Origin of the sequence: Streptomyces sp. NPDC053513 (genome assembly GCF_044544765.1) — a bacterium.
GTDB lineage: Bacteria > Actinomycetota > Actinomycetes > Streptomycetales > Streptomycetaceae > Streptomyces > Streptomyces litmocidini.
Window position 1 is genome coordinate 110,808 of the sequence record NZ_JBITXP010000008.1, and the last position, 115,343, is coordinate 226,150.

Annotated in this window: 87 protein-coding genes and 2 pseudogenes (2 of these 89 cut by a window edge); 33 read left to right on the forward strand and 56 right to left on the reverse strand. The window is 73.9% G+C overall.

What is annotated here, in order from left to right; genetic code table 11:
- Positions 1-313, reverse strand: the 5' end (the start) of a protein-coding gene (locus ACIGW4_RS16100) for a carbon-nitrogen hydrolase family protein (protein ID WP_399581295.1). The gene continues 602 nt to the left of window position 1, outside the view; the window shows 313 of its 915 coding nt (coding positions 1-313); its start codon is at positions 311-313; its stop codon lies off the left edge, out of view.
- A gap of 227 nt (positions 314-540) precedes the next feature.
- Here ACIGW4_RS16100 and ACIGW4_RS16105 point away from each other — a divergent pair, with 227 nt between their 5' ends.
- Entirely contained in the window at positions 541-2,091 is a 1,551-nt protein-coding gene (locus tag ACIGW4_RS16105; RefSeq protein WP_359589688.1) for a serine hydrolase, read from the forward strand.
- Between the two features lie 125 nt (positions 2,092-2,216).
- Here the strand turns inward: ACIGW4_RS16105 and ACIGW4_RS16110 are convergent, their stop codons facing one another.
- Both ACIGW4_RS16110 and ACIGW4_RS16115 read right to left on the reverse strand, forming a co-directional pair.
- Positions 2,217-3,851: a TROVE domain-containing protein gene (locus tag ACIGW4_RS16110; protein WP_399581001.1), complete on the reverse strand. Its 1,635-nt coding sequence runs from the start codon at positions 3,849-3,851 to the stop codon at positions 2,217-2,219.
- Positions 3,852-4,084: 233 nt separating this feature from the next.
- On the reverse strand, positions 4,085-5,701 hold the full coding sequence (locus ACIGW4_RS16115) for a hypothetical protein (protein ID WP_399581003.1): 1,617 nt from the start codon (positions 5,699-5,701) through the stop codon (positions 4,085-4,087).
- Positions 5,702-5,867: 166 nt separating this feature from the next.
- Between ACIGW4_RS16115 and ACIGW4_RS16120 the strand changes: the two genes are divergently transcribed.
- Both ACIGW4_RS16120 and ACIGW4_RS16125 read left to right on the forward strand, forming a co-directional pair.
- Positions 5,868-6,998 (forward strand): sensor histidine kinase, encoded by a 1,131-nt coding sequence (locus ACIGW4_RS16120; protein ID WP_398709706.1) that lies wholly within the window; start codon positions 5,868-5,870, stop codon positions 6,996-6,998.
- Positions 6,995-7,666, forward strand: coding sequence for a response regulator transcription factor (locus ACIGW4_RS16125; protein ID WP_123458257.1), 672 nt, complete (start codon positions 6,995-6,997; stop codon positions 7,664-7,666). The genes ACIGW4_RS16120 and ACIGW4_RS16125 overlap by 4 nt, the downstream gene beginning before the upstream one ends.
- A gap of 54 nt (positions 7,667-7,720) precedes the next feature.
- On the opposite strand, the gene ACIGW4_RS16130 is transcribed toward ACIGW4_RS16125, so the two are convergent.
- On the reverse strand, positions 7,721-8,296 hold the full coding sequence (locus ACIGW4_RS16130) for a MarR family winged helix-turn-helix transcriptional regulator (RefSeq protein ID WP_399581007.1): 576 nt from the start codon (positions 8,294-8,296) through the stop codon (positions 7,721-7,723).
- A 174-nt stretch (positions 8,297-8,470) separates the two neighbouring features.
- Here ACIGW4_RS16130 and ACIGW4_RS16135 point away from each other — a divergent pair.
- A pseudogene (locus ACIGW4_RS16135) lies at positions 8,471-9,019 on the forward strand (MFS transporter); the annotation flags it as partial.
- The gene (locus ACIGW4_RS16140; RefSeq protein ID WP_399581298.1) at positions 8,983-9,618 is read left to right on the forward strand and encodes an MFS transporter; all 636 of its coding nucleotides are present in this window, start codon (positions 8,983-8,985) and stop codon (positions 9,616-9,618) included. The pseudogene ACIGW4_RS16135 and the gene ACIGW4_RS16140, both read left to right, overlap by 37 nt.
- Here the strand turns inward: ACIGW4_RS16140 and ACIGW4_RS16145 are convergent.
- From ACIGW4_RS16145 to ACIGW4_RS16170, 6 genes are all read right to left on the reverse strand, one after another.
- Positions 9,599-10,204: a hypothetical protein gene (locus ACIGW4_RS16145; RefSeq protein ID WP_399581009.1), complete on the reverse strand. Its 606-nt coding sequence runs from the start codon at positions 10,202-10,204 to the stop codon at positions 9,599-9,601. The genes ACIGW4_RS16140 and ACIGW4_RS16145 overlap by 20 nt on opposite strands.
- Positions 10,201-11,853, reverse strand: coding sequence for a serine/threonine-protein kinase (locus ACIGW4_RS16150; RefSeq protein ID WP_399581012.1), 1,653 nt, complete (start codon positions 11,851-11,853; stop codon positions 10,201-10,203). The genes ACIGW4_RS16145 and ACIGW4_RS16150 overlap by 4 nt, the downstream gene beginning before the upstream one ends.
- Before the next feature lie 187 nt (positions 11,854-12,040).
- Entirely contained in the window at positions 12,041-13,240 is a 1,200-nt protein-coding gene (locus tag ACIGW4_RS16155) for a S8 family serine peptidase (RefSeq protein ID WP_399581013.1), read from the reverse strand.
- Positions 13,241-13,569: 329 nt separating this feature from the next.
- Positions 13,570-14,817, reverse strand: coding sequence for an RNA polymerase sigma factor (locus ACIGW4_RS16160; protein ID WP_123458263.1), 1,248 nt, complete (start codon positions 14,815-14,817; stop codon positions 13,570-13,572).
- Between the two features lie 8 nt (positions 14,818-14,825).
- Positions 14,826-15,233, reverse strand: coding sequence for a YciI family protein (locus ACIGW4_RS16165; RefSeq protein WP_123458899.1), 408 nt, complete (start codon positions 15,231-15,233; stop codon positions 14,826-14,828).
- A gap of 90 nt (positions 15,234-15,323) precedes the next feature.
- Positions 15,324-16,805, reverse strand: a complete 1,482-nt coding sequence (locus ACIGW4_RS16170) for an MFS transporter (protein WP_399581016.1) — start codon at positions 16,803-16,805, stop codon at positions 15,324-15,326.
- 97 nt (positions 16,806-16,902) lie between these two features.
- On the opposite strand from ACIGW4_RS16170, the gene ACIGW4_RS16175 reads away from it, so the two are divergent.
- Positions 16,903-17,871 carry a DUF5937 family protein gene (locus ACIGW4_RS16175; RefSeq protein WP_123458265.1) on the forward strand — a complete coding sequence of 323 codons (969 nt, stop codon included), beginning with the start codon at positions 16,903-16,905 and terminating at the stop codon, positions 17,869-17,871.
- A 315-nt stretch (positions 17,872-18,186) separates the two neighbouring features.
- Here ACIGW4_RS16175 and ACIGW4_RS16180 read toward each other — a convergent pair whose 3' ends face one another.
- Complete coding sequence (locus tag ACIGW4_RS16180; RefSeq protein WP_399581017.1) at positions 18,187-20,205, reverse strand: ATP-binding protein; 2,019 nt, start codon at positions 20,203-20,205, stop codon at positions 18,187-18,189.
- A gap of 662 nt (positions 20,206-20,867) precedes the next feature.
- On the opposite strand from ACIGW4_RS16180, the gene ACIGW4_RS16185 reads away from it, so the two are divergent.
- Positions 20,868-21,827: a terpene cyclase gene (locus ACIGW4_RS16185; protein ID WP_398709725.1), complete on the forward strand. Its 960-nt coding sequence runs from the start codon at positions 20,868-20,870 to the stop codon at positions 21,825-21,827.
- Positions 21,828-21,853: 26 nt separating this feature from the next.
- On the opposite strand, the gene ACIGW4_RS16190 is transcribed toward ACIGW4_RS16185, so the two are convergent.
- Positions 21,854-22,777 (reverse strand): zinc-binding alcohol dehydrogenase family protein, encoded by a 924-nt coding sequence (locus ACIGW4_RS16190; protein ID WP_399581020.1) that lies wholly within the window; start codon positions 22,775-22,777, stop codon positions 21,854-21,856.
- A gap of 135 nt (positions 22,778-22,912) precedes the next feature.
- Here ACIGW4_RS16190 and ACIGW4_RS16195 point away from each other — a divergent pair, with 135 nt between their 5' ends.
- From ACIGW4_RS16195 to ACIGW4_RS16210, 4 genes and pseudogenes are all read left to right on the forward strand, one after another.
- Entirely contained in the window at positions 22,913-23,359 is a 447-nt protein-coding gene (locus ACIGW4_RS16195) for a MarR family winged helix-turn-helix transcriptional regulator (protein ID WP_399581022.1), read from the forward strand.
- Positions 23,360-23,607: 248 nt separating this feature from the next.
- The gene (locus ACIGW4_RS16200; protein ID WP_399581025.1) at positions 23,608-23,844 is read left to right on the forward strand and encodes a hypothetical protein; all 237 of its coding nucleotides are present in this window, start codon (positions 23,608-23,610) and stop codon (positions 23,842-23,844) included.
- Positions 23,845-23,946: 102 nt separating this feature from the next.
- Complete coding sequence (locus tag ACIGW4_RS16205) at positions 23,947-24,183, forward strand: DUF4158 domain-containing protein (protein ID WP_399581301.1); 237 nt, start codon at positions 23,947-23,949, stop codon at positions 24,181-24,183.
- Positions 24,129-24,323: pseudogene (locus tag ACIGW4_RS16210) on the forward strand (hypothetical protein); the annotation flags it as partial. The gene ACIGW4_RS16205 and the pseudogene ACIGW4_RS16210, both read left to right, overlap by 55 nt.
- Positions 24,324-24,344: 21 nt before the next feature.
- Here ACIGW4_RS16210 and ACIGW4_RS16215 read toward each other — a convergent pair.
- Together ACIGW4_RS16215 and ACIGW4_RS16220 are read right to left on the reverse strand one after the other, a co-directional pair.
- Positions 24,345-24,980, reverse strand: a complete 636-nt coding sequence (locus ACIGW4_RS16215) for a LysE family translocator (protein ID WP_398709732.1) — start codon at positions 24,978-24,980, stop codon at positions 24,345-24,347.
- 97 nt (positions 24,981-25,077) lie between these two features.
- The gene (locus tag ACIGW4_RS16220) at positions 25,078-25,548 is read right to left on the reverse strand and encodes an aminoacyl-tRNA deacylase (RefSeq protein ID WP_399581027.1); all 471 of its coding nucleotides are present in this window, start codon (positions 25,546-25,548) and stop codon (positions 25,078-25,080) included.
- A gap of 128 nt (positions 25,549-25,676) precedes the next feature.
- Between ACIGW4_RS16220 and ACIGW4_RS16225 the strand changes: the two genes are divergently transcribed.
- From ACIGW4_RS16225 to ACIGW4_RS16240, 4 genes are all read left to right on the forward strand, one after another.
- On the forward strand, positions 25,677-26,777 hold the full coding sequence (locus ACIGW4_RS16225; RefSeq protein ID WP_399581029.1) for a DUF5937 family protein: 1,101 nt from the start codon (positions 25,677-25,679) through the stop codon (positions 26,775-26,777).
- Positions 26,778-26,806: 29 nt separating this feature from the next.
- On the forward strand, positions 26,807-27,670 hold the full coding sequence (locus ACIGW4_RS16230) for a tyrosine-type recombinase/integrase (RefSeq protein WP_399581032.1): 864 nt from the start codon (positions 26,807-26,809) through the stop codon (positions 27,668-27,670).
- Positions 27,670-27,996, forward strand: coding sequence for a helix-turn-helix domain-containing protein (locus tag ACIGW4_RS16235; RefSeq protein ID WP_398709740.1), 327 nt, complete (start codon positions 27,670-27,672; stop codon positions 27,994-27,996). The genes ACIGW4_RS16230 and ACIGW4_RS16235 overlap by 1 nt, the downstream gene beginning before the upstream one ends.
- A 123-nt stretch (positions 27,997-28,119) precedes the next feature.
- The gene (locus ACIGW4_RS16240) at positions 28,120-29,076 is read left to right on the forward strand and encodes a hypothetical protein (protein WP_399581034.1); all 957 of its coding nucleotides are present in this window, start codon (positions 28,120-28,122) and stop codon (positions 29,074-29,076) included.
- 10 nt (positions 29,077-29,086) lie between these two features.
- Here ACIGW4_RS16240 and ACIGW4_RS16245 read toward each other — a convergent pair whose 3' ends face one another.
- A complete protein-coding gene (locus tag ACIGW4_RS16245) occupies positions 29,087-29,488 on the reverse strand; it encodes a hypothetical protein (RefSeq protein ID WP_189829303.1) in 402 nt (133 codons plus the stop codon).
- Between the two features lie 225 nt (positions 29,489-29,713).
- Between ACIGW4_RS16245 and ACIGW4_RS16250 the strand changes: the two genes are divergently transcribed.
- Positions 29,714-29,863 carry a hypothetical protein gene (locus ACIGW4_RS16250; RefSeq protein ID WP_399581035.1) on the forward strand — a complete coding sequence of 50 codons (150 nt, stop codon included), beginning with the start codon at positions 29,714-29,716 and terminating at the stop codon, positions 29,861-29,863.
- 183 nt (positions 29,864-30,046) lie between these two features.
- Here the strand turns inward: ACIGW4_RS16250 and ACIGW4_RS16255 are convergent, their stop codons facing one another.
- Positions 30,047-30,619, reverse strand: coding sequence for a TetR/AcrR family transcriptional regulator (locus ACIGW4_RS16255; RefSeq protein WP_359589668.1), 573 nt, complete (start codon positions 30,617-30,619; stop codon positions 30,047-30,049).
- Between the two features lie 91 nt (positions 30,620-30,710).
- On the opposite strand from ACIGW4_RS16255, the gene ACIGW4_RS16260 reads away from it, so the two are divergent.
- Both ACIGW4_RS16260 and ACIGW4_RS16265 read left to right on the forward strand, forming a co-directional pair.
- Positions 30,711-31,106, forward strand: a complete 396-nt coding sequence (locus ACIGW4_RS16260; RefSeq protein WP_123458274.1) for a nuclear transport factor 2 family protein — start codon at positions 30,711-30,713, stop codon at positions 31,104-31,106.
- Positions 31,107-31,210: 104 nt separating this feature from the next.
- The gene (locus tag ACIGW4_RS16265) at positions 31,211-32,221 is read left to right on the forward strand and encodes an NAD(P)-dependent alcohol dehydrogenase (protein WP_399581037.1); all 1,011 of its coding nucleotides are present in this window, start codon (positions 31,211-31,213) and stop codon (positions 32,219-32,221) included.
- Positions 32,222-32,243: 22 nt separating this feature from the next.
- Here ACIGW4_RS16265 and ACIGW4_RS16270 read toward each other — a convergent pair whose 3' ends face one another.
- Both ACIGW4_RS16270 and ACIGW4_RS16275 read right to left on the reverse strand, forming a co-directional pair.
- Positions 32,244-33,035: a DUF4239 domain-containing protein gene (locus tag ACIGW4_RS16270; RefSeq protein WP_123458276.1), complete on the reverse strand. Its 792-nt coding sequence runs from the start codon at positions 33,033-33,035 to the stop codon at positions 32,244-32,246.
- A 492-nt stretch (positions 33,036-33,527) separates the two neighbouring features.
- Positions 33,528-33,800 (reverse strand): hypothetical protein, encoded by a 273-nt coding sequence (locus tag ACIGW4_RS16275; RefSeq protein WP_123458277.1) that lies wholly within the window; start codon positions 33,798-33,800, stop codon positions 33,528-33,530.
- A gap of 236 nt (positions 33,801-34,036) precedes the next feature.
- Here ACIGW4_RS16275 and ACIGW4_RS16280 point away from each other — a divergent pair, with 236 nt between their 5' ends.
- Both ACIGW4_RS16280 and ACIGW4_RS16285 read left to right on the forward strand, forming a co-directional pair.
- Positions 34,037-34,984 carry a Rieske (2Fe-2S) protein gene (locus ACIGW4_RS16280; RefSeq protein WP_123458278.1) on the forward strand — a complete coding sequence of 316 codons (948 nt, stop codon included), beginning with the start codon at positions 34,037-34,039 and terminating at the stop codon, positions 34,982-34,984.
- Positions 34,985-35,495: 511 nt separating this feature from the next.
- Positions 35,496-36,956: an aminotransferase class I/II-fold pyridoxal phosphate-dependent enzyme gene (locus ACIGW4_RS16285; protein ID WP_399581040.1), complete on the forward strand. Its 1,461-nt coding sequence runs from the start codon at positions 35,496-35,498 to the stop codon at positions 36,954-36,956.
- Positions 36,957-37,108: 152 nt separating this feature from the next.
- Here the strand turns inward: ACIGW4_RS16285 and ACIGW4_RS16290 are convergent, their stop codons facing one another.
- The 3 genes from ACIGW4_RS16290 to ACIGW4_RS16300 form a co-directional block, all read right to left on the reverse strand.
- Positions 37,109-37,840 carry a GAF and ANTAR domain-containing protein gene (locus ACIGW4_RS16290; protein ID WP_399581042.1) on the reverse strand — a complete coding sequence of 244 codons (732 nt, stop codon included), beginning with the start codon at positions 37,838-37,840 and terminating at the stop codon, positions 37,109-37,111.
- Positions 37,841-37,879: 39 nt separating this feature from the next.
- On the reverse strand, positions 37,880-38,647 hold the full coding sequence (locus tag ACIGW4_RS16295; protein WP_399581045.1) for a GAF and ANTAR domain-containing protein: 768 nt from the start codon (positions 38,645-38,647) through the stop codon (positions 37,880-37,882).
- 85 nt (positions 38,648-38,732) lie between these two features.
- Positions 38,733-39,146 carry a hypothetical protein gene (locus tag ACIGW4_RS16300; RefSeq protein WP_399581047.1) on the reverse strand — a complete coding sequence of 138 codons (414 nt, stop codon included), beginning with the start codon at positions 39,144-39,146 and terminating at the stop codon, positions 38,733-38,735.
- 290 nt (positions 39,147-39,436) lie between these two features.
- Between ACIGW4_RS16300 and ACIGW4_RS16305 the strand changes: the two genes are divergently transcribed.
- Positions 39,437-41,881 (forward strand): SpoIIE family protein phosphatase, encoded by a 2,445-nt coding sequence (locus ACIGW4_RS16305; protein WP_399581049.1) that lies wholly within the window; start codon positions 39,437-39,439, stop codon positions 41,879-41,881.
- A gap of 112 nt (positions 41,882-41,993) precedes the next feature.
- A complete protein-coding gene (locus ACIGW4_RS16310) occupies positions 41,994-42,953 on the forward strand; it encodes an LLM class F420-dependent oxidoreductase (protein WP_399581050.1) in 960 nt (319 codons plus the stop codon).
- 47 nt (positions 42,954-43,000) lie between these two features.
- Here ACIGW4_RS16310 and ACIGW4_RS16315 read toward each other — a convergent pair whose 3' ends face one another.
- The 9 genes from ACIGW4_RS16315 to ACIGW4_RS16355 form a co-directional block, all read right to left on the reverse strand.
- The gene (locus tag ACIGW4_RS16315) at positions 43,001-43,741 is read right to left on the reverse strand and encodes a 4'-phosphopantetheinyl transferase family protein (RefSeq protein ID WP_398709762.1); all 741 of its coding nucleotides are present in this window, start codon (positions 43,739-43,741) and stop codon (positions 43,001-43,003) included.
- Between the two features lie 7 nt (positions 43,742-43,748).
- Positions 43,749-45,041 (reverse strand): MFS transporter, encoded by a 1,293-nt coding sequence (locus ACIGW4_RS16320; RefSeq protein WP_359589658.1) that lies wholly within the window; start codon positions 45,039-45,041, stop codon positions 43,749-43,751.
- Between the two features lie 138 nt (positions 45,042-45,179).
- Positions 45,180-45,590 carry a hypothetical protein gene (locus ACIGW4_RS16325; RefSeq protein ID WP_123458286.1) on the reverse strand — a complete coding sequence of 137 codons (411 nt, stop codon included), beginning with the start codon at positions 45,588-45,590 and terminating at the stop codon, positions 45,180-45,182.
- A complete protein-coding gene (locus tag ACIGW4_RS16330; RefSeq protein ID WP_399581053.1) occupies positions 45,587-46,948 on the reverse strand; it encodes a glutamate synthase-related protein in 1,362 nt (453 codons plus the stop codon). The genes ACIGW4_RS16325 and ACIGW4_RS16330 overlap by 4 nt, the downstream gene beginning before the upstream one ends.
- On the reverse strand, positions 46,945-47,949 hold the full coding sequence (locus tag ACIGW4_RS16335) for an asparagine synthetase A (protein ID WP_398709769.1): 1,005 nt from the start codon (positions 47,947-47,949) through the stop codon (positions 46,945-46,947). The genes ACIGW4_RS16330 and ACIGW4_RS16335 overlap by 4 nt, the downstream gene beginning before the upstream one ends.
- A gap of 128 nt (positions 47,950-48,077) precedes the next feature.
- Positions 48,078-49,397 (reverse strand): methylaspartate mutase, encoded by a 1,320-nt coding sequence (locus ACIGW4_RS16340; RefSeq protein WP_398709770.1) that lies wholly within the window; start codon positions 49,395-49,397, stop codon positions 48,078-48,080.
- A complete protein-coding gene (locus ACIGW4_RS16345; protein WP_123458289.1) occupies positions 49,394-49,804 on the reverse strand; it encodes a cobalamin B12-binding domain-containing protein in 411 nt (136 codons plus the stop codon). Before ACIGW4_RS16345 ends, ACIGW4_RS16340 begins: the two co-directional genes overlap by 4 nt.
- Before the next feature lie 164 nt (positions 49,805-49,968).
- A complete protein-coding gene (locus ACIGW4_RS16350; protein ID WP_123458290.1) occupies positions 49,969-50,184 on the reverse strand; it encodes an MbtH family protein in 216 nt (71 codons plus the stop codon).
- A complete protein-coding gene (locus tag ACIGW4_RS16355) occupies positions 50,181-57,419 on the reverse strand; it encodes an amino acid adenylation domain-containing protein (RefSeq protein ID WP_399581058.1) in 7,239 nt (2,412 codons plus the stop codon). The genes ACIGW4_RS16350 and ACIGW4_RS16355 overlap by 4 nt, the downstream gene beginning before the upstream one ends.
- A gap of 320 nt (positions 57,420-57,739) precedes the next feature.
- Between ACIGW4_RS16355 and ACIGW4_RS16360 the strand changes: the two genes are divergently transcribed.
- A complete protein-coding gene (locus ACIGW4_RS16360; RefSeq protein WP_399581060.1) occupies positions 57,740-58,195 on the forward strand; it encodes an ASCH domain-containing protein in 456 nt (151 codons plus the stop codon).
- Positions 58,196-58,333: 138 nt separating this feature from the next.
- Here the strand turns inward: ACIGW4_RS16360 and ACIGW4_RS16365 are convergent, their stop codons facing one another.
- From ACIGW4_RS16365 to ACIGW4_RS16395, 7 genes are all read right to left on the reverse strand, one after another.
- On the reverse strand, positions 58,334-59,449 hold the full coding sequence (locus ACIGW4_RS16365; protein WP_399581063.1) for a hypothetical protein: 1,116 nt from the start codon (positions 59,447-59,449) through the stop codon (positions 58,334-58,336).
- A 608-nt stretch (positions 59,450-60,057) separates the two neighbouring features.
- Complete coding sequence (locus ACIGW4_RS16370) at positions 60,058-65,550, reverse strand: condensation domain-containing protein (protein ID WP_399581065.1); 5,493 nt, start codon at positions 65,548-65,550, stop codon at positions 60,058-60,060.
- 113 nt (positions 65,551-65,663) lie between these two features.
- On the reverse strand, positions 65,664-67,535 hold the full coding sequence (locus tag ACIGW4_RS16375; protein WP_399581067.1) for an amino acid adenylation domain-containing protein: 1,872 nt from the start codon (positions 67,533-67,535) through the stop codon (positions 65,664-65,666).
- 7 nt (positions 67,536-67,542) lie between these two features.
- The gene (locus tag ACIGW4_RS16380; RefSeq protein WP_399581069.1) at positions 67,543-68,577 is read right to left on the reverse strand and encodes a TauD/TfdA family dioxygenase; all 1,035 of its coding nucleotides are present in this window, start codon (positions 68,575-68,577) and stop codon (positions 67,543-67,545) included.
- Positions 68,578-68,624: 47 nt separating this feature from the next.
- Positions 68,625-69,410 (reverse strand): thioesterase II family protein, encoded by a 786-nt coding sequence (locus tag ACIGW4_RS16385; protein WP_123458295.1) that lies wholly within the window; start codon positions 69,408-69,410, stop codon positions 68,625-68,627.
- A complete protein-coding gene (locus ACIGW4_RS16390; RefSeq protein WP_399581072.1) occupies positions 69,410-78,937 on the reverse strand; it encodes an amino acid adenylation domain-containing protein in 9,528 nt (3,175 codons plus the stop codon). Before ACIGW4_RS16390 ends, ACIGW4_RS16385 begins: the two co-directional genes overlap by 1 nt.
- A gap of 147 nt (positions 78,938-79,084) precedes the next feature.
- The gene (locus ACIGW4_RS16395; protein ID WP_359589649.1) at positions 79,085-80,431 is read right to left on the reverse strand and encodes a helix-turn-helix domain-containing protein; all 1,347 of its coding nucleotides are present in this window, start codon (positions 80,429-80,431) and stop codon (positions 79,085-79,087) included.
- A 304-nt stretch (positions 80,432-80,735) separates the two neighbouring features.
- On the opposite strand from ACIGW4_RS16395, the gene ACIGW4_RS16400 reads away from it, so the two are divergent.
- Positions 80,736-80,945: a hypothetical protein gene (locus ACIGW4_RS16400; protein WP_123458298.1), complete on the forward strand. Its 210-nt coding sequence runs from the start codon at positions 80,736-80,738 to the stop codon at positions 80,943-80,945.
- A 24-nt stretch (positions 80,946-80,969) separates the two neighbouring features.
- On the opposite strand, the gene ACIGW4_RS16405 is transcribed toward ACIGW4_RS16400, so the two are convergent.
- Complete coding sequence (locus ACIGW4_RS16405) at positions 80,970-83,978, reverse strand: AfsR/SARP family transcriptional regulator (RefSeq protein ID WP_398709784.1); 3,009 nt, start codon at positions 83,976-83,978, stop codon at positions 80,970-80,972.
- Positions 83,979-84,193: 215 nt separating this feature from the next.
- Between ACIGW4_RS16405 and ACIGW4_RS16410 the strand changes: the two genes are divergently transcribed.
- On the forward strand, positions 84,194-84,592 hold the full coding sequence (locus ACIGW4_RS16410) for a nuclear transport factor 2 family protein (protein ID WP_123458300.1): 399 nt from the start codon (positions 84,194-84,196) through the stop codon (positions 84,590-84,592).
- A gap of 62 nt (positions 84,593-84,654) precedes the next feature.
- On the opposite strand, the gene ACIGW4_RS16415 is transcribed toward ACIGW4_RS16410, so the two are convergent.
- The 4 genes from ACIGW4_RS16415 to ACIGW4_RS16430 all read right to left on the reverse strand — a co-directional run bounded on the left by ACIGW4_RS16415 (position 84,655) and on the right by ACIGW4_RS16430 (position 90,525).
- The gene (locus ACIGW4_RS16415; protein WP_399581076.1) at positions 84,655-86,667 is read right to left on the reverse strand and encodes a fibronectin type III domain-containing protein; all 2,013 of its coding nucleotides are present in this window, start codon (positions 86,665-86,667) and stop codon (positions 84,655-84,657) included.
- A gap of 156 nt (positions 86,668-86,823) precedes the next feature.
- Complete coding sequence (locus ACIGW4_RS16420; RefSeq protein ID WP_399581078.1) at positions 86,824-88,332, reverse strand: right-handed parallel beta-helix repeat-containing protein; 1,509 nt, start codon at positions 88,330-88,332, stop codon at positions 86,824-86,826.
- Between the two features lie 226 nt (positions 88,333-88,558).
- Positions 88,559-88,966 (reverse strand): hypothetical protein, encoded by a 408-nt coding sequence (locus tag ACIGW4_RS16425; protein ID WP_398709791.1) that lies wholly within the window; start codon positions 88,964-88,966, stop codon positions 88,559-88,561.
- Positions 88,967-89,127: 161 nt separating this feature from the next.
- Positions 89,128-90,525, reverse strand: a complete 1,398-nt coding sequence (locus ACIGW4_RS16430) for an APC family permease (RefSeq protein ID WP_123458304.1) — start codon at positions 90,523-90,525, stop codon at positions 89,128-89,130.
- 412 nt (positions 90,526-90,937) lie between these two features.
- On the opposite strand from ACIGW4_RS16430, the gene ACIGW4_RS16435 reads away from it, so the two are divergent.
- The 3 genes from ACIGW4_RS16435 (at position 90,938) to ACIGW4_RS16445 (ending at position 92,435) form a co-directional block, all read left to right on the forward strand.
- Positions 90,938-91,372, forward strand: coding sequence for an ester cyclase (locus ACIGW4_RS16435; RefSeq protein ID WP_399581082.1), 435 nt, complete (start codon positions 90,938-90,940; stop codon positions 91,370-91,372).
- Positions 91,373-91,509: 137 nt separating this feature from the next.
- Entirely contained in the window at positions 91,510-91,992 is a 483-nt protein-coding gene (locus tag ACIGW4_RS16440) for a MarR family transcriptional regulator (RefSeq protein WP_359589644.1), read from the forward strand.
- Complete coding sequence (locus ACIGW4_RS16445; protein WP_399581084.1) at positions 91,989-92,435, forward strand: MarR family winged helix-turn-helix transcriptional regulator; 447 nt, start codon at positions 91,989-91,991, stop codon at positions 92,433-92,435. The genes ACIGW4_RS16440 and ACIGW4_RS16445 overlap by 4 nt, the downstream gene beginning before the upstream one ends.
- A 21-nt stretch (positions 92,436-92,456) precedes the next feature.
- Here ACIGW4_RS16445 and ACIGW4_RS16450 read toward each other — a convergent pair whose 3' ends face one another.
- Positions 92,457-93,194, reverse strand: a complete 738-nt coding sequence (locus ACIGW4_RS16450) for a hypothetical protein (protein WP_399581086.1) — start codon at positions 93,192-93,194, stop codon at positions 92,457-92,459.
- Positions 93,191-94,231: a PucR family transcriptional regulator gene (locus ACIGW4_RS16455; protein ID WP_399581089.1), complete on the reverse strand. Its 1,041-nt coding sequence runs from the start codon at positions 94,229-94,231 to the stop codon at positions 93,191-93,193. Before ACIGW4_RS16455 ends, ACIGW4_RS16450 begins: the two co-directional genes overlap by 4 nt.
- A gap of 117 nt (positions 94,232-94,348) precedes the next feature.
- Here ACIGW4_RS16455 and ACIGW4_RS16460 point away from each other — a divergent pair, with 117 nt between their 5' ends.
- Both ACIGW4_RS16460 and ACIGW4_RS16465 read left to right on the forward strand, forming a co-directional pair.
- Positions 94,349-95,245, forward strand: a complete 897-nt coding sequence (locus tag ACIGW4_RS16460; RefSeq protein ID WP_399581091.1) for an alpha/beta hydrolase — start codon at positions 94,349-94,351, stop codon at positions 95,243-95,245.
- A gap of 128 nt (positions 95,246-95,373) precedes the next feature.
- Complete coding sequence (locus tag ACIGW4_RS16465) at positions 95,374-96,630, forward strand: serine hydrolase domain-containing protein (protein ID WP_398709998.1); 1,257 nt, start codon at positions 95,374-95,376, stop codon at positions 96,628-96,630.
- Between the two features lie 19 nt (positions 96,631-96,649).
- On the opposite strand, the gene ACIGW4_RS16470 is transcribed toward ACIGW4_RS16465, so the two are convergent.
- From ACIGW4_RS16470 to ACIGW4_RS16490, 5 genes are all read right to left on the reverse strand, one after another.
- Complete coding sequence (locus ACIGW4_RS16470; RefSeq protein ID WP_399581092.1) at positions 96,650-98,026, reverse strand: aldehyde dehydrogenase family protein; 1,377 nt, start codon at positions 98,024-98,026, stop codon at positions 96,650-96,652.
- Between the two features lie 153 nt (positions 98,027-98,179).
- On the reverse strand, positions 98,180-99,088 hold the full coding sequence (locus tag ACIGW4_RS16475) for a dihydrodipicolinate synthase family protein (protein WP_399581093.1): 909 nt from the start codon (positions 99,086-99,088) through the stop codon (positions 98,180-98,182).
- 74 nt (positions 99,089-99,162) lie between these two features.
- Positions 99,163-100,632 (reverse strand): FAD-dependent oxidoreductase, encoded by a 1,470-nt coding sequence (locus ACIGW4_RS16480; protein WP_399581095.1) that lies wholly within the window; start codon positions 100,630-100,632, stop codon positions 99,163-99,165.
- Positions 100,613-100,927, reverse strand: coding sequence for a (2Fe-2S)-binding protein (locus ACIGW4_RS16485; protein ID WP_030693809.1), 315 nt, complete (start codon positions 100,925-100,927; stop codon positions 100,613-100,615). The genes ACIGW4_RS16480 and ACIGW4_RS16485 overlap by 20 nt, the downstream gene beginning before the upstream one ends.
- A 32-nt stretch (positions 100,928-100,959) precedes the next feature.
- The gene (locus ACIGW4_RS16490) at positions 100,960-102,144 is read right to left on the reverse strand and encodes an FAD-binding oxidoreductase (protein ID WP_359592443.1); all 1,185 of its coding nucleotides are present in this window, start codon (positions 102,142-102,144) and stop codon (positions 100,960-100,962) included.
- Between the two features lie 85 nt (positions 102,145-102,229).
- Between ACIGW4_RS16490 and ACIGW4_RS16495 the strand changes: the two genes are divergently transcribed.
- Positions 102,230-103,555: an NAD(P)/FAD-dependent oxidoreductase gene (locus tag ACIGW4_RS16495; RefSeq protein ID WP_399581099.1), complete on the forward strand. Its 1,326-nt coding sequence runs from the start codon at positions 102,230-102,232 to the stop codon at positions 103,553-103,555.
- On the opposite strand, the gene ACIGW4_RS16500 is transcribed toward ACIGW4_RS16495, so the two are convergent.
- The 3 genes from ACIGW4_RS16500 to ACIGW4_RS16510 form a co-directional block, all read right to left on the reverse strand.
- The gene (locus ACIGW4_RS16500) at positions 103,550-104,500 is read right to left on the reverse strand and encodes an ornithine cyclodeaminase family protein (protein WP_399581305.1); all 951 of its coding nucleotides are present in this window, start codon (positions 104,498-104,500) and stop codon (positions 103,550-103,552) included. The two genes, ACIGW4_RS16495 and ACIGW4_RS16500, sit on opposite strands and share 6 nt — an antisense overlap.
- A 41-nt stretch (positions 104,501-104,541) precedes the next feature.
- A complete protein-coding gene (locus tag ACIGW4_RS16505; RefSeq protein ID WP_398709805.1) occupies positions 104,542-105,501 on the reverse strand; it encodes a proline racemase family protein in 960 nt (319 codons plus the stop codon).
- An 83-nt stretch (positions 105,502-105,584) separates the two neighbouring features.
- Entirely contained in the window at positions 105,585-107,942 is a 2,358-nt protein-coding gene (locus tag ACIGW4_RS16510) for a collagenase (protein ID WP_399581102.1), read from the reverse strand.
- A 252-nt stretch (positions 107,943-108,194) separates the two neighbouring features.
- Between ACIGW4_RS16510 and ACIGW4_RS16515 the strand changes: the two genes are divergently transcribed.
- Entirely contained in the window at positions 108,195-108,899 is a 705-nt protein-coding gene (locus ACIGW4_RS16515; protein WP_399581104.1) for an esterase/lipase family protein, read from the forward strand.
- Between the two features lie 160 nt (positions 108,900-109,059).
- Here ACIGW4_RS16515 and ACIGW4_RS16520 read toward each other — a convergent pair whose 3' ends face one another.
- Entirely contained in the window at positions 109,060-110,391 is a 1,332-nt protein-coding gene (locus ACIGW4_RS16520; RefSeq protein ID WP_399581106.1) for an MFS transporter, read from the reverse strand.
- A 60-nt stretch (positions 110,392-110,451) separates the two neighbouring features.
- Positions 110,452-111,519 carry a C45 family autoproteolytic acyltransferase/hydolase gene (locus tag ACIGW4_RS16525; protein ID WP_399581109.1) on the reverse strand — a complete coding sequence of 356 codons (1,068 nt, stop codon included), beginning with the start codon at positions 111,517-111,519 and terminating at the stop codon, positions 110,452-110,454.
- Between the two features lie 152 nt (positions 111,520-111,671).
- On the opposite strand from ACIGW4_RS16525, the gene ACIGW4_RS16530 reads away from it, so the two are divergent.
- Positions 111,672-112,685, forward strand: a complete 1,014-nt coding sequence (locus ACIGW4_RS16530; RefSeq protein WP_398709814.1) for a LacI family DNA-binding transcriptional regulator — start codon at positions 111,672-111,674, stop codon at positions 112,683-112,685.
- A 1-nt stretch (position 112,686) separates the two neighbouring features.
- Here ACIGW4_RS16530 and ACIGW4_RS16535 read toward each other — a convergent pair whose 3' ends face one another.
- Entirely contained in the window at positions 112,687-114,324 is a 1,638-nt protein-coding gene (locus ACIGW4_RS16535) for an FAD-dependent oxidoreductase (RefSeq protein ID WP_399581111.1), read from the reverse strand.
- An 80-nt stretch (positions 114,325-114,404) separates the two neighbouring features.
- Positions 114,405-115,343 carry the 3' portion of a diiron oxygenase gene (locus tag ACIGW4_RS16540; RefSeq protein WP_123458323.1) on the reverse strand. It continues 21 nt past the right edge of the window, so 939 of the gene's 960 nt are visible here — the last part of the coding sequence; its start codon lies off the right edge, out of view; it ends in the stop codon at positions 114,405-114,407.

Consider the following 115,343-nt stretch of genomic DNA (forward strand, 5'->3'; position numbering starts at 1 on the left):
GGCGCTCGACCGCGCCGATCACGGCGTGGCAGCCGAGTTCCCGGGTGACGGCGGCGAGCGTCCCGGTCTCCGGGCCGGGGACCTCGACGGCGGCCTCGTGGTAGCGGCGGAAGAGGTCACGGCCCGCGGGGGTGCGGCTGCCGACCGTGATGCCGAAGTCCAGCCCCTTGGGGTAGCCGCCGATGAACGCCTCGGGCAGGACGACGACCTCGGCGCCTCCGGCGGCGGCCTCGCGGACGAGCTGCTCGGCGCGGGCGACCGCGGCCGGGGTGTCGAAGAGCGGGGCGGCCGCCTGGGCGACGGCGACGGTCACGGTGCGCCGGGGTCCGGCGGAGGCGGAAGGACCGGCGGGCGCGGAGGCGGAGACGCCGGCAGAGGCGGGGGTCGGAGTCATGCTCCGACGCTAGGAACCCCACCGGGCATCCGGCAACCCGTCCCCGCGGCCCTCGACCGGACCGCGACAGCGCGGGGCGGGGGCAGCGGCGCGGGCCGGTTCCGGCAGCGCGCGACAGACGTCGGGGTAGGCCTTTGAATGGAGGTATGGGCACCGTTCGATGGCTTGCCGCGGCAGGACTGGCGGCGGCGCTTGTCGGCGCCGCGGCACCCAGCCCCACGCCGCCTCCACCCCAACCCCCGCCCCAGCTCGACGACGCGGCCGTGAAACGCGCCGTCGACCAGCTCGACACGGTCGTCAAGGACGCCATGAAACGCACCGGCGTGCCGGGCGTCGCCGTCGGCGTCGTCCACAACGACAAGGTGATCAGCCTGAAGGGCTACGGCGTACGGAAGGCCGGGGAGAGCGCCGCCGTCGACGCCGACACCGTGTTCCAACTGGCCTCCGTGTCGAAGCCGGTCGCCTCCACCGTCATGGCCGGAGCCCTGGGCGTCGACGGCTGGGCCGAGCCGATCGCCCCGAACCTGCCGGACTTCCGGCTCAAGGACCCTTGGGTCACTTCCCACGTGACGTCCGCCGACCTGTTCTCGCACCGCAGCGGCCTCCCGGACCACGCGGGCGACCTGCTCGAAGACCTCGGCTACGACCGCGCGTACATCCTGTCCCATCTGCGCTACGAGCCCCTCACCCCCTTCCGCGCCAGCTACGCGTACACCAACTTCGGCCTCACCGCGGCCGCTCAGGCGGTCGCCGAGGAGAAGGGCGTGCCCTGGGAGAAGCTCGCCGCCGACACTCTCTACAAGCCGGCCGGCATGAACTCCACGAGCTCGCGCTTCCAGGACTTCGCGAAGGCGTCCGACCGGGCCTGGGGCCACGTCAAGGTCGACGGGGCCTGGAAGCCCGAGTTCGTACGGGACCCGGACGCCCAGTCCCCCGCCGGCGGCGTCAGCTCCAGCGTCCGCGACATGACGACGTGGCTGAGGCTCCAGCTCGGCAACGGCAAGCTCGGCGGCAAGCAGATCGTCGACGCCGCCGCTCTGGAACGCACCCACTGGCCCGAGTCGGTGTCGAACCCGCCGCACGCCCCGGCCGGCCGGACCGGCTTCTACGGCCTGGGCTGGAACGTGAGTTACGACGACGAGGGCCGGCTCCGGCTGTCGCACACGGGAGCGTTCGCCCTGGGCGCGCACACCAACGTGACGATGCTGCCCGGTGAGCAGCTCGGCATCATCGTCCTGACCAACACCTCGCCGGTCGGCGTCGCCGACGCCGTCGCCCTGGACTTCTTCGACATCGCGCAGACCGGAAAGATCAGCCGCGACTGGATCCCGCTCGTGGACGCGTTGTACCAGCAGGAGGCGGACGCGGGCCGGTCGAAGACCGACTACGCCCACCCGCCGTCCGGTGCCGCGCCGGCGAAGGCCGCCGACACGTACGCGGGCACGTTCGACAACTCCTACTACGGGCGCGCGAAGGTCGTCGCCGCCACGGACGGCACCCTGACGCTCCAGCTGGGCCCGAAGCCCCAGTCGTACCGGCTCACGCACTACGCCGGCGACACGTTCAGCTTCCAGACGGCCGGCGAGAACGCCGTAGGTCCCACCGGGGTCACCTTCACCCCGGACGGGAAGTCCTTCACCGTCGAGTACCTGAACCACGAGGGCCTGGGCAAGTTCACCCGCGTCGAGGGCTCCTGAAGCCCGGTCGGGTGGGCTGCCCCCGGTGGATCCTGACGCCCGGTCGGGTGGGGTCGGCTGCCCCCGGTGGCCCCTGAAGCCCGGTCGGGCCGGACCGGCCGCCCCCGGCGGCGCCTGACGCCCGGTCAGGCCGGACCGGTCGCCCCTTCCGCCCCCGCCGCCTCCTCCGTCCAGGGCCAGGCGGCGGCACGGCCCGCCTCGATGAGGCCGACCATCCGGAAGGCGGCGTCCGTGAGGCCGCCGAAGGTGTGCCGGTGGGGGCCCGCGGGGCCGTGGGCGGGCCGGTATCCCGCCAGGTTCCAGGTGTAGACCGGGACGTCGGCCGGGACCGGTTCGGTCGGGTCGCCGGACCCGTAGGGGGCGGTCTGCTCGTCGGTGACGATCAGGACCCGGTCGTGGTCCCGGTAGTGCTTCCGCACCGCCTTCTCGGTGTAGGTGCCTCCGAGGCTCCGGAAACGTTTCAGCACGTCGAGCACCGGCTCGCCCGGTGCGAACGGCACCTCCGCGCTGCCCCAGCCGAACTCCACCAGATCCGCCTGCTCGGCCCGCATGGCCAGCGCGGTGCCGAAGACGGCCGCCGCGTCGGCCCGGGTCAGCTCGGACCGCTCGGAGACGGTGTCCCAGAACATGGAGTCGGACCGGTCCACCAGGATCAGGGTCCGGCCGGGCAGGGCGGGCACGCCGGACAGGGAGTGGCCGAGGGCCCGTTCCAGCGGGGCCGCCCAGCGCGGCGACGGCGCCTTCTGGTGGGCGGCCAGGTAGCGGAAGGGGAACTGGCGCGACCGGGCCACCTCGGAGGCGTCCGAGAGCCGTTCGGCGACCCGGGCCGCGACCTCGTCCGAGACCCCCGCCTCGTCGAAGTTCCGCAGGTTCCGCAGGAGCGCCATCGGGCCCATCGCGGGGATCACGGCCTCCCAGACGGCGGCGTCCATCGGGCCGTGGAGCCAGCCCGCCAGGGCCTCCCACGTCATGCCGGCCGCGGCCAGCCGCGCGGGGCCGTCCGGCCCGGTCACCACGGCCCGCCGCTCGTCCGGCGCCGTCTCCGTCAGCGTCCGACGCGCCGTCAGCAGAGGGTCGGAGACCGGCGGAACCGCACGCTCCGGGTGGTGGCGCCGGCCCAGGGCGTACCGGAACAGCGCGCCCTGCCACGGCTTGGCCGGATCCGGGGAGGCGTGCACGAGGTTGAGGACGTCGCCGAAGCGGAAGCCGTGGGAGGCGGTGTCGTACTTGAGCAGGGACCGGGACGTGTAGAGGCGGCGCACACCGTCGGCGACGCCCCGTTTCACGGGTTGCGGCACGTTCCGCCCGTACGTCGAGATCCAGTGGGCGAGGAGTTCGCCGGGCTCGTCGGCGCGCTGGAGCACCGAGTCGATCACGGACCGGTTGGAGGGGCCGTCGGACGCCCCGGCGTCGAGCCGGGCCCGTACGTACGCGGCGGCTCCCACCAGGGACGCCGTGCGCGTGTTGCCCTCGCCGCGCAGCCAGCGCAGCAGGCCGGCCGTCCACTCGGGGTCCTCGACGGCGAGTCGACGGACGAGGCGGGTGTACCGGTCGTCCCGCTCGGCGCCGGTCTCGTAGAAGGTCGACTGGGAGACGAAGTTGCCGACCGCGAGGAGGAAGAGCTCGTCGCGGGGTTCCCGGACGACGGCCGGGCCGCCCGCGTAGGTGCGGAACTCCGGCCCGGCGGGCCCGTAGTGGAGCCGTGGTGGTGAGGGGGGTGTGGCACGGGCGGTCGCCAGGACGTGCGGGGCGACGAGCATCTCGGACCATTCCTTGGAGACGCGCGGGGTGTGACGAGGCAGTGAATCCCCCCGGATTCAGACGATGGGACCGTCCCGGCCGCGACGTCCGGCGGGGCGAGGGCGCCCGCGCCCACCGAGATCCAGAAAGGCGGCGGCATCACTTGGATTCGAAGGAAGTAGCCGCAGCCGAGCGCATCGGAGGCGCGGTCGCGGGGCCAACGTACAACGCACGCCGGCCCGCGCACCAGCGATTATCGCGGCGACGCGGAAGGCCGTGCGACGCCCTCGGGCGGGCGGTGCAGGGCGGCGCCCTCGGGCGGGCAGTGCGGGACGGGGCTCTCGGGCGGGCAGTGCGGGACGGGGCTCTCGGGCCGGCGGCGCAGCGCGAGCCCCAGGAGAACCGCCGCGTACACGCCCAGGACGCCGGCTCCCGCCCACCAGGGAAGGGGGAAGTAGCCGGTGGAGGGCGCGTAGTGGGCGACCACCTGCGGATACGCGACGAGCGTCTGCTGGGTGGCGAAGCCGGCGGCCGGGGTGACGCGCAGGAGCCACTCCGACACGTCGTCGGGGAACAACGGGGTGGAGGCCGCCGCGTACGGCAGCGCGACGGTCAGGACGGCGACGGCGACCGCGGCCCAGGCGCGCCGCAGCAGGGCGCCGAGCGCGAGGGCGAGCACGGCGGAGAGGGCGAGCACGGCGGCCGTGCCGACGACGACCCGTGCTCCGGTGAGCGCGGACACCCCGTGGACGGGGATGCCGTTCCCCTTCAGGATCGCCGCTCCGACGGGCACCGTGACGCCGACGGCGAGGAGGCCGGTGACGAACGTGACGGCCGCCAGGACGACCGCCTTCGCCGCGAGTTCGGCGCGGGTGACCGGCACGCCGCCCGTGGCTTCGCGGCGGAACGCGGAGGTGGTGAGCCGCGCCGCGACCACGAGCACGACGAGCAGCGCGAAGGCCAGGCCGCCGAGGGTCCGCTCGACCGGCCGGGCGCCGTTCTCGGCGCCCGTCGGACCGATGTCGCCGGATCCGGTGACGGTGATCACCCCGTTCTTCTCCACCGCGCCGGATGCCTGGTACTTCCTCTCCCAGTCGGTCCGGTTCGCCTCCCCCACGAGATCGCCGTGCCGGCCCGCGGCCGCGGTCGCGCCCTCGACGTCGACGTGGTCGAAGACGCCACCGGCCTGGGTCCAGCGCACTTGTTCCGTGGCGCCGCCGAGGCCGGCGGGCCGCAGGGTCAGGTCGCCGGGAGAGGTGGCGAACAGGCCGACCTGCACGGTCCCGGGCAGTCCCGGCAGCCGCGCCGTCCCGACCTCCGTCCACCGCTCGCCGTCGGCGGACTCGTGGCCGGTGACGGTGTCGCCCGACCTGGTCAGCCGCAGCCAGCGCGGCGACCGGGCCGAGACCCCGCCGCCGCTGCCCGCGATGTCGTGACGGTAGTCGTACTGCATGCGCACGCCGTGGCTGCCGGTGACCATCAGCGCCGCGTACGAGGATCCCTGGCGGACGCCGTCCTTGATGATGATCCCGGCCTTCGCCCAGGGCACGAGGCCCGGGACGATCCGGTCGTGGTGCGGCGGCGGGTAGGTGATCGTGCCCGTCATGGACGTCATCCGGACCGTGATGCTGCCGTTCTCGCCCAGGTCCTGGTGCAGGAAGGAGAACTGGTCGTTGACGAGGGAGCCGTCCGGCCCGGTCACCGCGCCGGGGCACGGGCCGTCGCAGGACGTGTGGTTGCCGAACGCGTAGAGCAGGCCGAGGACGATTACGGTGAGCGCCGCGGCCGCCAGGGCGATCAGCCGGCCGGGACGACGGAAGCCGGTCCACTCCCGGTGGACCGCGTGGAGGATTGCGTGGGTCGATGACATGACCACGGTTGTACGGATGCGGGCACGACACGGTCCGAACGGCGTCTGTCACCCCGCTGTTAGGCGCGGCGGGGGATGCTGGGTCCGACCTGACACGGGTGGGAAGAGGAGCGTGGGCATGCTGCGGGGCTGGACTGCGAGGCGCCGATTCACGATCTTGTACGCGGTGGGGTTCCTCGGGTCCGGGATCGTGCTCCTCACCCTGACCTGGCTGATGTCCGGCGTGCGTCTGTCCACTCCCGCGGACCCGTCCACGGGCGCGGGGGGCGGTCCGGCCGGCCTCGCCGCCGCCCGGCAGCAGATCCGGCAGCTGCAGGGCCGGCTCGCGGAGGCGCAGGGGCAGCAGGAGCGCCGGCTGGTCGTCGCCTGGCTCGTCGCGCTGGTGGTGATGGCGGGCCTCTCACTGCTGCTCGGGCGCGTCCTGGCGGGCCGGGTGCTGCGCCCGCTGCGGCTCGTCACCGCGGCGACGCGGCGGATCTCCGCGGAGAACCTGCACGAGAGGCTCGCGGTGACCGGTCCGGCCGACGAGGTGAAGGAGCTCGCCGACACGGTCGACGGCCTCCTCGAACGCCTCGAGGCGTCGTTCGTCGCGCAGCGGCGCTTCGTCGGCAACGCCTCGCACGAACTGCGTACGCCGCTGGCGACGATGCGGGCGTCGCTGGACGTGGCCGTCGCCAAACCGGAGCCCGCCGCGGGGACCCTCGCGCTCGCCGGCCGTCTCCGGACCGAACTGGACCGCGTGGACCGCCTGCTCGACGGCTTCCTCCTCCTCGCCCGTGCCGAGCACGGCGCCTTCGCCGACCGGACCCTCGTGTCGCTGGGCGAGCTGGCGCGGGAGGCGCTGGACGCACGGGCCCCCGACATCGCCGCGAAGGCCCTGGTGCTCCGCACCGACGTGCGGCCGGCGGCCCGGACGCGGGGCAGCGCGGCGCTCCTGTCCCGGTTGGTGCGGAACCTCGTCGACAACGCGATCGCGCACAACGAGGAGAGCGGCTGGATCCGGGTCGCGGCCGACGGCGACGGCTCCGAGGTCCGGCTGGTCGTCGAGACCGGCGGCCGCGTCCTGAACCAGGGTGAGGTCGACCGGCTGGGGCGGCCGTTCGAGCGTCTCGGCACCGCCCGCACGGGCTCGGAGGAGAGTTCGGGCCTGGGCCTTTCGATCGTGGCCGCGATCGTCGCCGCGCACCACGGCCGCCTCGTCCTGCGGGCCCGGCCGGAGGGCGGCCTGCGCGTCGCGGTGGCACTGCCGTCGGCCGCCCCGGAGAGCGACGCGGTGACGGCGGAGGCGGCGGCGTGAGGATCCTGGTCGTGGAGGACGCACGGTCGCTCGCCGAGGTCGTCGCGGAGGGGCTGCGGGATCAGGGGATGGCCGTCGACCTCGCGCACGACGGTCTGACGGCCGCGGCCAAGCTGGACGTGAACGCGTACGACGTGGTGGTCCTCGACCGGGATCTGCCCGGCATCCACGGTGACGCGCTCTGCCAGATGATCACCGGGCGGGACGACCGTCCGATGGTGCTGATGCTGACCGCGGCCGGGGCGGCCGACGACCGGGTCAGCGGTCTCACCCTCGGGGCCGACGACTACCTCACCAAGCCTTTCCACTTCCCCGAACTGGTCCTGCGCGTCCGGTCCCTCGCCCGCCGCAGGCCCGCCGCCCGGGCCCGTACGCTGCGCGCCGCCGGTCTCGAACTCGACCCGGTGCGCCGCACCGTCCTCCGGGACGGCCGCCCGCTCGCCCTGTCCGTCAAGGAGTTCGCCGTCCTGGAGGCGCTCCTGCGCGCCAGTCCGGGATTCCTGAGCGCCGAGGACCTCCTGGAGCAGGTGTGGGACGAGAACGCCGATCCGTTCACCAACACCGTGACGGTCACCGTCGGCCGGTTGCGCCGGAAGCTGGGCGGCCCGCCGGTCATCACGACGACGACCGGGGTGGGCTACCGCATCGCCGACGCGCCGGCCGGCTGACGGGGCTTGCACGGCGTCGGCCCGGCGGAGTGGGGCAGGGACGCCCGGCGGGCCTCAGTCGTCGTTCGTCGCCAAGGTGAGGGCGAGCCGCTCCAACAGGCCCGCGAGATCGGCCTGTTCGTTCTTCCCCAGTCCGGCGAGGAGGCGGCGCTGGTTGTCGAGGTGGACGGCGATGAGCTCGTCGGTCAGGGCGACGCCTTCGGGGGTGAGGGTGATGAGCCGCCCACGTGAGTCGGTCTCGTCCACAGTCCTAGAGACCAGGCCGCGGGCTTCGAGCCGGTCGACGCGTTTGGTGATGGCGCCGGTGGTGACGAGGACGGTGCGGCTGAGTTCGCCCGCGGACAGGGCGTGGGGCGCGCCGGCCCGGCGGAGCGCGGCGAGCAGGTCGAAGTCGCCGCTTCCCAGGCCCGCTTCGGCGAAGGGCGGGCGCAGCCGCTGGTCGAGCGCCTGGGTGAGCCGGAAGAGCCGACCGATGACGAGCATCGGCGTCGCGTCCAGGTCGGGGCGCTCTCGCCCCCACTGATCGACGATGACCGCGATGGCGTCGGTCGTTTCGCCGTCGGTCGTTTCGCCGTCGGTCTCTTCGGTGTCGGTCGCCTTGATGTCGGTCGCCTTGGTGTCGGGCTCCATCCCTTCACTCTATCTTCCACGGATGATAATTTATCTTCCGTGGAAGATATCCGCGTTCCCGAGGCCGCCCCGCGAGCAGTCCACCCCGTCGCGGGCGGCGTGTCCGCTCCCCGCCGTCTCATCGCCTCGAGCCTGGCCACGTCGATCGGCGACGGCATCTACGTGCCGTTGACCATGCTGTTCATCCACGGCCTCACCGGTCTGTCGCTCACGTCGATCGGCACGGGACTCACGGTCGCCGGGCTCAGCGCCCTGGCGTTCATGCCCGCCGCGGGCGTCCTCATCGACCGCTTCGGCGGCCGCCGGGTGCTCATCGGCGTGCTCGCGCTGCGCGCGACCGGCTTCGCCGCCTACCCGTTCGCCGACTCCTACCCCGCCTTCCTGGCGATCGCCCTGGTGGTCGCGGTGGGGATGTGGGCGTCGTCACCGAGCCAGCAGTCGCTCATCGGTGACCTCGCCCGAGGCGCCGAACGGGACCGGCTCCTGGCGTGGGACCGCAGCCTGCGCAACGCCGGCATGGGCTGCGGCAGCCTGGCCGCGGCCGGCATGCTCGCCTGGAACGGCACCACCGGCTTCGTCGTCGCCGCCGAGACCCTCGCCGCGGTCTTCGCCGTCGCCGCCGTCCTGGTCGCCCGGATCCCCCAGCCGGTCCGCACCCCCGCCGAGCGACCGGACAGGCGCGGCGGATACCGCCGGGTGCTCACCGACCGCCCCTACCTCCTCCTCACGACGGCCAACTTCCTCATCGCCTTCGGCTACACCACCCAGGCCATGGCCCTGCCGTCTTCCTCACCCGCGACGTCACCCTGCCCGACGCCCTGGCCGGCGTGGTCTTCGCGCTCAACACCGTCCTGGTCGCCGCCCTCGGCGTCCCCGCCGCCCGCCTGGCCTCACGCGGCAGACGCACCCGCACGGCCGCCCTGGGCGCGGCCGTCTTCGCGCTCTCGTTCGCCGCCTTCGCCGCCCTCCCCCGACTGGTCCACGGCGCGGACGCCCTCGTCGCCGTGCTGGCGGTCGCCGCGCTCTACACCGGCGGCGAACTCGTCCACTCCGCCCCCGCGCAGAGCCTCTCCGTCCAGGCCGCCCCCGACCACCTGCGGGGCCGCTACCTGTCGGTCCACCAACTCTCCTGGTCGGTCTGCCGCACCGTCGCCCCCATGCTCCTGGGCTTCCTCCTCGACACGGGCCCCTGGCACCTGTGGACGGTGCTCGCCCTCCTGGTCCTGACGGGCGCGGCGCTCCTCCTGTACGCGGAACGCTCGCTCCCACCGCACACGAACCTCGGCGTCCCCTCCTTCGGAGTCACCCGCAGCGGTACGTGAAGGTGGTCTCCGCCGTATGGGTGGACGGGGACGTGATCACCAGGCGGGCCACCGCGTGGTGGGTGCCCTGGCCCTGGAAGGTCCACAGGAGGTGGAGGCGGGCCTCCTTCCGGTCGCGGGGCAGGGTCTCGCGCAAGGGGGCCGAGTGGGTGCCGTCGCTGCGTTCCCAGTGGTACGTGAGGGTGCCCGGGCGGCCGTCGGTGCGTACGACGCCCAGCACGTTCGCCGTACCGTCACAGCCGAGCGGTCCCCCGGGGGCGGTGACCGTGACGGAGCGGACCGCGACCCGGGGGCCGTACTCGCGCCAGGCCAGGAAGGCCAGGACGGCGAGCAGGATCGCGGCCGCGGGCACGTACCGGAGGGGTCGGCGCGTGCGGGGCCCGCGGGGTGGCGGGGCGCCCGGCAGGGTGCCGTGCCAGATCTGGGCCGCCGTCGGGGTGTTCTCGGCTCGGCGGGCGGCGGCCGCGGTCACCCCGGGGCCGAAGCGCAGCACTTCGCCCTCGACGCGGTCGGGCGTCGGATCCGGTCTCGGGCCCTCGAACCAGTGGCTGCCCAGTTCGGTGGCGCTGTAGTCGTCGTCGTTCATGTGATCACACACCGCCGGATGAAGATCTGCTGCAGGGAGCCGCCGTTCGCGGCGGCGGGGTCGGTGGTCGCGCGCACTCCCCAGTAGCAGCCGGCACCCCGGACCGCGTGCGGGAGCGTGAGGGTGTACCGGTCTGCCCCTTCGCGCCGGACGGTCTCCGAGCCGTCCGGCGTGCCGGGCGCGCCCTTCTCGTCGCCGGTGAACCACTCGACGAGGAGCGTCACCGGTCCGGTTCCGTCCGTCGTGATCTCGACGGTGGCCTCCGCGTCCGTCGGCCCGATCTGGCGCAGGCTCGTGACCGAGACGGCCGTGACGGAGACCGGGGGCGTCGTCGGCGGGGTGGTCGGCGGGGTCGTGGGCGGTGTCGTGGGGGGCGTGGTGGGTGGCGTGGTGGGCGGGAGCATCGGCTCCGTCGTGGTGGGTGGGGGTGTCGTGGTCGGTTCGGTCGTCGTGTCGGTCGGTGAGGGGGGCTCGGGCGTTTCCGGAGGCGGGGAGGGTTCCTGGGTCGTCGGGGTCGAAGTCGGAGTCGTGCTCGGAGTCGTGCTCGGGGTCGTGGTCGGGGGGCCGGTGCTCGGTGACGTGTTCGTCGTCGCGACGGCCTGGGCGGTCTCGTCCCCGGCAGCCTCCTCTCCCCCGGCCCGTGCGGCGAGGGCGAGGAGGAGCGCCAGGACGAGGGCCGCCGCGGCCGCGGGCAGCCCGTGCGGGAGGCGTCGCCGGAGGCGCGGCGGCGGTTCGGGCAGGGTCGTCGTGGCGAGCGCCGTGGTGCCCTGGGCCGTACCGCCCGAGGAGGGGAAGAGGAGCGGCAGGAGTGCGGCGAGCGCCGCGAGGCGGCCCCGTCCTCGTTCCTCCCAGTCCGGTCCGTACGCGGCGGTGGCGACCGACTCCAGTTCGCTGACGAACGCGTCGGCGTTCTCCGGCCGTTCGTGCGGGGCCTTGGCGAGGCCGCGGCGGATGAGCGGGCGCAGCGGTTCCGGTGCCTGTCCGTCGGGTACGGGCGCCTCCAGGTGCTGGAGGGCGAGTTCGGCGAAGTTGTCCCCCGCGTAGGGCTTGCGTCCGGTCAGGCACTCGAAGAAGGTCGCGGTCGCCGCGTAGACGTCGGCCGCGGGCGAGGCGGGCGCGCCGTTCCACTGCTCGGGTGCCATGTAGGCGGGCGTCCCGGCGATGCCCGGCCTGCTGTCCCGTCCGGCCGCGATCCCGAAGTCGACGAGTTTGGAGGACCCGTCGGCGGCGACGAGGACGTTCTCGGGCTTGTAGTCCCGGTGGACGACGCCCGCCCGGTGCGCGGCGGCGAGTCCGAGGAGCGAGCCCTTGAGGACCGCGAGGGCGGCCTCGGGCCCGGTGGAGCCCTCCCGGCTGAGGAGGGCGCGCAGCGCGACGCCGTCCACCAGCTCCATGACGATGGCTGCTCCCCCGGGCGCCTCGACGTACTCGTAGAGCCCGACGACGTACGGGGTGTCGAGGGCGCCGAGGAGCCGGGCCTCGGAGCGGAAGCCGCGGACGAACGCCTCGTCCGAACGGAGCCGCTCGCCGAGGTACTTGACGGCCACCGGTACGCCGGTGGCGTCGTGGACGGCCAGCGCCACGCGTCCGCTGCCGCCCGCCCCCAGCTCCCGGGTCTCCGTGTATCCCGGGACCACCCATGCGCTCATCCCCGTCCCCCTTCGGCGCCGCAGCGGCCTTCCCCCACAGGGACAGATTCTGGCCACGGGCCGGTTCCCGACGAAAGGGGCGAACCGAAAAAGGGTGGACGGAAAAGGACGGACGGAAAAAGGGCGGTCGGGAAAAGGGGACGGCCCCCACGGTGTGGGGGCCGTCCTCGCGGTTCTCACCGCACGGTCACGGCGTCACCTTCAGGAGCTTGTTCGCCGTGCCGGAGGAGGGGTTCTTGATGGCGTCCGGCGTGGCCGCCCCGGTCAGCGCGGCGGCCGTGTCGGCGGGCGTCGCCGTCGGGTGGGCCGCCAGGTAGAGCGCCGCGGCACCCGTCACGTGGGGCGTGGCCATGGACGTACCGGAGATGGTCTTGACCCCGGTGTCGCTGTCGTTCCAGTCCGACGTGATCTCCGAGCCGGGGGCGTACAGGTCCACCACCGCGCCGAAGTTGGAGAAGTCCGACTGCTCGTCGCCCTTGGTGCTGGACGCCACGGTGAGCGCTTCGGGCACCCGGGCCGGCGAGCCCTGGCCGGCGTCGGAGGACTCGTTCCCGGCCGCGACGGCGAAGGTCACGCCGGAGGCGATGGCGCGCTGGACCGCCGCGTCGAGCGCCTCGTCGGCGCCGCCGCCGAGGCTCATGTTGGCGACGGAGGGCCCGGAGTGGTTCTTCGTCACCCAGTCGATGCCGGCGACGACCTGCTCGGTGGTGCCGGAGCCGTTGTCGTCGAGCACCCGTACGGCGACGATCTTGGCCTTCTTGGCGACGCCGTGGGCGGTGCCGGCGATGGTGCCCGCGACGTGGGTGCCGTGGCCGTTGCCGTCGTCGGCCGTGTCGTCGTTGTCCACGGCGTCGAAGCCGTGGGTGGCCCGGCCGCCGAAGTCCTGGTGGGTGATCCGGACGCCGGTGTCGATGACGTACGCGGTGACGCCCTCCCCTCCGCCGTCGGGGTAGGTGTACTTCTCGTCGCCGGCCGTCTCGGCCTGGTCGATCCGGTCCAGGCCCCAGGACGGGGGCTTCTCCTGCGTCTCCTTGATGGAGAAACGCTTGTTCTGCACGACCATGTCGACGGCGGGGTCGGCGGCGAGCCGCTTGGCCTCCTGGACGGTCAGGTCCGAGGCCGAGAAGCCGTTGACCTTGGAGCCGTAGGAGCGCCGGAGGGTGCCGCCGTACTTCTTCGCGAGCTCCGCCTTGTTCGCGGATGCGTCGAGGATGACGACGAAGCTGCCGTCGACGGCGCCGGGGGCGTCGAGCCCGTGGACGGTCCCCTCGGCCGGGGCGGCCGCGCCGGCGAGGTTGCCGGCGAGCAGCGCCGTGGTGGCCGCGGCGGCCACACCTGTGGCTATGGCCGCGTGGCGAAGGCCGTGGGATCGCTTGTGAGTTGCCATGAAAGAGGTTCTCTCCTCGTGTTGACGTGTGGGGCGTCAAACGTTCGAGAGAACCCTGTGCGGATTGGCAGGAGCAAATCAAGTGCGAACCTAGGGTACGGGGTTATTCAACAAGGTTTCTCAATAGGCCCTCCGCATCGCCTCCACGTCGTGCACCCCGCACCGCGAACTCCTCCGTGAAATGGGCACGTTCACCGGAGAACCGAGCGAGGCGGGGCCGGCAGGGAAGAAGGAGTCCGGTCGACGGGGACGGGAGGGAGGAAGGCGTCCCGTCCGCGGCGACCGGTGGGGAGGGGGTCCGTCCGCGTGGACCGCCGGGGAGGGGGCCGTCAGCGGGGCCGGTCCGCGTCGGGGCGGCCGTGGAGGCGGGTGTTGAGGCGTGCGGCCCTGCGGGTCAGGTGGTCGCGCTCCAGGACGTCGGTCGCCTTCCTCGCCGCCTCGGCGTACAGACGCGCGGCCGTCGTGAGGTCGCCGGCGCGTTCGTGGAGGTACGCCGCCACCGCCGCGTACCGGGGCAGGGAGCCGTCCAGCTCCGCGAGGGCCGCCAGACCTGCGCGCGGCCCGTCGGCCTCGCCGACGGCGACCGCCCGGTTGAGCCGGACGACCGGGCTGTCGGTCAGGCGCACGAGCTCGTCGTACCACTCGACGATCTGCACCCAGTCGGTCTCCTCGGCCGTGGGGGCGTCGGCGTGGAGCGCCGCGACGGCGGCCTGCGCCTGGAACTCGCCGAGACGGTCGCGGGCGAGGGCCGCCTGCAGGATCTCGACGCCCTCGGCGATCGCCGCGGTGTCCCACCGGCCGCGGTCCTGCTCGGCGAGCGGCACCAGACTGCCGTCGGGCGCGATCCGGGCGGCGCGCCGGGCGTGGTGGAGCAGCATCAGGGCGAGGAGCCCCGCCACCTCCGGATGGTCGATCGCGGCCGCGAGCTGCCGGGTGAGCCGGATGGCCTCGGCGGCGAGGTCGAGGTCGCCGGAGTACCCCTCGTTGAAGACCAGGTAGAGGACGCGCAGCACGGTGGCGACGTCACCCGGCCGGTCGAACCTCCCCCGGGCTCCCCCCGCCGTGCGGGCGGAGGAGGGCCCGAGACCCGAGACCGTGCGCTTGGCCCGGCTGATGCGCTGCGCCATGGTCGCCTCGGGCACCAGGTAGGCCTCGGCGATCTGGCGGGTGGTCAGCCCGCCGACGGCGCGCAGCGTGAGCGCGACCGCGGACGACGGCGTCAGGGAGGGGTGGGCGCAGAGGAAGTAGAGCTGGAGCGTGTCGTCCACCGCGGGCACGGGGCCGGGCGCGGGTTCCTCGTCGACGAGGTCCTCGCGCCGTCGCCGGGCGGTGTCCGCCCGGGTGGCGTCCAGGAACTTGCGCCAGGCCACGGTGACCAGCCATCCCTTGGGATCGCGAATGGGGTCTCCCCTGCTCGAGCGCAGCCGAGAGCTTGGGGAAGGGTCGGCCGGCCAGACGCGGACCGCCTCGACCAGGGCGTCCTGCACGGCGTCCTCGGCCGCCGCGAAGTCGGCTCCGCGGCGGACGAGGACGGCGAGGACACCCGGGATGAGGCTTCGGAGCAGTGCCTCGTCCATGGTGGGGGTCACTCCGTGATGGTGGGCGGAGCGGCCATGAACGGGCGCAGTTCGAGCCACTCGTGGATCGGCTTCCCGCCGGCCCCGGGGGCGGCGGAGAGCTCCCCGGCGAGCTCGACGGCGCGCTCGTAGCTGTCGACGTCGATCACCATCCAGCCGGCGATGAGGTCCTTCGTCTCGGCGAACGGGCCGTCGGTGACGGGCGGACGGCCCTCGCCGTCGTAGCGGACCCACGTTCCCTCGGGAGCGAGCGCCTGACCGTCGACGAACTCGCCGGTCTTCTCCAGACGGGCCGCGAAGTCGTGCATGTACTGCATGTGCGCCGAGATCTCCTCCGGCGTCCACTGGTCCATGCAGACGTCGTTCACCGCCGCCGGGGCGCCGCGGTAGTGCTTCAGCAGCAGGTACTTGGCCATGGTGTTCTCCTCGGTGCTGGTGCGGCCCATTCTGGTCGCTCTCACACCGGGGACGGAGCAGGGCGCGGGTTCTCGACATCGGCCGCCGAATTATTTTTTCGGGGCGTCGTTTTCCCGGGGCGCGAGCGCGGCGCTCCCGCAGGGTGCTTCGCCGGTCGGGAGCTCACGGCGCCGGCGCAGCGGGGAGAAGAGTACCGGCAGGAAGCTCAGGCCGAGGAGGGCTCCGCCGGCCCAGAGGGCCGTGCGGGGCGAGCAGTGCGCGCCGATGGCACCGGCGAGCGCGCCGGCGACGGCCATCGAGCCGGTGAGAAGGAACCGGAAGGTGGCGTTCATGCGGCCGAGCAGATCGCCCGGGGTCAGACGCTGCCGGAGGCTCACGCCCAGGACGTTGGCCGCCCCCGTCCTCATGGCGAACGCGACCCATCCGGCGCCCGCCGCCCAGAGCCAGGCGCCCCGGTCCATCAGGGGCACCAGGAGGCCCGCCGGGGACAGGCACAGGTCGACCACGACCAGCCCCCGGCCGTGGCCGAACCGGTCGGCGAGGGGACGGGCGCAGCGGGCCCCGAGGAAGAGCCCGATGCCGCCGGCCGCCCAGAACAGACCGAGCGCGCCCGCCGACAGGCCGAGTTCACGGGGGAACACCACGGGGAGCATCGTGTTCACCATGACCGTGCCGAGGTTGCCGACCGCACCGGTGAGCGCGAGGGCGCGCAGCTCCGCGTGGCCCAGGACGTGCCGCAGTCCCTCGGCGATCTGCGCCCGCAGACCGGGCGCACGACCGGACAAGCGACTGTGGGCGACCCCGGTGGGGGACGCGGGGCCCTCGGGAGCGGTCCCGGCGGCGGTCCCGGGGGCCGCGAGGCCGGTCCCGTCAGGAGTCTCGGCGGCCTCGGGGGGCGTCGCCACGGGCTCCGGGGCGGCCCCGTGCGCGTCGTCGCGTGCCATCCGCAGCAGGCGGAGCCCCGACCCGAGGTGGCCGGCCGCGGCGCAGACCACCGCGAGCGGTGCCCCCAGGAGCTGCACCAGCGCGCCGCCCGCGCCCCGGCCGGCCACGTTGCCCGCGGCCGTCAGGCTCACCAGGGCCGAGTTCGCCGGGATCAGGACGGCGGGCTCGACGAGCCGGGGCAGGACGCTCTGCGAGGCGACGTCGAAGAGGACCGTGGCGACCCCGCTCAGGAACACCACCACGCACAGGCCGTCGAAGGTCAGGACGCCGAGCCACCAGGCCACCGGGATCCACGCGAGCAGCGCCGCGCGCAGCAGGTCCGCCACGATCAGGACGGTGCGGTGGCGCATCCGGTCGACCCACGCGCCCGCGGGGAGGCCGATGAGCAGGAACGCCGCCGTGCTCAGGGAGGCGAGCAGGCCGACCCGGCCGGGACCGGCGTCGAGGGCGAGGACGGCGACCATCGGGACGGCGAGGTAGGAGACGTTCGTCCCGAGGGTGCTCAGGACGGACGCGGAGAACAGGACGCGGAAGTCCTCGGCGCGCCAGGGGGACGGGGCGCCGTGGGGAAGCCGTGCGCGCCGGGAGAACCGCACGCGCCGGGAGGCGGGGAGGAAGGTGGGCATGTCCGGTACGGTGGCCGGTCCTCACAGACCGGAGCCAATGTTTTAGCCTCACGTGAATCCTGGGAACGGCGGCAGGCCGGGAAGGGCAGGGACCACGGTGCTGGAGATCGAGTTCTCCGCCGAGGACGTCGCGCGCACCCGCTTCGCCATCTCACCGCTCTGGGAGGCCGTGGCCGGGGCCCGGGTGCTGATGGGGGCCGACGAGCAGGCGCTGCACCGGCGGTGGGCCGCGCAGGTACGCGCCCGGATCGCGGCCGCGCGGCTCGATCTGACGCCGCTGACCTCGCTGGTGCCGGTGCCCGCGCCGTCCGTCCCCGGCTTCCTCTGTCCGCCGCCCAGCACGTCCGGCCCGTCGCTCTCCGTGGAGCTGGCGGCCCTGCGCGCCACCCCGCACGAACGGCTCCGGGCCTCCGCACGCGAGGCGCAGCCCGGGGTCGAGGCGCTGCGGGCCGATCCGGAGCGCGGACTCGGGCGGCTCGCGGACGTCATCGCGGCCTTCTGGGAGCTCGCGATGGCGCCGTACTGGCCCCGTGTCCAGACGCACCTGGAGGCCGACATCCAGTATCGGGCCCGGCGCTTCGCGGAGGGCGGGACGCGGAGCCTCTTCGAGGACCTCGAACCCCGACTCGCCTGGAATTCGGGCACGTTGAGCGTCGAGCACCGCTTCGTGCACGGCGTGCGCAGGCTGGACGGGCGCGGACTGCTGCTCGTGCCCTCGGCGTTCGTGTGGCCCCGGGTGTTCTCGACGACGGACCCCGTCTACCAGCCGGCCCTGCGCTATCCCCCGCGCGGCATCGGCACCCTGTGGGAGGCCCCGCCGGAGTCGGCCTCCCGGGCGCTGTCCGGGGTCCTCGGCCGGTCGCGCGCGCAGCTGCTCGCGGAGCTCACCGCGCCGGCCTCGACGACCGATCTGGCCGGACGCACGGGTCTGACCCCCGGCGGGGTGTCGCAGCACCTCGGCGCCCTGCGCGCGGCCGGTCTCGTCTCGGCCCACCGGGCGGGCCGGTCCGTGCTGTACGCCCGCACGCGCGTGGCGGAGGAACTCGTCGCGGGGGCGGGACGGTGACGGTGACGGCAGTGGTGCCGGTGACGGCGACGCTCCGGGGCGCCGCGTACGAGGCGATCGCTCCGGGGCTCGCCTCGTACCGGCGCGACGCCATCGAGGCGTACGCCGCGTCCCGGCCGGGCCGACACGGGACGAGGCCCCGTCCCGGCCGGAACTCGCGGGGCGAGGCCGTGTCCCGGCCGGGCCGATACGGGGCGAGGCCTCGCCTCCACCGGGCTCGCGGGGCGAGGCTCGCCGTGGGGAGGGACTCCCCGGCGGTCCTCGCCTCCGCGACGCTCCTCGCCTTCGCGGCGGTCCGGGACCGGCGGCGGGAGGTCACCGCGGGGCCAGGCTCGCCGTCGCCGACGGGGTCTGGGCTCCGTCGCGCGGTACGGGGACGTGCGGGCGGGGCCGCGGTGTCGGGGCGCCGGCCGTCGTCGCGGCGAGATCGAGGGTGGCGAGGAGGAGCCGCAGGGCGCGGCGGGCCTGCGGGGCGTCGAGCCGGGCTTCGAGGTCCGCCAGGGCGCGGCCGGCCCGGTGCCGGGCGCGGCCGGTGTGTCCGGAGCGGTGGTCGGCGAAGGCGCGGGCGTAGTGGGCCAGCGCCGTGGCCCAGGCGTCGTCGGCGCAGTCGGGCTGCGCGAGTGCCCGGCGGGCGGTGCGGGCCGCCGCCGCGGGGGCGTGGTGGGCCTGGACCACGGCGAGGGCGGCGAGGCTCACGGCCGGGGAAGGCCCCCAGGGGGCGCCGCTGGGCGTGGTGTCCGCCGCCTGCCGGTAGTACTGGGCGGCCGATACGGGGTCCTGTCGCTGCCACGCCAGGGTTCCGTGCACATGGGCGATGCGGCCGAGGAGGGCGTCGTCGCCGGCGAGCACGGCCGCGGGCCAGGCGAGGGAGAGCAGGTGGTGCGCCGTGCGCGGGTCCCACGCCGCGCTGAGCCAGGCCGCGAGCCATCGGCCCCGTGCCACGAGGGGGCTGTCGGCGGGCAGCCGGGGCAGCAGTCCGTGCAGGAGGCCGCTGCCTTCCCGGGCGTGGTCCTGGACCGCCCACCAGAACCACAGGTGCAGCATGGTCTCCAGGGCCGTCTCGGCGTCGCCGGCCCCGTCGCCGGCGCGGTGCACGAGGGCCATCAGGTCGTCGCGCTCGTCCTGGACGGCCTGGAACGCCTGCCGCTGCAGTCCGGTGTTCCACAGGGTCTCGGCGACGGCCGCCACACCGCGGAAGTGGACGGCGTGCCGGTCCCGCGTCATCGTCCACTCGCCCGCCGCCGCGAGCCGTTCCGCACCGAAGTCGCGTGCGGCCCGGGCCATGCGGTAGCGGGGCGGGCGCACCGCGCCCGCCTCCCCGAGCGTCTGGAGCACGCCGGTGGCGCTCAGCACCGCCAGGGCGGGGGGCACCTCGTGCGGTGCAAGGTCGGAGCCGAGGCACACGAACACCGCCGCCGCCTCCGTGAAGGGTCCGGTGAAGACGCTGAGCCGGCGCCAGACCGTGCGCTGGGCCGGTTCGCAGAGGGCGTGGACGGCCCCGATGGAGGTGCGCAGCGTGCGGTGCCGCAGCAGGAGCGGCTCCGGGTCGGACAGCCGGCACTGGCCGGTTTCGAGATGGGCGGCCAGCTCCTCCATCGTCCACTCCCCCAGCCGGCCCGCGGCGAGTTCGAGTGCCAGGGGGACGCCTTCGAGCAGTCGGCAGACTCGGGCCACGGCCGTCGGATCGGGTTCCTCGGTCCATCCGCGCTCCCGAGCTCGGGAGACGAGGAGCTCCGCGGCGGGGGACGCGCCCGGCCGGCCCGGTGCCGCCTCCACGGGCAGGGGCGCCAGTCGGATCACCCGTTCGTCCCCGAGGCCGAGCGGTCGCCGCGCGGTCACCAGGACGCGTACCGTCGGCCGGGCCATCAGCAGCGTCTGGACCAGGCCGATGCATTCGGTGTGGACGGGGTCGACGTCGTCCAGGAGGAGGAGCACCTCGCCCGCCGGGGCGGGGCGAGGGGGCGCGGCGAGCTCCACGGGTGCCGGGTCCCAGGACAGTCCGGGGCCGCCGGGGGCCCCGGCGACGCCCCAGGGCAGGCCCGCGCCGCTCAGGGCGCGTGCGACCCGCGCGGTCAGTGCCCGGCGTCCGACGGGGATCCCGTCGTGCCAGCGCACCCGCACCACCGTCCGCGCGGGGCCGTCGGAGGGCGGTGTGAGGGCGGCCAGGGCCAGCCGGCTCTTGCCCGTCCCGGCCGCTCCGGTCACGGTGACCAGCCGGTGCCCGGACACGGCCGCCCGGAGCGCGGCGAGTTCCCCGTCCCGTCCGACCAGGGCGTGACCGTCCCGGAAGCGGTCCACGAACCGGGTGTCGTGTCCCTCGTCCCGATTCCACATCTCCGGCACCGCGCACCATCCAGATCTTCACTCTCGCCATCGACCCGCCGTGATCGGGAGTCGATACAGAACCCGCAGGTCCCGGATGCAGAACCGTCACTGCACCGGGCGTCACGGCAACCCCAACGCGCTCCCCCGTCCACGGGTGGCGCGCACGGGGGGCGAACCACCCGTCGCAACGAACGGGGGAACGCATGACCGACATGCCGCCCCCCTCGCCCGTCATCACGCCCCACGACCCACGATCCACGGCCTGCGACCCACGACCCACGGGCACGACCCATGGCCCACGGCCCGCGGGCACGGCCCACGCCCCAAGGACACCGACGGCCGCGGCCGGGGCGAGAGACCTCCCGCGCGGCCGAAGACCGCCCGACCGGCCGGAGACCCCCGCCTGCCCGAAGACCGCCCGACCTGCCGAAGACCCCCCACTTCCCCGAAGACCGCCCGACCCGCCAGAGACCCCCCACCTCCCCGAAGCCCCCCGACCGACCGAAGACCTTCCGCCCCGGCCGAAGACCTCCCCTCCGGCCGATCCGGACGCCGTACTTCCACTGGCTTGAAAGCGATCTGCTTGCCACTCCTGGCAGTTGATGATCAGTTCAAGTAATCTTCGATCGCGCCGGGGGCGTCACGGGATGACCCGGGATCAGAACCTGGGGGTGCCAGTGTCCAACGCCACCATGCTCGACCTGCCGTTTCCACCTCGCAGCAACCCGAACCAGGCGTCCGTGGCGCAGCGCCACCGGGACTGGCTCCTCCATCACGAAGGCCTCGCCGTCACCATCACCCTGCCGGCGTACGAGAAGTGGGACGTGCCCCGACTCGCCGCGTTCACCAGCCCTGACTCCGCCGCCGACGATCTGGTCCTCGCCGCGGACCTGCTCGGCTTCTACTTCCTCTTCGACGACCGGTTCGACTCGGACCTCGGCCGGTCCCCGGCCCGAGTGGCCGAGATGTGCACCCGTCTGACGGGCCTTCTGCACGGGAACGGCCCCGAGCCCGGCGCCCGCACCGCCGTCGAGCAGGCCTTCGCCGACCTCTGGGAGCGCAGTGTCCGCGGCATGTCGCGCCGGTGGCTCGCCCGGTCCGCCTACAACTGGGAGTGGTACTTCGCCTGCCACCCCGCCGAGGCCGCCGGCAGGCTCACCGGGCGCCTCCCCGACCGGGAGAGCTATCTGGCGCTCCGCCGGGGCACGGCCGCCATGGAGACCCTCTTCGACATGGTCGAGCGGCTCAACCGGTTCGAGCTGCCGCAGGAAGCGCTGCACCACCCGGCCTTCCGGCGGATGCGTCAACTGGCGGCGGACATACCGTCGTTCACCAACGACGTGCACTCGTACGCGCAGGAGCTCGCCCGTGGCGACGTCGCGAACATCGTGATGATCGTCCGCGAGGAGCTCGACAGCACCCCCGACGAGGCCGCCGTCGAAGTGATGCGCGAGGCGCAGAGGATGGTCGACCGCTTCGTGGAGCTGTCGTCCGAAGTCCCCGAGATATGCGACCTCCTGGGCCTCTCCCCGGCCGCTCGGGAGGCGGCCCGTCGGTACGTGGACGGGCTCGCCGCCTGGATAGCCGGCTACCACCGCTGGGAGATCGACACGGGCCGCTACGCCCACTGAGCTCCCTCCCCCTCCCGCGCCCGGACTCAGGGAACGAGGACGACCTTGCCGAGATTGCGCCGGGACTCGACGAGTTCATGGGCGCGCGCCGCTTCGGCGAGCGGTATCTCGGCGGCGACGCGGGTGCGGAGCGTGCGGTCGCGGTGGAGTTCCCACAGCTCGTCGAGCCGGCGCGCGTACACCTCGGGCTCGCCCCGGGCGATGGCCGCCATCTGGAAACCGATGACCGAGGCGCCCCGGACCAGCAGCTCGTACGCGTCGATCGTGCCGCCGCCCGAGCTGAAGGCGACCAGACGGCCGCCGGGCGCGAGGGCCCGCACCGCGGGGCCGAGGAGTTCTCCGCCGACCCCGTCGACGACGACGTCGACCGGATCGCCCCAGGACTCGTCCCCGTAGAGCACGACCTCGTCGGCGCCGAGGGAGCGCACGAACTCCGCCTTCTCCGCGCTGCCGACGGCCGCCACCACGCGGGAGGCCCCGCCCGCCCTGGCGTACTGCAGGGCGAGGGTGCCGACCGCGCTGGCCGCCGCGGTGACCATGACGGCGTCGCCGGGGCGGGGGCGGCCGGCCTCGTAGGCGCCGCGCGCCACCAGTCCGCTGCGGACCAGGGCCACGGCGTCGACGGCCGTCGCCCGGTCGGGGACGCGGGAGGCCATCGCCTGGTGGACGACGGACAGTTCGGCGTAGGCGTGGGCGAAGCAGAGGCCGGTGACGCGGTCGCCCACGGAGAAGCCCGTGACGCCTTCCCCGACGCCGGCGACGACGCCGGCCACCTCCCCGCCGAGCGGGCCGGGTTCGGCGCCCTCGCGCACCTTCCGTACGGCGGGCAGGGTGACGCCGATCGCTTCGTTGCGGACCAGGAGCTCACCGGGGCCGGGAGCCGGGACGGGGGCCTCCTCGACGAAGAGGACTTCAGGGCCGCCGGTCGTCTCGTACCGGACACGACGCATGGACACCTCCAGGTGCGACAGGGCAGGGAGTTCCGACGAGGACGGGGGATCCCGGAATCGTTGGGATCCCCAATGAATCTCACCGTAGGGGAGAGAACGTTGGGATGTCCAATGAATTCGGGATAGCCTGGCCCCATGACCCCCACGGAAGACCCGCAGCACGCCCTGGCGCACATCCAGTCCCTGCCGAGCTGGCTGCTCGGCCGCGTGGCGGCGCGCGGCCGGAGCCTGGTCGCCGAGGCGATCGCCGAGGAGGGGCTGAAGCTCCCACAGCACGCGGTGCTGGCGGCGGTGGCCGCGTACGGCCCGGTCGCCCAGGCGGACCTGGTGCGCAGGCTGGGCTTCGACGCGAAGGACGTGGTCCTCCTGCTCAACCACCTGGAGGAGGCCGGGCTCGCGCGACGACAGCCCGATCCGCAGGACCGCCGCAAGAACGCGGTGACGGTGACCCCGGAGGGCGTACGAACCCTGGAGCGGTGCGCGGAGCTGGCCGAACGGGCCAACTCCGCATTGCTGGCACCGCTCAGCGCGACGGAGGCCCGACGCCTGATGGAACTGCTGACCCGGGTACACGAGGCATAGGCCGGGTTCTTCGGGTCATCCGATCGTCGGTCGATGCGTGACGAGACCTCCGCCTGTGCCTCTGCCCACCACCCGCCATGACGGAGCTCCCACGGCACAGGCACCCGAAGTACGTCCGATTACAGGTCTTTGTGCAGTAAAAGAGGAGGTCAGAGGGGCAGCTTTCTGGTTGCCCAGAATTCCGGTACAGGGGATGGCGGCGCTCGCGGCCGCGCTCGTCCGGTCTGCCGCACCGAGGGTGGGGGCTCTTGAACGGCAACAACGACCACATGCGTGACGACGTGCGGGAACGGGGCGACGCGCTCGTCGCCCTCGGCCGGCCGGCCGAGGCACGGGCCGCCGCGCGGGGCGCGCTCGACGCGGACGGGCCCGACACCGGGCTCCTCCTCGCTCTCGCCCACGCCCACATGGCCGCGGACGACGACGACCATGACCACGACCACGACGACGGCCTCGGGGAACATCGGTACAGCGGTTATCGGTGAGAACGATCATGGTCGTCCAGCACAGTGATCCACTTCGCCGCTGGGGTTCGGTGATACGCCTCCGCCCCTGGCCGGGGGCTGGCTACGGTCCGGCTCGTGCCGGTGGAATTTCCGAGTGATGGGCAGGCCGAGGCGTACGGGACGTTCGCCGAGGAGCCGACGGGGACCGAGCTGGAGCGGTTCTTCCTTCCGGATGACGTGGACCGGGACCTGATCGCGCTGCGGCGGACGGAACATCACCGGCTCGGGTTCGCGCTCCAGATGTGTACGGTTCGGTACGTGCGGTGGACCGGGACGCGTACGTGGTGTGCGTGCTGGAGCCGCTGCACCGGGTCCTGAACAGCCGTGACGTCTTCGCCGCACCGTCGCACCGCTGGTCCGACCCGCGGGCCCGCCTGCTGGACGGGCCCGACCGGGACGCGGTCGAGGAGGACGTCCTGGCGGCCCTGAGGCTGGACATGCCCGTCACCGAGCACCTGGCGGAGCCGGTGCGGAAGGGGTCAGTGGCGGGTGGTGGCGACGGTGAGCCCGAGGCCGATCAGCGCGATGCCGCCCGCGCCGCCGATCATCGACAAACGCCGGTCGGAGCCGGTGAACCAGGTTCGGGCCGCCGAGGCGCCCAGGCCCCAGACGGTGTCGCAGACCAGGCCGATCCCGGCCGGGATCAGGCCAAGGACCATCATCTGCAGCGGGATGTTCCCCGCGTCGTGGTTCACGAACTGCGGCAGGACCGCGGCGAAGAAGACCAGGCCCTTGGGGTTCGTGGCGCCCACCAGCAGGCCGTCCAGGACGGTGCGCAGATCACCGCGCTGTTCCTCCTCCCCGGTCGTCAGGTCGGCGCGCAGCCGGCCACGGTGGCGGTACGCCTGGACGCCGAGGTGGACGAGGTAGACGGCGCCGGCCAGCTTCACGGCGGTGAACACGGCGGTCGAGCTCTGGACAAGGGCGCCGACGCCGAGGGCGACGGTGAGGACGAGGACGTAGCCGCCCAGGAGGTTGCCCAGGACGGTGGCGAGCGCGGTGCGGCGGCCGTGGGCGAGGGCGCGGCCGACGACGAACAGGACGCTCGGGCCGGGAATCGCGATCACGACGAAGGACATCGCGGCGAACGCCAGAAGGCTTTCGGTACTCACCATGGGCCGGGACTTCCTGATCTGTGCCGCGCAGCCGGTGAAGGGCTGCGCGTGGTGCGAGCTGTGACGAGGGGGCGGGCCCGGCGCGCAGGCGGGATGGCTACCGGGAGAGGGCGGCCACCCGGGCGCGGGGGAGGCGGGCCAGGACGGCGGAGTCGATCTGGAGGGTGCGGTCGGCTGATCCGGCGCCGCAGTAGACGGGCCGGTCCGGTTCGGCGACCGCGGCATCGATCAGGCACGGCACCCCGGGCCGGTGGCTGACCGGCGGCACGCCCCCGGGCACCAGGCCCTCCGCGGCGAGCAGGCCGACGTCCGCCGTGCGCAACCGGGAACGGCTGGTGCCCAGGACGGCCGCCAGACGGGCGAAGTCCACCCGATCCTCCGCCCGCAGCGCCACGAGCAACAGCGGGACGCCCGGAGTGGTGAAGGCGAGCGTCTTCACCGCCTGCGACCAGGGGAAAGGCAAGGCCTGGCGCTCGGCGACACTGTGCGCGGCGGAATGCCGGTGGACGGTGTACGGGCAGCCATCCGCGTCCAGCACGGCTTGCCAGGGCACTTCGGGCGTACTCATGGAGGGGCACCTGCAGCCTTCGGCTCGAAACGGACGGGAGTCGACCTGCGGCCGGACGGCGCGCGGTCTGCTCCTGAGCCTGATCGAAGCAGCGGGTTCCGATCAACTGATTGTGGAATCCTGCAATCGTGATCACCCTGCGCTTCGCCGAGACGGCCGAGGAGGACATCGCCTTCTCCGTCTCACCCCTACTCGAAGCCGTCCACTCCTGGCACGTCCTCACCGACCCCGGCCACCACGCCCTGCAAGTCCCCTGGGTCCGGCGGTGCCGCCGCCTGCCCGCCGCCCTGCGCCGGCGCATGCGCGAGCACGACTTCGTCGTGGCCGACCACATCCCCGCCCTCTTCGAAAGCCGCACCGGTGATCACGACGCCGACTTCGCGGACCAGCTCGCGGCCGTACGGGACCTGCCGCCCGCTCTGCTGGCCGCCGAACTCGCCAGAACGCTCGTCGACACCACCCGTCACACCGGAGACGACCTCGTCGACGACCCCGCCACCCGCGACGCGGTACTCACCGAGTACCGGGACAGCGACCCCGGCCGGGCGGCACGGCTGGAGGACATCCTCACCGACCCCCGCCCCGTCCTCGACGGCGCGCTCACCGTGCTCGAGGACTACTGGGACGCCGGCTTCGCCCAGGAGTGGGAGCGCATCGAGCCCTCCTTGTACGAGTCGATCGCCCGCTCAGGCGCCCGGATCGCCCACCAGGGCCTGTTCCCGATGCTCCGCACCCTTGCTCCCCAGATCCGTGTGGACCCCGGCCGGCGGACCCTGCGGCTCGACCGTCCGCACGACCACGACATCACCGTCACCCATGAACACCCCGTGACGTTCACCGCCAGCCACTACGTCTGGCCCCACGTCCGCGTCACCTGCGACGCCCCCTGGCCCATGCGGATCACCTACCCCGCTCTGCCCCTCGCGCCCGCCTCGACCGCCCGCCCCACCAGTCAGGAAGACACCCTCACCGTGCTCCGGGCCCTGGCCGCCGCCCCACGCCTGCAGATCGTCACCCACCTCGCCGCCCAGAGCCGCACCACACAGGAACTCGCCGCCCTCCTGGGCCTGTCTCCCTCCGTGACCTCCCGCCACCTCCATCAGCTCACCCGGGCAGGACTCACCACCACCCGGCGCGAGGGCTACTACGTCCTCTACGCCCTCGCCCCCGCTCGCCTCGACCAGATCGCAACCGCCCTCATCACCCTCGCCTCCAGGCCCGAGGCCTGAGCGAACGCTGTTGCAGGCCCCTGCGGGCCGTGCACGGCTGTGTCCGATCCACCCTGCGCAACTACCAGGGTTCCGTGCGCCGGTTCTGCGACTTCCTGACGAATCCGGCCTACGGCTGGAGCGACCAGTGCCTGCGGCACTTCGGTACCCACCCAGGCCAGGTGGTCTACGACCGGAACGCCACGACGCACGCCGACGAAGCCGAGGGCGGGCCGGAACGGCGGGCCTTTACCCGGCCCGAGCTGGAAGCGTTCTTCGACCACGCCGACGAGGAAGTACTGCGCGCTCGCGACAAGGGCCGCAAGGGCTGGCTGCCGGCCTTCCGGGACGCCACCTTGTTCAAGGCCGCGTACGCCTACGGCCTGCGACGCAACGAGACCCGGATGCTCGACCTCACCGACTTCGGCCGCAACCCAGAAGGCAGGGAGTCTGGTGAGTACGGCACGCTGCTGGTCAGCTACAGCAAGGCCGAGAAGGAGTCGCCGCCGAAGCGCCGCAGCGTGCTGACCGTCTGGCACCGGACGCCCGGCACGACCGAGGAATGGATCAGCGAGGTGCGGCCCGGGATGCGGCATTCGCCGAGCCGGGCCCTCTGGCCGTCCGAGCGAGGCCCGCGAATCGGGGTCCAGCGGCTGGACTCGCGCTTCGCCGCCTACCGGGACGCTGTCGGCCTGGACCCCGCGCTGGAGTTCCCCTCGCTACACAGGTCCTACATCACCCATCTGATTGAGGACGGCCATGACCGGTTGTTCGTCCAACAGCAGGTCGGCCACGACCACGCCTCCACCACCGCGATCTACACCTGCGTCTCCTCCGACTTCCGCACCCGCTCCCTGCGACGCGTCCTGGACGCCACCATCGAGGCCGCTCTGCGGCCGGGAAGGACCTCCTGATGCCACGCCAGATCAGTTACCGGTGGCGCCTGCGTGAGCTGATGGCCGCCCGCGGCATGTTCACCGTCGCCGAGCTCATGCCGCACCTGACCGAACGCGGCATCACCCTGTCCTCCTCCCAGGTCCACCGCTTGGTCTCCGGCACTCCAGAACGGCTGTCCTTGCCCGTGCCGGCTACTCTCTGCGACATCCTCGACTGCACACCCACCGACCTGATCAGCACCTCGGCCCAGAACCTCCCGGCCCGCCGCACCGCCGGCGAAGAAGCTCCGATCAACCTGGCCGCCCGCCGACCCACACGCGTCCGGCTGACGCCCGAGGGATGAGAGGTGACACCCGAAGAGTACGAGCGGTGGATGATCCGCGGCTGCGCACGCTGCGGCCGTCGAGCCTCCAAGTCCGCCGAGTGGTCGGACGGGCCGATCTGCCGAACTTGCTACGCCCGCGCGATGCGCACCCGCGGCCGCTGCTCCCGTTGCAACACCGACCGCCTGCTGCCCGGACGGCACACCGATGGCACCCCGATCTGCCGCGACTGTGCGAGCATCGTCCGCGACTTCTTCTGTGACCGCTGCGGTTTCGAGGGACTCCTACTCGGTGGGCGTCTCTGCGAACACTGCACCCTCACCGACACCCTCGCCCGTCTCCTCAACGACGGCACTGGCCGTGTCGCCCCGGAGTTGCTGCCGCTGGTCAAGATCCTGCTGGAGATGGACCGGCCCAAGAGCCGACTCATCTGGCTGCGCAACCCCAACGTCGTCCGAATTCTCCAGGGCCTGGCCACCCGCCGTCCGTCGCAGTCATTCCTGCGGTGGTGCATGAAGACCGACAGGATGCCCCGCCTCGCACTGCCGCAGGCGGTCATCACCCAGGACTCGGAACCGCTGCACCAGCACCGCCGGCTCGCGATGCTCCGCCGGGTCCTCAACGACGACTCCTTGCCCCTGCGGGCCCGGGTCGCCGCCGCGCTCGTTCTCCTCTACGCGCAACCCGTCAGCCGTATCGTCCGCCTCACCACCGACGACCTCACCGACGACGAGACCACGGTCACCGTCCGGCTGGGAGACCCTCCGTCCCCGCTGCCGGAGCCCGCCGCCGACCTGAAGCGGGCCTACATCCAGTCCCGGCAACACCTGCCCTACGCCAGCAGCAGGAGCGCACAGTGGCTCTTCCCCGGCCACCAGCCCGGACAGCCCATGAACCCAGTGAGCCTCCAGGTCCACCTCCGAAAGATCGGCGTCCCACCGCAGCGAGGCAGGGCTTCCGCGATCCGCCAGCTCGTCCTCCAAGCCCCGGCACCCGTCATCGCAAAGGCGCTGGGTTACCACGACAAGGCCGCCACCCGCCTGGTCACCGAAGCCGGAGGGACCTGGAGCCGATACGCCCCCGGCGACCACCGGCGATGAAGCGCGGTACTTACGCTGGGTCCGCTGAGCCGCGTTTGTCCTCAACGTGGACGACGTGAAGCTCGGTGCCGTCCCGGTGGCGCTTGGAACGTCCGAACAGCCCGACAGCGATCTGCGACTGATCCTGAGGCTCATCGGGGCCGACATAGGTAAGGACGTCGTTGTGATGCCCGGTGACGACCCATCCCTCGACGTCCTTGAGGTCGATCACCCCAAAGTCTCCTGCCGAAGATCCGGCATGCGCCGGGCCGAACTTCTTCAGGAGGTCGGTTGCCTGTTCAGCAAGCTCCCCTTCCGGAGCGGTCAGCACGACACAAGTGCCATGCTCGAACAGCACCCACGACTTGCGAGGGTCGGCGAGAAGCCGCTGCCAGACGTCTATCAGTATCTCGGTGTTCACGCCGGTCATCATGCCGCAGGGCACCGACACAGGGTGATGATCGGCCGACGGCTACGGCGAATACGCGACTCTTGAACATGCGGGCCTACCAGTCCCGAGGCCGGACGACGCCGCCGAGCGGGTCTTCCGGGAAGGCCTGGAAGCCTTCTCTGACCACATCGGTCGCTCGCCGGGTACGCGGAACTCCGCGCCCGCACCGACGCGCTGGGCCGGCCGGGGCGGCACGCCCGGGGTCCCGTGCTCCTCGCCCGTCTGCGGGAGCTCGCTCCGGACTCGCCGGAGCTGCGGCGGTCCGAGGCCGCAGGGAGCTCCGTTCCCACCACCGCCGAGGACGGTGTCTCGGCACACCGGATGCAGTCCTTCGACGCGGCCCGCGCCTTCGCCTAAGCGCCCACGGGCCGGGCCGCCGCGGCACAGGCCGCACAGCGGGCCGCCGCGGCCCCGGCCGTTCTGCGTCTCGCCGTGCCCGCCGAGACGACCGCCGCCCTCGCCGCCCCCGGCCGCACCCGCTGACGCGGCGGACGGCGGGGGCGCCGAGGTCAGGCCGCCCGAGCTGCCGCAGGACGGGTCCTACGCGAGGCCGGCGGCGATGACGTGTTCGGCCAGGGCGCGGGCCGCGGTGGCGGGTTCGGCGGCGGGCCGGGTCGCGCCGGCGGCGAGGAGGCCGTCGACGAGGATGAGCAGCTGGTCGGCGGCGAAGTCGGGGCGCGCGTGCCCGAGGGCGGTGAACTCGTCCGCGAACAGCCCCCGGAGGGTGCGCCGGTACTCCCTGGTGACCTCGTGGCCGGGGTGTTCCGGGTCCGTGAGCGCGAGGTCGGCGGCGAGGTAGCGGCAGCCGTGGAAGTCCGGGTCGGCGGCGATGCGGCCGAGCCGGTCGACGACCGCGAGGAGGCGGGCCCGGGGGTCCTCCCCCGCGGCGTCCATGGTGGCGCGGTACCGCTCCACGTCCTCGGCGGTGCTGCGGCGCAGCACCTCGGCGATGAGGCCGTCCTTGCCGCCGAAGTGCTCGTACAGCGAGCGGCGGGCGACGCCGGCCTCCTTGAGCAGGGCGTCCACCCCGACGCCGACGCCCTGACGGTAGGTCAACTCCTGGGCGGCGAGCAGGAGTCGCTCGCGGGGGCCCGGCTTCACGGAAGTGCTCATGGGGCGATTCTGCAGCACTTGACGCGGTAGATCAATCGGTCTATCTATATGCCTCATAGACCGAACGGTCTATCTCTTCCGAGGAGGCGACATGTCCGTGCGCACCACCGCCGAAGTCATCGCCCGTTTCAACCGCGCGTTCACCGACCGCGAGGCCGGCCTCCTGGCCGATCTGGTCGCCGAGGACTGCGTCATGGAGAGCGTCCGGCCCGCGCCGCGCGGGGAACGGGTCGCCGGGCGCGAAGCCTGTACGGAGTGGTGGACCGCCCTCGTCGACGACGACACCGCGCGGTTCACCCCGCAGGAGGTCATCGTGGCCGGCGACCGCGCGACGATCGTGTGGACCTACCGCTTCGGCGACGGGGCCGACCAGTGGGTGCAGGGCGTCAACGTGATGCGCGTGACGGACGGCCGGATCGTCGAGGCGCTCGGCTTCGGCAAGTCGGCCGGAGAGATCCCGCTCGCCGCCGAGCCCGACGCCGCATGAGGCCCGCACCGGGCCGACCGGCCCCCGCCGCGGTCAGCCGCCCGACCCCCGCCGCGGCCACCCCCCTCCCCCACGCCACCCCCACCTCACGAAGGGCACGACCCATGCGGAGCTACCACCTGTCGCACAGCGGGGCCGGACTCTCCGGGCTCACCGTCCGCGAGCACGACGTCCCCACGCCCGGCCCCGGTCAGGCCCTGGTGGCGGTGCGCGCGACGTCCCTGAGCTTCCGCGAGCTCATGGTGCTCGACGGGACCTACGTCCTTCCGGTCAAGCCGGACGTCGTCCCCCTCTCCGACGGGGCCGGCGAGGTGGTCGCGACCGGTCCGGACACCGGCTCGGTGCGGGTCGGGGACCGCGTCGCCGCCACGCTCTTCCCGTCCTGGCAGGAGGGCCCCTTCGCCGTCGAGCACGTCGCGCAGCGCGGCGGCTCCCTGGACGGCATGCTCACCGAGTACGCCCTGCTCGACGCGGACTCGCTCGTGACCGTACCCGCGCACCTGACGTACGAGGAGGCCGCCACCCTGCCCTGCGTGGCGGTCACCGCCTGGAACGCGCTGACCGGCGACGGAGCGGGGGTCCGCCCCGGCGACACCGTCGTCGTGCAGGGCTCCGGCGGCGTCTCCCTCTTCGCCCTCCTGTTCGCCAAGGCGCTCGGCGCGCGCGTGATCGCCACCACCGGCGGCACCGCCAAGGCCGCGCGGCTGCGCGAGCTCGGCGCCGACGCCGTCGTCGACTACGCGGCCGACCCCGACTGGGCCGGCGCGGTCCGCTCCCTCACCGGGGGACGGGGCGCCGACCGCGTCGTCGACGTCGCCGGACTCCTCCACGAGTCCGTCCGCGCCATCGCCCTGGCGGGCACCATCGCGTGCGTGGGCTTCACCGGCAGGACCGCCCCGCCGCTCGACCCGCACGCCCTCTTCGCCTCCGGCGCCACCCTCCGCAGCGTGGCGGTCGGCAGCCGGGCCCAGTTCACCGACATGAACGCTCTGATCGAGGCACACGGCCTGCGGCCGGTCGTCGACCGCGTCTTCTCCTTCGACGAGGCCGTCGACGCCTACCGCCACTACGCCGGCGGCACGGCCTTCGGCAAAGTGGTCATCAGCCACTCCTGACTCCGGCGCCGCGCCTCGTCGCTCACCGGTCCCAGTACTGGGCGAGCGCCCCCTCGCGGTACGGAGCGGGGCTCACGCTCAGGTCGCCGGCGAACGGGCGGTCGAGGACGAAGACCAGGAGCAGGCTGAAGCCGATGAGGCCGGCGACGGAGGCGACGAAGAGGAGCTGGATCCGGAGCTTGCGCATGCCGTAGAGGAAGGTGAGCGGGACGAGGACGATCGCGCCGCCGAAGGCCAGGACCTGGAGCAGGGGCGGGAGTTCCTGCTGGGCCATGTTGAGGCGGGCGCGGCGCTGGGCGGCGACGTCGTTGAGATGGGTGACGGCCTGCTCGTAGAAGACCTCCTCGCGCGGGGAGGCCGGGTCGTACGCCTGGAGGACGCCGAAGGCGGACCGGAGGTGCGTCTCCGTGGCCCCGTAACTGGGCTGCCCGGCGCGCATGCGGGGCCACTGGTCCTCGACGACCGCGTGGACGTAGCCGCTGAGCGCCGCGTCGAGGTCGGCGCGGACGGCGGGCGGGAAGGCGGCGGCGTCACGGGCGATGAGCGCGGTGTCGGTGGCCTCGCTGGCGACGATGGTCTGCGTGCTGTCCAGCTGGGTCCAGAGGGTCACGATGACGAAGGCGAGGATGATCCCGTAGATCGCGCCGAACATCCCCAGCGTCACCCCGACCATGTCGTTGTGCTCCCCCCGGGCCAGCGACGGGTACCTGCGGCGGAGCAGCACGCTGCCGGCGACGGCGAGGACGACGGTCCCGCCGACCGTGACCACGGCGAGGCTGAAGGTGCTGAAGTGATTGAGGAGCCAGAGCGACATGTGCGGGGAGTCTAGGTGCGGCGCGCGGTCGCCCCTGACCCCTGAGGGCGATCACGGCGAATGATCACTCCCCCGTGTCGGCGATGGAACACGCTGTCGCAACAGGGGCGCCCCACGGGGGACTTGACGGCGAGGGGCGAGCACGTCCGCCGACAGGCGCCCCGGAGCGGCCGGTCCGGTGGCGGGGACCGTTCCACGGGGCTTCCCCCGCCCCGTGAACGGCACCGACGCCCTCGGCGCCTACGCGCGGTTCACGGTGAACGCCCCCGCCGCCGGCACGGCGACGCCCGCCGTACGCTTCGCCGACGGGACCGCCACGGCGCGGCCCGCCGGGCTCGTCGTCAACGGAGCGACCGTGCGGACGCCCTCGTTCGAATCCACCGGCACCCGGTCCGACCCCTCCACGCTCACCCCGGCCCCCGGCCCCCGGCCGGGTCGCCGTCGGCGGGACCGTCCGCCTCCGCGGCGGCACCGCGCCGGAGGCCCCGGGCGTCAGGCCGCGCCGGACGGGCCGACGACCGGGGCGGGGCCGACGACCGTCAGGGGGATGCCCAGGCCCTCGCACATCCGCCGGGCGCGGGCGAGCGCACTGAGCGACGCGGGCGAGGGATCGGCGGTGGGCAACTGCATCCTGACCAGACGGGGGCGATGCGCCAGGAGGAGCGTCTCGATCTGTAGGGCCGCCGCGGCACGGCTGGGGACGTCCAGGTCGCGCAGGAGTGCCAGGTGCAGGACTCCGTCCTCGACCAGATGCCTGATGAGCATGGCTCCTCCCGCTCCGGATCCCGCTCCTCGCCGCAGGGCGCTCCGTTTCGTGAGAGCACGGCGGAGGGCGACACGAGCATTATCTGCACAAAGGGGCGTCATCGGCAGTCGCAGCGCACGCCCCCGGTGGTTCCGGCGCCCCCGCCTGTGGCGGCCCGCCCGTGCGGGCGTGCTCCCCCGCCGGATCCGTCCGCGCGGGCCCGTTTCCGGTCGACGTCACGGGTTACACGCCAGCCATGGTCACCCAAGAATTTCCCCGCCGCGCCCTCGCGCTCGCCCGCGCGGCGCTGCCCTCGGCCGAAGGGCCGGGGCGCGTCCTGGCGGTGATGGAGAGGGTCGAGAACTCCGACCGGTACGACCGGGTCGCCGACGTCCTGCGGCGCGCCGTGCGCGGCCTCCCGCTCGGCCGGGCCCGGGACGCCCTCCACGGCCGCTGGCTCGGGCACCCCGTCCATCCACTCCTGGTGCAGCTCCCCATCGGGGCCTGGCTGTCGGCGGCCGCGCTCGACCTCCTCCCCGGGGAACGCCGGGCGGCGCGCTTCCTCATCGGCGTGGGCCTGGTGGGGGCGCTGCCGTCCGCCGTGTCGGGCTGGACCGACTGGGCGGAGCTGCGCCGCCCGCAGCTGCGGGTGGGGCTCGTCCACGCCGCCGCGAACATCACCGGCGTGGCCCTCTACACGGCCTCCTTCTCGGCCCGGTGCCGGGGACGGCACTGGCGCGGGAAGGCGTGGGCCTACTGCGGTCTCGCCGCGATCGGCACCGGCGGGGCGATCGGCGGCCATCTGGCGTACCGGCAGTCCGCCGGCGCGAACCACGCCGAGGAGGTCGCCGACCTGGTCGAGCCGGGCTGGCACGACCTCGGCGAGGTGGCCTCCCTGCCCGAGGACCGGCCCCGGCAGGGCCGCGTCGGCGAGGTGCCCGTCGTGATCGTACGGGGCGCGGACGGCGAGGTCCGGGTCCTGGCCGCCCGGTGCAGCCACATGGGCGGGCCGCTCGCCGAGGGCACCGTGGTCGACGGCTGCGTCCGCTGCCCCTGGCACGGCAGCACCTTCCGCCTGTCGGACGGCTGGAACGTGACCGGCCCCGCCACGGCGCCGCAGCCCGCCTTCGAGACGCGCACCGTCGAGGGCCGCCTCGAAGCCCGGCTCCGTACCGGCCTCACCGAGGGCACCGCCGAGTCCTGAGCGGACGGCCGAGTCCTGAGCGGACGGCGGGAGGGGAAGCCCGGCCCCGATCCCCGAGTGGACGGCGTGAGCGAAAGCCCCGTCTGGGGAAACCCCGAGGCCCGAGCCGCCCGCGCACACGAAAAGTCCGGGCGCTTGGGCCGTCCGGGCTGCGCGCCCCCGGCCCGGCGGTGTGGTGTCGCGTCCAGCCCGGCGGTGCCGCGTCCGGCCCGGCGGTGCCGCGTCCGGTCGATGTCGCCTCGCCGCCCCCGGCGCCCACGCCCCCGCCACCCCCGTCGTCCCCGCCGCCGCTCAGCCGGGGAGGGGAGCCGGCGAGCGGCGGCTTCGGGGAGAACCCCACGGCGCGCGTGCCCCGTCCGCGCCGCTTCATGCCGCCCCCGTCCGGGCGGTTGTCGACCCCGCACCCCCTCCCGGTGCGTGTCCGTTTCGGGCAGGGGGCCTCGGGCAGACGCGTCAGAGGCCACGGCAGTGTGCCCCCGCCGGAGGGCGGGCGGACCGAACCGGAGGAACCATGGACCACTCGCACGCACCCGTACTCGAGGCACTGCAGGACTTCCGGCGCCGGGGAGACGTCGTCTACGGCCCTCCCGGGCACAAGCAGGGCCGTGGGGCGGACCCCAGGGTGGCCGCCGTGGTCGGCTCCGACGTCTTCCGCTCGGACGTGCTGATGCTGAACGGCCTGGACGACCGCAGACTGTCCCAGGGCGTGCTGGAGCAGGCCCAGGAGCTGATGGCCGACGCCGTGGGCGCGGAGAAGGCCTTCTTCTCGACCTGCGGGAGCTCGCTGTCGGTGAAGACGGCGATGCTCGCCGTCGCGGGCCCGGGAGAGAAGCTGCTCCTGTCCCGCAACGCGCACAAGTCCGTGATCGCGGCGGTCATCGTGAACGGGGTCGAGCCCGTCTGGGTGCATCCGAAGTTCGACGCCGACCGGCACATGGCCCATCCGCCCGAGCCCGACGACGTGCGCCGCAAGCTGGAGGAGCACCCGGACGCCAAGGGGATGCTGCTGATCACCCCCACCGACTGGGGCACGTGCGCCGACGTGCGGGGCGTGGCCGACGTGTGCCACGCCGCCGGCGTGCCGCTGATCGTCGACGAGGCGTGGGGCGCGCACCTGCCCTTCCACCCCGAGCTGCCGGCCTGGGGCATCGACGCCGACGCCGACCTGGTGATCACCAGCGTGCACAAGATGGGCGGGGCGATCGAACAGAGCTCCGTCTTCCACCTCCAGCACGACCGGGTGTCGCCCGAGGTGCTCAAGCAGCGGGAGGACCTGCTCGGGACGACGAGCGCCTCCACGCTGGTGTACGCGACGCTCGACGGCTGGCGGCGGCAGATGGTCGAGCACGGCAAGGAGCTGCTGGACGGTGCGCTGCAGCGGGCCCGGCGGGTGCGCGAGGCCGCAGCGGGGCTGCCGGGGCTGGAACCGATGGGCGCCGAGGTCGTCGACGCGGGGCTGGCCGCCGCCTACGACCCGCTCAAGGTCGTCATCGACGTGCGGGGGCTCGGCATCAGCGGGATGCAGGCGGCGGAGTGGCTGCGGGACAACTGCCACGTCGACGTGGGCGGCTCCGACACGTGCCGGATCTCCGCGTCGATCACGCACGCGGACGACGACGCGACGGAGCGGCGGCTCGTGGAGGCGCTGCACGCGCTGGTGGAGGGGGCCGACAGGATCGAGCCGCGGCCGACCGTACGGCTTCCGGAGCCCCGGGCCCTGGAGCTGGAGCAGGCGTGCCTGCCGCGCGATGCCTTCTTCGGGCCCGCGGAGCACGTGGCGGCGGAGGACGCGGTCGGCCGGGTGTCGGCGGAGACGATCAGCCCGTACCCGCCGGGGGTGCCGGTGGTGGCGCCCGGCGAGCTGATCACCGCCGAGGTGGTCGACTACCTGCGCAGCGGCATCGAGCACGGTGTGCTCGTGTCCGACGCCGCCGACCCGTCGCTGAAGACGTTCCGGGTGACGGCTCGCTGAAGACGTTCGGGGGGACGGCTCGCCGAAGACGTTCCGGGTGACGGCTCGCCGAAGGCGTTCGGAGGGGACGGCTCCCTGAGTCGTTCCGGGTGACGGCGCGAAGCGCCCCCGCCTCCCCCGCCGCCTGCCTCCACCTGCTCCCCCCTACCCCGTCAGATCTCCGGGTTCATGACCGTGGCGACCTCCATCCGGCGCCGTACGAGCTCCTCGGCGACGTCCGTGGGGCGCCGGTGGTGCTGGGCGGCGTAGGCCTGGAGCCAGCGGGCCGCCTCGCGCGGGGTGATGTCCTCGGTGGCGGCGATCATGCCCGTCGCGGTGTCGAGGAGGGCCTTCGCGGAGAGCGCGGCATGGGTACGGGTGGCGATGTCCGTGGGGCGGACGAGGTCGCGGTTCCAGGTGACGACCGCCGCCGAGGCGACGTTGGCGAGCCCGCGCAGGAGCGTCGTCTCCGAAGGGGAGAACGAAGTGGGGACGTGGGAGAGGAGGTTGAGGGCGCCGATGCGCTGTCCGCGGACCTGCAACGGCAGGGCGTGGGCGCTCGCGTATCCGGCGGCGCGGGCGACGGGGACGAAGGACGGCCAGCGCTCCTCGTACGCGGCGAAGTCGACCACGTGGACCGGGTGGCCCGTCTCGTACGCGTCGACGCACGGGCCCTCGTCGATCTGGGCCTGGAAGAGCTCGGTCACCGCCGCGCGGTCGTCGGTGGCCACGACCGGCCGCAGCCGCCCACGGGTGTTGGCGAGCATGACGCCGGCGGCGTCCATCGGGCTCAGCCGGACGCAGTGGTCGACGAGCCTGTGCAGCAGGGTGGGCGGGTCGACGTCCTCGGAGAGGGTGTCGGCGAGGCTCACGAACGCCTCGGTGAGTTGCTGTTCGCGATTCATTCCGAATCACCCCTCCGCTGCTCGGGCCGGAACACGGGCCTACTCATGGAATCTGATCTTTCCGGCGATGACGTCACGCGCCGCTTCGGTGACGCTCTGGGCATGGGCGAAGGCGTGGGCCCGGAGGCGGGCGAGGGCGTGCTCGGGGTCGACCCCGAGGTGCACCATGATCATTCCGGTGGCCTGGTGTACCTCCTCGTGGTCGTTCTCCGCCCCGTCCAGCCAGTTCGGCGCAGGGGGGGCGGTCCGGTCGCCCTGCGCGCTGTGCAGGGACAGCAGGGCGCTCGTGATGGTCTCCGCCACGGGGAAGGCGAAGGTCTGGTCCTGCTCGGAGAGCGGGCCGGGCCTGTCGCGGTAGAGGTCGAGGGTGCCGACGGCGAGGCCTCCCGCGCCGAGTGGCAGGGAGAAGACGGCCCGCACCCCCAGTTCGACGGCCTGCTGGGCGAAGACGGGCCACCGACGGGCGTCCGGCCCCTTCGTCAGGTCGGCCGCGAGCACGGGGGCCGCCGACCGGCTCGCGGTCTGGCAGGGGCCGTCGCCCAGCGTGTACTGGGCTTCCGCGAGTCGTCCGGCCACCGGGTCGCTCGACCACCACAGCGCGCCGGTGTCGCCGCCGCCGTAGAGGGAGATCGAGGCGCCGGTGATGTCGAGCAGGTCCACACAGGCCCGGCAGAGGACGGCCGGGGCCTCGGCTGCGGAAAGGCCCTCGACGGAGAAGAGGTCGGCCAGGCGTTTCGTCCTCTCGGTGCCGAACCGCGCGCCCGCGTCGGCCCGCCGTCCCTCGCCCTCCGGCCCGTCCTGGTCCACGATCGTCACCTCCGCCCGTCAGGCTCGCCCCGCATCTTCCCTCATACGGCGTCCAAAACCGGAACCGCCCTGTCGTGTCGCTGTGTCAGGGAGGCCGGAGCCCGCCGCCCCGAGCCCGGCGGGCACCCGCCGCACGCTGGCGCACCATCCTGCCGACGAGGGTGCGGCGGAGGTCCTCGGCCACGGACACGGCCGCCTCCCGGTCGAGCGCCGGGGGCAGCAGGAGCGGCACCGGTGGCGAGCGCTGCGCGTGGACGCCTCCGAGGGTCGCGAAGCGCACGGACCGGTCCAGCGCCCAGCGGCGCACCTGGGCGACCACGTCCGCCGCCTGCACGAGGTCGACGCCGAGGAGGAGGTACTCGATGCCGCCCGGCAGCGCCTCCAGTTCCCGGGCCAGCAGCCGGCGGCCCTCCTCGGGCGTGGCCTCCTCGGCGCCGCCGACCGGCGTCACGACGGCGAGGGAACCGAACGTCTGGATCTGTACACGGTAGGACTTCATCGGGCTCCCCCTCTGAGGGGGCGGAGCCCAGGGCAGCTGGTGCACGGCTGTCCGGAGCACAGTGCAAGCCGTGCGTGCTGCGGCATCCAGGGCCGTCAGGCGCGCGACCCACGGAGGCGTCCCATGCGGGAGGCGCCGGGGGTTCTCTGAGCGGCGGGACCGATCGGTTCCTCCCTTCCACGATCCCACACGGGAGGCCGTACGGGACGCGTCGCGGCCGTCCGATCTCGGCGGACCGCGCCCGTCGAACACCGGGTGCGTTCCGGGCGGGGCGTGGCATGCTCAAACATATGGAGGGCGATTTCGCGACCCCTGACGCGGGCGAGGGGACGGCACCCGAGGTGCGCGCGTTGGCGAGGGTCGTGGCGCGGCTGCGCGCCGAGGTCGTGGACCTGGAGGGCGGCGCCTCGATGGCGGCCGTCCTCGAACGGGCCAAGGGCGTGGTCATGGCCCAGGCGGGAATGTCGGCGGAGGCCGCGTACCAGCTGCTGCTCGACCGCGCCGAGCAGCACCGCAGAACCCTCCTGGAGGAGTGCTGGATCACCCTCGGCCGCATCGGGCGGGGAGGCGCGCCGGCGTCCGTACGGCCCGCGGCGCCGCCGTCCGGTCCGCCGCGGGAGGAGGACCCCTCCCTCTTCAGCACCCCTCGCTACGTACTCGGCGGAGCCCGGCCCGCCGGTCACGGCCGGGCCCTGGCCCAGCTGGCCCGGGGGCTGGCGCACGCGCGCACCCCGGACGACGTCGCGGAACTCCTCCTGACGACCCTGGGCGAGCCCGAGAACGTGGGCGCGGTGATGATCTACACCGTGGCGGCGGCCGGAAACCTGGAGCTGGTCGGCAGCGCCGGCGTGAGCGACGGACTCGCCGGCCAGTGGAGCCGCATCCCTCCCCTCAGCGGCGTCGCCGCGCTGGAGGCCGTCGACACCCAGGAGGCCGTCTGGCTGGAGGACATACGACGGGACGGCAACCGCTACCTCCTGATCGGGGACCCGCCCGGACGGTGGCCCTCCCGGGCCTGGCTCCCCGTCCCGGGAGACCCGCCGATGACGACGGTCGTCGGCTTCTTCCGCACCCTTCCGGGGCCCTTCGACGCCCGGACCCGGACGCTGCTGCGACGGGCCGTCAGGCTCTGCGCCGGTCCCCTGCGGGAGGACCGGGGTCCCTTCGGGGGCACCGCCGCCGGTGAGGACGTCGCCGCCGTCCAGGCGGTCCTGGACGCGCTGCCGGGCCCCGTGGTCCTGCTCTCCCCGCTGCGCTCGGAGACCGGTGACGTCGAGGACTACCTGATCGAGGCGGCGACGCCCGGGGCGGTCGACGTCGCCGGGCGGCGCGGCAAGGAGCTGGTGGGCCGGCGGATCCTGGAGACGTACCCCACGGTGGCGGGCACCGCCCTGTGGGAGGGGTACCTGGACACGCTGGTCACGGGGTCGGTCTACGAGGGCGATCCCTTCACGTACGAGGAGGTGACCGCCGGCGTCCCCCAGAAGTCCGTGTACTCGGTCCGCGCCTCGCGGCTCGGCGGACGCCTCGTCGTCTCCTGGGTCCGCCACGACACCAGCGGGCGCGAGGCCCGCCTGCTGGCCGACATGCAGCGCCTGGGAAACCTGGGCTGGGCCGGCTGGAACCTGATGACGGACACGATCACCTGGTCGGACCAGGTGTACGTCATCTTCGACCGCGACCCCGCTCTGGGGCCCATGCGGTTGGAGGAACTCCCGGAGCACCTGGTGGCCGAGGACCTGCCGAGGCTCGGCGCCGCCGTCCAGCGGCTCCTCCGCGACGGCCGGGCCATCGACGAGCCCTTCCGCATCACCACCGCGCGCGGCGTGCGGCACCTGCGGATCGTGGCGGAGGCGCAGCGGGACGCGGACGGCACGCCCGTCGAGGTGCACGGCTTCTTCCAGGACCTCAGCGCGCAGAGGGACGCCGAGCTCGCCCTGCGCGACAGCGAGCGGGAGAACCTCGTCCAGCGCGGCATGCTCAAGGCCGAGCGGGCCCTGGGCGCCCGGCTCCAGGAGACCCTGCTGCCGATCCCCGAGCAGTCGCTGGATCTCGCGGGGCTGTGCGTCGACGTCGCCTACGCGCCCGCCGACCGGGGCCTGAACGTCGGGGGCGACTGGTACTCGGCGATCGAACTGCCCGACCGGAGCGCGCTGTTCGTCGTGGGAGACGTCGCCGGTCACGGTCTGGCGGCCGTCGGCACCATGGCGCAACTGCGGTTCACCGCCAAGGGCATGAGCATCACGGGTTCCGGTCTCCCCGACGTCCTCGGCCGGCTCAACGCCCTCCTCCTCCACACGGCGGACGACGAGCGGGGCGCCACCGCGACCATGGTCATGGGCCGCTACCAGCCCTGGGACCACCGGTTGACCTGGGTCCGGGCGGGGCATCCGCCGCCGCTGCTGATCCGGGACGGGGAGGCGCGCTTCCTGCCCCAGCCCGAGGGTCCGCTGCTCGGCGCCCTGCACGGCTCCCGGTACGAGGAGGCCGTGGTCGACCTGATGCCCGGGGACCATCTGCTGTTCTACACGGACGGTCTCGTGGAGGAGCCGGGCGAGGACCTCTCGGTGGGTCTCGACCGCCTCGCGGCCGAGGTGCTGCGCCTGGTGCGCGGAGGCCGTGACCTCATGGTCGCCCGGACGCTCGCGGGGGCGGGCACGGGGAACCGGGACGACGTCTGCGTCCTCGACATCCACGTGCCCCGCGGCCGGGACGAGGAGCCGTCCGGGGCGTGAGCCCCGCGCGCCGGGCTCGCCGCCGGTGTTTTCCGGTTCCGGTACCCGGGCAGCCGCACCGGCGAGCCGTCTCCGCGGAGACCGGTGAACGCGCGCAGCCACCGGAGGCGTCATGACCGAGTTCGGGTACTTCCTCTCCTGCGAGGAGTTCGGGCCCGCCGATCTCGTCGCCCAGGCCCGGATGGCGCAGGACGCGGGCTTCCGGTCGCTGTGGATCTCGGACCACTTCCACCCCTGGAACGAGGCGCAGGGCCAGAGCCCCTTCGTGTGGTCCGTGATCGGGGCCCTGTCCCAGGCCGTGCGGCTCCCCGTCGAGACGGCCGTGACCTGTCCGACCGTACGGCTCCACCCCGCGCTGGTCGCGCAGGCCGCGGCCACCTCCCAGCTGTTGCTGGAGGGGCGCTTCCGCCTCGGCCTCGGCAGCGGGGAGGCGCTCAACGAGCACGTCCTCGGCGACCCCTGGCCGTCCGCCGGGGTGCGTCTGGAGATGCTGGAGGAGGCGGTGGAGGTCATCCGGCTCCTCTTCACCGGCGAGACGGTCACCCACCGGGGCAGGTACTACACCGTCGAGAACGCCCGGATCTACAGCCTGCCCGACACCCCGCCGCCCCTCGACGTGTCCGCCTTCGGCCCACGGGCCGCCGACCTCGCCTCGCGGATCGCCGACGGCCTCGTCACCACCACCCCGGACGCGGACCTCATCGCGCGGTTCCGGGTCCGCGACCCCGCCCGTCCGGTGTACGCGGCGACGAAGGTGTGCTGGGCGGAGTCCCGCACCGAGGCGGTGCGGACGGCCCATCGGATCTGGCCGACCGAGCACCTGCCCGGCGAGCTGAACCAGATCCTGCCGACCCCCGCCCACTTCGAGCAGGCCTCCACGCTGGTCACCGAGGAGACGGTCGCGGCGGGGGTGGCGTGCGGCCCCGACCCCGAGGAGCACGTCCGGCACCTCCGCCGCTTCGTGGACGCCGGCGTCGACCGGCTGCACATCGGTCAGATCGGCCCGGAACAGCGTCGTTTCTTCGACTTCTACCGCAAGGACGTGCTGCCCCTGCTCGACGGCGCGTCCTGAGGGGCACGGCCCGGACCGCTCGGCCGGGACCGTCCGTCGGCGGGCCCTCACCGGCGCAGGGCCACGGCGGCGCGGTGGCCGTCCGGGACGGTGACATCGGCGAGGAGCCAGCCGGGCGGCGCGGACGGGACCGGTCCCGCGCCCACGTACTCGGCGGACGGGTCGGCGCCCAGACCGATGCCGAGCCCCTTCAGATAGGCCTCCTTCCTGGTCCAGACGCGGGCGAACGCGGCGGGCCGGTGGGCGGGGGCGAGGACGGCGAGTTCCGCCGCCTCTGCGGGGTGGAGGACCTCCGATGCCTCCGCGACGGTGTGCGCCGCCGGCACCCGTTCGATGTCCACGCCGACGGGCGTGGAGGCGACGGCGACCAGGCTCAGCCCCTCGCAGTGGGAGAGCGAGAAGTGCGGGTGCCCGTCGGCCAGTACGGGACGCCCGTGCGGCTCGCCGCAGCAGGGGCACGGCGCCCGGGCCACCGACACGGTGCGGGGCGCGACGCCCAGGTGGGCGCCGAGCAGGCGGCGCAGCCCGACGTGCGCGCACAGGTAGGTGGCGCGGTCGCCGGAGCGGCGGAACTCCTCGGCCCGGGCCAGTTCGCCGGCGTCCAGGACGAGCGGGGCGTAGCGGGTGACGGTGTCCTGGTGGGCCTCGGTGGCCACCAGCCACAGCTGCGGCCGGGCCGGGTGGAGCCCGGGCAGCCGGGGCAGGGCCGTGGTCAGGGGCGGGAGCGCGGTCGGGATCAGCGGGCCGGCCGGCAGGACTGCGGGCGGCGGGGGAACCAGCGGGATCATGTCTGCCTCACACGGAAGTGGCGGTGGGCTCCGGTGCGGTACGGGCACGGACGTCGGCGCGCGGCGTGGCGGGGGCCGTCCCGCCGCGCAGGGCGACGGCCGCGGCGACCGGGGAGAGGAGGGCGAGGCCCGCGCACAGCAGCCAGGTCCCGGTCACCCCGAGGGAGAGCGAGACGGGGCTGAACACGGCCAGGGACAGGGGTGCCGCGCCGATGCCGGAGAGCGCGAAGGTGGACATCGCGGCGCCCATCCGGCCCTCGGGCACGGCCTGTTGGTAGGCGGTGACCAGGGCCGGGCCGTTGAGTCCGGAGAGCAGGCCGACGGCTCCGGCCGTGCCGGCCAGGACGAGGGGCGAGGGGACGAGGGCCATGGCGGCCATCCCGGCCGCGAGGCCGACTCCGGTCACCACGAGCTTGGTGTGCGCCGGGATGCGGTGGGCGAGCGCCGCGCCCAGGGCGGCGGACGCCAGCGCGCCGGCGCCGAAGACGGACAGGACCATGGCGACGGCGCCGACTCCCCAGCCCTCGTCGGCGGCCCGCAGGGGCAGGGCGACCTCGGCCGGCCACAGGAAGGCCAGGTCCATGCAGAAGCAGGCGACGAACATCCAGCGCAGTCGCGGGTGCGCGGCGAGGAGGCGGAAGCCGTCGCCGGAGCGGCGCAGCAGGGAGGGCCCCTGGGGGGCAGGCTCGGGGCGGGACATGCCGTGGGTGACGTGGGCGGCACAGGCCAGCCAGACGACGCAGCCGGCGGCGGCGGCCGTCATGGCCACGGGCAGGCCCCCGACGACGACCAGCCAGGCGCCGAGGGGCGAGCCGGCGATGGGGGCGAGCCTCAGCACCATGGAGAAGAGGGAGTTGGCGCGGCCGAGCTGGTCCTGCGGGGCGAGGCGGGGCAGCAGGACCCCGGAGGCGGGGCCCGTGAGGCCGAGCAGGACGCCGTCGACGAGGGCGACGGCGATCAGCGGCCACAGGCTCTCGGTGGTGGCGGTCACCGCGACGCCGACGGCGAGGACGAGGACCCGGACGCCGGTCGCGCGGAGCAGGACGGCGCGGGGTCCGAGCGCGTCGGCGAGCGCTCCGCCGAAGAGGAGCAGCAGGGCGCGCGGCAGGGTGGCGGAGAGGGTGACGTACGTGACGGCTTCGCGGCCGCCGAGCTGGACCGCCGTCCAGCTCATGGCGATCAGGAGGGCGAAGCTGCCCGCCTGGACGGCGGCCTGGCCGATGACGAGACTGCTGACGCGACGCCAGTCGACGGCGGGCTCTCGGCCTGCCGGTGCGCTGGTCGTGGGGGTCGTTCCCATGGGGTCGGCTTTCTGTGGTCGAGGGACGGGGGCCGGGAGGTGGGGCGGGGGTGCGGGGGCGACGGCCCCGGCAAAGGGGCGGGTGGACAAAGGGGTTGGACGGCGGGGACGGCGGCGTGGGGCGAAACGCCCGCCCCTTCAGGAGGACGGGCGGACGTGGACCCGGACGCCGGCGGCGTCGCCCCGGAGGCAGGCGGCGACGGCGAGCGCCACGGCGCGGTCCGCGGCCCGGCGCACGGCGCGCCGCCGCGTGCCGGGGGCCGTGGGCCGGCACGTGCCGCGGGCGGCCGGCCGGGGCGTACGCAGCTCGACCCGGCCCCCGAGGTAGGCGCGGCCCGCCTCGGCGAGGGCCCGCTGCGCGGTGTGCAGGGCCGCGCCGGCCAGTCCGGTGCCGTCGGCGGTGTCCCCGGCCGTCCCCCACGGGGGCTCGTCGGCGGCTCCGGGGGCGGTGCCGTCGTGCGACACCGTCACGGTGATGCCGGGGGCCTCCCGGACGGAGAAGCGGGCATGGACGGTACGGTCTCCGCCGCGCCGCCGGTGCCTGGTCACGGTGTCGCTCCCGTCGGGTCGGCGGCGACCGGACGCGCCGGGTCGACGGCAAACGGGCGCGCCGGGGCGGCGGCAAGGTCGGCTTGGGTCGGGACGGTGGGGCCGGTGGCGTGGTCGGGGGTGCCGTCGGGCCACCACAGGTCCTCGGGACCCAGGGCGGCGACGGTGTACTTGCCCAGGGCGCTGATGAGCAGCCGCAGTTCGAGGGCCATGCTGTCGGCGAGGCGCTCCAGGCCGTGCTCGGGGTCCTCGTCGACGGCCACGAGGGCCGCGCGGCCGAGGCCGACGGCGGTGGCCCCCAGGGCGAGGGCGCGGACGGCGCGGCCGCCTTCCCACATGCCGCCGGTGGCGAGCAGGCAGCCGGCGGGGCGGCCGATGCGGCGCAGGCATTCGGCGAGGGGCAGGCCGACGTGGTCGAGGAAGACGCCGGGGGCCCAGCCGGTGCCGCCTTCGGCGCCGTCGACGGTGACGGCGTCCGCTCCGGCGGACCAGGCGGTGCGGGCGGCGTGGGCGATGTCGCGGCCCGGGTGGAACTTCACCCAGGTGCGGGCCTTGGGGAAGTTGTTCCGCATGAAGCGCAGCTGCTGGCGGAGGATCTCGTCGGTGAACGTGCCGGGAGTGGCGCAGCGCAGCCGTCGCTCGCCGTCGGGGTCGAGGACGTCGCTGACGGTGAAGCGGCGGGCGAGCAGCTCGGCCTCGGCGCGGTCGACGACGGTCATGCCGCCGAGGCCGGGTTTGGCGCCCTGACCGGTCTTCAGCTCGAAGGCGAGCCGGCCGGTCTCCAGGAGGGGCCGGAAGGCGGGGTCGCTGTAGAGGAGGTTCCAGACCTCGGAGTCGGCGTCCTCGGTGGACTGCTGGACGACGACGCCGCCGACGCCCTCGGGTGCGGCGTCGAGGTAGGCCTCGACGCGGGCGAGGAGGGCCGAGCGGGTGGCGTCGCCGGCGCGGCGGTAGCCGTGCACGGGGATCATGTTCTCGCCGATGACCATGGGGATGCCGAGGCGGGCGGCCTGCCGGCTCGCGTGGACGGCGAGGTCGCCGCTGCCGGCGCGGGTGGAGCCGAAGGCGGACAGGTAGAGGGGCAGCCGGGCGGTGAAGCCGCCGACGCGGGAGCCGAGGTCGACGTCGGTGAACTCCGGCTCGCGGGCGAGGTCGACGAGCTTCTCCAGGCGCTGCGGCATGAAGACGGGCGGGACGATGCGCGCCCGGTCGAGGCCGTCGGCGGCGGCGGCCGCCGGGCCCGGTCCGTACAGCCGTGTGCCGTACGTGGCGGGGTCGGGGAAGACCTCGGCGGTGCCGTTGCGGGCGCGGGCGCGGATCTCCCGCTCGGGGAAGCCGGGGGCGCCGAGGGCGGTCACGGGGCCACCACCCCGGGGAGCTTCGGGTAGGCGCTGACCTGCCACAGGGCGTCGAGGCCGGTGAGGAAGCGGACCAGGCGCTGCAGGCCCATGCCGAATCCGGCGCTGGCCGGGATGCCGTCGCGGGCCTCCTTGAGGTACCAGGCGTACTTGGCGGGGTTCTCCCCGCTCTCGCGCATGCGGGTGACGATGGTGGCGTAGTCGGCCTCGCGCTCGCTGCCGGACACGAGCTCGCCGTATCCGTGGGGGACGATCAGGTCGAAGTTGCGCAGGACGCCGGGGCGGTCGGGGTCCTCGCGGTCGTAGAAGCCGCGGGAGCCCTTGGGGTAGTCGTTGACGAAGAAGGGGCGGTCGCTCTCCAGGGAGAGGAGCCGTTCGCCGGCCCAGTCGATCTCGCCATCGGGGTTCTGCGGGTGGCCGGCGGCGAGGAGGCGGGAGACGGCGTCGTCGTGGGTGCGGACGTCGTACTTGCCCGCGCGGATGTCGGCGAAGTCCCCTTCGATGCGGCCGAGTTCGCCGAGGATCTCGGGGACGGCGGTCCACACGTGCTCGGTGACGTGGGTGAGCAGGCCGGCGGCGATCTCCTGGGCGTCCTCGCGGGTCCCGTCGGCGATCTCCACGTCGATCTGGTGGAACTCGACGAGGTGACGGCCGGTGCCGGCGGTCTCCTCGGGCTCGACGCGCACGTTGGGGGCGACGTAGAAGAGCCGGGGGAAGCCGCGCAGGGACGCCTGCTTGTAGAGGATGGCGCTGGTCATCAGCTTGTACGGGTGGCCGTAGTAGTCGACGTCGAGGGCCTTGGCGCCCCGGCCGCCGGGGTCGGTGACGGGTCCGACGAGCGGGGGCAGCAGCTCGGTGAAGCCCTCGCCGCGCAGGAACGCGCGGGCGGCGTGGAGGGCCTCCTGCTGGACGAGCATGGCGGCGCGCAGCCGGGGCGAGCGGAGGTGCTCGCCCAGCGGGGGCGGGGTCGCCGGTGCGCCGGCGGAGAGGGACTGGTCCATGACGGTTCTCCTGTCAGGCTGGTGACGGGGGGTCGGGCGGTGAGCGAGGGGGCCTGCGGGCGGGCAGAGGATCGGCGGGGGCCGACGGACGGTCGGACGGGACGGTGAGCGGGGTGGCCGGCGGTCGGTCAGACGGTCAGCGGGGTGGCCTGCGGGCGGTCGCGGTCGTCGCCGCCGTCGCGGTGCCGGGGGCTGTCGTAGCGGTCGGCGACGTGGTGGAGGGCGGCGAGCAGACCGGCCGAGGTGAGCGGGGCCGCGTCGGCGGCCGTGTCCGGTCGGATCGGCATGGCACCGGTCCGGGCCCAGCGGAGCCGTCCCCGGGGGTCGACGAACCCCACGGACCGGCCGGCGTTGTCGGGGTGGAGGCAGAAGGGCACGTCGAGCAGACCCCGTTCGAAGGCGGCCGGCAGGGCCCGGGACAGGTCGGGGTGGAGGCCGAGGACGGTCTCGATCAGGGCGCGGGCCTCCTGGTACACCTCGCCGTCCCCTTCGGCCGTGGGACCGGGGGCCGGGGGTCCGGCGAGCGCGGCGGCCGCGGCGGCGGTCTCCAGGGCGCGGACGTTCTCCTCTACGGTCGGGATGCGGTGGGCCTCCGCGGTGGTCTTGACGATGAGGCGGCCGGCGCCGGAGCGGACGGCGAGCCGGGCGGAGGCCTCCAGGAGGCGGGTGGCGCCCTGCGCGGTGCGGGGGTAGACGCCCATGTAGGTGTAGAGGACGACGTGGCGGTCGACGTCGTCGGGGAGGAACTCGGCGGCGAGCCGGTGCAGGGCGCGCAGGGCCTCCTCGTCCTGCGCCGGGTCGGTCTGCTGGGCGTAGCTGAGGGAGACGCTGCGCAGCCCGTACCGGGCGAAGAACAGGCATTCCAGGACGCTGACGGCCACCAGCAGGCCCGGCGGGCAGAGCTGGCCGAGGAGGCAGCCGCCGAAGCTCTCCAGGTGGGGCACGGCGCCGGGCCGCGCCGTGGCGGCGAGGAGTTCGCAGGCGCGGGCCCAGGCGGTGACGGACTCCCGCAGGGGGGTGCGGCCGTAGGGCAGGCAGTAGGAGACGGGGCCGCCCTCGGTGGCGTCGAGGCCGGCGGCGGTGAGCGCCCGGACGATGGCCAGGGGGCGGGCGGAGCCGTGCCGGACCTGTACGGGGAAGTCGGCGTCGAACAGCCCGTCGAGGACGGTCCGGGTGGTGGCCGGGGAGTGCGCGGCGATCGGGTAGCCGTTGAGGCGGCTTCCGTCGGCCACGGCGGCGCGGGCGGCGGCGAGGTCGCCGACGCGGGTGTAGCTGTCGACGGTGAGGGTGCCCGCGGTGCGGGCGGTGGCGGCCCTGGTCCGGGCGAGTCCGGCCCGCATGCGGGCGGGGTCGCCGAAGCCCATGCGGGGCTGGACGACGAGCCGGCCGGCGGTCATGGACGCCGTGACGAAGCCGCCGAAGCCGGGGAGGGGGGCGGGGGCGGTCAAGCCGGCACCTCCCTGGGGGCGCGGACGGCGAGGAACTCGCGCAGGGCGTCCAGGTCCTCGCCCAGCACGGCGTCGCAGCCGGCCTCGGTGAGCCGCGCCACGTCGGCTTCCTGGCGGTGCCCGGCGACGCCGAGCTTTCCTCCGAGCACCACGGGAAGGCCGGTGAGGGCGGGTACCTCGCGCAGCCGGCGGACGGCGGCGAGTCCGTCGCGGTAGCCGTGCCCGTTGACGCTGCTGAGCACCACCGCGTCGGGCGCGTGCCGCAGACAGCCGGCGACCAGCAGCTCGGCGGGGACGCAGGGACCGAGCCCGACGACCTCGTGGCCCTGTTCCTCGAGGAAGAGACGGAGGTACACGAGATTCCATGTGTGGGAATCCGATGCGGTTCCGCTCAGGAGTATCTTCATGGGTCGAGGATAGATTTCCGGGGATTCCGGAAGGGGAAGTACGACCGGCAGCAAGGACCGGCAATTTCTCTCGGCAATTCCCTTGCCTTTCCCTGTCGGCGGGAACGGGAAAAGCGCCGTGCCCCGCATCGGCTGCGGGGCACGGCGCTTCGGCCGGGGGTGGGTCAGGCGTACTGGGCGACGAGGCTGCGGGGGCGGATGTCGGTCCAGTTGGCGGTGATGTACTCCAGGGCCTCGGCGCGGCCACCGGCACCCCAGACGCTGGTCCAGCCCGCCGGGACGTCCGCGAAGGCGGGCCACAGGGAGTGCTGTCCCTCGTCGTTCACGACGACGTGGAAGGTGCCCTCGGCGTTGTCGAACGGGTTGACGGACTCGCTCATGACTGACTCCTCGTTTCTTCCTTCTGGAGTGCGGAGAGTTTCTCCGCGACTATTCTTCCGATTCTTTCGAGAGGTTCCGGTTCGGCCATCCGGAGGTGGCCGCATTCGACGGTGTGATTGTCGATGACGCCTTCGGTGAAGGGAATCCAGGTGGCGGCGAGGGCGCCTTCGCGCTCCCCCGGCCGGCGGGCGGTGAAGAACAGCGTGTCGGCGTCGGCGACGCCCGGCACGTGGCGTGCCATGAGGGCGGCGTGCGTCTCGGAGGCGCGGAGCACCGCCCGGAGTTCCGCGTCGGAGAAGCCGGCGAGGACGGGGTCCTCGCGGCGGATCTCCTCCATCGCGGCGACGGGGTCCCCGGCGCCCGTCGGCGCCGTCCGCTCCTCGGGCGGGAGCACGGAGACGCTTCCGGGCCCGGTCTGGTGGACGTCCATCAGCGCGAGCAGTTCGACCCGCTCGCCGGCCTCGCGGAGCCGTACGGCCATGGCGTGGGCGACGAGGCCGCCGTACGACCAGCCGAGCAGCCGGTACGGGCCCCAGGGCTGGATCCGCCGGATCTGCTCCAGGTAGTCGTCGGCCATCGCCTCGACGCTGTGCGGCCGGTGGTCGGGCTCGCTCAGCGCGCGGGCCTGCAGGGCGTACAGCGGCTGGTCGTCGCCGAGGTGGCGGGCGAGTCCGGCGTAGGCCCAGCCGACGCCGGTGCCGGGGTGGACGCAGAACAGCGGGCGGCGGGTGCCGCGGGTGCTGAGCGGGAGCAGGACGCCCAGGGCGGCGGCCGTGCCGTCGCCGTCGTCCTCCGGCAGGCCGAGGAGTCCGGCGGGGGTGGGCAGGCGGAACAGGTCGCGGACGGTGCGCTCGATGCCGAGGACGCCGCGGATCCGGTTGACCAGGCGGACGCCGAGCAGCGAGTGGCCGCCCAGGGCGAAGAAGTTGTCGTCGATGCCGACCCGGGGGACGTCGAGGATCTCGGCGAACAGCGCGCACAGCACCTCCTCGCGGGCGTTGCGGGGCTGCCGGCCACCCTCGGCGGCGGCGGGCCGGTGCGGTGCGGGGAGGGCCGCGCGGTCGGGTTTGCCGTTGACGGTCAGCGGCAGGGCGTCGAGGACGACGACGGCGGACGGCACGAGGTGCTCGGGGAGCACGGCGCGCGCCGCGGCGAGCAGTTCGGCCTCGGTGACTGACGTGTCCAACGTGCCCGACGTGCCCGACGTGTCCGACGCGACCGACAGGTCCGACGTGCCCGATGGGCCCGACGCGCCCGACGGATCCGACGGGACCGCGCGGGGGACGACATAGCCGACGAGGCTCTTCTCGCCGGGCCGGTCCTCGCGGACCACGACGAGGGCCTGACCGACCGAGGGGTGCGCGGCGAGGGCCCGTTCGACCTCTCCGGGTTCGATCCGCACGCCGCGCAGCTTGGTCTGGCCGTCGGCCCTGCCGAGGAAGCGGAGTTCGCCCTGGGGGGTCCACAGCACGCGGTCGCCCGTGCGGTACATCCGGCTGCCGTCGCCCTCGAACGGGTCGGGGACGAACCGTTCGGCGGTCAGTCCGGCCCGGCCGACGTAGCCGCGGGCCACGTGCGAGCCGGCGATGTACAGCTCGCCGGGGACGCCCGGCGGGACGGGGCGCAGGGCGTCGTCGAGGACGTGGCTGCGGGTGTTGTCCATCGGCCGTCCGAGGTGGAGCCCTGCGCCCCGCAGGGTGCGTTCGCCGGTGCCGAACCACTGGTTGTGGGAGGCGAAGGTGGTCTCGGTGGGGCCGTAGGAGTGGACGAGGACGGTGTCCGGGCAGTGGGCGAGGACCCGTTGGACGGCGGCCGGGCCGGCGACGTCGCCGCCGGTCCACACCTCGCGCAGCAGCCGGAGGGTGTCCAGGCCCTCGTCGGCCATGACGTGGAAGAGGCCGACGGTGAAGTAGGCGGCGGTGACGCCGTGTTCGCGGACGGCGCGGGCGGTCTCGGCCAGGTCGGTGCCGTCGCCGCGGGTGAGGACGAGACTGCCGCCGTTCAGGAGCGGCACCCAGATCTCGAAGACGGAGGCGTCGAATCCGGTCGCCGAGTGGACGAGCATCCGGGGCGCTCCCCCGGCGCGGACGTCGCGGTCCCCGGCGAGCTCCACGACGTTGCGGTGGGTGACGCCGACGCCCTTCGGCCGGCCCGTCGACCCGGACGTGAACATCACGTACATCAGGTCGTCCCCGGTGGCGCGGGAGTCCTCGCCGAGGGGCTCCCCGGCGGCGTCGGGCGCGTCCACCACCAGCACCGCCGGGACGGTTTCCAGAACTCCCGCGGCGCCCTCGGCGTGGTCCCGGTCGGTCGCCACCGCGCGTGCCCCGGCGTCCTCCAGCATCAGCCGGATCCTGGCCCCGGGGAGGCGCGGGTCCAGCGGGAGGTAGGCGGCGCCGCACTTGAGGACCGCGAGGGCCGTCACCACCAGGGACACGCCCCGCTCCAGGAGGACGCCGACGGTGTCGCCGCGGCGCACGCCTGCGGTCCGGAGGCGACCGGCCAGCGCGTCGGCGCGGGCGTCGAGCGCTCCGTAGCCGACGGTCTCCTCGTCGGTGATCAGGGCGGGCGCGTCGGGGGTGCGCGCGGCCCGGCGGCCGATCAGCCCGTGGACCGTCTCCGGCGCGCCGGGGGCCGCGGTGGCGGTGTCGTTGTACTCGTCGACCAGCCGGAACCGGTCGGCGGCGGTGAACAGGTCGACGTCCCCGATCCGTACGCCGGGATCGGCCGCGGCGGCCTTCAGGGTCCGCTCCAGGTGGGCGGCGAGCAGCGCGGCGGTGGGGGCGTCGAACAGGTCCGTGGCGTACTCCAGGCCGCCGGCCAGTCCGGCGGGCCGGCCTTCCGCGTCCCGCCGCTCGTCGAGGGCGAAGGTCAGGTCGAACTTGGTGGAGACGGTGTCGAGGAGCGCCGGCCCGCCCTCCTGGAAGAGGCCCTTCGCGGCGGCCGCGCCGGGGACGTCGCTCGTGTAGTCGTGGTGGAGCTGGACGACGATCTGGGCCAGCGGCTGGTGGGCGGTGGTGCGGACCGGGTTGAGGTGCTCGACGACCCGGTCGAAGGGGAGCTCCTGGTGTCCGTAGGCGGCGAGGTCGGTCCGCCGGACCCGGTCGAGGAGTTCGGCGAAGGTGGGGTCGCCGGAGGTGTCGGTGCGCAGCACCAGGGTGTTGACGAAGAAGCCGACCAGGTCGCCGAGCGTCTCGTCGTCGCGTCCGGCGGTCATGGTGGCGAGCGGCAGGTCGGTGCCCGCGCCGTGCCGGGTGAGGACGGCGGCCAGGGCGGCCTGGAGGACCATGAAGAGGGTGGCGCCGCCGCGCCGGGCGAGGGCTTCGAGTGCCCGGTGGGTGGCGGCGTCGACGGTGACGGGGGCGCGTCCGCCGCGGTGGGTGGCCTCGGCGGGCCGGGGGCGTGCGGAGGGGAGTTCGAGCACGGCGGGGGCCCCGGCGAGGGTCTTCTCCCAGAAGTCGAGGTGGGCCTCGGCGGCCGGTCCGTCGAGGAGGTCGTGCTGCCAGAGGGCGTAGTCGGCGTACTGGACGGGCAGGGGCCGCCAGGTGGGGTCCTCGCCCTCGGCGCGGGCACGGTAGGCGGTGGTGAGGTCGGCGAGCAGGGGGCCGGTGGACCAGCCGTCGGCGGCGATGTGGTGGACGAGCAGGACCAGGACCTGTCCGCCGCCGTCGTCGGGGGTGACGAGGGTGGCGCGCAGGGGTGTCTCCTCGGCGAGGTCGAAGACGTGTCCGGCGGCTTCGGCGACGGCGTCCGGGAGCCGGTCGGCGGGGACGGACCGGACGTCCAGAGGGGGCCTGACGCCGGTCAGGATCTCCTGGTGGGGTTCGCCGTCGACGCTGCGGTAGCGGGTGCGGAGCACCTCGTGGCGGTCGGAGAGGTCGGTGAGGGCCTCGGCGAGCGCGCGGGCGTCGAGGGGCTGTGCCGGCCGGAGGACGAGGGGGATGTTGTAGGAGGCGCTGGGGCCTTCGAGGGTGTCGATGAACCACAGCCTGCGCTGGGCGTACGAGAGGGGGACGCGTTCCGGCCGGTCCGTGCGCGGGACGGGGCGGGGGCGCGAGGGCCCGGGCGCGCCGTCCGTCCCGGGGGTGGTGGACCGGGCGGCGATGCGGCGGGCGAGGGCGTCGGGGGTGGGGGCGAGGAGCAGGTCGCGGACCTGGACGTCGGCGCCGAGGCGGGCGCGGATCCGGTTGGCGAGGCGCACCCCGCTCATGGAGTGGCCGCCGATGGTGAAGAAGCCCTCGTGGGGCCCGACCCGGTCGAGGCCGAGGACCTCGGCGAAGAGTTCCCGCAGGGTGTCGGTGTGCGGCGCGGGGGGCTCCGTGCCGGTGGGCGCCGTCGCCTTCTCGGTGGCCTCGGCGGCGAGCGCGGCGGTGCGGGCACGCCGTTCGTCCAGGGCGCGCCGGGCGGCGGGGTCGACGAGGCCGGTGTCCCGGACCGGGGCCCCGGGGTGCTCGGCGGCGGTGCGCAGGGCGCGCTCCAGGGCGGCGAGCAGGATGCGGACGGTGTCCTCGTCGAACACGTCCCGCGCGTACTCGAGACCGAACCGCAGTCCGGCGGGGGCGCCGTCGGCGCCGCGGAGCTCCTCGAAGGCGGCCGTGAGGTCGAACTTGGTGGTGGCGGGTCCCTCGCCGGCGAAGCGGCCCTCGACGGCGCCGAGGCGGAAGGGTCCGGCGTCGGGGCCCGTGGTCCGCAGGGTGAGCATCACCTGGAAGAGGGGGTGGACGCCGGGGGTGCGGGGCGGGTCGACGTGCTCCACGAGGAGGTCGAAGGGCAGCCGCTGGTGGGCGAAGGCGGCGAGGTCGGCGTCGCGGACCCGGTGCAGGAGGTCGGTGAAGGCGGGGGCGCCGGTGGTGTCGGTGGGCAGCACCAGGGTGTTGACGAAGAAGCCGACCAGGTCGTCGAGGGCCTCGTCGTCGCGTCCGGCGACGGGGGTGCCGAGGGCGGTGCGCTCCCCGGCGCCGGCGGCGCGCAGGGCGAGGGCGAGCGCGGACTGCAGCACCATGAGGAGGCTGGCGTCGTGCTCCTCGGCGAGGCCGACGAGCCGGGCGTGGACGTCCGGTTCGAGGGTGGCGGTGACCAGGCCGCCGTCGTGGGCGCGGACGACGGGCCGGGGCCGGTCGAGGGGCAGGTCGGTCGCGGCGGGCAGGCCGTCCAGGGCCGCGCGCCAGTGGGCGAGGCCCCGGGCCGTGACGGAGTCGGGGTCGTCGGCGTCGCCGAGGAGGTCGTTCTGCCAGAACGTGTAGTCGGCGTACTGGACGGGCAGCGGCTCCCGGTCGGGGGCGCGGCCCTCGGCGCGGGCGGCGTAGGCGTGGGCGAGGTCGGTCATCAGCGGTTCGAGGGACCAGCCGTCGCCGGCGACGTGGTGGAGCAGGACGGCCAGGGTGGCGCCGGAACCGCCGTACGGCAGGAACAGGGCGACGCGCAGGGGCAGTTCGCGGCAGAGGTCGAAGGTCTCGGCCGTGAACCGGGCGACCCGCTCGGGGAGTTCGTCCGCAGGACACTCGACGGTGCGCAGCCGGACGGCGGTGGGGGCGAGGACGTGCTGGTACGGCTCGTCCTCGGGGGCGAGGAAGACGGTGCGCAGCACCTCGTGCCGTTCGACGACGTCGGCCACGGCGGCGGCGAGCGCGGCCCGGTCGGGGGCGGTCTCCAGGTGGAGGACGATCGGCATGTTGTACGCGGCGGAGGGCCCGTCGAGCTGGCCGACCAGCCACAGCCGGCGCTGGGCGTGCGAGAGCGGGACCCGGTCCTCGACGGGGAGGGGTTCCTCGTCGACGACGGGCAGGCGCGGGTCGGCGGTGCGCAGGGCCTTGCGGTTGATCTTGCCCGAGCTGGTGCGGGGCAGGGCGACGACGATCGAGACGGCGGGCACGGCGGCGGCGGGCATGCGCGCGCGCACCCAGTCGCGCAGCTCCTCCGCGTCCGTACCGCCCTCGGTCACCACGAACGCGACGAGGCGCTTGACCCCGTCGCCGTCCTGCTGGGCGACGACGGCGGCCTCCCGGACCTTCGGGTGGCCTGCGAGGACGGAGTCGACGGCGGCGGGGTCGATGCGCTGGCCGCCGATCTTCACCTCGTCGTCGAGGCGGCCGTGGTAGAGGATCTGCCGGTCCTCGCCGATGGTGACGAGGTCGCCGGTGCGGTAGGCGCGCTCGCCGTCGAGCACGGTGAAGCGGCGGGCGTTCAGTTCGGGCCGGTGGAGGTAGCCGCGGGTCAGGCCGCCGCCGAGCAGCCACAGTTCGCCGTCGACGACGGCGGCGCGGACACCGGGCAGCGGCCGGCCGATGGGGACGGGCCCGGCGTCGTGCCGGCTGAGGTCGGCGACGGTGGCCACGACGGTGGTCTCGGTGGGCCCGTAACCGTTGAGGAGGCGGATCCGGTCCCCGACCAGGGCGCGCCACTGGGCGACCCGCTCGGGCAGGGCGGCCTCGCCGTAGATCATGACGGTGCGCAGGCGGTCGGGGAGGCGGACGGAGCCGGTGGTGAGGACGTAGACGAGCTCGTGCCAGTAGGCGGCGGGCAGGTCGAGGTAGGTGACGCCGTGCCGGGCGCAGCCCGCGAGGAGTTCGGCCACGTCCAGCATGTCGTCGGTGCGCAGCACGAGGGTGCCGCCGGCGCCGAGGGTCGTGAAGATCTCCTGGATGCTGGCGTCGAAGTGGAGCGGGCTGAACTGGAGGACCGCGTCGTCGGGGCCGATGCCGTACGCGGGGGTCGCGCCCGCGATGAAGTGGGCCAGCGAGTCGTGGGCGACGACCACGCCGTTGGGGGTGCCGGTGGAGCCGGAGGTGTAGATGACGTAGGCCGCGCCCTCCTCGGCGCCGGGGCCGCCGAGGACGAGTTCGCCGTGCCGGGCGACCTCCGCGGGGGTCGGTGCCAGGTCGCCGCAGGCGTCCTTGAGGATCGCCTCGTTGCGGGCGTCGGGGGCCTGGACGTCCAGCGGCAGGTAGGCGGCGCCGGTGGTGAGGACGGCGAGGAGCCCGACGATCGCGTCGATGCCGCGGGGCCGGTGGAGGGCGACGAGCCGGCCCGGTCCCGCGCCCCGCGCGGTGAGCTCCCGGGCCCGGTCCGCCACGGCGGCGGCGAGCTCGGCGTAGGTCAGACGGGCGTCGGCGTGGACCAGGGCGGTGGCGCCGGGGCGGGTACGCGTCTGGTGGGCGATCAGGTCGAGCACGGGCGGGGCGGGGGCGGGAGAGGGTCCGCCGTCGAGCAGGTCTTCCGTTCTGCTGGGGGGCATGCTGAGTTCCTCCGGTAAAGGGCCGAGAGACCGGGGCGAACGGTTCCTCTCGCCTCCGTGCCCTTCACGCTAGGCGCGTGGCGGCTCCTCCCCGGGCAGTCGCCCCGGCAACTCCGACCGGCAGAAGTTCCTTGCCGGGAGCTGCCGGTGGCGGGCCGCCGGGCCCCGCACGGGCCCGCACCTCGCCGGCGGGCGCCTCGGGCGGCCCGCTCCGCGCGGTACCCGCGCCCTGCGGGGCGCCCCCCGTCCGTGCGGCCGTTCCCCCGTCACGGCCGGTCGGTCGCGTCGGCGGGGACGCGCGACGACGTTAGGGTCGTCGTATGGCCATCGACCCAGCTCCGAGCATGGATCCCACCTTGCTGCCCACGACGCGGTTCGCCTTTCCGGGACCCCTGCGCGACCGGCTCGTCGCAGCGGTCCTCGACGGATCCAAGACCGCGACCACCGCACTCCTCGCCGAGTACGAGCAGGAGGGCGAGCCGCTGCCGTCCATCGGCCGGCACTCGGTCGTGGTCGACTCCGAGGATCGTCCCGTGGCGATCATCGAGGTGACGGAGGTGCGCGTCGTGCCCCTGGGCGAGGTGGACGTCGCCCACGCGGTGGCCGAGGGCGAGGGCAGCGCCACCGTCGCGGAGTGGCGGGCGGACCACGAGGAGTTCTGGCACGGCGAAGAGGTGCGACGCGCTCTGGGAGACCCCGGGTTCACCGTCCACGACGCCACGCCGGTGGTCCTGGAGCACTTCCGCGTCGCCGCTCGTCTGCCCGCCCCGGCCTGACCGACCGCTGCTGCGCCCCGGGGCGTCGCTGTCCTCACCGTCCTCGCGTCACGAAGGGTCACGCGTGCGACGGTGCCCGGCCGGACGGTCCGGTCCGGGCCGCCCGGGTGGGCGGACCGGACCGGGAACGGTACGTGCTCACGCGGCGTCGTCGACGGGGGGCTCGTCGAAGTCGCCCTCGCCGAAGCCCTCCTCCGGCATCATGGCGCCGGCGAAGCCGCCCATGATCTCCTCCAGGTCCAGCTCGGTGGCTCCGGCCGGGGCCTCGGGCTTGACGCCCCCGCCCGTCTTCAGCACCAGGCCGAACTTCTTGACCTCGGCGTTCTCGGCCAGCTTGGCGAGGTCGACGCGCACCTCGGCCAGCTCGCCGTTATCGAGCGTGAAGTCGGCCGTCACCTTGGCGTCGGGGACGTCCTTCAGGTCCTTGTCCGACGGCAGGTCCACGCCGGGCGGCAGGCCCTTGACCAGCGGACGGATCTCGCCGAGCAGTTCCCCGACCAGGGTGCGGAACGGAGCCGTGGCGGTGATGTGCTCGGTGCCGTCCTCGTCCCCGGCGGTCTTGAACTCGACCTCACGGGCGACGACCTCGCGGAGGGCCTCGGTGAGCTTCTTCTGGGTCTTGGCGTCGAGGGTGGGGGCCGGGGACGGCGCGGCGCCGGGCTCCTGGCCCATCTCCCGGCCGGCCTTCTCCATCTCCTTGGTGTCGAACACGACCCACTTGCCCTCCAGTGCCTTCTTGAGGCCCTCGGCCCCCGGCGGCAGCTGGTCGGCGCCCGGCAGGGGGGCACCCATCGTCTTGCTGAGGGCCTTGACGTCCGACCGGACGTAGGTGCGGTCACCGACGGCCCGGTACTCGACGAGGTCGCCGTCGGGGGAGCTGACCTTCACGGCCGTACCGACGAAGTCCTTCCCCTCGGAATCGGCGATCGGCTTCTTCGACTCCACCGTGACGCTGACCTTCAGACCGCTGATCAGCTCGGCGGCCTCGTCCGGGATCTCCTCGCCGGGCTCCGGGTCCGACGCGGCGTCCATCCGCTTGAGGGTCTCGGCGTCGACGTCCAGGTCCAGCTCGAAGGAGATCGACTTCTCCCTGCCGAGTTCCTCGAAGGCCTTGTCCAGCTTCTGTCCGGCGGACAGCTGCTCCACCGTGCCGCAGGCGGCCGAGCCCGCCAGGACGGCGCCGACGACTGCGGTGGCGATGAGGGTCTTGCGTATGGCGGTGATGATGGTCTCCTCGTGGATGCGATCACCCATGTGATCGTCAAGGAGACTCGCGACTCCGCCGGAAGGTTGCCCCGCCGCACCCGTTTTCTCACCACCGGCCCCGGGCCCACCGAACACGCGCTCCCCCACCCTACGGGCCCGCCCCCGGCGGGACGGCACCCCGCCCGTGGGGCCCACGCCTGCCGGAGCGGCTCCCCCTGCCCGTGTGGGGCCCGCCCGCCGGGGCGGTGCCCCCGTCCACCCGCCGTGTGCCCGCGCCCGTGCTGGGCGTTGCTCCCTGCCCGTGTGGGCCCGCGCCCGCCGGGGCGGCTCCCACCCGCCGTGTGGGCAATCGTCCCGCTGGGGCGGGACGGGTGGGCACACGGGACGGCGCCCATCAGCGGCGCCTCCGCGTCCCGCGCCTGAACCCGCACCCTACGTGTGCCGCACAGCCCGGTGCGGGTTCAGGCGCATCAGCCTCGGGCGCCGGCAGGGCGCGGGTCCGTTGTGCCCACCCGTCCCGCCCCAGCGGGACGATTGCCCACACGGCGGGTGGGAGCCGCACCGGCGGGTGCGCGCCCACAGCGAGGGGGGTGGGCGCCGCCTCGGTGGAACGACTGTCCACAACCGCGCGGGCGCCGTCCCGGTCGGCGCGGGGGTCAGTCGGGGCGGCGGGTTCCCGCTGTCGTGCGGCGGCGTAGGGCCGGGGCCGCCGGCGCCCCGGCGGACGCGGGTGCGGGTGCGGCGGCCAGGCGCCCGGCCAGGCCCGCCGCCGTCGGGTTGCGGAAGACGTCCCGCAGGGTGAGGTCCTGGCCGAACTCGGCGCGGATCCGGTTGAGGAGCCGTACCGCGAGCAGCGAGTGCCCGCCCGACTTGAAGAAGTTGTCGTCCCGGCCGAGGGGGCGGCCGTCGAGGACGTCCCGGAAGAGCCCGAGGAGGCGTTCCTCCCGGGCGTCCGGGCCCGCCGCCGGGCCCGCCGTCTCGGGGAGGACGTCGGCGTGGGCGCCGGGCGCGGGGAGCCGGGGCACGACGACGACGCGGGCGGGGGCCAGGTACTCGGGCAGCCGTTCGGCGGCCCAGCGGCGCAGTGTCGTCTCGTCGGCGCCCCCGGGGAGGCGGGTGACGTAGGCGTACAGCCGGTCGTCGCGGACGGCGACGGCCGCTCCGGTCACGTGGGGGTGGCGGCCGAGCACGTCCTCGACGTGGCCGGGTTCCACCGGGTAGCCGCCGGCGGTGAGGGTGGCCACGGGCCGCAGGCTCCCGTCGGCGCGGGCGTAGGCCTTGCGGCCGGTGGCGCGCAGGCCGCCGCCGGGGGTCCGTTCGTGGACCTCGCCGGGCACGCGTACGGGCGCGGGCAGTCCCCGCTCGTCCAGGACGGTGTCGCGGCCCGCCGGGGCCGCCGGGCCGTACGGCGTCGCGGAGAGCGCGGTGCCGGGGTCGGCGGCGAGGGCGTCGAGGGTCTCGGTGAGGCGCCGGGCCAGGAGGGCGGCGGTGTCGGCGTCGTAGAGGGCGGTGGCGTATTCCAGGGCGCCTCGCAGGCCGGCCGGTCGGCCGTCCGCGTCGACGAGTTCGGTGAGCGCGAAGGTGAGGTCGGACTTGGCGCCGACCGCGCTGAACGCGACCGGTTCGCCGTCGAGGACGGACGGGGCTCCGGACCCGGTGGCCGCCGCGTGCACCTGCAGCATCACCTGGACGAGGGGGGCGTGGGCGGCGGAGCGGTGCGGGCTGAGGTGTTCGACGAGGCGGTCGAAGGGGAGGTCCTGGTGGCTGTAGGCGGCGAGGCCGGATGCGCGGACCCGGTGCACCAGCTCGGTGAAGTCGGGGTCGCCGGAGGTGTCGGTGCGCAGGACCAGGGTGTTGACGAAGAAGCCGACGAGCGGGTGCAGGGCGTCGTCCGCGCGGCCGGCGACGGTGGTGCCGATGGCGATGTCGGTGCCCGCGCCGTGCCGGGTGAGGAGGGCGGCGAGGGCGGCCTGCACGACCATGAAGAGGGTGGCGCCGTTGCTCCGGGCGTGGCGCAGCAGGGCCCGGTGGGTGGCGGGGCCGACCTCGAAGGGGGTGAGGGCGCCGGCACCGTCGCTCTCGGCGGGGCGCGGCCGGTCGGTGGGCAGGGCGAGGAGCGGCGGCAGTCCATCGAGGGCCTTGCGCCAGTACGCCAGCTGCTCTGCTCCGACGCCGTGTTCGCCGTCGAGGAGGTCGTGCTGCCAGAGGGTGTAGTCGGTGTACTGGACGGGCAGCGGCGCCCAGTCGGGGGCGCGGCCCTCGGCGCGGGCGCGGTAGGCGGTGTCGAGGTCGGCGAGCAGGCAGTTCGTCGACCAGCCGTCGCCGGCGATGTGGTGGACGAGGAGCACCACGGTCTGGCCGCCGTCGCCGTCCGTCACCAGTGCGGCCCGGAAGGGGATCTCGGTCTCCAGGTCGAAGACGTGCCCGGCGGCGGCGTCGACGGCCGCGCGGACGGCGTCGGGGCCGTCGGCCCGGACCTCCTGGAGCTCGGGTGTCGCACCGGTCAGCACCTGCTGGTACGGCTCGCCGTCCGCCGTCCGGTACACGGTGCGCAGCACCTCGTGCCGGTCGGCGACGTCCGCCAGGGCGGCGGCCAGGACGGCCGGCTCGACGGGGCGGTGCAGTCGGGTCACGACGGGGATGTTGTAGGTGGCGCCGGGGCCTTCGAGGCGGCCCAGGAACCAGAGGCGGAGCTGGGCGGCGGACAGGGGGACGCGTGCGGGGCGGAGCGCTTCGGGGACGGCCCGCAGCGGGGGGCGGGCGGGTCCGTCGCCCTGTTCGCCGAGGCGGCGGAGGAGCTGCCGGGGGGTCGGGGCGAGGAAGACGTCGCGGATGGCGGCCTGGAGGCCGAGGGCTCCGCGGACGCGGTTGGTGAGCTTGCCGGCGAGCAGGGAGTGCCCGCCGAGCTTGAAGAAGTTGTCGTCGGGCAGCACTTCGTCCCGGTCGAGGACTTCGGCGAAGAGGCCGCGGAGGATCTCCTCGCGGGGGTCCGTCGCGGAGCGCGTCCCCGTCCCCCGGCCGTCCCGGGAGGTGGTGCGCCCGCCCTCGTCGGAGGCGTGGGCGAGGGCGCGCGCGAGTGCGTCGTGCCGGCGGTCGAGGCCCCGGCGCTCCTCGGCGGTGAGCAGGCCGACCTCGCTCAGCGGTGTGTCCTCGGCCCGCTCGGCGAAGGCCGTGAGGGCGCGTTGGAAGAGCGCCAGGAGGATCCGTGCGGTGTCCTCGTCGTACAGGTCGGTCGCGTAGTGCAGGCCGAGGAGGACTCCCCCGGGTTCGCCGCCGGTGTCGTGCGTCTCGACGCAGTGGAAGGCGAGGTCGAACTTGGCTCCGGCGAGGTCGGCGCCGTCCGTCACGCCGGTGAGGGGGCCGAGGCGGACGGTCGTGTCCCGCGTGGTCTGCGCGCTGACCATCACCTGGAAGAAGGGGTGCCTGCCGAGGGACCGTTCGGGGTTGAGGTCCTCGACCAGGAGGTCGAAGGGGAGGTCGTCGTGGGCGAGGGCCGCCAGGTCCCCGTCCCGGACGCGCCGTACGAGTTCGGCGAGGGTGGGGTCGCCGGACAGGTCGGTGCGCAGGGCCAGGGTGTTCACGAAGAACCCGACGAGGTCGTGCAGGTCCTGTTCGGGCCGGCCGGCCACCGCCGTGCCGACGACCACGTCCTCGCCCGCGCCCGCCGCCCGCAGGGCGAGGGCCAGCGCGGTCCGGACGACCATGAAGAACGTGACCCGGCGGCCGCGGGCGACAGCGGCGAGCGCCTTGTGGGCGAGGGCGTCCAGTTCGGCCGTCACGACCGCGCCCCGGTGGCTGGGCTCCGTGGGCCGGGGCCGGTCGGCGGGCAGCCGCGTCTCGGCCGGGATCCCGTCCAGGGCCTTGCGCCAGTACGCCAGCTGACCCTCGCGGACGCCGTGTTCGCCGTCGAGGAGGTCGCGCTGCCAGAGGGTGTAGTCGGTGTACTGGACGGGCAGCGGCGTCCAGTCGGGGGCGCGGCCCTCGGCGCGGGCGCGGTAGGCGGTGTCGAGGTCGGCGAGCAGGGCGCCGACGGACCAGCCGTCCGTCGCGATGTGGTGGATCGAGAGGACGAGGACCGCCGTGCCGTCCGCGACCGTGAACAGCTTGGCCCGCAGGGGGAGTTCGCGGGTCACGTCCAGCGGGATGCCGGCGAATTCGGTCGCCCGCGCCCGCGCGTCCTCCGGTGCGGCGCACTCCTCGACCTCGATCCGCACGTCCGGGGCGTCCAGGACCAGCTGGTACGGCTCTCCGTCCCGTACCGGATAGATCGTCCGCAGCACCTGGTGACGGCGCGTCACGTCCCGTACGGCCGCCTCCAGGACGGTCGTCTCGGGCCGGGCGTCCAGGGTGAGCACCATGGGCGCGTTGTACGCCGAGGAGGGGCCTTCCAGGCGGCCCAGGAACCACAGGCGGCGCTGGGCGTACGAGAGGGGGACCGGGTCGGGGCGCCGGTCGTCCGGCACCGGCCGCAGGGCCGGACGGCGGGGCCCGTCTCCGCGCGCCCCGAGGCGGCGGAGGAGCTGCCGGGGGGTGGGGGCGAGGAAGACGTCGCGGATGGCGGCCTGGAGGCCGAGGGCCCCGCGGACGCGGTTGGTGAGCTTGCCGGCGAGCAGGGAGTGCCCGCCGAGCTTGAAGAAGTTGTCGTCGGGGCGTACGTCGTCGCGGTCCAGGATCTCGGCGAACAGGCCGTTCAGGATCTCCTCGCGGGGGTCCCCGACGGAGCGGGGCTCGGCCTTGTCCCGTGGGGTGGCGGCGCGGGTCCGTGCCGCCTCGGAGAGGGCCCGGTGCCGGCGGTCGAGGGCGGTGTGCTCGTCGTCCGTGAGGAGTTCGATCCGGCTGAGGGGGGTGTCGTGCCGTTCCTCGGCGAAGGCCGCCAGCGCGCGCCGGAACAGGGTGAGCAGGAGTCGCGCGGTGTCCTCGTCGTACAGGTCGGTCGCGTACTGCAGTCCGAGGAGCACCCCGCCCGGCTCGCCCCGGCCGTCGAGGGTCTCCTGGCAGTGGAAGCTCAGGTCGAACTTGGCGGTGGCCAGGTCCGCGTCGTCGAGGACGGCGGGGACGGTCCCGAGCCGGACGGTGTCGTCCCCCCGGGTCTGCGCGCTCAGCATGACCTGGAAGAACGGGTGGCGGCCGAGGGAGCGTTCGGGGTTGAGGTCCTCGACGAGGAGGTCGAAGGGCAGGTCCTCGTGCGCGAACGCGATCAGGTCCGTCTCACGGACGCGGTCCACGAGCGCGCCGAGGCCGGGGTCCCCCGAGAGGTCGGTGCGCAGGGCCAGGGTGTTCACGAAGAACCCGACGAGGTCGTGCAGGTCCTCTTCGGGCCGGCCCGCCACCGGGGTGCCGACGACCACGTCCTCGCCCGCGCCCGCCGCCCGCAGGGCGAGGGCCAGCGCGGCCCGGGCCACCAGGAAGAACGTGCCCCGCCGGGAGCGCGCCAGGGAGGCGAGGGCCCGGTGGACGCCGGCGTCCAGATCCGTCGAGACCACCGCGCCCCGGTGGCTGGGTTCCGTGGGCCGGGGCCGGTCGGCGGGCAGCCGCGTCTCGGCCGGGATCCCGTCCAGGGCCTTGCGCCAGTGGGCGAGCTGCTCGTGCGCGGTGCTGTCGGGGTCCTCGGGGTCTCCGAGCATGTCCCGCTGCCACAGGGCGTAGTCCGCGTACTGGACGGGCAGCGGCGTCCAGTCGGGGGCGCGGCCCTCGGCGCGGGCGCGGTAGGCGGCGTCGAGGTCGGCGAGCAGGCAGCCCACCGACCAGCCGTCCGTGGCGATGTGGTGCACGAGGAGCACCAGGACGGCCGTCCCGTCGTCGGCCGTGAACAGCCTCGCCCGGAGCGGGAGTTCGCGCGTCACGTCCACAGGGGTCCGGGCGAACGCCGTCGTCCGGGCCGTGACGTCCTCGTCCGCGCCGCACTCCTCCACGTCGAAGCGTACGTCGGCGTCGTCGAGGATCTTCTGGTGCGGCTCCTCGTCCAGGGCCGGGTACACGGTCCGGAGCACCTCGTGACGCTCCACCACGTCCCGTACGGCCGCCCGGAGCGCGGCCGGGTCGGGCGTCGACCCCAGCCGGAGGACCACCGGCGCGTTGTAGGCCGAGGAGGAACCCTCCAGCCGGTTCAGGAACCACAGGCGGCGCTGGGCGTAGGACAGGGGGATCACGGTTGCTGCTCCTCGTGGGTGGCGGGGGCGGGCGGGTGGACCGGCGACAGGGGCCGCGGGGGCGGGACGGACCGCGGTGCAGACGGGGACCGCGGTGCGGGGACGGACCGCGGTCAGGCATCCCGGGCGGCCGACAGCTCCTCGATGTGGGCGGCGAGGTCGCGCAGTCGCGGGTGGGTGTACACGGCCTTGACCGGGAGCGCCACGGACAGTTCGCTCCGCACGCGGGAGACCAGCTTGATGGCGAGCAGGGAGTGGCCGCCGAGCTTGAAGAAGTTGTCGTCCGGGCCGATCGACGCGGCGCCGAGGACCTGTGTCCACACGCGGGCGATCAGCTCTTCGGCCCGGCCGTTCAAGCCCTCGGCGCCGGCGGCCTCGGCCTCCGTCTCCGCCGGGGCTTCGAGTCGGGCGGCCAGCGCGGCCCGGTCGAGCTTGCCGCTGGGCGTCGTGGCGAAGCGGTCCACGGCGACGAACGCGCTGGGCACCATGTAGGAGGGCAGGCCCTCCGTGAGCGCGGCACGCAGGGCGGTGGCGTCCCCGCCCCGGTGGTAGGCGATCAGGCAGGCGGTGCCGCCGGCGTCCTCGCCGAGGATCACGGCCGCCTCGGCGACACCGTCGACCCGGGTGAGGGCGGCCTCGATCTCCGGGAGCTCGATGCGGTGTCCGCGCAGCTTGACCTGGCCGTCGGCGCGGCCGAGGTAGACGAGCCGGCCGTCGGGCAGCAGCCGGCAGCGGTCGCCGGTGCGGTACATGCGGCCACCGGGGGCGTCCTCGGCGAGGTCGGCGACGAACCGTTCCGCCGTCAGTCCGGGCCGACGCCGGTAGCCACGGCCCACGCGCGGGCCCGCGAGATACAGCTCGCCGGACTCCCCCGGCCCGACCGGGACGAGCTTCTCGTCGAGCAGGCGCATCCGGAGCCCCGGCAGGACGGCGCCGATGTGCGGCTCCCCCGGCCCGTCGATCCAGCCGGCGGTGGAGTCGACGGTGCACTCGGTCGGCCCGTACACGTTGAGCGCGCGCAGCAGTCCGGAGCGGTGGGCGGCGGCGAGCCTGTCCCACAGCGCCGGGCTGATCGCCTCGCCGCCGACGAGGAGGGTCAGCGGGCGCGGGCCGCCGTCCTCGGTGAGCAGGTCGAGGAGGGGGTCGGCGTGCGAGGGGGTGATGTCCAGGTCGGTGAGGGCCTGCTCGTCGACGAAGGCGGCGAGCAGGGACGGGTCGCGGCGGGTCTCCTCGTCGATCATGACGAGGGTGTCGCCCCGGCAGATCCGCGTCCACTGCTGCACGGAGGCGTCGAACGACGGGGAGGCGTTCCAGCCGACCCTGCGCCCCTCGCCGGTGGCGGCGCCCGCCTCCTCCAGCTCCTTCAGCAGCAGGGAGGCGGCGCCGCGGCCGATCTCCACGCCCTTCGGGCGGCCGGTGGATCCGGAGGTGTAGATGACGTAGGCCAGGGTGTCCGCGGTGACGGGGACCGGCGCGTACGGGGCCGGGGCGGGGCCGTCGCTCGGGGCGGCCGTCAGCTCGGCGGCCGTCACGGCCCGGACGCCGGGCGCCGGAGAGCCATCCGCACCGTCCACGACCACCAGGTCGGCGCCGGAGTCCTCGACGAGGTAGCGGCGGCGGTCGGCGGGCAGCGCCGGATCGACCGGCAGGTAGGCGGCGCCGGCGGTGAGCGTGCCGATGATCGCGGTCACCAGGGCGGCGCCCCGGGGCAGGCAGAGCGCCACGACGCTCTCGGGGCCGACGCCGAGGGCGGCGAGCCGGGCGGCGACGGCGGCGGCCTCGGCGCGGAGCTCGTCGAAGGTGAGGCGGTCGTCGCCGGCGACGACGGCGGTGCGCCCGCCGGGGGCGGTGGCGAGCCGGGCGAGGAGGTCGGCCGCTCCGGTACCGGCGGCGGCGCAGGTGCCGCAGGCGCAGGGGTCCGCGACGGCCGGGAGGGCGGGAACGGCAGGGGCGGCGGCGGGGCGCTCGGGGAGGACGGCGGTCATGGCGGGCTCACCTTCCGTACAGGGTGGTGGAGGGGGCGGTGGTCGGGGAGCAGTCGGACAGCCGTACCGGCTCGCCCATGGCGACGAGGATCTTCCGGTCGCCGGTGTACGACTCCCGGCCGTGCGCGCAGAGGATGTTGTCGACGAGCATCAGGTCGCCGGCCTGCCAGCTCTCCCGCAGCGTGACCGCCTGGTACACGTCGTTGATCGCGTCCACCTCGGCGTCGGTGAGGGCGGTGCCGTCGCCCAGACGGGTGTCGAAGGGCAGGCCGTCCGTGCCGAACGTGTCGGTGAGGACCTCGCGGACGTCCTCGTCGAGGCTGCGGGCGTTCCAGAACGCGAAGTGGTTGAACCAGGACCGCTCGCCCGTCACCGGGTGGGTGATGATCGCGGAGCGGCGCTGCCGGGTGCGCAGGGTGTCCTCGTCGAGCCACTCGTAGCCGATCGCGTGGGCGTCGCAGTACTCCTCGGCACCCGCCGGCTCCTCCGAGGAGAAGGCCTTGCGCCAGGGCATCCCCGCGAGGTCGGAGTAGTTGCGGACCAGCAGCCAGCCGGCCTCGGCGAACCGGTCGACCAGGTCCCGCGGGAGCATCGCGAGCGCCCGGCGCATGTCGCCGACGGTGGTCGCGCCGCCGGTCTCGGGGGCGGTGACGCAGCCGAAGAGCAGCACGCCGGGGAAGTCCAGGGTGTAGCTGTTCTCGTTGTGCAGGCGGATCGCCTGGGCGGCCGGGAGGTCGGTGGACGAGAAGACCCCTTCGCCGAAGTCGCTGCGCGGGGTGGCCTTCTCCTTGTAGCCCGCGCGCCGGGCGATCAGCGCGTCCCGCGCCTCGGCGAACGTCTCCGTGTCCGTCACCGGAAGTCCGCGCAGCATGACCGCGCCGGAGCGGTGCAGTTCGGCCCGGATGGCGGGCAGCCGGTCCGACAGCCAGGCGGTGGCCTCCGCCATGGTGTCGAAGGCGGGCGTCTCGACGAGGGCCGGCTTGCCGGGCTCCCGGACGACGGTGATGCCGGCGGTGGCCGGACTCTGGGCGTACGTGGTCATGGTGGTCTCCTCGTAATGCCTCGGTGGGCAGGGAAGTTGACGGAAATTCAGGCGTTGCTGGGGGCGGAGGCGTGCAGGGTCTCCAGGACCGGGTTCAGGCGGGCGAAGAAACCGGGCAGGTCCTGCTGGAAGTAGAAGTGGTCGCCGGTCAGCACCTGGGGCACCACCGGGTGGCCGGCCACCAGGGACCAGCCGTCGAGCATGTCGACGGGGACGATCGGGTCGGCGTCCCCGCCGAACACCGCGACCGGGCAGTCGAGCCGTACGGCCGGGGCGGTGCACCGGTAGGCGTCGTCGATGGCGAAGTCCGCGCGGATGGACGGCAGGACGATCTCGCGGAGCTCCTCGTCGTCGAGGATGCCGTCGTCGGTGCCGCCGCGCTCCTTGATGGCCGCGACCAGCTGGTCGTCGTCCAGCCGCTCCGGGTGCACCGGGCACTGGTTGGGCAGCACCGGCGCCCGGCAGGCGGAGGCGATCAGGCCCCGCGGGGTGCGGCCGACGGCCTGCAGGGCGCGGGTCACCTCGAAGGCGACCAGGGAGCCCATGCTGTGCCCGAGCACCACCAGGTCACCGGTGTCCGCGGGGAGCGCGTCGACCACGGGCAGCGCCAGGTCGTCGACGGACTCGGGCAGGTCCTCGCTGAAGCGGGCGCCGCGCCCCGGGTACTGGCCGACGAGCAGCCGCACGTCGGCCGGGAGGTGCTCGCGCCAGGCGCTGTACGCGTGCGCGTTGCCTCCGGCGTGCGGGAGCACGAGCAGCGACAGGCGGTGCGGCAGGTCGCCCGGCAGGTCCCAGACGACGTCCTCGGGGGCGGGGGTCGGGGAGGTGTTCATCAGCTGATCCGTTCTGTCGCGGTGGCGGTCTGAGCGGCGGTCCCGGTCGTGACCGCCTCGGTCTCGGCGCGGCGCCGGAGGGCGGGACGGGCCTTCCTCGCCGGCGCGGCCTTCAGGGATTCGATGTGCTCGGCGAGCCGGGCCGGGGTGGGGTGCTGGAAGACGTCGCGGATGGTGAGCCGGACGTCGAGGGCCCCGGCGATGTGGTTGGTGAGACGGGCACCCAGGAGGGAGTGCCCGCCGTGGTGGAAGAAGTCGTCGTCGACGGTGAGGTCGGCGGTGGTGTCGAGGGTGCGGGCGAAGAGGGCAAGCAGGGTCTCCTCCAGCGGGGTGCGCGGGGCACGGCCGGTGGAGGCGACGGGGGCCGGCTCGGGCAGGGCCCGCTTGTCGACCTTGCCGTTGGGGGTCAGGGGCAGACGGTCGAGGACCACGAGATGGGTGGGGACGAGGTGCTCGGGCAGCCGGTCCGCCACGTGCCGGCGGATCTCCTCGGAGTCCGTCCGGTCGCTGATGACCACGTACGCGGCGAGCTGTTCGTGGTGAACGGTGACGACGGCCTGGGTGACGGCCGGGTGGGTCAGGAGCGCGGCCTCGGTCTCACCGGGCTCGACCCGGAAACCACGGATCTTGATCTGGTCGTCCGCCCGCCCGTCGTAGTGCAGCCGCCCGTGCCGGTCGAAGCGGGCCAGGTCCCCCGTCCGGTACAACCGCTCACCGGCCGCCCCGAAGGGATTCGGTACGAAACGGGTGGCGGTCAGATCGGACCGGCCCAGGTAGCCGTGGGCGAGGCCGTCACCGGTCAGGTACAGCTCACCGGTCACCCCCGGCGCACACAGGTTCAGGTGTGCGTCGAGAACGTATCCAGCCTTGTTGACCAGCGGCGAGCCGATCGGGATCACCACGTCGTCGGATTCCACGGTGTACGTGGTCGTGAAGCCCATGGACTCGGCCGGCCCGTAGCCGTTGACGACCCTGATACCCGGCCTGAGCCGCTGGAGCTTGTGCACGTGCGCCGGGGAGGCCGCCTCACCGCCGGTGAAGGCGACCGTCACCGTCTCGAACGCCTCCGGGTGCTCGTCGACCAGGAAGTTGAACAGGCTGGCCGACAGCTGGAGCATCGTCACCCCGTGCTCACGGGACAACTCACCGATCAACACCGGCTCCGGCCGCTGCCCCGGCTGCAACACCGTCGCACCGCCGTGCAGCAACGCACCCCAGAACTCCAGGCTGAACGCGTCCCACGACACCGGCGAACACTGCAGGAACACCTCATCCGGACCGAACCCGCCGTACGACTGGCCCGACACCGTCGACACCAGGTTCCGGTGCGACGACAGGATGGCCTTCGGCCGGCCCGTCGAACCCGACGTGAACATCAGGCAGGCGGAGTCATCGGGTCCGAGCGGCAGGCCGAGGTTCCCGGGGTTGCGGGAGAGGAGTTCGCCGGGGGCCTCGGTGTGGGTCTGCCACGGCCCGTCGACCCGGCCCGCGAGGGCCGGCGCGGTGACGAGGTGGCTGATGCCGGCGTCGGTCGCCGCCGAGCGGAGCCGCTCGTCCGGGAAGTCCGGGTCCAGGAGCGTGTACCCCGCCCCGGCCTTGACCACGGCGACGACCGCCGCGGCGAACTCCACCCCACGCTCCAACAGCACGCCCGCCATGTCGCCTCTCCCCAGGCCGTGGGCGCGCAGGTGGTGGGCCCACCGGTTGGCCATCGCGTTCAGCTCCGCGTACGACACCTCGCGGGCCCCGTCGAGCAGTGCCGTCGCCTCCGGGCGGCGGGCCACCTGCTCCTCGAACCGCTCCACAAGGGTGGCGTCGCCCACCTCGGCGACGGTCCCCGCCCACGGGCCGGTCAACAGCTCGCGCTCAGAGCCCGACAGCACCTCCAGGGAGGAGAGCGGCAGGGCGGGATCGTCGAGCACCTGGGCCAGCACCCGGCCGAGCACCGACGCCATGCGCCGCACCGAGCCCTCGTCGAACAGCTCGGCCGCGAAGACGATCGCGCCGTGCAGGCCCCGGCTGTCGTCGGAGCGGAGCAGGAACTCCAGGTCGAACTTCGCCGCCCCGTTCACCAGGCCGGAGACCTCGGCGGTACGGACGCCGGGAAGGCTCAGCTCCGGAACGCCGCCCACTTCGAGTCCCAGACAGATCTGGAAGAGCGGATGGCGCGAGAGGCTCCGGGTGGGGTTGACCGCTTCGAGGACCAGGTCGAACGGGGCCTCCTGGTGCGCGAACGCGTCCAGGTCCGCCGTACGCACCCGTCCCAGCAGTTCACGGAAGCTCGGATCGCCGGCACTGCTGGTCCGCAGCACCAGCGTGTTCACGAAGAACCCGACCAGATCCTGCAACGACCGCTCGCCACGCCCCGCGACCGGGGTGCCGATCGCCAGGTCGGCCCCCGCACCCAGGCGGGTCAGCGCGGCGACCAGGGCGGCGTGCACCACCATGAAGGGCGTGCAGCCCTCCGAGCGGGCGAGGACCGCGATGCGTGCGAACAGGTCCTCCCCGAGGTCGAGCTCGACCTGTCCGCCCCGGTGGGAGGCCCTGGCCGGCCTCGGCCGGTCCAGGTTCAGCCCGTGCTCCTCCGGAAGCCCCGCCAACGCCCCACGCCAGAAGCCCAGCTCCCGGCCCAGCACGCTCCCCGGATCGTCCGCCGCACCCAGCACCCGACGCTGCCAGACCGCGTAATCCGCGTACTGGACGCTCAACGGCTCCAGAACCGAGCCCCCGGCTCCTGCGACACGCGCCTCGTAGGCCCGCTGGAGGTCCGCGAAGAACACCGCGTTCGACAGACCGTCCGTCGCGATGTGATGCACCACCAACGACAGCACCACCACGCCATCGCCCAGCTCGAACACCACCGCCCGCAAAGGAAGCTCCGTGGCCAGTTCGAAGACACGACCCGCCAGCTCCGTCAGCGCCGCGTCGAGTTCGGAGGCGGCGACATGTCGTCGTTCCACCGCCACGCGGGCCCGCTCCGGCGGCAGGACCCGCTGACGCGGCTCGCCGTCCACCGACTCGAACACCGTCCGCAGCGGAGCGTGCCGCCCCACCACATCACCCAGTGCCCGCTCCAGCGCCCCGACATCCAGCCCGCCCTCACACCGCACCACCATCGGCACGTTGTACGCCGCGCTGTCCCCCTCCAGCTCCGCCAGCAACCACAACCGCCGCTGCGCGAACGACACCGGAGCGGTCTCACCCGCCCCCTCCCCCGCCACCAGCGGCGGGAGGGCTTCTCCCCCGCCTTGCCCGGCGACCAGTTCCGCGAGGCCGGCGACCGTCGGGCGTCCGAAGACGTCCCGGATCGTCAGCCGTACGCCGAACGCCTCGGCGATGTGGTTCGTCAGCCGGGCCGCGAGCAGCGAATGCCCGCCGTGGTGGAAGAAGTCGTCGTCGACGGTGAGGTCGGCGGTGGTGTCGAGGGTGCGGGCGAAGAGGGCGAGCAGGGTCTCCTCCAGCGGGGTGCGCGGGGCGCGGCCGGTGGAGGCGACGGGGGCCGGCTCGGGCAGGGCCCGCTTGTCGACCTTCCCGTTGGGGGTCAGGGGCAGGCGCTCCAGAACGATGACGTGCGTCGGCACGAGATGATCGGGCAGCCTGTCCACCACGTGCCGGCGGATCTCCTCGGGCTCCGTCCCGCAGTCGGTGACCACGTACGCGGCGAGCTGTTCGTGGTGGACGGTGACGACGGCCTGGGTGACGGCCGGATGGGTCAAAAGTGCGGCCTCGGTCTCACCGGGCTCGACCCGGAAACCACGGATCTTGATCTGGTCGTCCGCCCGGCCCTCGTACAGGAGGCGTCCGTCCCGGTCGAAGCGGGCCAGGTCCCCCGTCCGGTAGAGCCGGCTGCCGGGCGGGCCGAAGGGGTTCGGGACGAACCTGGTGGCCGTCAGATCGGACCGGCCCAGGTACCCGTGGGCCAGACCGTCACCCGCCAGATACAGCTCACCGGTGACACCCGGCGCACACAGGTTCAGACGGGTGTCCAGAACGTATCCGGCCTTGTTCACCAGCGGCGAGCCCACCGGTATGAGCGCGTGGGGCTCCTCGCCGGGCTCGATCGTGTGCGTCGTGGTGAAGCCCATGGACTCGGCCGGTCCGTAGCCGTTGACGACCCTGATCCCGGGCTTGAGCCGCTGGAGCTTGTGCACGTGTGCCGGGGAGGCCGCCTCACCGCCGGTGAAGGCGACCGTCACCGTCTCGAACGCCTCCGGGTGCTCGTCGACCAGGAAGTTGAACAGGCTGGCCGACAGCTGGAGCATCGTCACCCCGTGCTGACGGGACAACTCACCGATCAACACCGGCTCCGGCCGCTGCCCCGGCTGCAACACCGTCGCACCGCCGTGCAGCAGCGCACCCCAGAACTCCAGGCTGAACGCGTCCCACGACACCGGCGAACACTGCAGGAACACCTCATCCGGACCGAACCTGCCGTACGACTGGCCCGACACCGTCGACACCAGGTTCCGGTGCGACGACAGGATGGCCTTCGGCCGGCCCGTCGAACCCGACGTGAACATCAGGCACGCCACGTCGTCGGCGCTCAGTTCCGTGCCGAGGTTCTCGCCGCCGAGGTCCGCCAACTGCTCGGAGGAGCAGGAGGCCGTGTCCCAGGGGCCGGTGAGGCGGTCGGCGAGGCCGGGCTCCGCGACCAGGACGCCGATGCCGGCGTCGGTCGCCGCCGAGCGGAGCCGCTCGTCCGGGAAGTCCGGGTCCAGGAGCGTGTACCCCGCGCCCGTCTTGAGGACCCCGATCACCACCGCCGCGAACTCCGCTCCACGACGCCAGAGCACACCCGCCATGTCGCCGCGGCCCAGGCCCCGGGAGCGGAGGTGGCGGGCCCAGCGGTTGGCGGCGGCGTTGAGCTCGGCGTACGTGACCTCTCCGGCCCCGTCGACGAGCGCGACCCCGTCGGGGAACCGTGCCGCCTGCTCCTCGAACCGCTCGACGAGGGTGGCGTCGCCCACCTCGGCGACGGTCCCCGCCCACGGGCCGGTCAGCAGCTCGCGCTCCGCCTCCGACAGGACCTCCAGGTCCGACAGGCGCCGGTCCGGCTCGTCGAGGGCCTGGGTCAGCACCTCACCGAGGACGGTCACCATCCGGCGTACCGTGATCTCGTCGAAGAGTTCCGCCGCGAAGAGCACGGTGGCCCGCAGCTCCTTCTCGTCGTCGGAGCGGAGGAAGAACTCCAGGTCGAACTTGGCGGATCCGCTGGAGACCTTCTCCACGGGGCCCGTCCGGACTCCGCTCGGCTCGAAGGCGGGGCCGCCGTCGGTCTCCAGGCCGAGGCTGATCTGGAAGAGGGGGTGGCGCGAGAGGCTCCGGGTGGGGTTGACCGCTTCGAGGACCAGGTCGAACGGGGCCTCCTGGTGCGCGAACGCGTCCAGGTCCGCCGTACGCACCCGTCCCAGCAGTTCACGGAAGCTCGGGTCGCCGGCACTGCTGGTCCGCAGCACCAGCGTGTTCACGAAGAACCCGACCAGATCCTGAAGTTCCGGCTCGCCGCGCCCTGCGGCCGGTGAACCGATCGCCAGGTCCGTCCCCGCACCGAGTCTCGTCAGGGCCGCGACCAGGGCGGCGTGCACCACCATGAAGGGCGTGCAGCCCTCGGCCCGCGCGAACGCGGCCACCCGCTCGAAGAGGTCCTCTCCGAACCCGACCTCGACCTGTCCGCCCCGGTGGGAGGCCCTGGCCGGCCTCGGCCGGTCCAGGTTCAGCCCGTGCTCCTCCGGCAGACCTCCCAGCGCCCCACGCCAGAAGCCCAGCTCCCGGCCCAGCACGCTCCCCGGATCGTCCGCCGCACCCAGCACCCGACGCTGCCAGACCGCGTAATCCGCGTACTGGACGCTCAACGGCTCCAGAACCGAGCCCCCGGCTCCTGCGACACGCGCCTCGTAGGCCCGCTGCAGATCCCCGAAGAACACCGCGTTCGACAGACCGTCCGTCGCGATGTGATGCACCACCAACGACAGCACCACCACGCCATCGCCCAGCTCGAACACCACCGCCCGCAAAGGAAGCTCCGTGGCCAGATCGAAGACACGACCCGCCGCCGCGGCCAACTCCCCCGCAAGCGCGCCGGCCTCGACGCGGCGTCGTTCCACCGCCACACGTGCCCGCTCCGGCGGCAGGACCCGCTGACGCGGCTCACCGTCCACCGACTCGAACACCGTCCGCAGCGGAGCGTGCCGCCCCACCACATCACCCAGCGCCCGCTCCAGCGCCCCGACATCCAGCCCGCCCTCACACCGCACCACCATCGGCACGTTGTACGCCGCGCTGTCCCCCTCCAGCTCCGCCAGCAACCACAACCGCCGCTGCGCGAACGACACCGGAGCGGTCTCACCCGCCCCCTCCCCCGCCACCAGCGGCGGGACGGTCCCTACGCCGGTCTGTCCGCCCAGCAGTTCCGCGAGCCCCGCGACCGTCGGGCGTCCGAAGACGTCCCGGATCGTCAGCCGTACGCCGAACGCCTCGGCGATGTGGTTCGTCAGCCGGGCCGCGAGCAGCGAATGCCCGCCGAGGGCGAAGAAGCTGTCGTCGATGCCGATCGGGCCGGGGAGCTCCAGGGTCCTGCCGAACAGCGCGGACAGGGTCTCCTCGGTCTCGTCGCGCGGGGCGCGGGTCGTTCCCAGGACCGTCGTCGGTGCCGGGAGCGCCCGCTTGTCGATCTTTCCGTTGGGTGTGACGGGCAGGCGGTCGAGTGTGGTGAGGTACGTGGGGACGAGGTGCTCGGGCAGCCGTTCGGCGACGTGCCGGCGGATCTCGTCGGGATCCGTCTGACGGCCGACGACGACATACGCGGCCAGTCTCTTCTCGTGGACGGTGACGACGGCCTGGGTGACGGCCGGGTGGGTCAGGAGGGCGGCCTCGGTCTCTCCGGGCTCGATGCGGAAGCCCCGGATCTTGATCTGGTCGTCCGCCCGGCCCTCGTACAGGAGGCGTCCGTCCCGGTCGAAGCGGGCCAGGTCCCCCGTCCGGTAGAGCCGGCTGCCGGGCGGGCCGAAGGGGTTCGGGACGAACCTGGTGGCGGTCAGGTCGGACCGGCCCAGGTAGCCGTGGGCGAGGCCTTCGCCCGCCACGTACAGCTCGCCCGTCACTCCCGGGGGGCACAGGGCGAGCCGGGCGTCCAGGACGTAGGCCGGCTTGTTGACCAGCGGGGTGCCGATCGGGATCACCGGGTGGGGTTCGTCGCCGGGCTCGACGGTGTGGGTGGTGGCGTAGATCATGACCTCGGCGGGTCCGTAGCCGTTGAGGACGGTGATGCCGGGCCTGAGCCGCTGGAGCTTGTGGACGTGCGCCGGGGAGGCGGCCTCGCCGACCGTGAAGGCGGTGGTGACGGTGTCGAAGGCTTCGGGGTGTTCGTCCGTCAGGTAGTTGAAGAGGGTGGCGGACAGCAGGAGCGTCGTGACGCGGTGGCGGCGGGCCAGCTCGGTCACGAGGGCCGGTTCGGGCTTCTGTCCGGGCTGGAGGACCGCCGTGCCGCCGTGGAGGAGCGCTCCCCAGAACTCCAGGCTGAACGCGTCCCAGGACACGGGTGAGCACTGGAGGTAGACCTGCTCCGGGCCGGTGGGGAGGTAGGGCTGGCCGATCAGGGTCGACACCAGGTTGCGGTGGGAGGACAGGATGGCCTTCGGGCGGCCCGTCGAGCCGGAGGTGAACATCAGGCAGGCGGGGTCGTCGGGGCGGAGCGGCAGGCCGAGGTTGCCGGGGTGGTGGGACAGGAGTTCGCCGGGGGCCTCGGTGTGGGTCGCCCAGGGGCCGTCGACGCGTCCGGCGAGCGCCGGGCGGGTGACGAGGTGGCTGATGCCGGCGTCGGCCGCCGCCGAGCGCAGTCGGTCGTCGGGGAAGTCCGGGTCCAGGAGGACGTGGGCGGCGCCGGTCTTCAGGACGGCGAGCAGGGCGGTGGCGAAGCGGGTCCCGCGTTCGAGGAGGACCCCGGCCATGTCCCCGCGGCCCAGGCCCCGGGAGCGGAGGTGGCGGGCCCAGCGGTTGGCGGCGGCGTTGAGCTCGGCGTACGTGACCTCTCCGGCCTCGTCGACGAGCGCGACCCCGTCGGGGAACCGTGCCGCCTGCTCCTCGAACCGCTCCACCAGCGTGGTGTCCACGACGTCCGTCACCGGCCCGGCCCACCGGCCCGTCAGCAGCTCGCGCTCCGCCTCCGACAGGACGTCGAGGTCGGCGACGCCGCGTTCGGTCGGGCGTTCCGTGGCGAGGACGGCGGTGAGGAAGGCGGCGAAGCGGTCCTGGTGTGCGGCGACGGCGGTGACGTCGACGCCGTCGACGGGGGTGTCGAAGTCGATGCGCAGGCCGTTCGCGGCGCCGAGGTCGAGCACGGCGACGCTGAGGTCGTCGACGGGGCCGTTGCTCACGTTGTGGTTGACGGTGGGGTGGCCGCAGACGGTGAGCTCCCCGTGGAAGCCCATGATGTTGAGGACGGGCGCGGCCAGTCTCCGGGAGCCGTCGACGACGCCGGCGTCGCGGCAGAGGTCCTCGTACCGGGTGAGCTGGTGGCGCAGTCCGTGCTTGACCTCGGCTCCCACCGAGCGGACCAGGGCGCCGAGCGAGTCCTCGGGGTCGATCCGGATCCTCAGCGGGACCACGTTCGACGACATGCCCGGGGTGGTGCGGGCGAGCCGGGTCGTCCTGCCGGTGACCGGGAGGGCGATCATCAGCTCCGTGCGTCCGGTGACGCGGTGGAGGTAGGCCGAGAACAGGGCCACGAGGAGGACGGACCAGGTGGCGCGCTCGCCGCGGGCGACCGAGCGGAGCCGGTCGGCGTCCGCCGGGGAGACCCGTACGCTGCGCCGGGCGAAGGGCAGGCCGCCGTGTGCGGGCGTCGCCCGTCCGGTGCCCCGGACGAGGCCGGCGGGTGCGTCGGGGGCGCCGGCGAGGTGCTCCCGCCAGGCGGCGCGCTCGGCGGCGGCCTCCTCGGACCGTCGGTACTCGGCGTCCTCGGCGAGCAGTTCCGGCAGGCTTCCGAACGGGGAGGGTCCCCAGGCTTCGCCCGCGACGGCCTGCTCGTACAGCTCGATCAGCCGGGCGAGCGCCATCGAGACGCCCACGCCGTCGACGACCAGGTGGTGGAATCCGTAGAAGTAGAAGTACCTGTCCTCGGCGAGCTTGATCAGGGCGCAGCGGACCGGCGGCCGGCCGGTGAGGTCGAAGGGGGCGCGGATCAGTGCGTCGACGATCCGCCGGGCCTCGGCCTCGGGGTCGTCCGCGGTGCTCACGTCGGTGAAGGGCAGGGTGCGGGTTCCGGCGTCGGTGTCGACCAGTTGCCACACCTGCTCGCCGTCGTCCTCGAAGCGGCTGGTGCGGAGGAAGTCCGCCTCCTCGACGAGGCGGCGCCAGGCCGTGGCCATCAGGTCCGGGTCCACGGGACCGTTGATCTCGCGGCACTCGGCGACGTTGTACTTCACGCCGGTGGGGTCGAGGGCGTGTGCCGTCCAGATGTCACGCTGGGCCACCGAGAGCGGCAACCGGACGGCAGCCGGAGCGGGTGCGACGGGCGTGTCGAACGGCATGAGGGGCTCCTGTGGAGGTCACGGCGGAGGAGGGGGAGGGAGAGCGGCGTGGGCTCGGGCGGGGCAGTCGCCATACAACCCGTGGGCCGGGGCGGGGAGCGGCAGTTGCTCCGGCGGTACGCCAGCGGTTCGGCGGTGGAGCGGCAGTCAGGCGGCAGCGGTTCCGGCAGTCGTGTCCGCCGCGAGGGCGCGCACCACGCCCAGCACGCGGAACGCGGAGCGGCCGCCGTCCGTGCCGGACCGGATCACGCCGCTGACCAGTAGGTCGCGGACCATGCGGCCGCAGTGCGGCAGGGGCATGTCGGTCAGCCGGACGACGTCCTCCAGCACGAACGCGTCCTCGTTCGCGGCGCACAGCGCGCCGATCAGCCGCCGGTGGCCGTCGGGGAGCGCGGCGAGCGTGCGGGCGACGCGCTCGCGCAGGCGGGAGCCGGACCGGCCGTCGGCGAGGTGGTCGAGGAGGGGCGCCGGATCGGACTCGACGATGCCGCGCAGCGTGGTCAGGTCGCAGACGGTGAGCCAGGAGGCCGCGGCGGCGAGCGCGAGCGGGTGGCCGTCGAGGCGGTGGCTGACCCAGGCGATGTCGGCGAGGACGCGTTCGTCGGGAACGATGTCGGGGCGGACGTGGCGGAGGCGGCTGAGGAAGAAGCGTGCGGCGGGCGCGTCGGGGCGGATGCCGTCGGAGGGGTCCGGTGCCTCCAGCGGGGAGAGGAGGAAGAGGCGTTCGCCGGGGACGTTCCAGGGTTCGTCGGCGGTGACGAGGAGGCGGAGTCCGGGCAGCTCGCGCAGGAGCCGGCTCAGGCGGTGGAAGTCGAGGAGTGCGGTGTCGACGCCGTCGAGGACGAGGAGCACCGGGCGGTCGCCGAGCACGCCGGCCAGGTCGGGGGCCAGGTCGTCGGCCTGCCCGTCGCCGTGGAGGAAGGCGGCGCAGTCGGCCGTCAGGGCGGCGAGCCGGCCGTCGCAGGCCGGCAGGCAGTCGGCGACCGCCCCGGGGGCGGTGTGCCACAGCACCGGGAAGCCGGCGTCGTGCAGCCGGGCCGCCGCCTCCAGGGCCAGTCTCGTCTTGCCGACGCCGCTCAGTCCGACGACGGTGATCAGGCGTTCGGTTCCGGAGCGCAGTTCCTCGGTGAGGACGGTGGTTTCGGCGGCTCTCTCGATCAGCGGGTGCAGCGGTACGGGCGGGGCCGGGCGCTCGGCGGCGAGGTCACCGGGTCCGACGCCGCCCCGGTGTCCGTGTCCGCGCCGCACCGCGTCCTCCAGGGCCGTGCGGGCGCGGGGGCCCAGGCGCAGGCCGTCGGCGATCAGCCGGATCGTGTCGGCTCTCGGCCGCTGTGCCTTCCCCTTCTCCAGGTCGCGGATGGCGCGGACGCTGATGGTGGAGAGGTCCGCCAGCTCCTGCTGGGTCAGGCCGATGCGAAGCCGATGGCCGCGTATGAGGGTGCCGAGTGCGGCGGTGGCCGTCACGGTGTCCTCGGGGGAGAGACCGGTCGTCATGAGAAGCTCCCGCTCGTCGAGTTGGGGCGGGCCTTCCGTCGGCGCCCGGTCGGGCCGCCGGCCGGGGCTTCGCCTCGCCGTCTGCTGGGATCCATCGTCCGGACGCGACTATTCAGGGGGCATCCCGGCACTAAGGGCGGGCGACGGGGTGGTGATAGCGGTCCGGGGCCCCGTGATAGCGGTGCGGGCGGGGCGCCGTTCCGTGATAGCGGGGTGATAAGGCAGCGGGCGGTGCCGTGAATCCGGGTGTTCCTAACGTGGTGGTCACGAGGAAGCGCCGCACACCACCGAGAGGCAGGATCCGATGTCCTACACCGCCACCGCCGCCCGCAACTCCGTCCGCGCCGCCGTCACCGCCGCGCTGATCGTGATCCTGACGGGGGCGGGCGTCCAGGCGAGCTGGGCCGACGGGACCACGGGCACCACCGACGCCACCACCCCGGTCTGCACGACGACGGTCACCGCCACCGGCCCCGTCACCACGTGCAGCACCGACAACAACCCCTGGGACTGATCCCCGTCCGGGAGGCCCGCGCGTTCAGCAGCCGCTCGCGAGCAGCCTCTCCGCCTCGGCGAGTTCCCGCCCCATCCGCCGCTCGCGGAACACCTCGACCGCAGGGACGAGCAGTTCCCGGGAACGTCCGGGCTCCGCGTCGAGGAGACGGGCGAGGTCAAGGCGCGCCAGGGCGCCACCGCTGAAATCCATGACCCCCTCCCGCGCGGTCACCGCACGGTCGTAGAAGTCCCTGGCCCGGTCGGGACGGCCCATGATGACGAAGGCGTGTCCCAGGTCGCGGAGGAGATGGCCCTCCCCGATGACGTCGCCGGAATCCCGGCAGAGCTCCAGCACCTCCGTGAAGGTCAGGACCGCCAGGTCGCTCCGGCCCTGTTCGAGCAGCAGTTGTCCGACGCGCCGCAGTGTCCTCGCCCGGCCGCCGGTGTAGCCGACCCCTTCGTAGATGTCCAGCGCCTCGTCCAGCTGGTTCTGTGCCTCCGTGATCTCGCCCTGCCGCATCCGGATGTGCGCGCTCTGGGTCAGGACGATCGCGCGGCCCACCACGTCGCCCGCCCGGTCGAAGTCGGCCAGGGACCGCCGGTACAGCTCCAGGGCCGCGGTGTCGTCGCCGCTCGTGCGGGCGATGAGCGCCATGTCGCGCCGGCACAGCGCCTCGCCCATCGGTTCGTCGAGCGCCTGGAAGACGTCGAGTGCCGAGTTCAGCGCCTGCCGGGCCGTGTCGAACTGGTTGCGGCTCATGTAGAGCGAGCCGAGCGAGGCCCGTATCGCGGCGGTCCCCCGCAGGTTTCCCGCCTTGCGGACGGCGGCCAGCGCGCTCAGGTGGGTCTGTTCCCACAGGTCGTAGTGGCCGCGCACCTCGAAGAGCGTGACGAGGGAGGTCGCGAGGTCCCAGCTGAGGTCGTGGAGACCGGCGTCCGCGGTGTGTTCGACCATTCCGCACAGGGAGGCCTGTTCGGCGTCGAGCCAGGCCAGCGGGTCGGCGAGCACCTCGTCCGTGTAGGAGGCGGGGGGTTCCCAGCGGGGCGCGTCGCCGTGCAGGACGGTGAAGTCCCCGCCGTACACCTTGCGGTGGGCCTGCTGGGCGAGGTGCATCCAGCCGCCCGCCATCCGGGCGAGCGCCTCCTGTCGTGCCTCGGGCGTGTGGTGGGCCGCCAGTTGTTCCCGTGCGTACACGCGGATGATCTCGTGGAAGCGGTACCGGAAGCCGCCGGTCCGCTCCACTCCGGCGACGTCCAGCATCTGCACGTCGACCAGGGGTTCCATCAGGTCCGAGGGGAAGGGTCGGCGGTCGTCGAGCAGCGCGCCCGCGAGCCAGCTCGGCAGGGTCGGTGCCTGCGCCATGCTCAGGAGCCGAAGGAGCCGGCGGTCCTCGGGCGCCAGGCCCTCGTAGGTCAGCGACAGGCTGGCGCGCATCGTCATCTCGCCGTGGGCCAGTTCGTCGAGGCGGTGCCGTTCGTTGGCGAGCCGCTGCACCATGGACGCCAGGGTCCAGTGCGGGCGGGCCGCGAGCCGGGCGGCGACGATCCGCAGGGCCAGCGGGAGCCGTCCGACGGTGCGGACCAGGGCCTCCGCGGCCGCGGCCTCGCCCGCGACCCGTTCACGGCCGACGATCCTGGACAGCAGTTCGAGCGCCTGGTCCTCGGCGAGCACGTCGAGTTCCACCCGGTGCGCGCCGGGCAGCGCGGTGAGGCGGGCCCGGCCGGTGACGAGGACGGCGCAGCCCCGGCTGCCGGGCAGCAGCGGCAGCACCTGGCCCTCGCCGGCGGCGTCGTCGAGGACGACCAGGACGCGGCGGGAGGCCAGTCGGGTGCGGTACATCTCGGCGCGCTCGTCCAGGGACTCCGGGATCAGCTGGCCGGGGATGCCGAGGGCGCGCAGGAACCGGCCCAGGACCTCCTCGGGGGTGGCCGGGGTGCCGGTCGTCCCGCGCAGGTCGCAGTAGAGCTGGCCGTCGGGGAAGCCGGTCTCGGAGAGCATGTGGGCGACGTGCACGGCGAGGGTCGACTTGCCGGTGCCGGGCTTGCCCGTGATCGCGGCGAGTCCCACGGTGGTGCGGCCCGGCCGTCCGGTCAGCGCTTCCTCCAGGGCGGCGAGCCGGCCGGCGTCGGACACGAAGTCGGCGACGGCGGCGGGAAGCTGGTGCGGTACGGCGTCCTGCCTCAGGGCTTCCGGGGACGGCGGGGCGGCGGTCGGTTCGGGCGCCTCCTCGGGCTCCGCTCCCGCCGTCTCCTCCCCGGCCCTGTCCGCCGGTACGCGTACGGGAGCGGGCGCGGCGGGTGCGGGGAGCCGGCCGGCGAGGATCGCCGACTCCAGTTCCCTGAGCTCCCGGCTGGGTTCGAGTCCGAGTTCCTCGGCGAGGAACCGCCGGGCGGTGCGGAAGGCCTCCAGCGCCTCGGCCTGCCGCCCCGACCAGTACAGGGCCTGGATCAGCTGACCGCGCAGCTTCTCCCGCAGCGGGTGTTCACAGGTGAGCCGCTGCAGTTCACCCACGAGTCCGTCGTACCGTCCGAGTTCGAGCTCCAGTTGGATGCGGAGTTCGACGGCGGTCAGGCGTTCCTCGTTGAGCTGGCGCGCCTTGTTGGCCAGCGGGCCGCTGTCGAGGCCGGACAGGCAGTCGCCCTGCCACAGCGTCACCGCGTCCCTCAGCAGCCGTACGGCCCGGTCGAGTTCACCGTGCTCGCGCAGCCGGCGGGCCCGTAAGACGAGGTCGGTGAAGAGCGCGGCGTCCACGTTGCCCGCGTCGGTGTGCAGCACGTATCCCGGGGGCCGGGTCGTGATCGAGACCTCGCCGTCCGCGCCGGCGAGGAGTTTGCGCAGCCGCGACACGCAGATCTGCACCTGGGTGCGGGCGGTCTCCGGCGGGTTGTCCTCCCAGATGAGGTCCACCAGGTGGTTGGTGCTGACCACCCGGTTCGTCTCCAGGAGCAGCGCCGCGAGGATCACCTCCTGGCGGCCGGGCGGGAGCCGCAGCGGCCCGTCGGGGCCGTGGACCTGGAGCGGCCCCAGGACCCGGAAGGCGAGGGGCGACATGTCCGGGAGTTCCTGGGATCTGTCCCCGATGTCGTCCGTCACCGATTCCCCCACCAAAGAAACGAGTTGACACGTCAGGTCCGAGTGAGGACAGTCTCCACAACCACCCCCGCCCTGTCCATGCCGTGAAGATCCCGGTCGGAGATAGAGGGGGGATAACGTGGAGTTGGCGGCTCCCCCCAGAATCCTGGCCGTGAGTGAAAGGGGCTCAGCCGTTGAACCGCCAAGATGACACGAGCACCGGGTTGCCGGGACCGGCCGACCTGGTCACGGCCGCCGGAATCGACCACGTCCGCCTGGTCTACGACTACCTGGCCGCCGGTGACCTGGACTCGTGCGCCTCCCTGCTGCACGACGGCGTGGTCCTCGAACTGCCGGGGCTGCCTCCGGTCCGTGGCCGTACGGCCGTCCTGCACAGCCCTTTCGGGCGCGGTCCGTCGCGGGCCCGCTACGAGATCGACCGGGTCGTGGGCCAGGACCGCAGCGTGGTGGCGACGGGACGCCGCGTGGGGCCGGGCACCGGCGGTCAGGAGCTGCGCTTCGTCGACCTCTTCACGATCGCCGACGACGGGATGGTCCTCGCCTGTACCCGGTACTACCACGCGGCGCCGTGAGCGGCGCCCGGGGCGCTCTCAGTCTCCGTGCGCGCGCGAAGGGGCGCGTCCCGCCGACCGGTTCACCGGGTCCAGGTCATGGTGTCGAAGAGTGCCCCGGTGTCGCTGTACGCGTTGAGCACGAGCTGGGTCGGGGAGACCGAGCACCGCACGTACTCGTAACGCGCCTCCCTGTACGCGCTCCAGAACGGCTGGCTCGCCTGGAACGTGTTGAGCCCGTTGCCACCGCCGCCGGAGACGACGTACGTCACTCCCGTCGGGTCGATCGCGCCCCCGCGCAGCGGATGACTCCGTTCATAATTGTGGGAGTTGCCGGAGAGGCAGAGCGTGACCTGGTACTGCTCCAGGAGCGGCACGAGATCGGCCAGGACCGTCGTCGAACTGGAGGTGGCGGTCGTCGAGCTGTAGGGCGGGCGGTGCACGACGCAGACCTTCCACGCCGTGGTCGCGGCGGCGAGGTCGGCGGTCACGAAGGCGCGCTGCGGGGAGCCGGCTCCCAGGGGCTGCTCGCTGTCGACGACGAGGACGTGGAGGTCGCCCCACTCGTAGCTGTACCAGCGCTGGTTGTTCGGGGACCACAGGTTCCGTGCCGTCGCGCCGTCGCCGTAGTAGTCCTTGTTCCCGTTCGCCGGATAGAGCGTCCGGGTGCGGATGGCCGGGCCGTACTGCTTGTAGAAGCGGTTGTCGAAGTCGGAGTAGAAGTGCTCCGGGTCCGGGTCCTGGGCGTCCGGGTACACGTTGTCGCCGAGGGTCTGCACGAATTGGGCCGTTGACGCGGCGATCAGGTTCGCGATGCTCGCCTCCTGCGCCGAGCCGCCCCCGTAGTCGCCGACCGCCGCGAAGGCGAAGGTCGCGCCCGGCAGGGGTGCGGTGGTGAAGCGGTTGCCCGCGAGCGTGGCGTTGCCGGACCGCACCTGGTAGGCGTACTCGGTTCCCGGCTGCAGTCCGCCGAGGAGCATGGCGTGCTGCAGCCGCGGGGTGGGGTCGGAGACACTGGCGGTGAACGATCCGATCCCGTAGTCGACGGCGCTCGGCGTCGGAAGGTTGGTCCACCACAGCACGCGCGCGCTCGTCCGGTCGGTCTGGACGACGTAGGGGCCGCGGGTGACCAGGACGGTCCCGGCCGCCGGGGTGGACAGCGTCCTGCCGGTCGTGAGCGCCGAGACGTTGCCGGCGGAGTCGACCGCCGCGATCCGGTACGTGTACGAGGTCGACGGGGTGAGCCCGTTGTCGGAGTACGTCTTGCGCAGCGGCTCTTCCACCGTGGCCACGAGGACGTTGTTGCGGTGGACCTGGTAGGCGGCGACGTCGCTGGAGCTCGACGTGCCCCAGGTGACGTCGAGCCGGGTGGCGGAGTACCGCCGCACCGCCACGCTGCTGCTGGACACGGCCGAAGGGGCGCTCGTGTCGCTCGAGGCGCTGGTCGTGACGGCGATGGTGGCGGCCGGCCCGACGTGCCCGGCGACGTCGACGGCGCGCACCGCGAACTGGTAGGCGCGGTTGGCGAAGAGCTTGCTCGCGGTGTAGCTGGTGGTGGCGTCGGTCGTCGCGATCTGGACCAGGTCCTGGAGCGGGGCCCCGACGGGGCCGCGGAGGATCCGGTAGCCGGTGACCTTGGCGACGGTCGTGGACTTGGTCCAGCTGAGCTTCACGCTCGACGACGTGATCGAACTCGCCTTGAGGTTGGTCGGCGCGGACGGCGGCGTCGCGGGGTCCGGCCGCTGGGTGACCACGACGACGGGGGCCGAGCGCACCGATTCGAGCCCGCCTGCCACGGCGGTGACCTCGTAGCGGTAGGTCGTCGTCGCCGCCAGGCCGTTGTCCTCCAGGAGGGTGCCCGGCTGCTCGGCGATCAGTTGGTCGTCCCGGTAGACCCGGTAGGACTCGGCGCCCGCGACCGCGGTCCACAGCAGTCGCACCGTCGACGACGTCAGCGCCTGACCGGCGAGCAGGGCCGGTGGGGGCGGCGCGTCGTAGGCGCTTGCCGGGGGTGGCGAGACGACGACGTCGCCGATGTCGAGCGCCACTCCCGAGGCGAGGGCGTAGGCGACGAACTGGCGGCGGCTCAGAGCCATGGTCTTTTTCCTCTCCGGGCCGCCGGACCGGGCTGCCGGCTGCCGCCCCGACAGCCCACGCTGGTCGACAGGCTCAGGGTGACCGCCGGACGCCCCGCAACCGGGCGATTAGGCCTAAAGCGGCATGTCGCAGGCCGTCTCGCCTCGGACGACGCTTCAGAGCCCCGGCCCGTTGTACGCCCCGCGGTGCGGCTTCGTGGTCGCGCTCACCGGGTTCGCCCAGTAGTCGCGGCCCCCGTTCCCGCTGATCACGGAGCCGTTGTTCAGGGCGGGGGACGTGGCGCGCAGCTTGTAGCCGTCGACGGAGTGGATCGTGTCGCCGCCGGTGCCCGGGTTCACGAACTGGGGGTCGCCGGCGATGCCGTTGGCGGTGGGCCGGGGCACGCCCTGGAAGACGTTCCACAGCCAGGAGATCCCGGCCCCGGTGGGCAGCCGGGAGTCGCCGGTCCCCACCCAGATGTTGTTCTCGACGACGCTCTCGTCGGGGAGCGTGATGCTGAACTTCCTGTCCGTGCAGTAGAGGACGTTGTTGTAGAGGTGCAGCGCGGAGCGTCCGGCGCTGACGCTGCTCATGCGGCAGTCGTTCTCGGAGATGTTGTAGCGGATGACCTGCCGGGCGCCGCCGATGGTGCCGCAGCCGTCGCAGTCGAGGAAGAAGCCGCCGATGTTGTCGCGGCTGAAGTTGTACTGGATCGTGCAGGTGCCGGTGTTGCCCCAGTCGCAGTCGAAGGCCTGGCTGTCGGCCACGGACATCCGCGTGATGCCGTACACGGCGTTCTTCTGGATGGTCGGATCGTGGTCGCCGAGCACCCAGATGCCGGCGAAGTTGCCGCCGGAGAAGGGGTAGACGCCGTTGCCGACGCCGGAGGCGTTGTTGTACTGGATCATGGGGGCCTCGGCGTAGCTGGCGATGATGCCGTCGCCGCCGACGTCCTTGACGACGTTGTTCTCGATCAGTACGCCGGTGCCCTTGACGGCCATGGCGCCGACGCGGATCTTGAGGCCGCCGCCGCCGGTGTTGCTGATCCGGTTGTCGTGGACGTGGACGTCGTTGAGGGTCGAGTTCGTGCCGCTCGCGCCCGTGACGATGCCGGCGGACTGGACGTAGTCCTCGGTGGTGGGGCTGTTCTTGTTCGTCTGGCCGGCCACCCGGTCGATGACGAGGTTGCCGATGTCGAAGCCGTGGTGCGCCGTTCCGTCGGTGGCGGAGATCCGCAGGCCGGTGCGGCGGGCGAGACCGGCGGCGGGGTTGGTGATCGCGAGGCCGCTGATCCGCCAGTGGTCCTGGTTGGTGAGGGAGATCGCGTTCGGGGCGCCGCCGCCGTCGATCACGGGCAGGGCGCCGGTTCCGTAACCGGTGAGCTCGACGGGCGCGGCGGCGGTGCCGCTGCCCTGGGGGGCGAGGGCGCCGGTGCACGTGGTGCCGGCGGCGAAGGCGAGCGTGTCGCCGGGGCCGTACGTCTTCGCGTTGGCCTGTCCGATGCTGTTGAACGGCGCCGCCTGGCTGCCGTCCCCGGGAGTCGCCCGGGAGCAGTCCACGTGGGTGACGCTCCCCGCGGCCTCGGCGGGCGCGCCGGTGAGGGCGGTGGTCCCGCCGAGCACGAGGGCGGCGGCGACGAGCGCGCGGAACGTCGTCCGCCGCGCGGGCAGAGCTCTGAGGGTCATGGCGCAACAACCTTTCTGGCGGTCGGGTGCGGCCAGAAGCTAGGTGTGGCGGCTGATCGAGTCAATGCGTTCTCGTCGAATGATCGAATTTCGATCGGAGAGCGGGCGATTGGTCGATCCCGACCCTCCTCCCCCGCCCGCTCGGTGCGGACGACCGCGAGTGCCTCCGGGCGGCCGGGCGTTGCGCGGGGACGCGCCTTCGCGCCCGGCCGTTCACGGGGGCCGGTCAGAAGCCGGCGGCGGCCGGCACGAGCCGGAGGCGGCAGGCTTCCAGGGCGCTGTCGAGGTGGGCGCCGAGGCCCGGGTCGGGGGCCAGCACGGAAAGGCGGTGCATGGTCAGCATCGCGTCCCAGGACGATGTCCTGGCCAGGGCCGACGCACCCCAGGAGACGTCTTCGAGATGGGTCCAGAGGTGGGCGCCGAAGCCCAGGTGAATCGTTCCTGCCCGGGATTCCTCCTCGTCGAGGGCGCGCCGCGCCGCCGTCAGGAAGGCCACGGCATCCTCGGGACCGAGCGCCGTGACGACGACCCGGAGGAGGGAGGCGGTCAGGGACGTGACCTCGGCCCAGTCGGCCGCGTCACCGAAGCGCTCGCACAGGCGTACGTTCAACAGGTGTTCCATGTCGGTGGTCATGCATGCACAGATACGTTTCCGCCGGCCGCGCCGCCCGGCACGACACGCGGGAGGTGGGGACCACCCCCCGTACGGAGTGATCGTCGTACCCGCCGACGCCGAAGGGCCGGGGCGCGCTCTTCGCGCCCCGGCCCTTCGGGCGGGATGTCGGGTCGGCAGGGTCAGACCTGCTCGTCCTCCGGGATGCTGACCAGCCAGCGGGTCTCCTTGCGCGGCCGCAGGTACAGCGCCCAGTAGAGGGTGGCCACCGCCGTGATGCCACCGGTCCACAGCAGGTACTCGACGTCCTGCATGTACAGGATGTACGCCATGACGCCGATGAGGACCACCGGGACGGCCGGCCACAGCGGCATGCGCCACGCCGCGACCTCGCGGTGCGCGCCCCGGCGGCTGAACAGCGCCGCCACGGCCACGAGCAGGTACATGCCGGTGACGGAGACGCCGGTGACGCCGTAGAGGGTGTCGAGGTTGACGAAGCACAGGGCCGCGCCCGGCACGCCCACGAGCAGGGTGGCCACCCACGGGGAGCCGAAGCGGCCCAGACGGGACAGGGCGTTGTTGACGGGCTCCGGCCAGGCCTTGTCACGGGCGGAGGCGAACAGCACGCGGGAGTTCTGGATGACCATGACGATGCCGGCGTTGATGATGGCCAGCGCGACGCAGAGGCTGATGAAGGTGCCGACGGCGGAGTTGGACCAGGCCTCGATCATGCCGCTGATGTCACCGCCGGTGAGGGTCTCCAGGTCGCCGGCGCCGAGGGTGATGGCGACGACGGGCACCAGGATGACGGCGGTCGAGATGGCGAGGGTGGCGAGCACGGTGCGGGCCACGGACTTGCGCGGGTTCTCCAGCTCCTCGGAGAGGTAGACGGCCGTCGAGAAGCCCTGGGTGATGAAGAGGGCGATGGCGAGGCCGGAGACCACCATGGCGCCGGTGACGAGCGAGTGCGAGCCGCCGGCGGGCGCGACCTCGCCGTGGAGCAGGGCGCCGACGCCCCGCTCGGAGTGGGCGAAGCCGAGGATCGCGACGATGCCGGCCGCGATCACCTCGAGGACGAGGAAGATGCCGGTGATCCAGGCGTTGGCGCGCAGGTCGAGGAGGCCCGCGAGGGTCGCGAGGAGCATGACGCCGGCGCCGGCGATCGGGGCCGGGATGTGCACCAGGGGCGCGAGGTAGTCGGCGGTCCCCATGGCGATCACCGGTGGCACGATCATCACGACCAGCAGGGACAGGACGAACACCAGCCAGCCCGCCAGGCGGCCCGAGAGGGTGGAGACGATGGCGTACTCGCCGCCCGCGCTGGGGATCAGGGTCCCGAGCTCGGAGTAACAGAACGCCACGCCGATACAGAGCAGCGAGCCGATGGCGATGGTCAGGGCGGCGTAGGTGCCGACCCCGTCGAAGAGGTCGGGTACGACCACGAAGAGGGTGGAGGCGGGCGTCACGCACGACAGCGTGAGCAGGGTGCCGCCCACGACACCGATGGAACGCTTGAGCTTCTGCGGCACGGGTTCGGTCTGAGGGGCCAACGCGTGCGGCGCGCTGAGGGTGTCGGTCATCAGGCGGTTCCGATCGATGTGAGCGGGGTTCGAGCGGGAGCGGTATCGCCTCCGAGGCGGCTGGTGATCAGGTGGTTCCATGGGCTCCCGAGCTGAATGGAAGCGTGAGCGGAACCGCAGGTCAATGGCCTGCCTCCTGCGGAATCCGTTGTTCCGACACGCCCGGACGAGGGGGAGGAGCGTCAAGGACGCGTCAAGACGGCCGAAACGCTTCGTACGGGAACCGCAGCGCACCCGGGAGGACTTTTCCCGCGCTTTACCGCCGATCCGCATTCCGGACCACCGGGCGCGTTCGCCGGAACCGACGCATTCGCCCCCGCGCCGGTCCGGGCCGTGTCACGTTTCCGGCCGCCGCGTCGTCCTGTCGTCGTACCGCCGGGACCCACCGATCCGGAACAGAAGGAGAAGCCCCATGACGACAGCCGAGGCGACCCGCAACCTCGCCGCGCTCCACCGCTTCCACTCCGCCACCAACAGCGGCGACCCGGCCCTCGTCGCGCGGGCCGTCGACGAGCTCACCGCGCCGGACGTGGTCTTCCACGCGCCGGTGCCGATGGGCGGGACCGGCGCGGAGGCCATGAAGCGGGTGTGGGAGGTGCTCCTGCGCGCGTTCCCCGACATCCACGTCACCGTCGAGGAGACGGTCGCGGAGGGCGACAAGGTCGTCTCCCGGAACACGGTGACCGGCACCCACCTGGGCGAGTACCGGGGCCTGCGGCCCACCGGGAAGCGCGTCACGTACGGCGAGATCTTCGTCCTCCGTTTCGTGGACGGCCGGATCGCCGAGATCCGGGGCATCGTGGACGTCCTCGCCCAGCTCCGCCAGCTCGGCGCCTTTCCGTCCTGACGGGGGCGGGGGGCCGGGGCGGCACCGCGCCTCCCGGCTCTCCCCACCCCGGGCCGGCCGGACGCGATCCGGGTGCGGTCCGGGTGCGATCCCGAAAACAGTAGCCATGGACATAGTAGCCATGTACGGTATCTCTCGTGAGTTCAGCAACCGAGAGCGCCACAGCGGGTTTCCTGGTCTGGCGCCTGTCCATGAAGTGGCGCGTGGCCGTCGACCGGGCGGTCACGCCGCTGGGCCTGACCCATGCCCAGTACGCACTGTTGGGTTCCCTGCACGGCATGGCCCGCTCCGGTCGGCAGCCGAGCCAGCGGCAGCTCGCCGACCACACCGGACTCGAAGCGCTGTACGTCTCCAAGCTCGCCCGAGCGCTGGAGACGGCCGGACTCGTCGAGCGCACCCGGGACCCGGACGACCCGCGCGCCATGCGGCTGTCGCTCACCGAGCAGGGGTACGACGTCACGCGCCGCGCCGTCAAGGTGGTCCAGGGCCTCCTGGACCAGATGCTGGAGCCGCTCGGAGGCCGGAACAGCCCGCGCGCACGGGAGTTCACCCGAGAGCTGGTGACCCTGCTCGAAGCACCTCTTGATCCGTACACCGAGAACGACGAGGAGCAGTCATGACCACCACCGCACCCACCACCAACGGCCGCGTCATCGCCCTGGCGCACTACTCCGCACGCGCCCTCCTGGAAGGCGTGCTGACCCGACACGGCCTCACGTTCGAGCAGAGCGTGACCCTCCGGGCCGCCACGGTCGCGGACGGCCCCGTCGAGCACGACGCGCTGGTCACCGACGTCGTCGGCTCGCTGAAGTCCGACCCGGCGGTCGTGCACGGCGTGATCGACGAGCTGACGGCCGCGAGGCTGCTGGAGCAGGACCCGGCCCGGGCCTCCCGGCTGCGCCTCACGGACGCCGGGCGGGAGCTGTACGAGACCACCGCCGTCGAGACCGCCGGGATCTCCGCCCGGCTGTACGCCGGCATCCCGGCGGAGGACCTGGCGGTCACGGGCCGCGTGCTGACCCTGCTCACGGAGCGCGCGAACGCCGAGCTGGCGGGAGCCTGAGGTCCGGCGGCCCCCGTCCGCCTACCGCCCGCGCATCAGCTCCAGGTCGTCGCCCCACGCGTCGAGCACCGCGCCGAACCCGCGGTGCCGCGCCGCCGCCTCGACCCGGGCGAAGACCCGGCGCTGGACGGCGACGTCGCCCGATGCCGAGATGCGGCCCAGGGCGTCGAGCAGCGCGCCGGTGTCCCAGCCGGGCAGCGGATACCGGTCGAGCTCCCACTCCAGGTACTTGTTGTAGGGACGGGGGCGGCGGTCGAGCGCGAAGAGGAGTTCGAGCAGGTGGCCGAGGCTGTCGGTGGCGTCGAGCCGGGCCGCGAGGGCGTGGCCGTCCCTGTCGTTCTTCAGCGAGCGGTAGAGGGAGTTGACGTAGGCGTCGAGCCACCCGGCGGCGGCGCGGGAGGCCTCCTCGGCGGTCAGGCGGGCCTTGGCCGCCAGGATCCGGGCGATCTCCCCGTCGAGCCGGTCGAGCACGACCCGGGCGCGGGCGAGCGCGTAGCGTTCGAAGCCCGGCATGCCGACGGACCGGAACCGGTCGAGGGTGAGGAGGACGAGGTCGAGCTCGCGGGTGCGGTGCCCCGCGAACCTCGTCAGCTCCGTCGGTACGCCTTCGGCGAGGACGACGTAGAGGTCGTGGTCGGAGTGCTCGGTGGCCATGCCCTCGTGGGCCCGGGACCCCTTGAGGACCAGGCCGACGACGGCCGCGTCCGCGGAGGCGAGCGCGACGAACTCGTCGTGGGCGAGGGGCCGTCGGGCCGTCATCGGGAGGGCTCGCCGTGGAGCAGTCGCCAGGTGGTGAGGGCGAGTCGGGCGCGGGTCAGGCCCGTGGGGGCGGTGAGGTCCAGGGAGAGGGCCTTGCCGATGTGGTCCAGGCGGCGGGCGATGCTGCTGTGGTGGAGGTGGAGGAGCTCGGCCGCGCGGCGGACGGAGGCGGTGGCGCAGTAGGTGTCCAGGGTCTCCAGGTCCTCCGGGGAGAGGCGGTCGATCGCGGCCACGTCGGGGTTGTCCCGTACGGCGTCCTCGGGGATGTCCGCCAGGAGGGCCAGCGCGCCCAGGTCGCCGTGGTCGACGACGGGTTCGCGCGGGGTGGTGAAGCGGAGGGCCGTACGGGCCTGGCGCCAGGAGCGGTCGGGGCTCTCGGCGGCGCCGATGCCCGCCCGTACGCCCGCAGGAAAACCCGTACGGTCCAGGCCGGTGGCCAGGATGACGCCCGCGTCGGCGAGCGGGGCCGCCTTCACCGGGCGGCCCGGGCAGACCAGGGCACCGACGCGGTCGAGCGGAAGGCTCGTGCGGACGGCGACGACGCGGACGGGAAGGCCGGGGGCGAAACCCAGGAGGCGCAGCGCCCGGGCGCGGGCGGCGTCGTCGCTGTCGGAGCTGATGGCCAGTTCGACGAGGGCGGGGTCGGCCATGGTGGTGCGGGCGGGCCCGTAGCGTTCGGCGGCGGCCGCGACGGCGAGGGCGAAGCGGTCGAGGAGGACCTCGTCCAGCGGGTTGGGCGGACCGGGTCGCTCCAGCCAGACCGTGCCGATCTCCTCGTCGTCGAGGACGATCGGCGCCTCGCCGGACGCGGGCGCCGGCGGGGTGGACGCCTGGGTGCCGTGGGGCGAGACGCGGGTGGATCCGCCGGTGCCGTGGAGCCGTATCCCGGCGACGCACTCGGCCAGGCCCGCCGAGGCGCGGGCGAGGGCCGGGAGGTCGACCCGGCGGCGCATGAGGGTGTCGTAGAACGCGACGATGCGCATCGCGCCGTCGACGTACGGATCGAGTCCCGACAGCCGTACGGCCAGTGCCTCCATGGCAGAAGGATGACAGAAGGTCCGGGGCGGGGCGTGCGCCGTTCGGCGCGTGATCGGCACGGGACGCGCGACGGATGGCGGATGATCCCCCGGGGGCCGGGCCGGAGGATGGTCGTCATGGATCCCGAACTCGAAGCGTTCATCCCGTTCTTCCCCCGGACCGACCTGGCCGATCCGGTCGCCGCCCGCACGTACTTCGCCGGACTGGCGGCCGCCGTGCCGACGCCCGACACCCCGGAGATGGAGGTCGAGGACCGGCTCGTGCCGGCCGACCCGGACGTGGCGGTGCGGATCTACCGGCCGCGCGGCGCGCGGGGGGCCGTGATCTGGCTGCACGGCGGCGGGTTCGTCATGGGGAACGTGGACACCGAGCACCCGTGGGCCACCCGCATCGCGGAGACCTCCGGCGCCGTGGTGCTCTCGGTCGGCTACCGGCTGGCCCCCGAACACCCGTTTCCCGCCGCCCTGGACGACGCCTACGCCGTCCTGACCTGGACGGCCGAGCACGCGGCCGAACTCGGCGTCGACCCCGCGCGGATCGCGGTCGGGGGCCACAGCGCCGGCGGCGGGCTCGCGGCCGCGGTGGCGCTGCGGGCGCGCGACGAGCAGGGGCCGCCGATCCGCTTCCAGCTGCTCAACCAGGCGGGGCTCGACGACCGGCTGGAGACCTGGTCGGCCCGGAACTTCACGGACACGCCCTGGTTCCACCGGGACAAGGCGATCGCCGCGTGGGGCCACTACCTGGGCGGCCGGCCCGCCACGCCGTACGCCGCCCCCTCGCGGGCCACCGATCTGTCCGGCCTTCCGCCGGCCTACGTCGCCTCCGCCGAGTTCTGCCCGAACCGCGACGAGGACATCGAATACGCCGTCCGTCTGCTCCGGGCGGGCGTGTCCGTCGAACTCCACCAGTGGCCCGGCACGTTCCACGGGTCGCAGGCGATCCTCTCCGCCGACGTCTCGCAGCGGCAGAACGCCGAGCTCGGCGCCGTTCTGCGCCGCGCCCTCGCCGGCTGACCGCCGGCCCCTCCCCTTCCCCGGCGAACCCGGATTCCACGCACGAACCCGATTCCACGTACGAAGCCGGATCCCGCACACGAACCCGGATTCCGCGCACGTACACGAAAGGACTGATCGTCATGAAGATGCGCATGGTGCTGTGCGGAGGTGTCGCCGCGCTCGGTGTCTGCGCGGGCATGGTCACCGCGTCCGCCGTGCCCGGCGGAGCGGGGACCGTTCCCACCGGGAGCGCGCGGCCGGCCGCCGGCTTCGATCCCGCGGAGCTGGAGGACGCCCTGGACGACGTCCACCGGGCGGGCGTGCCGGGCGTGTTCGCCGAGGTGCGGGACGACGGCCGGACCTGGCGGGGCGCCTCCGGCGTCGCCGACGTCACGAACGGCCGCCCCGTCACGGCCGACATGCGCCACCGCGTCGGCAGCGTCACGAAGACCTTCACCGCGGCCGCCGTGATGCAGCAGGTCGAGCAGGGCCGGATCCGGCTCGACGCGCCGATCGGGGACTACCTGCCGCAGCTGGTGCCGGGCGAGCGGGGCAGGAGGATCACCGTGCGGATGCTGCTCAACAACACCAGCGGCATCCCCGACTACCTCACGTACGCCTTCCCTTCGCTGCGCGGCTTCCCCTCCCGGCTCGACGTCTCGACCCGGAGCCTGGACGACAACCGGTTCCGGACGTTCCGTCCGGCCGAGCTGATCGAGATGGGCCTCTCGGCTCCTCCCGTCGGCGAGCCCGGTGGCCCCACGGGCGTGTACTCCAACACCAACTGGCTCATCCTGGGCCAACTCCTGGAGCACGTGACCGGCATGCCGGCCGAGCGGTACATCACCCGGAACGTCATCGAGCGCGCGGGACTCCGGCACACCGGGTTCCCGACGGGAACGCGCGTCAAGGGGCCGCATTCCCGCCTGTACGAGGCGTTCTACGGTCTGATCGACCCGCCGCGCGACTACAGCGTCTACGACATGTCCTGGGTGGGGCCGGCCGCCGCCCTGGTGTCGACCATGGAGGACCTCAACCGCTTCTACGCCCTGCTGCTCGACGGCCGGATCGTCAGCCGGTCGTCGCTGGCGGAGATGCAGCGCACGGTCCCGACCCGTGCCCTGGACGGATCTCTGATCCAGTACGGGCTCGGGCTGCACAAGGTCGAGACCCCCTGCGGCACCTTCTGGGGTCACGACGGCACCGTCTGGGGAGCCGGGACGATGTCCCTGACGCGCGCCGACGGCAAGCGGCAGATGTCCGTGGCGGTCAACCTCATCAGGTGGAACAGGCCGGACGCCTCGGGGAAGCCGCAGCCCCACCCCATCGACGGCGCCCTGAAGGCGCTGTACCAGCGGGCGACGTGCGGTGGGGCCTCCCCGGCCCCGGAGGTCGCCCCGTAGGGGGTCAGCCCGTCGGGGGTCAGCCCGCCGGGGCCAGGGTGTACGTCCGGCCGGAGGTGTAGAACTCCAGGGCCGCCGTGCCCTGCTCGCGCGGCCCGTGGCCGGAGGCCTTCGACCCGCCGAAGGGCAGGTGGAAGTCGACGCCGGTGGAGGGGGCGTTGACCCGGATCATCCCGGTGTCGAGCCGGTCGAGACCGTGCAGGGCGGTGTTCAGGTCGGCCGTGTGGACCGAGGTCACCAGGCCGTACGGGACGGAGTTGGTGATCCGGACGGCGTGGGCGAGGTCGTCGGCGGGGAGGAGGGAGGCGATCGGGCCGAAGACCTCCTCGCGCAGCAGCCGGTGGCCGGGAGACACCTTCTCGACCAGGGTCGGGGCCGCGTACCAGCCCCGCCCGTCAAGGGCGGTGCCGCCGGCGAGCGTGACGAGCCCCCGGCAGGCGTCGAGCACCCCGTCGCGGGCGCCCTCGTGGATGAGCGGCCCGCACACGGTGGCCGGGTCGGCCGGATCGCCGACCGGGAGGGACCGCAGGGCTTCGGAGAGGGCCTCGCGCAGCGGTTCGAGGGCGGCGCCGACCGCGATGACGCGGCTGGTGGCGGTGCACTTCTGGCCCGCGTATCCCGCGATGGAGGCGGCGATGTGGTGCGCGGCCTGCTCGATGTCCGCGTCGGGCAGGACGACGGCCGCGTTCAGGCCGCCCATCTCGGCCTGTGCCGGGATGCCCCGGGCGACCGCGGCCCTGGCCACAGCCTGGCCGACGGGGGTGGAGCCGGTGAAGGAGACGACGTCGGCGGCCGAGACGAGCGCGTCGCCTTCGGTGGCGCCGCCGGGCAGGACGGTGAACACCCCTTCCGGGACGGCCCGTCGCACGATCTCACCGAGGCGCTCGGCGCAGGCGGTGGCCTCGGGCGCGGGCTTGAGGACGACCGTGTTCCCCGCGGCGAGCGCCGGGGCCGCCTTCCAGGTCGGGATGGCGAAGGGGAAGTTCCAGGGGGTGATGAGCGCCGCCACGCCGTGCGGCCGGCGCCGGGTCAGCAGCAGGCCGGCGCCCGCCGAGGTCTCGTGGACGGAGCCGGTGGGCGCGAAGGGGGCCTGGGCGTAGTAGCGCCAGATCGCGGCGGTGCGGGCCACCTCCGCCCTGGCCTCGGAGAGCGGCTTGCCCACCTCGCGCACGGCGAGCCCGGCCAGTTCGTCGGCCGCGGCCTCGACGGCGGTGGCGACCGCGCCCAGGGCGGCCGAGCGTGCGGCGGCTCCGGCCCGCAGCCAGCCGGGCTGCGCGACGCGGGCCCGTTCGACGGTGTCGACGGCCGCGAAGGCGCCCGGGGCGGGGATCCGCAGGAGCACGTCGGCCGGGTCGGCCGGGTTGCGCGAGATGAGGGTGGGGAGTGCGTCGGTCACGGGAGGGGGCCTCCGGGGAAGGGAACGTTCGGGTCGCGGAAGTGCTGCGTCGCTCCGGTGCCGCGCGACCGCCGGCGGCAGCCGCCTGCGGTGGGCGTCGGCGGTGGGCGTCGGCGGTGGGCGTCGGCGGTGGGCGTCGGGACGACGCGCGGCTCAGCGGTGGCCGTCCGCCACCGCCTTCTCCGTGGCGGTCCGCACCGCCGCCTCGGTCGCGCCGGTGAGCGGGTGGCGGGGCGGCCGGGTGGGTCCGCCGGTGTGGCCGGCGAGGTCCATGGAGAGCTTGATCGCCTGGACGAACTCGGTCTTGGAGTCCCAGCGGAAGAGCGGGTGCAGCGAGCGGTAGAGCGGCAGGGCGGTGGCCAGGTCGCCGGCGACGGCGGCGCGGTAGAGCGCGGCGCAGCTCGTGGGGAAGGCGTTGGGGTAGCCGGCGATCCAGCCGACCGCGCCCGCCACGGCCAGCTCCAGGAGGACGTCGTCGGCGCCGATCAACAGGTCGAGTTCGGGGGCGAGTTCGGCGAGCTCGTAGGCGCGGCGGACGTCGCCGCTGAACTCCTTGACGGCGACGATGCCGCCGTCGGAGTGGAGGCGGGCGAGCAGGTCGGGGGTGAGGTCGACCTTGGTGTCGTACGGGTTGTTGTAGGCGACGACGGGGATGCCGACGCCGGCCACCTCGGCGTAGTGGGCGCGCACGGACCGCTCGTCGGCGCGGTAGGCGTTGGGCGGCAGGAGGAGGACCGAGCCGCAGCCGGCCTCGGCGGCCTGTTCGGCCCAGCGGCGGGCCTCGGCGCTGCCGTACGCGGAGACGCCGGGCATGACCCTGGCCCCGTCCCCGGCCGCTTCGACGGCGGTACGGACGACCTGGGCGCGCTCCGCGTCGGTGAGGGTCTGGTACTCGCCGAGGGAGCCGTTCGGGACGACGCCGTCACAGCCGTTCGCGATCAGCCGGGCGACGTGCTCGGCGTAGGCGTCGTGGTCGACGGAGAGGTCCTCGCGGAACGGGAGGGTCGTGGCGACCATGATCCCGCGCCAGGGGCGGTCGGTGTTCCAGGTGGCGGTGGTCATGACGATGACCTTTCTGTAGCGTGTGACATTTTATAGAGAGGCGAAGAGAAGAGGCCCTCGCGGGCCTCTCCCCCTCAGGAGGTCCGGGGGTGCGGATCGGCCGGTTCCTCGTCGAGCGCGGCGAGCGCCGAGAGCCTGACCGGCACGGCGAACGGGCGTCGTTCGGCGGGCGGTTCGGGGACGCCGCCGCGCGCGGCGAGGCAGGAGACGGCCGTTCCGCACATCCGCCCCTGGCACCAGCCCATGCCGGCCCGGGTGAGCAGCTTGGCGGTTCTCGCGTCCCGCGCGCCGAGTTCGGTCACCGCCTCGCGGATCCGCCCGGCGGTGACCTCCTCGCAGCGGCACACGTCCGTGTCGTCGGTGAGCCAGTCCTGCCAGCCGGGGCCCGGGGCGTGCGCGGCGGACATCACGTCGGCGAAGGCGCGCAGCCGGTCCCGGCGGCGGCGCAGTCCGGCGATCCGGTCCTCGTCCGCGCGGCGGCCGAGGAGCCGCGCGGCGACGGCGCGGGCGGCCAGCTCGCCCTCCGTACGGGCGAGTTCGGCGCCGCCGACTCCCCCGGTCTCGCCCGCCGCCCACAGGCCGCGCTCCGAGGTTTCCTGGAGGTCGTCCAGGGCGAGACCCAGGGTCCCGTCGGGGAGCCGCCGGGTGGCGCAGCCGAGGGTCGTGGCCAGCTCGATCTGCGGGACGAGGCCGTGGCCGACGGCCAGGGCGTCGCAGGCGATCCGGCGGCCCGTGCCCGGCACGGGGCGCCAGTCGGCGTCGAGGCGGGTGACGGTGACGGCCTCCACCCGGTCGGTGCCGTGCACTTCGGTGACGGCGCTGCGCGGCCGGACGCGGACGCGGTGTCGGAGCAGCGCGGCTCCGTGCGACAGCGCTTCGGCCGCCTTCGCCGGGTTGGCGAGGAGGGCCAGGGGGGCGCGGGCGTACCGGAGGTAGCCGGCGGCCTCGACCACGGCCGGCACCCGTGCGCCTGCGGCGGCGAGGGAGGAGGCGACGGCGAGGAGCAGGGGGCCGCTGCCGGCCACGACGACGCGGCGGCCCGGCAGCACGAGGCCGGACTTGAGCATGGCCTGTGCTCCGCCCGCGCCCACGACGCCGGGCAGGGTCCAGCCGGGGAAGGGGAGTTGGCGTTCGTACGCGCCGGTGGCGAGGAGCAGCGTCCGGGCCCGGATCCGTGCGGACCACCCGGCGGTGCCGTCGGCTCCGGTGACGGCGTGCGCGGTCCAGGTCCCGTCGCCCTCCCGCACGGTGGACCACACGTGGTGCCCGGCGAGGTGGGTGACGGTGCTTCCGGCGAGGCGTCGGCGGAGGCCGGTGAAGGCGGACCAGTCGTGGTGCAGGGCCTCGGGGCGCCGGGCTCCCAGTGCGGGCGCGGGGTGCCGGTGGAACTGGCCGCCGGTCTGGGCCGAGGCGTCGAGGAGCACTACGGAGAGCCCGAGTTCGGAGGCCGTGACGGCGCCTGCGAGGCCTGCGGAGCCCGCCCCCACGACCGCGAGGTCGTACGGCTCCTGCCGCGCCCCGGGGTCAGACGGCGAGGCGGTCATGACCGTGCCCCTCCTGGGTGGTGATCGCGTCGCCGGGGCGGGCCGGTACCAGGCAGGCGCGCCGGTTGGGTTCGCCGTTGACGGTGGCGAGGCAGTCGTAGCACTGGCCGATGCCGCAGAAGGCGCCGCGCGGCCGACCGCCGTCCCGGGTGGTGCGCCAGGCCAGGATGCCGGCGCCCCAGAGGGCGGCGGCGAGGGTCTGGCCCGGCAGGGCGGTGACGCGGCGGCCGTCGAAGGTGATCTCGAACGGCGGATCGGGCTGTGCGCCGACGAGGTCGGCGGGGGTGCGGGCCACGGGCCCTCCTCTCGTGACGGTGGGTGCGCGCCTCAGGGCGCGGGGGGTGCGAGGTGCGGGACGGGTGCGGTGTCGGCGAAGCGTTCGGGCCGGAACGGGTGGATGTCGAGGGGCGGTTCGTCGCCGGTCAGGCAGGCGGCGACGATCCGTCCCGTCACGGGGGCGAGTCCGATGCCCGCCCCTTCGTGGCCGCAGGCGTGGAGCAGGCCGGGGACGCGCGGGTCGGGTCCGATGGCGGGCAGGTGGTCCGGCAGGTACGGGCGGAAGCCGAGGTAGGTGCGGACGGCCCGTACGGCGCCGAGGACGGGGAACAGCGCGGTGGCTCCGGCGGCGAGCCGGCGGAGGACCTCGGTGGAGAGCGTCCGGTCGAAGCCGACGCGTTCCCTGCTGGCGCCGATCAGGACCGGGCCCGCCGGGGTGCCCTCGACGACCGCGGAGGTCTGGAGCGCGGCGGAGCCGCTGGCGACGTCGGCCACGTAGTCGGCGGCGTACACCTTGTGGCGCACCACGCGCGGGAGCGGCTCGGTGACGAGGACGAAGCCCCTGCGGGGCAGTACGGGCAGGTGGACGCCCGCGAGCCCGGCGAGGGCGCCGCCCCAGGTTCCGGCGGCGTTGACCACGTACGGGGCGTGGATCTCGCCGGCGGTGGTCCGTACGCCGCGGATCTCCCCGGCCGGGCCGGTGAGCAGGCCGGTGACCTCCTCCCCCAGGCGCGGCCGGATCCGTTCGCCCCCTGTGCGCAGCAGCCGGGCCGCCGCGTGGGCGGGCATCACCTGGGCGTCCTGAGGGTAGTGGAAGCCGCCCGCCAGGGTGGGTGCGAGGTGGGGCTCCAGGTCGTGGAGCCGGTCCTCGGGGACCTCCCGGCTGGTGACGCCCGCCTTCTCCTGGCGGGCCGCGAACGCGCGCAGGGCGCGCATCCCGGGCTCGTCCGAGGCGACGACGAGGCCGCCCTTCGCCTCGTACTCGACCTGGGGCGGGAGCAGTTCGGCCAGCTCCCGCCACAACCCGGTGGAGATCAGGGCGAGTTCGAGCTCGGGTCCCGGCTCCTTGTCGGAGACCAGGAGGTTTCCCTCGCCGGCTCCCGTCGTGCCGCCGGCGACGGGACCGCGGTCGACGACGGTGACGGAGAGGCCGGCTCGGGCGGCGTAGTGGGCGCAGGCCGCGCCGACGACGCCGGCGCCGACGACGATGACATCCGAGGTGTTTCTCGTGGGCACGGCAGTAATATTTCACATGGCACCCTGATTGCCAAGACCCCTGAAGAGTCCGGTCCCTTGACAACCGTTCACCTTCATCGTCCTCATGTTCCTGACAGAAGTGGACCACCACGAGGGGGACGGACAGCGCATGGCCAAGCCCGAGAGCGCGGGACCCGACTACGACGTCGTCATCAGCGGGGCGAGCCTCGCCGGAAGCGCCGCGGCGATCCTGCTCGCCCGGCGCGGCGCCCGCGTCGCACTCCTGGAACGCCGCTCGCGCCCCACGGCGTACAAGACGCTGTGCACCCACTCCCTCACGGCCAACGCCACCCCGGTCCTGGAGGAACTCGGCCTGCTCCCCGCCCTGGAGAAGGCGGGCGCCGTCCGCAACGAGGCCCGCTGGTACACCCGCTGGGGCTGGATCGAGCCGGGGGCCGCGCCGGGCCCCGAGCTGCCGTACGGCTACAACGTCCGCCGCAGCACCCTCGACCCGATGATCAGGTGCCGTGCGGCCGAGACCCCCGGCGTCGACGTCCTCCTCGGCCACCGGGTGACCGGGCTCCTCCGGGAAGCCGGGCGCACCGTCGGCGTGCGCGCCTCGACGTCCGAGGGCGAACGCGAGCTGCGGGCCCGCCTGGTCGTCGGCGCCGACGGCAAGGACTCGGCCGTGGCCGGGTTCGCCGGGGTGCCCACCCGGCGGCACGAGAACGCGCGCTTCGGCTATTTCGCGCACTTCCGCGGCCTTCCGCTGCGCGACGGGATCAGCCACGCCTGGTTCCTGGTGCCCGACATGGCCTACGCGTTCCCGAACGACGACGGGGTGACGGTCGTCGCGGTGCTCCCGGACAAGAAGCGGCTCCCGGACTTCCGGCGGGACCTGGAGGGCAGCTTCCTCGACTTCGTCCGCGCCCTGCCCGACGCGCCGCCCATCGACTCCGCCGAGCGCATCACGAAGATCACCGGCACGGTCGACTACCCGCTGCACACCCGCAGGGCGACGGCACCGGGGCTCGCCCTCGTCGGCGACGCCGCCCTGACCGGCGACCCCCTGTGGGGAGTGGGGTGCGGGTGGGCCCTGCAGTCCGCGCAGTGGCTGGCGGAGGCGGTCGGCCCGGCCGTCACCGGCCGGGGCGACCTCGACCGCTCCCTCGCGCTGTACGCGGCCAGGCACCGGCGCCGCCTGGGCGGCCACCAGTACCTGGCCGCCGACTTCGCCAAGGGCCGCCCGTTCAACCCCGTGGAGCGGCTGATGTTCTCGGCGGCGGCGCGCGACGGCGCCCTGGCCCGGCACATGCACCTGTTCGCGTCCCGCCTGATCGGTCCGCCGCGCTTCCTGAACCCGGTGGCCGTGGCCAGGGCGGCGGCCGTCAACATCCGGCACAGGGGCACGGCCGGCCGGACCCCGCCCCTGTCGCCCACGGGGTCATGAACCCCCGCGGGCCGCGCGGTACAGGGCGCCGGCGACGGCGAGGTCCTCCCAGGCCATGCCCACGCCCTTGAAGAACCGCGGACGCCGGGAGAGGGCACGGCCGTCCACCGGATCACGGCCGTTGACCAGATCGGCGAGGGTGCCCGCGATGTGGTCCTCCCCGATCGCCCCCTCGGCCATCGGGACGAGCAGGTCCCCCGCCTCGCGGAGCGCCGCCGAGCGCGCCTCGACGTACACCTCGGCGCGGCTCACGAAGGCGGTGTCCGTCTCCCGGGCCGTCGGCTCGTGCGAACCGACGGCGACGACGGTGGCGCCCGGAGCCACCCGGGCGCCGTCGAAGAGGGGCTCGCGGGCCGTGGTGCAGCAGACGACGAGGTCGGCTCCGTCCACGTCGTCGGCCGTCCCGGCGCGGGCGGGCACGTCGAGCGTCCGCGCGTATCCGGCGAGGGCCCGCGCACCGATCGGGTCGCGCCCGACGACGACCGCCTCGGCGAGCTCGCGCACCGCGAGGACCGCCTCCAGGTGACCGTACGCCTGGGGTCCGGTGCCGAAGAGGACGAGGCGCAGCGGCCGGTCGTCCGGGGCCAGACGGCGTACGGCGAGCGCGGAGACGGCAGGGGTGCGCAGCTCGGTGAGGGCCGCGCCGTCGAGGAGGGCGAGGGGCCGGAGGTCCGCGCCGTCGAGGAGCAGGTAGGAGCCGGTGATGCGGGGCAGGCCGCGGGCCGGGTTGCCCGGGGCCACGCCCGCGACCTTCACGCCGGCGTACGCGCCGGAGGCGGCGGGCATGAGCAGGAGCTCGCCGGCGGGGACGGGGACGGCGGTACGGAGCGGGGCGGCCTCGGGGTCGAACCCGGCGCGCAGGACCTCGGCGAGGACGTCGGCGGTCGCCGCCGGGGTCAGGAGGCGGGTCATGGCCGGGGCGTCGATCAGGAGCAGGTCGGTCATGGGGTTCACGGCCGTGCGCGAGGTCTCTCGGGTCTTCGCGGTCACAGCAGGAATCCCGTTCCCAGGTCGTCGTGCGGGTCGAGGACGAAGGCGTGGGTGCCGGTGCGGTGGGTCGCACCGGTCACCTCCGTGATCCCCTCGGCCAGCAGCCGGCCGGTGAAGACGGTGCCGGCCACGGACTCGTGCGTGAGGACGCCGCCGGGCCCGAGGCGGCCGTCCTCGCCGAGCAGGGCGAGCCGGGCGGAGGTGCCCGATCCGCAGGGCGAGCGGTCGACCTGCCCGTCGGCGAAGACGGTGACGTTGCGCTGACGCGGCCCGTCGGGGGTGTCGGGCAGTTCGTCGTACAGGATGACGCCGTACAGGTCGTGTTCGGGGAGCGCGGCGCGGATCTCCCGCCCGGCCCGGACGAGCGCGGGCAGGGAGGCCCGGCCGGTGTCGAGGCCGAGGGCGCGCGCGGGGAGCGAGGCGTAGCGGGCGCCGGAGTCGGCGAGGTCGACCTCGACGGTGCCGGAGGCGGTGCTCACCGGGACCTTGCGGGCAAGGACCCGCGTCGGGACGTTGCGGAAGGTGACGCCCGTGGTGCGGCCGCCGGCGCGGTGCACGGTCGCGGTGACGCGTCCGGAGGGCACGTCGACGCGGACGGGGACGTCGCCGTCGTCGGGCGCGGGGACTCGGCCGGTGTCGACGGCCCAGGCGCCGAGGGCCATCGTGCCGTGGCCGCAGGCGGTGGAGTAGCCGTCCTTGTGCCAGAACAGCACGCCGAAGTGGGCGCCGTCGTCGTCGGGCGGGACGACGAACCCGCCGTACATGCCGGAGTGTCCGCGGGGTTCCCGGACCAGCAGGCGGCGCAGCTCGTCGAGCGGGCCGAGCCGGAGCGCGAGGGCGCGGCGCTCGGCGACGGTGTCGCCGGGGATCGGGGGCAGGTCCTCGTCGACGATCCGGAAGGGCTCGCCGGCGGTGTGGTAGTCGGTGGTGCGGACCGGGCGCGGGGTGGTGCTCACGGAGTACGGCCTCCAGAGGGAGTCGTGGGGCCGGGCCGGCCCTTCCGCGGGGAGGGCCGGCCCGGGCGGTGGGCGGGGTGCGGTCAGCTGCGGAGGGGGCCCTCGCAGCTGTAGCTCGACGTGCCCGCGACCTTGGTGGACCAGATCTCGACGGGCCCGAAGCTGCAGTTCATGTCGGCCAGGTTGTTGGAGGCGGCGCCGGCCCGGTCGAGGATGAAGTAGTCGACCGTCTCGGACATGTCCTTGAAGTTCTGGTCCGCGCTGGCCCAGTTCGACAGGTTCGCCGTGATCCGGCCGGTGCAGAGGAAGCGGCGCTTGCCGGGCTCGCCGTTCTCCACGCAGTCGGGGGTGTTGTACGTGGCGGTGGCGAAGGACGCCTTCACCGAGGCGAGGTCCGCGTCGCGCAGCTGGGCGTTGGGCGTGTACGTGGTGTTGGGGACGTACAGCCGGTCGACCTCGGCGATCCGCGCGTCGAGGAAGCGGTCGTAGTCGCGCTGGAGGTTCGCGTCGGAGCTCAGCCGGTCGCGCCAGGCGTCGTACGCGGACACGTCGTTCGCCCGCAGGTGGGTGTACATCTCGCGGAGCAGGGAGGGCTTCTCGGTCCAGAGGAACTCGAAGAACGTGCCCGCGTAGTTGTAGAAGCGGAATCCGTCGCCGTCGTAGGTGGCGTGGAGGATCTGGCGCAGGTTCATCCGGGGGCCGCCGCCGGCGGTGTCGTTGATGATCCCGCGGACGAGGGACTTGCGGACGGCGATGCCGTTGTCGCGGGTGGCTCCGTCGAAGAACTCGGCCGTGCCCTCGTCCATGGCGGTGGTGCGGTCGTCCTGGTACCAGGGGCCCTCGCCGAATGAGCCGGGGACGGCCCAGCGGCCGTTGAGGTAGTGGGTGTACTCGTGGCGGAAGAGCTCCTCCAGCGTCAGCGAGGAGTCCTGGGGGACGCGCCGCTGGTACGTGTAGAAGGTCGCGCCGCGCTCGATGTAGATGCCGCCGTTGTTGGTGCCCATGCCGGTGAGGATGGGGTGGTAGTTCTCGTAGTCCGCGCGGGAGGCGTAGAGGACGATGTTCAGCGTGGCGTTGGTGTCGCCGGCGAGCGGCCGGTCGGTGCCGAGGACGCGGTGGTACTGCGCCTTGACCTGCTTGCTCGCGTAGTAGAGCTGGTCGACGGTGGCCCGGTCGAGGGCGGTGCGGACCCTGATGGCGCCGTTGTCGTAGGTGTACGTGTACGGGAAGAGCTGCTTCTCGATGTCCTCCTTGCACACGCCGTACGGCTTGCAGGCCTCGTAGGTGTTGAGCCAGGAGACGACCTTGGCCCACTGTTCGCTGCCGCGGCCGAAGGTGTCGACGACGGTGGCGAGGCCGGCGCCGAGGTCGGCGACGACCCCGTCCCGGAGGCCCGCGACCTGGCCGAAGCGGCCGTACTCGCTCAGGGCGTCGCGGGCGACCCAGGCGTTGGCGGTGCCCTTCAGGTGGCCGTAGCCCGCGAAGGCCTTGAAGGTGGCGCGGTAGGCCGGGTCGGCGGCGACGGCCGCGTGGAAGGCGCTGTCCTGGTTGCCGGGGTAGACGCCGAGGTAGTTGACGGAGAGGCCGGCGAGCGCGGCGCCCGCCCAGGCCGGGTCGAGGTTCGTGGCGGGGTGCGAGGGGTCCATGGTGGCCAGAACCCGCTTGACGAGGCCCAGTTGGTGCTGGCGGAGGCCGGGTGCGCTGGCCGCGTAGAGCGCTTCGCGGAGGGTGTTCGCGTTGCTCCTGGTGACGTCGAAGGTGTGCGCGGCGGCGCCGAAGTCGGCGACGGCCCGGCGGATCGCGTCGACCGTGGGCGCGTCGGTGGTGTCGATCTCGTCGCGCGAGTAGTCGTGGTAGGCGACGGCGTGCAGGTACGTGAACATCTCCTCCAGGTGGGAGGTGTTCCGTCCGTCGTGCGAGGCGGAGAGGCTCGATATGCGGCGGGCGACGGCCTGGACGTGGGCGTCGGACATCACGGGTGCGAGCCGGGCGTCCCAGGTCCATATGAGGCCGCGGAGGCAGCCGTCGGCGGTGACCGCCGGGTCGGCGAGGAAGTCGGCGAGCCGTTCCGGGGTGAGGGCGGTGATCCCGTCGAGGGTGCAGGGGACGCCGGCGGCGGTGGTGCCGGGGGCGGCCGCGGTGAGCGGCCGTGCGGTGGCGGCGGCCGGTGCCCGGCCGGGGACGCGGCCCGTGGCGTGGCCGCCGGGGGCGGGCGCGGGCCCGAAGGTGGGGCGCGGGGCGGAGGCGCGGTGCTCGACCTCGTCGAAGGGGTTGGTGCCCGGCCGTGCCTGCGGGCCCGGCGCGCCGAGGGCGGGGGCCGGGGCGGCGGGCCGGTCGTCCGTGCCGGTCGTGGAGGCACCGGCCTGGCCGGCGGAGGCGAGGAGGGTGACCGCGATGGCGGAGACGAGCAGGGAAGAGCGCACGCGTCGGTGGAGGGACAACAGGACTCCTGCGGGTGAGGGGGGTTGGTTCGGGGATGTGTTCGCGAACTGGTCTGGTTCGCACGGCGTCTGACGGACGTTCATCGAACCGTGTGCGCTGTAACATAGTAATGTGAAATTGCACTGACAAGACCCGGGACGGCACCAGTTCCCCACCAGGGCCGGCGGAGCCGTGCACGGGACTGTTCATCCGCCCCCTCGGCCCCCACCATGCTCCTGACTACTCCTGCGCAACTCACCCTGGGGGCAAGCGTGTTGAGACTCCTCGGCCGGATCGTCGTTCCGCTGATCGCCGTCGTCGCGTCCCTGTTCCTGCCGACGGCGCCCGTCCGGGCCGACACCCCCGTGGTCGGCTCCTCCGCCCGCGTTCCCGTCGTGTTCGTCCACGGCTACAACGCCGACCCCGGCGTGTGGGGCGGACTGCGCGCGGACTTCGAGGCCGACGGGTACACCGACGGCGAGCTGTTCTCCTTCGGCTACGACACGCACCGGTCCGTGAACGAGGTCCTGGCCGGCGAACTCGCCGCGTACGTCGAGGAGGTCAAGCGACGGACCGGGGCTGCCCGGGTCGACCTCGTCGCCCACTCCTTCGGCAGTCTCCTCACCCGCTGGTACGTGAAGTTCGACGCCGCCGGACAGTCCTCCGTCGCCCACTGGATCTCCCTCGCCGGCCCCAACCACGGCACCTCCACCGCCTGGGCGTGCGCGCTGTGGGACCAGGCCTGCCGCGACATGACCCCGGGCTCCTACGTCCAGAAGAAGCTCGCGGAGGGCGACGAGACGCCCGGGGCCGTGCGCTACGCCACCTGGTGGTCGAACTGCGACGAGGTCGTCAACCCCGACGGCAGCGTGCCGCTGGCCGGCGCCGTCAACAACGGCGCCGGCTGTCTCGACCACAACGCGCTCCTGGGAGACGACGCGGTCTCCCAGGGGGTCCGCGCGTTTCTGCGGAGCTAGGCCGTCTCTTCCGGATCTTGCCTCGCCCGCGCCGCCCGGCACCGCACCTCGCCGCGTTGTCGGAAAGCCCAAGGACGTCCAGTAATCGGGCATTCCTCCGCCTTGCGATGCACGGCACCGGACGACGCGGGCTTGACCGGCAAGATCCGAAAGAGACGGCCTAGATCCCGACCCGCTCGGCGGCGGGCTCCGCGGCCCGTTCGCCGAGCCGGGCGGTCGGGACCCGGAACGTCTCCCGCAGGCCCCAGGCGCACAGCACCAGGACCAGCGCCGCCGCGCCGGAGTAGAGCCCGACACCGATCGGGTCGCCGTCGTACGCGAGGAACAGCGCGGTCGCGGCGGTCGCCGCCGTACCGCCGCCCAGCGCGGCACCGGTCTGGTAGGTGGCGGAGATGGACGAGTAGCGGGTGGCCGCCGGGAACTGCTCGCCGAGGAAGGCCGGGATGCAGCCCTGCGGGGCGGCCATCAGCACGTTCACCAGGACGTAGGCGAGCGTGGCCAGGACGAGGACGTGACCGTCCACCAGCGGGAAGTACAGGAAGAAGAAGGCCGCGTACGCCAGGGTGCCGAGGATGACGACCGGCTTGCGGCCCTTCCGGTCGGAGAGGAGCGCCATCACCGGCACGGCGATCGTGAAGGCGACGGAGCCCGCCACCTGGAGCAGCAGGGACTCGGTGTGGCTGTAGCCGCGCTCCTCGGCGTACGTCACCGTGAAGATCGTGCCGATGTACGCGAGGGTGTTGTAGCCGAAGGCCACGCCGATGGCCAGCAGCATCTGGCGCGGGTGCCGCCTGATGGAGTCCAGGACGGGGACGCGGGGCGCTCTGTCGGTGCGGCGCTCCTCCTGGGGCATCCGGCTGCGGGCGACGACTCCGACGAGGACGAGGAGGCCGCCCAGCCAGAACGGCACGCGCCAGGCCCAGGCTTCGAGCCGTTCCTCCGGGAGGAGGGTGATCAGGGTGAAGACGCCCGTGCCGAAGAGGCTGCCGATGCCGATGCCGGCGCTGGTGAAGCTCCCCCACAGGCCGCGCCGGCCCTCGGGGGCGTTCTCGATGCCGAAGAGGGAGGCGCCGCCCCACTCCCCGCCGGCCGCGAAGCCCTGGACGAGGCGCAGGGCGACGAGCATGACCGGAGCGGCGATGCCCAGGGTCCCGTACGAGGGCAGGCAGCCGATGAGGAAGGTGCTGCCGCCCATGATCAGCAGCGTGAGGACCAGCATCGACTTGCGGGCGATCCGGTCGCCGAAGTGGCCGATCACGATGCCGCCGAGCGGACGGGCGACGAAGCCGCTGCCGAACGCGGCGAAGGCCACCAGGGTGCCCACCGTGCGGTCGAACTCGGGGAAGAAGACGGTGGGGAAGACGATCGCGGCGGCGAGGCCGTAGATGATGAAGTCGTAGAACTCCAGCGCCGTTCCGAATCCGGAGATGAGGAAGGTGCGAGTGCCTCTGGCCGCGCGGGCCTTGAGGCCGGGCCGGACGGTCTCCGTCATGGCGGGTCCTTCGGGGTGGGGAGGGGAGAGCGGAAACAAACGGGGAAAGGGCGGGTCGGATCAGAAGCGGGCGAGGCCGGCCGTCGGGGCCTCGTGCGGCGCGCCGGCCAGGTAGTCGATCGCGCAGTGGGCGACGTCGAGCCCGACGGTGAGCAGGGTGCCCCACTGCTCGTGCGGCGGCTTGTGCGCGTCGGGCCGCATGCAGACGACGGCGTCGGCCCCGTCGTCGCCGCAGAAGGCCCGCGCCCGCTCGGCGGGCGACAGTCCCGGCATCGCGGCCCGCACCGCGCGCAGGTGGGCGAGGCGCTCCGTCGTCATCGAGTCGGCCGGTCCGGTGTCCGCCGCCGCGAGGCCGGCGTCGAGGAAGTGGTTGGTGTGCAGCAGCCAGCCGTCCTCCCCGGCCGGGACCACCGCGAGGCCGGCGGGGGAGAGCTCCAGGCTCGCGGCGGAGGAGTCGGCGGTGACCACGGTCAGCGAGGTGGAGGCGCTGACGCGGGCCGTCGAGGCGATCTCGACGGCCCGGTCGAGGGTGTCCGCCTCGTCGAGGATGCGGCGGGCGACCGCGTGCACGGGCACGCCGCCGCCGTTCGCGGAGTCGGACGCGTGGAACAGGATGTTGAAGTGCACGCCGAGGCCGGCGCTGTTCACGCCGATCTTGCCGGCGGCGCCGAACTCGGTGAAGAGCTTCACCGTGCGGCCCGCGCTCGGCGTCAGCTCGTGCAGCAGCGCCTCCGGGACGAGCAGGTCGTGCCAGTCCCAGGTCTGCACGGTCTGCGGCGCGGCCCCCGCGGGCGCGAACACCGCGGTCGAGCACTCGCCCTTCCCGGGGGTCGGACAGCCGGCGAGGATCTCGGTGCGGGCGCCGACGGCGGCCACCGTCCAGCGCTCGGCGCCGGCCGCGTCGGCGCAGGCGTCCGACTCCTCGGCGAGGTCCGGCGCCCAGGTCCGGAGCGCCTCGTGGCTGCGCTCGGCGAGGGCGCGGACCCGGTCGGCGGGCAGGCCGAGGGCGGCGAAGTGCTCCCGGTAGAGCTCCGCGACGCGCCGGACCTGGGCGCCGAACCGGGTGCCGAGCAGGGTCCCGCGCTCACGGGGGTCGGTCGTCTCGGTGGTGAGGGTGTGCAGTTCCACGGGGGTTCCTTCGAGGATGGCGAGGCCGCGCGCCGATGGGGCGGCGGGCATCAAGCTAGGAACGTAAAACCTTTTATGCAATGCTTGGGGGAACTCTTCCCCGGGGGACCCCTCCCCCGTCCTTCAGGACGTTCCAGGACAGGCGGCGCGCGGTGGCACGGACACGGGGCATCACGATCAAGGACGTGGCGCGCAGGGCGGGGGTCTCCATCACCGCCGTCTCGCACGCCCTCAACGACAAGGGCACCCTCAGCGCGGCCACCCGCGAGCACATCCGCGCCGTCGCCGAACAGATGGGGTACGAGGCCGACGCCCTGGCGCGCGGGCTGCGCCGTTCCCCGATGGGCGCCGTCGGCCTGGTGCTGCGCTCCCTCGACGCCCTCGGCGACTACGCGCCGGCGGGCGTGGACGTCTTCGAGCGGTTCGTGGGCGCGGCCGCCTCACAGGCCCTGGCCCGCGGCCTCAGCCTCATGCTGGTGCCGGACCTGACGCGGCCCCCGGTCCCGCCGCTCGCCTTCTCGCTGGACGGCTACATCGTCACCAATCCGCACGTGGACGACCCGGTCGTCGCGCGTCTGGAGGAGCGCGGCATCCCGTACGTGACCTACGGACGCCCGCCCGGACGACCGGAGTTCACGCACTGGGCGTCGGAGGACGACCGCGCCTCCGCCCGTCTGGTCCTGGCCCACCTGGAGGGCGCGGGCGCCCGCTCCGTCGCCCTCGTGCGGGGCACCGACCCGAACGCCTGGAACCTGGAGCACCAGGACGTCTACCTCGGCTGGTGCGAGGAGCGGGGCAGCACGCCACGGCTGTACGAGCTCCCCGAGCGCGCGGGCGTCGAGGGCGGCACGGCCCTCGCCGGCCGGCTCGTCGACGACGGGCTGCCGGACGCCGTCTTCTGCCTCACCGGGCGACACGCGGCCGGCGTGCAGCGGGGCCTCGTGGCGCGCGGCGTACGGGTGCCCGAGCGGACCATGGTGGTCACCGGCTCCGACTCCGAGCACGCCCGCAACAGCCGCCCCGCCATCTCCGCGCTCGAACTGAACCCGGTCGACAGCTCGGCGGCCCTGCTCGACATCCTCCAGTCCCTCATCGCCGGCCGCCCCGCCGACGCGCCCCGCCTCACCCGGGCCCGCTTCCGCCCGAGGGGGTCGACCCGGCGGTAGGTCAGCGGGAAGGGAGCGACCGGCGCCCCGGAGCGGAGCGGGCGGCGGCGAGCAGTTCCTCCCTGTCGACGAGCTTGACGCGGGGGCGCCCCTGGCGCCGGCCCGCCGTCCGCTCGCTCTCGTCGATCGCCCGCCAGCCGTCGAGGCCGACGGCCTCCGGATGGCCTCCGGACGCCGGGCCCCCGCCGGTGGGGGCGGTGAGCAGGCCGGCTTCGAGGTCGTCGAGGAGTGCGGAGACGGTCTCCTGGGCGCAGGACTTGTTGGTGCCGATGAACCCCTGCGGGCCGCGCTTGATCCAGCCGGCCACGTACACGCCGGGCCGGACCCTGCCCCTCTCGTGGGGCACCGTGCCGGTCGTCCCGTCGAACGGGAGGCCGGGGACGGGCCGGGCCCGGTAGCCGATCGCGCGCAGGACGAGCGAGGCCTCGACGGTCTCCACGGTCCCGGCCGTCTCGACGCTCTCCATGGGTCCGGTCGTCTCGGCGCTCCCCCCGGCCCCGGTCGTCTCGACGGCGAGACCGGTCACCCGGTCGTCGCCGAGGATCCGGATCGGGCGGGTCCGGAAGCGCAGGACGATGCGGCGGCGTCCCGGCACGGGGGTCCGGGCGGCCAGCTCGGCGAGCACCGCGGTCTTGGGGGTGGCGTCCGGGGGGACGTCGGCCGGCCAGCCCCGGACGAGGACGTCGACGCCGTCGAGCGCGGCGAGGGCGAGCAGTTCCGGCAGGGTGAACGCGGCCTCGGCCGGTCCGCGGCGCCCGAGCACGACGACCTCGCGGACGCGGCTCGCCCGCAGCGCGGCGAGCGCCCGGTCGGAGATGTCGGTGCAGGCCAGGGCGTCGGGGTCGGCGGTGAGGACGCGGGCCACGTCCAGGGCCACGTTGCCGTTGCCGATGACGACGGCCCGTTCGCCGTCCAGGGGGTAGGAGGCGGCGCTGTGGTCGGGGTGGCCGTTGTACCAGGCCACGAAGTCGGTGGCGGAGGCGCTGCCGGGCAGGTCCTCGCCCGGGAGGCCGAGCCGCCGGTCGGTGGCCGCGCCGACGGCGTAGATCACGGCGTGGTGGTCGCGGACCAGGTCCTCGTGGTGCAGGTCGCGGCCGATCTCGGTGTTGAGCCGGTACGAGAAGCCGGGCTGGCTCTCGACGGCGCGGAACAGCCGGGCGACCCGCTTGGTGTCCTGGTGGTCGGGGGCCACCCCCGCGCGGGCGAGCCCGTACGGGGTGGGCAGCCGGTCGTGGACGGTGACGGTGACGCCCGGGTACCGGAGCAGTTCGTCGGCGGCGAACAGCCCGGCCGGTCCGGCGCCGACGACCGCGACCCGCAACCCGGCGGTGGGGGCGCGGCGTTGGGCGGGGACGAGGGCCATGGGCGTGCGGTCCTCGTGCGGATGGGCGTCGTAGTAGGCGCGGTTGAGTTCGAGGAACGGCGACTCCGCCTCGGTGAGCGCGGTGTGCGGCTTGAGCGCGTCCACCGGGCAGGCCGTGGTGCAGGCGCCGCAGTCGACGCAGGTGCGGGGGTCGACGTACAGCATCTCGGTCCGCCCGAAGCCCGGTTCGCCGGGGGCGGGGTGAATGCAGTTGACCGGGCAGGCCAGGACGCAGGAGGCGTCCGCGCAGCACGACCGGGTGACGACGTAGGTCATGGGGAGTTGCTCTCCGTTCGCGGTTCCGCGGCGTGCGGGACGGTCGGCTGCGGGCGGGGGCGGATCGGGCGGCGTGCGGATCAGGCGGCGTGCGGGGCGGGCTCGCCCCGGTGGCGGGACGGGCGGCCGTCGATGCGCAGCGCCTTCCACACGCGCCGGGAGGCCCTGTTCATCAGGCCGATGTCCTCGGCGAGCATCCGGACGTCGGAGAAGAGGTCGCGGAGCATCTTCTCGCCGTCGGGCGACTTCCAGAAGATGTCCTTGATCACCCAGTGGGGCACGCCTATCGTCTCGGCGGTCTTCCGGTCGGGGACCATGATGACGTCGCCGAGCACCCGCATGATCACGGGGAAGGCCACCGAGAGCGCGCCCCGGCGCGCCCGGCCGTAGCCGGGGACCTTGACGCGCAGGAACTCGTGGGCGAAGGAGATGTGCCGGGCCTCCTCGGCGACGTGGATCTGCATGAGCCGGCGCATCAGCGGGTGGATGTCCTCGCCGCCGCGCAGGATCGCCTTCTGGAGGTGGTCGATGGGCTCCTCCCCGGCGAGGACGCCGGTGAAGAAGGACTCGGGGACCAGCGAGCCGGCCAGGGGCAGGAAACGGCTGAGCACCCGGAAGGAGCGTCGCCCGCCGGGCACGTCGGCGCCCGCGCGGTTCACGAACTCCTGGAACATCTGGGTGTGGTGGCACTCCTCCGTGACCTCGTGGGTGAGGTAGCGGAACTCCGGGTTCTGGTTGCGCAGGGCGAAGAGGTAGTCCATCACGCCGCGGATCAGGACGTTCTCGAACTGCATGCCGACCTTGACGATGTTGGCGTACCGCCACAGTCCGATGCGCGTGCGGACCTCCAAAGGCTGCTCCTGGTACCAGGGGTGGCCGCCCAGGGGGTCGGCCGCGGGGAGCACCCAGCGGGGGTCCGTCGGGTCGATGGCGAAGTCGGGGTGGTCCCAGTCGATGTCGGTGAACGCGTCGAAGTGGATGTGCACCGAGGCCTCGGACAGGGTCCGGAGCCTCTCGTG

Bases quoted from the DNA above. Each gene is read 5' to 3' on its own strand.
- ACIGW4_RS16105 (WP_359589688.1), top strand. From the start codon at position 541: ATGGGCACCGTTCGATGGCTTGCCGCGGCAGGACTGGCGGCGGCGCTT.
- ACIGW4_RS16110 (WP_399581001.1), bottom strand. From the start codon at position 3,851: ATGCTCGTCGCCCCGCACGTCCTGGCGACCGCCCGTGCCACACCCCCC.
- ACIGW4_RS16115 (WP_399581003.1), bottom strand. From the start codon at position 5,701: ATGTCATCGACCCACGCAATCCTCCACGCGGTCCACCGGGAGTGGACC.
- ACIGW4_RS16130 (WP_399581007.1), bottom strand. From the start codon at position 8,296: ATGGAGCCCGACACCAAGGCGACCGACATCAAGGCGACCGACACCGAA.
- ACIGW4_RS16145 (WP_399581009.1), bottom strand. From the start codon at position 10,204: ATGAACGACGACGACTACAGCGCCACCGAACTGGGCAGCCACTGGTTC.
- ACIGW4_RS16150 (WP_399581012.1), bottom strand. From the start codon at position 11,853: ATGAGCGCATGGGTGGTCCCGGGATACACGGAGACCCGGGAGCTGGGG.
- ACIGW4_RS16155 (WP_399581013.1), bottom strand. From the start codon at position 13,240: ATGGCAACTCACAAGCGATCCCACGGCCTTCGCCACGCGGCCATAGCC.
- ACIGW4_RS16160 (WP_123458263.1), bottom strand. From the start codon at position 14,817: ATGGACGAGGCACTGCTCCGAAGCCTCATCCCGGGTGTCCTCGCCGTC.
- ACIGW4_RS16165 (WP_123458899.1), bottom strand. From the start codon at position 15,233: ATGGCCAAGTACCTGCTGCTGAAGCACTACCGCGGCGCCCCGGCGGCG.
- ACIGW4_RS16170 (WP_399581016.1), bottom strand. From the start codon at position 16,805: ATGCCCACCTTCCTCCCCGCCTCCCGGCGCGTGCGGTTCTCCCGGCGC.
- ACIGW4_RS16180 (WP_399581017.1), bottom strand. From the start codon at position 20,205: ATGTGGAATCGGGACGAGGGACACGACACCCGGTTCGTGGACCGCTTC.
- ACIGW4_RS16190 (WP_399581020.1), bottom strand. From the start codon at position 22,777: ATGCGTCGTGTCCGGTACGAGACGACCGGCGGCCCTGAAGTCCTCTTC.
- ACIGW4_RS16195 (WP_399581022.1), top strand. From the start codon at position 22,913: ATGACCCCCACGGAAGACCCGCAGCACGCCCTGGCGCACATCCAGTCC.
- ACIGW4_RS16215 (WP_398709732.1), bottom strand. From the start codon at position 24,980: ATGGTGAGTACCGAAAGCCTTCTGGCGTTCGCCGCGATGTCCTTCGTC.
- ACIGW4_RS16220 (WP_399581027.1), bottom strand. From the start codon at position 25,548: ATGAGTACGCCCGAAGTGCCCTGGCAAGCCGTGCTGGACGCGGATGGC.
- ACIGW4_RS16235 (WP_398709740.1), top strand. From the start codon at position 27,670: ATGCCACGCCAGATCAGTTACCGGTGGCGCCTGCGTGAGCTGATGGCC.
- ACIGW4_RS16240 (WP_399581034.1), top strand. From the start codon at position 28,120: ATGCGCACCCGCGGCCGCTGCTCCCGTTGCAACACCGACCGCCTGCTG.
- ACIGW4_RS16245 (WP_189829303.1), bottom strand. From the start codon at position 29,488: ATGATGACCGGCGTGAACACCGAGATACTGATAGACGTCTGGCAGCGG.
- ACIGW4_RS16255 (WP_359589668.1), bottom strand. From the start codon at position 30,619: ATGAGCACTTCCGTGAAGCCGGGCCCCCGCGAGCGACTCCTGCTCGCC.
- ACIGW4_RS16260 (WP_123458274.1), top strand. From the start codon at position 30,711: ATGTCCGTGCGCACCACCGCCGAAGTCATCGCCCGTTTCAACCGCGCG.
- ACIGW4_RS16265 (WP_399581037.1), top strand. From the start codon at position 31,211: ATGCGGAGCTACCACCTGTCGCACAGCGGGGCCGGACTCTCCGGGCTC.
- ACIGW4_RS16270 (WP_123458276.1), bottom strand. From the start codon at position 33,035: ATGTCGCTCTGGCTCCTCAATCACTTCAGCACCTTCAGCCTCGCCGTG.
- ACIGW4_RS16275 (WP_123458277.1), bottom strand. From the start codon at position 33,800: ATGCTCATCAGGCATCTGGTCGAGGACGGAGTCCTGCACCTGGCACTC.
- ACIGW4_RS16280 (WP_123458278.1), top strand. From the start codon at position 34,037: ATGGTCACCCAAGAATTTCCCCGCCGCGCCCTCGCGCTCGCCCGCGCG.
- ACIGW4_RS16285 (WP_399581040.1), top strand. From the start codon at position 35,496: ATGGACCACTCGCACGCACCCGTACTCGAGGCACTGCAGGACTTCCGG.
- ACIGW4_RS16290 (WP_399581042.1), bottom strand. From the start codon at position 37,840: ATGAATCGCGAACAGCAACTCACCGAGGCGTTCGTGAGCCTCGCCGAC.
- ACIGW4_RS16300 (WP_399581047.1), bottom strand. From the start codon at position 39,146: ATGAAGTCCTACCGTGTACAGATCCAGACGTTCGGTTCCCTCGCCGTC.
- ACIGW4_RS16305 (WP_399581049.1), top strand. From the start codon at position 39,437: ATGGAGGGCGATTTCGCGACCCCTGACGCGGGCGAGGGGACGGCACCC.
- ACIGW4_RS16310 (WP_399581050.1), top strand. From the start codon at position 41,994: ATGACCGAGTTCGGGTACTTCCTCTCCTGCGAGGAGTTCGGGCCCGCC.
- ACIGW4_RS16315 (WP_398709762.1), bottom strand. From the start codon at position 43,741: ATGATCCCGCTGGTTCCCCCGCCGCCCGCAGTCCTGCCGGCCGGCCCG.
- ACIGW4_RS16320 (WP_359589658.1), bottom strand. From the start codon at position 45,041: ATGGGAACGACCCCCACGACCAGCGCACCGGCAGGCCGAGAGCCCGCC.
- ACIGW4_RS16335 (WP_398709769.1), bottom strand. From the start codon at position 47,949: ATGGACCAGTCCCTCTCCGCCGGCGCACCGGCGACCCCGCCCCCGCTG.
- ACIGW4_RS16345 (WP_123458289.1), bottom strand. From the start codon at position 49,804: ATGAAGATACTCCTGAGCGGAACCGCATCGGATTCCCACACATGGAAT.
- ACIGW4_RS16350 (WP_123458290.1), bottom strand. From the start codon at position 50,184: ATGAGCGAGTCCGTCAACCCGTTCGACAACGCCGAGGGCACCTTCCAC.
- ACIGW4_RS16355 (WP_399581058.1), bottom strand. From the start codon at position 57,419: ATGCCCCCCAGCAGAACGGAAGACCTGCTCGACGGCGGACCCTCTCCC.
- ACIGW4_RS16360 (WP_399581060.1), top strand. From the start codon at position 57,740: ATGGCCATCGACCCAGCTCCGAGCATGGATCCCACCTTGCTGCCCACG.
- ACIGW4_RS16365 (WP_399581063.1), bottom strand. From the start codon at position 59,449: ATGGGTGATCGCATCCACGAGGAGACCATCATCACCGCCATACGCAAG.
- ACIGW4_RS16375 (WP_399581067.1), bottom strand. From the start codon at position 67,535: ATGACCGCCGTCCTCCCCGAGCGCCCCGCCGCCGCCCCTGCCGTTCCC.
- ACIGW4_RS16380 (WP_399581069.1), bottom strand. From the start codon at position 68,577: ATGACCACGTACGCCCAGAGTCCGGCCACCGCCGGCATCACCGTCGTC.
- ACIGW4_RS16385 (WP_123458295.1), bottom strand. From the start codon at position 69,410: ATGAACACCTCCCCGACCCCCGCCCCCGAGGACGTCGTCTGGGACCTG.
- ACIGW4_RS16390 (WP_399581072.1), bottom strand. From the start codon at position 78,937: ATGCCGTTCGACACGCCCGTCGCACCCGCTCCGGCTGCCGTCCGGTTG.
- ACIGW4_RS16395 (WP_359589649.1), bottom strand. From the start codon at position 80,431: ATGACGACCGGTCTCTCCCCCGAGGACACCGTGACGGCCACCGCCGCA.
- ACIGW4_RS16400 (WP_123458298.1), top strand. From the start codon at position 80,736: ATGTCCTACACCGCCACCGCCGCCCGCAACTCCGTCCGCGCCGCCGTC.
- ACIGW4_RS16405 (WP_398709784.1), bottom strand. From the start codon at position 83,978: ATGTCGCCCCTCGCCTTCCGGGTCCTGGGGCCGCTCCAGGTCCACGGC.
- ACIGW4_RS16415 (WP_399581076.1), bottom strand. From the start codon at position 86,667: ATGGCTCTGAGCCGCCGCCAGTTCGTCGCCTACGCCCTCGCCTCGGGA.
- ACIGW4_RS16420 (WP_399581078.1), bottom strand. From the start codon at position 88,332: ATGACCCTCAGAGCTCTGCCCGCGCGGCGGACGACGTTCCGCGCGCTC.
- ACIGW4_RS16425 (WP_398709791.1), bottom strand. From the start codon at position 88,966: ATGACCACCGACATGGAACACCTGTTGAACGTACGCCTGTGCGAGCGC.
- ACIGW4_RS16430 (WP_123458304.1), bottom strand. From the start codon at position 90,525: ATGACCGACACCCTCAGCGCGCCGCACGCGTTGGCCCCTCAGACCGAA.
- ACIGW4_RS16435 (WP_399581082.1), top strand. From the start codon at position 90,938: ATGACGACAGCCGAGGCGACCCGCAACCTCGCCGCGCTCCACCGCTTC.
- ACIGW4_RS16445 (WP_399581084.1), top strand. From the start codon at position 91,989: ATGACCACCACCGCACCCACCACCAACGGCCGCGTCATCGCCCTGGCG.
- ACIGW4_RS16450 (WP_399581086.1), bottom strand. From the start codon at position 93,194: ATGACGGCCCGACGGCCCCTCGCCCACGACGAGTTCGTCGCGCTCGCC.
- ACIGW4_RS16455 (WP_399581089.1), bottom strand. From the start codon at position 94,231: ATGGAGGCACTGGCCGTACGGCTGTCGGGACTCGATCCGTACGTCGAC.
- ACIGW4_RS16460 (WP_399581091.1), top strand. From the start codon at position 94,349: ATGGATCCCGAACTCGAAGCGTTCATCCCGTTCTTCCCCCGGACCGAC.
- ACIGW4_RS16465 (WP_398709998.1), top strand. From the start codon at position 95,374: ATGCGCATGGTGCTGTGCGGAGGTGTCGCCGCGCTCGGTGTCTGCGCG.
- ACIGW4_RS16475 (WP_399581093.1), bottom strand. From the start codon at position 99,088: ATGACCACCGCCACCTGGAACACCGACCGCCCCTGGCGCGGGATCATG.
- ACIGW4_RS16480 (WP_399581095.1), bottom strand. From the start codon at position 100,632: ATGACCGCCTCGCCGTCTGACCCCGGGGCGCGGCAGGAGCCGTACGAC.
- ACIGW4_RS16495 (WP_399581099.1), top strand. From the start codon at position 102,230: ATGTTCCTGACAGAAGTGGACCACCACGAGGGGGACGGACAGCGCATG.
- ACIGW4_RS16500 (WP_399581305.1), bottom strand. From the start codon at position 104,500: ATGACCGACCTGCTCCTGATCGACGCCCCGGCCATGACCCGCCTCCTG.
- ACIGW4_RS16520 (WP_399581106.1), bottom strand. From the start codon at position 110,391: ATGACGGAGACCGTCCGGCCCGGCCTCAAGGCCCGCGCGGCCAGAGGC.
- ACIGW4_RS16535 (WP_399581111.1), bottom strand. From the start codon at position 114,324: ATGACCTACGTCGTCACCCGGTCGTGCTGCGCGGACGCCTCCTGCGTC.